Raw genomic sequence first — 115,343 nt, forward strand, 5'->3', positions numbered from 1 at the left:
ATCAGGGGCATTTCGGCACGTTTAGCGCCACGTCAGCCTTAGTTCATTGTCTCGGAAAGCACTGGCTGGGGTGGTAGCGGACCTTGCCAGCCCAAGAAACCCATCAGCTTTTCCCAGTTGCTGACGGTTTTGGGGCGGTTACTGTGGCATTCTTGGCAGTTCTGGGGCCGGTCCGGCTGGGGTGCGACGGGTGGTGGCGGAGTGCACGAGTAGCTTACGCTGGTTTCGGCTCAACCGAAAACCCCTCCACCTGTTCCTTTTCAATTTCTTTGTTGAGCAAGAAGTAGGCGTATCCCCCTACAATCACGAGGGAAACAAGACCAGCCGCAATGGCGACTTCACGAGCTACTGGAATGCCGAAAAGCATCATTAGTGATCCGTTTGAAACACCCGCGTTAACAGCTATCGCCTCGACAACCGGCAAACCTGCTACCTTTGCCACCATAGCGCTATTCATTGCACCTGCAGCAGCACCTACCGAGGAAAACGCAGCCACCAGCCCGGGGCTCACCATTGCTGCAGTTTCTGAAACAATTAGAACAGCCCCACTAGCAGTTTTGAATGCCAAAAATGTTGATGTGGTGGCCGTTCCAAGTAAGGTCCCTGTAAAAGCCCCAACTGCTGCGCCAGCCGTGGCGACGACACCAGTCGCAATAGATGTTGCGGTTCCGGACACGATAAGTGCGCCGCCATAGGCTCCAGCCGCTAATGTTGCCCCAGCTCCGGCAACTGCCGCACCCGCAATTTTGATCCCTACCAGTGCATCTTGATGATCAATTACACCATCGTTGTTGGCGTCAAATGCGGACTTAGGTGGGATGGCAGCACTCGCCGCTCGTTTGGCGGCTTCGACAAAGTCCTTATAGTCGACTTTTCCGTCACCGTTCACGTCGAAGGTCTCTTTGGAGGGAGTGACTGCTTTTACTACTTTTTTAATGACCATAACAGGATACCTATGCAATTAGTTCGTCGATAGTGAGTTTGCAAACTTGGACTATTACCATCAATACTGATGGCATTTCCCACATTTACCAAGAAGTGTAGAGAATCGAGCGCTCCGATAACCTCTGAAGCAACCTACGCCCCTTTTGGTTCGAGTCGGCACGCCGCCCTTGCAACCGTTGAGACGCCGAAAAGGCCGGAAAAGAGTTAGCTGGGATTACTTGGTTCGCCCGAACCCTCGGTATGCTCATTTAATTCGTGCGCTCCCTCCGCCAAAGGCTTGGTCAAAGGTCAAATTCCCGAAAACGAATTGGCCTTTGGTTCCATCGTTCAATTTGCCGACTACAGTGCCTGAGACCATATCCATGGTTCTGGTAATCAGAAGTTTGCCAGTTCTTCCGTCGCTGCAAACTACATCAGCTGGGAGTGTTGGCGCCTTCGATAGCGCGTCGTAGGTTCCACTGCAGCTCAAACCCTCTAACGTGGATACCGAGAAAGTGCCTACTCCACTAGTTTTAGCGGTCGCTTGCCCTTGGGCCGGATCAGCACCAATCATTCCCGTAACCGGAACTGAGAACTCGCACGCAGTCAGTGCAGTTAAGGCGCATGTTACAACTATGTTCTTCAAACTAATCATTTTCTTCCTTCTTCACGTTGTGCATTCCTGACAACTTCCTTTGGCTAGAAACCCTAGCACTAGAAATCACCGCGTTGGCCAATCTGACGTGTTTCTGTAAATGTTGCCCCGCGTAATTTCGAAGCGGCAAGAAAAAAGCGAAGTGAAGACCCCGGCCAGCAAACGCCAGCCGAGGTTAGGTTCATGGAGCCTTTCGGGTCAACACGTATTCTGCCAGCCACTGCCAGTATTCGCTAGCGTTTCTAAAGCCTTGCCCTTGAGCCGCCAGATCTTCAGCCGCCCTACGAGAAAGGCCGCCATCGTGTTCAGCGATAGCGGCCCTCTCTTCGAACCAATCTATGTCAGGTATTCGGCTCATCCAGGCAACCGGATCTGATCAACAATGGATCGTTTCTGCTCGTCTGAGATACCAGCAGAGTAGATGCCGTAGGTCAGCCCATTCCTTGACCGAGCCGACTGGTGCCCGACAAGACCAGCAGTGAAGTGTTCAGGGACGCCGGTACGCTCGCACTGGGTCACGAACCACTTTCGGGTAGAGTGAAACACCAGCCCCGGTCGCTCTAGTCGCAATAGCTTACGAAGTGCCGCAAACCCCTTGGTTACAAGGTTCACCGTCAGATCAGGGAACAGAGGCCCCGATGTTGGCAGTTGGCGAAACACGTCTTCCAGTGTCGGATGCACCGGCACCAACCTCTCAGCCGCATCATTCTTCAGCAAGCGCCGCTCATTGGGCCTCACATGGGCGAAGCATCCGAGATTACCCTTGCTGACGAGATCGTTGCGCAGCAACCCAACAGCTTCCCCAGCCCTCATGCCCGATAGCAGGCAAGTCATCAGGACCGGGTGTAACTCGTTGTTCGCGGCAAGCAGCTTGGCGACCTCCTCATCGGTCGGCACGGCATAGGGCTTGGGACGGATCTTCTGATCGAATAGAACCGACTTGAAGGGATTAGTTGCAAGGACGCCCTCATAGACGCAGGACTGTAGCCAGTGATTGACCTGAGACCACACTCGCCGCTGGGTTCGAGCGGTGATCTTGACGGGTTTGTGCTCAGAGTAGGTCACCAACTGATCCAGCGTCAGACCACGTGTCTTATCCGACTTGCCGATCAGGGGAGATAGCTGGGCTACCAACACAAGAAACTCCCGACCGTCCTCACGGGTCAGACTGCAGACAGATCGGTCACCGTACTTCGACGCGAATAACCCCACCGAATAACGCACCGATTTGAACCCATCAGGCCGAAGCTCGTTACTGCGTCGGTTAAGGTAGACTCTGCTATGGTCACGAACCAGAACCTTCTTGGGGGTCACCAATCGCTGGAACGCAGGCGCTGCTGGGACGCCAGAGTGCTCCAGAGTAGCACGTAGGTGATCAAGAGCAGTTGACGGATCCTCTGACCATGCAGGGGCGTCAGGGGCGCTCTCTGGCCCACTAAGCACCTGTTCAGCACCAGAGCGGACTTCGGCCACCAGAGCTTCATAGCGGGCGTTGACCTCAGCAGCCCTTGTTCTGGCGGTTGACGTGTCACGGGTCTTCAGGGACTGCTTAAGCGCCTGCAGACCAACTACAAGGGCGACGTCCTTGGGGTAATTGCGTCTGAACAGCCATGTGTGGCCCTTCAGGTAGGCATAACGAATTTGAGCAGACATGTGTCTCCTCCTTTGCTTTTTTGGGATTTTGGGAGTGGGCTAGGCCCGAGTGTGGACCTTCAGGATCAGGCTGAAGTCGGGTTCACCGTATTCACCTGCCAATGGTCCTGTTAGTGAGTAGCCGCCTACGCAGTCGTCAAAGATCTCTGAGACCCGGAACAGGTGCTCCGGCCAGTCTTCAGATGCCTTGATAACCACAACATCGTCGGGCTGCAGATCAATCATCTGCCCGACTCCACGCATAGGCGACCGCAATAACGATCAGGGCCGCGACGGCGGGATGTGAGCGAGAGGCCACCCAGAGCAGGGTCGTCAGGACCGCCTTAGGTGGTGGGTTCGATAGCAGTTCTCGGATCAGAGCGGCCAGTGATTTCAGATTAATCATAGTTCAAGCCCTGTAATTGCTTCTATTTTAGATGCATTGGGAGCCTCAGTTTCGATTTGATCGTAGGCCTCAGCGCAGGTGGCATTCCGATTGGAGGATGGTTGAATGGATGAAAGCGAACCCAGACTGATGACATCAGGGCTTTCCCGACGGGCAATCGAACTCAGAGCTGAAGTGGGTGACTAGATTCTTCTAGAACGGCCAGAGGTGACCCGACTTCCGCCCCTAGCGTACTGGCATTGATGCCGGGCATTGAAGGCTATTGGAGATTTAAGAGGGCCCGTGTAGCATCGTTAGGCAGGAACTATTGGTGAGGGTAAATGTACCAGATCTATATTGCTGACGATAATAGGCAGTTCGCTGAATATCTGGCCGTTGTTGCCCGCCGGGAAGGTTGGAATTCTGAAATCTGCATTAATGGTTTGGACCTTCTGGAGCGCCTATCTAAAAGTGCCGGGCCCGCATTGCTTCTTGTTGACATCAACATGCCTGAGATGGATGGTATCGAGGCTATTGAAGGCCTCGTCGAACAGGATCGCCCTTTGCGCCTGCGCTTCATGACTGGAGGAGGGGAACCGTCAATGATCGCTGCCAAGATGATTGCCGAGGCACGTGATCTAAAGGTGGGGAGAAACATCTACAAACCGATCTCAAAAAATTCCCTGACGATGCTTTTGCGAGACGAGGCTGATGTTCTCGCAGCTCTTTGATAATTTCCAACCCCGGCCAACAGGCCAGCCAGCAGTCTCCACCCCGTCAGCAGTCTAGCTGCGGGATCCAATCGATCAGGAGACAGGTCAGGATCTCAGTCGGAGAGGTTCCAGAAGTAGGGACGTGGCCCGGTGCTGCTGTTTGGGTCCGGAAATGCCCCAGACACTCCGTTCTGCCCCAATAACCGACCCAATTCTGGTTACCAATGGAGAAATTCCATTGCTTTCATCGGTCGGCAAGGTCTCCTACCACCCCAGCCAGTACTTCCTAACATGATGTAGTAGCCTGATTGCTGGCCCTCTGTGGCTCAGAATGCCCCTGTTTATGCCCCTGCGGGCTTGGTGGTGTGGTTCGGTGTAATAGGGGCTCTCAGTGGGGCTCCGTGGTGATTTATCCTGTGATCGTCAGTGAGGTTAGTCGGTTAGTGAACTGGCCATCCAGTGGTTCTCTCTGCTCCCCCTACAGGTTCCCCATAGGTCAGTGCTCCACATGTCAGATCATCTAGAACCTAGGTAGGGAAGATACCTACTATTGAATAGGTATAAGTAATGTATAAAGATAGACAGAATAGGAAGATCTAAGTACTAGTCCCCTACTAGAGATCCTTACCTAAGCCCCCTAGATACCTAAGTAATACCAGCATTCTACATTACTGATTTTTCCTGACCAAGGCCTTTGACAATGAGCAAGATAGCAGATCCATGGCACTCCCGCCCCATAGACGTTCATAGGTGGTCTGAGCATCCAGAGGTGAAGAAGTTCGTGGGTAAGATCTGGGACGAGTACTTGCCTGCAGAGGTGGTGGGGAAGTCTGGGCCGAAGCCTAAGATGGCGTTCCGTAAGCAGCTGAGGGTGCTGATCCTGGATCTGTATGTGGCTTGGCAGGATGATCCTGAGCTCTGTATTGGGGTCTCCATGTCAGTGAATGCTTGGAAAACAGGCTCCCGGTACAATGCCCTGCACCTGTCTAAGAAGATGATCCCGATCATCAACACACTGCATGAGGCGGGGCTAATCGACAAATCCAATCACAGCTACACGGCACCCGGATCTAGGAAAAACCGTAGCACCCGTATCAGGGCATCGGAGAAATTGCAGGAGTGGTTCGCTAAAGCCAAATTCGAGCGTGATGATGTAGGCCGGGCAAAGGGTGAGGAAGTTATCATCCTAAAGGACGATAGCAAAAATCAGGTCGAGTACGAGGACACGCCTGAAACCACCCGAATGCGCGAAGATCTTCGGGCCTACAATGAGCTGATAACTGGATCCTTCATAGATATTCCTTCACTGGAACATGCAGTGATTGTGTTGGGTGAAGGGCAGGATGAGCGCTATGTATGGTTGCTCAATAATCGCACTCACAGGGTTTTCAGTCGTAGCAACTGGGACATGAACGGGCGGTTCTATGGAGGTTGGTGGCAACAGATTGACAGCGACTGGCGAGCCAAGATCACCATCGATACTGAGCCTACGATCGAAGCTGACTATCAGGGACTGCACGTGGCGATGCTGTATGCGGCGGAGGGCAAAGAACTCTCTCATGACCCGTATTTTCTGCCTGGGTATAAAAATCCAGCCATTCCTTCAGAATTAGTCAGGACGCTGGCCAAAATACTGGTGCTAACTGCATTAAACGCAAAGGAAAAGCCCTCCGCTTACGGAGCATTTCGGGAGGGTTTTCCCGCAGGTCACATCGGCAAGAAAATGACGAATAAATATCTAGATGAACTGCTAGAAGCGATCCTAGCTAGGAACCCTTGTCTGAGCGACTACTTGTTCTCCGATCAGGGCATCTACCTAATGCGCAAAGACAGCGAATTAACGGCTTACATCCATAACCACTTCACCGAGAAGGGCGTCCCCGTTCTGTCTGTTCATAACAGCTACATCGTGGACTGCAACCATGTCGGTGAGCTCAGGCAGGTCATGGCTGAGGCATCCGAAGCGGTGGTAGGTCGCCCTCTGAAATCTTCTGTGAATATTCGCGGACGAAAGGAGTTCGAGCCTGTTGATGAGGCAGCTCTGAAGAAACACATTCACGACCTGGAGTGGGCTGCCCATGAGCGTGTAGAGCCAGCTTGCGAAGGATACGTAGAGAGGGTGCTAGCATATATGGCTAAGACTGGCCGGAGTATTGGAACTTACGGCGAGGAACCATGGCCGGAGGGACTGGACTAGTGGATTGTCGCCAAGGAATCGGGCTGATGGATATCCAAATCTGCTAGGATCGTGTAACTTAGGCTTTAGTTTAAGCTAGCAGCAGTCAGTCGTTTTCGCATCGAGTCTAAGGGGAGCTGAGCGGATTGGGTGCCTTATAGGGAACTTCTGGTCTGCTCGCTTAAGGCCAAAGCCATGTTTCTTATCAATTCAGGTTTTCGAATTGGCTTTGATACGTGATCTGTCATGCCGCTTTTTAAATAACGTGACACCTGATGTACCATTGCATTTGCCGAAATTCCAAGGATAGGCACCGGTTTTCGATTGCTGCTTGTTTCTTCGGCACGAATTTCTTCAGTTGCAGAGACCCCATCCATTTCGGGCATATTGACATCCATTAGAATAAGGTCAACCTGCTGGACGCGCCAAGCTGATACCGCTTTTTGGCCATCTGTTACCACTATCAGCTCGAGATCAAAACGTTTGAGCATATGCCGGAGCACCAGCTGATTGGTCTTGTTGTCCTCGGCGATCAAGATGCGCCACCTTCGAGACTTGAGGATTTCCTCGTAATCTCGGGCTTGAGGCTCCTTGGTTTCTTCGGTTTTTTTGCTCGACGACATTTGAAGCGATGCGGTGAACTCGGTCCCGTCACCATCGGCACTCAAAAACGTAAGGCTTCCGCCCATCATTCTGCAAATGTCGCGTGCGATAACTAACCCCAGGCCAGTGCCGCCAAATTTCCGAGTGATGCTCTCATCAGCTTGCACAAAGGGTTGAAAAATGCGTTCGCGTTTATCTTCAGAAATTCCGATGCCAGTGTCGCGAATGATCAGGCTCAGTTGCAACTTCCCGGTTTCCAACGTCACAACGTCAGCAGTAAAGGCAACGGCTCCATTGGTTGTGAATTTTATTGCGTTCGATAGAAGATTGCCAAGAACCTGACCCAAGCGAGTTTGGTCAAATTCGGCCCAAACTTCGCTCGAGGACAATAGGCCACTATAAAGTGATGTAAACCTTAGTCCTTTGTCGCGGGCTATTGGGGCAAAGCGCGCGCAAACACTATCGAGAAAATCATTAAGAGATGCAGGAATATTCTCGATTTCCAACTTACCGGCCTCAACTTTTGATAAGTCTAGGATATCGTTGATTACGGACAGTAATAGGTTACCACTGTCGGAAATCAAAACGAGCATTTGCTGTTGTTCAGCTGTCAGGTCGCTTTCAGATAGGGCTGCTGCCAACCCAAGAACACCGTTTAGCGGGGTGCGAATTTCGTGGCTCATCGCTGCCAGAAAAATGGATTTAGCAGCATTAGCGGTTTCAGCCTCATTTCGCGCTGCTTCTAACTCGGCCGTGCGTTTCGCGACTGCATCTTCGAGCCCGGTCGCCTGCTTTTGAAGAGCCTGGTTAGCGTAGTAAAGTTCACGGCTTTTTGCCTCCAAAAGTTGCTCGGCTTCTTGTCGAGCTCGCGTTTCTCGATCATATCGACGCCTAGAAACCCGGTCGGAATGCCGACTAGGCGGATTGCTGAAATTGGGCTTTTCGGTTGCCACTAGTTGGTTCTTTCAATCAAGAACTCTGCCTGACATCGGTTGCCATTAGTTATGTCGCGCATCTTGATATCGGCTGGGTGCCTGAAGTGTTCGATACACCCTTCAATCAGGCCTAGGCAGAAGTGGTTTAAAGGGCGGTCCGACGTGTAGGTCATTTTCAGACCTTTACTTTCGGCATAGCGTTCAGTCTGAAAAACAGGCAATTCTGCATCTGGATAAAGTTTGTGCACTTCAACATGAACCTCTCCGTCAATAGCTTCCAGCATCTCAAAGGCGTCTTTCTTGCCTTCGAAGAATTCCGGATACCCTTTAACAAACCGATCGAACATCCAATGTCCAAACTGGGTCTGTAAAGCAGCTACTGGCACGTCAAGCCGTTCACCAATGGCCACGACGAGCTTTATCAGTTCACCACAGGGATAATTCCCCACCGAGGTGTATGCTCCGTTACTTTGGAGGTCCGCCTTGTCAATGATGTCGTCCAATTCGTCTTCGCTCAGGACCGTCTCAGCCATGCGGAAGAGTTCTACGAAAACCATACCCTTCATTACGCTCTCCGATAGTTAGTCTTGCAGGGTGACCTGCTAATCGTAAATAGCGCATTAACAAAGGATTGCGACTTGATGCCTCACCGCAGTTCTGGCCGCGACTAGATGATCAGACCACCTATGAACGTCTATGGGTCGGGAGTGCCACGGATCTTCTATCTTGCTCATTGTCAAAGGCCTTGGTCAGGAAAGTCAGTAGTGTAGAATACTGGTATTACTTAGGTATCTAAGTGGCTTAGGTAAGGATCTCTAGTAGGGGATTAGTATTTAGATCCTCCTATTCTGTCTATCTTTATCCATTACTTATACCTATTCCCTAGAGGGTATCTTCCCTATCTAGGATCTAGATGGACTGACATGCGGGGATTAGTTCTTGTGGATCATGCTGGGGACGCAGAGAGGGTCACTAGATGCCCTACACGCTGACTGAATGGCTCACCACCAATGCAGCATTTGCCACCGCCAGCGCTCGACTGAGAGCCCCTATTACACCGAACCACACCACCAAAGCGCAGGGGCATAAACAGGGGCATTCTGAGCCACAGAGAGCCCGAAATTAGGCTGCTACGTCATGTTAGGAAGTACTGGCTGGGGTGGTAGGATTCGAACCTACGATCTTCAGTACCAAAAACTGTTGCCTTACCACTTGGCCACACCCCATCAGTGAGCGGCTGTCTAATGTTACTTACGCAGGCGCGCAAGGGGGTTTGGGCAAAAAATGATGTTCTTTTTTCACTCCGCTGCTTAGCCCCTTATTTCCTTGGCTCAGTGCCGGTCTGAATCAGAATTGCGCCACTGCGATTGCCTGCCTCCACCAGTTCATGCGCCTCGGCGGCTTGCTCCATTGGAAGAATCTTTTCGATGTCGCAGCGCAGTGCTCCTGCCTCAAGCGCGCGGGTCAGTCGTGCCACTGTGGCGGCGCGCTGCTCGGGTGTTAACAGATAGATCAGAGCCATCTGCAGTGTGACCGCCTTGAACATCAATGGGTAGAACGGCAACTCGGGCGTCATGTCTCGGGCGGAGCCATATGCCGTGATATGCCCGTTTTCAGCGATGACTTCGGTGTCCATTTGTACATTTGCCCCGAATTCGACCTCGACGATCACATCCACTGGGTTACCGTTGTTCGCCGCAAGGATCTGTGCTGCCAAGCCTGGAGCAGTATAATCCAAGACAGCATCAGCTCCGGCTTTTAGAACCCTGTCGCGTGCGTGGTTGCTGCAAGTGGCAATAACGTAGGCGCCGCCCCATTTGGCCAGCTGCACTGCAAGATGTCCAACCGTGCCTGCACCACCCTGCACCAGAACAGTTTTACCGGTGACTTCCCCGCCCGAAAACACCGTGAAGCAAGCGGTGAGACCGGGAATTCCAAGCACGGCTCCTATACTCAACTCAACGCTATCCGGCAGCAGCACTGCTTGCTCTGATGGTATCGAGATTTGACCAGCAGCAGTTCCCATCGGGCGCTGCCATTGGCCATTCCAGATCCAGACCCGCTCTCCGACACGGGCAGGATCAACGCCCTGCCCCACAGCTGTTATCACCCCAGCCCCATCACTGTGCGGCACGACCATCGGCCAAAGTAGTGCACGGGCCCCTGCTCGCGCTTTCACGTCAGAGGGGTTCACACCCGAATAGACCAGATCCACCACGACCTCACCAAGCTGAGGCTGTGGGCTTTCCAGTTCTTCAAGTGTCAGAACGTCTTGGGCGGCCCCTAGGCTACGATAGGTGATGGCTTTCATGTGGCTCTTCCAATTTTGGGTCACGGTTTTCACTAACTTCGCATAACAAAGGCAAGCTTGCGACCATTGAAAGCCCCCTGCTCTGCAGTCACCTGCACCCAGGTGTTTAAATCGATCGCAAGCGCTTCAGTTATGAGGACTTGAAAATTGCCCGCACCATAACAAAGCTGGCAGTGCCCCCCTCTGGGAGGGGAGCACTGCCAGCCCAATTTACAGGCTGAACATCCGTCTGAGACTTATTCTGGCACGCCAGCCGCCCGCAAAGCACGCGTCCAGCTGCGCCCCGAGGCGACCGCAGCAACTGGATGCTCATTCTGATACCGGCTGAGCGTGAAGTCCGGAGTTACTTCCATCAGCTTACGCACAACATTACGCGCCTCGTCGCCTCGCCCGGACAGCTCCAAAGCAATTGCTTTGGTCCGTAACGACGATGGATAAGCACGGTTGGCCTGCAATGAGCGATCTGCCAAGGCCAGAGCACGTGCGTAATGCCCCGCAGATAGCTGCGCAGAAGCGGACACAGCGTCGAAATAATACCGCTGCGGACCCAAAGGCGTTAGCCGCCGCGCCGCATCCGTGTATTCAACCGCTTCGTCTGGGGAGTCCTGAAAGGTTCGCATCGCGCCCATCAACAAAAGTGCCAAGGCTTCGTTTGGATTGTCTTTCAGCGCGAGATCATAAGAATTCTGCGCCAGATCAAACCTGAATAGAAGATGACTGGAAATCATGCCCTTCAAGGTATGCGCCAGCGAAAAGGCTGGATCCACGTTTAACGCACTTGCCGCCAGATGCGTGGCCAGCTGTGTGTCTAGCTGCCGGTCATGTGACAGCCCCTTCTGAACCCGCATCACGTGCCAAAAACCCATCCAAGTAAGTGCGAGAGGGTGACCAGGCTCGCGCTGCAAAAGTACGCCAAGTAGATCCTGCGCGGCATTGAACTGGTCTGGTCGCATGTCTTGGATCAACGAAATCGCCGCCATCAACAGTGTGTGGCTATCCAAGTTTGCAAGTGGCTTGAACTGCACCTGGCGCACCGCTTCGCCGACAGCTGTCTGGCCAACCTGTTGTGATATATCCTGCAGAACGTCACATTCTCCGGCCATGAGCTCAGCCAGCGATCCCGTATATTCTCGTGACCACAAAACCCTCTCTCGGCGCGCGTCTTGCAAATCAACCTTAAGCCGGAAGTCCTGCCCTTTGACATAGACCACCCCTGACGCGAGGTAAGTTACCCCAGCAACTGAAGCAACTTCGGCGGCACTAACGGACAACGGGTCGAACTGACGTGACGCCAAATAGGACGTCACCGAGAAAGCCTGACTTCGCGATAAGTGCCTGACCAATTCCTCGGCCAGCATCGATCCAAGCGGCGTTGTGCCGCGACTGGGGGCACGATACACAAACGGAAGCACAGCGATCCGAGGAAGCAGCTCATCCAGAACGGCGCGGCTAAAGTCTCGGTTACCGCTCAATTTGGCTCGGTTGCGCGGAACCAGGAAATTGGATGCATCACGTGCTTGTGACAACCATTCGCGGAATTGCGCCTCGTGTGGAAGTTCAAAGCCTTCCATAAACTCGCCATGCTCTGAGCTGCCAATCAGCTCTATGCGTTCCAAGTCCAGAACCACCCGCTCGCGGTTAGCCGTCAATAGCTGCGAAACTTCGCTGCCTAAGTGACGTCGCAACGTGCTCAGGGCCGTCCGAAGGCTCGCCTTGGCCTGCTCTGGCTGCGCCAAACTCCACAAAGTACTTTCCAGAAAAGCTCGGGTTCGCACTCCCCCGTCAGCTTTCCCTAACAACGCCACAAGGGCCTGATGTTTTGCACCCAGAGGGATATTTAAACCATCTGCAGTAAAAACACCAAAGGGCCCACAAAGATTGATCTTTAATAGTACACTCATACCAACAACTCCCAAATAACGGGACACACAAAAACAACAACAAAAAGTTGCCACACCTCAAAGTAGATAAGAAAATCACCAGTAAATCAACATCCAATATATAACAAATGCGGCAACTGCAAAACAACCCCCAATTGTAGATGGTTTGCAACCCAGGATTACGGCATGCTTTTTTGACAGCCCAATTTGAGCGGATGCCTGCTTTCCCAGCTGTCCCGCCTTGTAGTGGAAGCCAACTAATCAAGCTTTGACTTGCTTAAAACGGCTGGACGAATTGCCCAGCCGCTGGATGGAACCTCAGTCGATCACTGACGGCTAAGCTCTTTCCACATACCATTTTCGACGATCGATATCACGATATCATCGGCCCCCCGGTGGTCATCGGAGCCATAGGTGATTTGCGTATCGGTCAGGGCGTCGAAGTAATTCAAGCTTTCCATAGCAGCTAAAAAGGTCTCTTGGGTCAAGTCCGGACCTGCTGCCTCAAGAGCCCGAACCAGAGTGTCAGCCGACGAATACCCAAGCATAGAAAAACCACTGGCAGCTTTATCAAACTTGGCATTGTAGTCTGCCATGAACTTGGCAGGCACCTCATCTTCAGCACGGGCGTTCAGATCTACCCAACCTGCCGAAGCATAAAGCCCTTCGGTCACGCCACCCGGCACAGCTGCAACCACACCCAGAAAACCCGCCGAGGTATTCAGGAATTTAACATCCGTCCAGCCCAGTTTCTTGGCCGTTCCAACAACAGTAATGCCTTGGCGTACACCCAAAGCCAGGGTCACCACATCGCAACCTTCTGCCTTCAGCTTGGTCAGCGATCCAACAAAATCCAACTCGTCTGGCTTATGAGTGGTCTCTGCCGCAAAGGTCAGTCCCAGCCCCTCGGCTACGTCTTTGGTACTATCCGAGATTTCTTTGCCAAAATCCGAAGGGATATACATCGAACATATCTCTTTGGAATCAAACTCACCCGCGAGGTATGTGACACCTGCCTGCACTTGGTCCCAATAGCTAGAAAAGCCAGTAAACTTGTTATTTGTTGGCTCCTGAAGCATGTGCTGGGAAGCGGATAGAGGGCCGATATTTGGGATCCCTTTGGGATCCAGCAGCTTGAACCCTGCGGTGTTCATCGGTGTTCCCAGTGACAGCAGCATAGCAAAAACCTTGTCGCGGTTTAACAGCTTGTTGTAGCCCTGCATCGCCCGTGGGATCTGATAGCCGTTGTCTTCCACTACAAAGCGGATCTGACGGCCATGTACGCCACCCGCTGCGTTTACCTCGTCGAAACGCAGGTTGGCGCCATTTACAGCAGGAACACCAACTGCGGCAAAAATCCCGCTCAGGTCATTAACCGAGCCAATTACAATCTCGCTGTCGCTAACGCCTTGGGTCTGCGCCTGCGCGGCCGATCCCAGTCCTATTGCCATTGCTGCGGCAGCCAGTACGGATGTCACCTTAGTCATTCAAAGTCCTCCCTATTATTTCGTCCTGCGCGGATAGCCCGCGCCTCAATACATCTGGTCGATCAATGCCTTATACTTTTGCTCAACAAGGTTGCGCTTTAGCTTCATGGTGGCGGTCAATTCATCGTCCTCAGCCGTCAGCAGCACATTGATCAAACGGAATTTCTTGATCTGCTCGACCTGGGCAAAGTCCTGGTTCACGGTCTCGACCTCGGCATCGATCAGGTCAACAACAGCTGGTGCAGCGCAAAGCGAAGCAAAGTCGCTAAAGGGTATCTTACGGTCTTGCGCGAATTTTTCCACGTTTTCCTGATCAATCATGATGAGGCAGGTCAGGTATTTCCTCTGATCGCCAATCACCACTGCATCCGAGATATAGTGGCTGAACTTTAACCGGCTCTCGATCTCGGCCGGGGTGATATTCTTGCCGCCCGCTGTAATGATGATGTCTTTGATCCGGCCTGTAATGGTCAGGAAGCCATCCTTATCCAATCGCCCAACATCGCCCGTCCGCAACCATCCGTCATCGGTGAATGTTTCTGCTGTTTTCTCGGCATTGCGCCAGTAGCCTTGGAAGTTGTTGACACCCAAGGTCTGAATTTCACCGTCGTCAGCAATTCGAATGGTAACACCGGGAACGGGCAGACCAACCGTACCCGCCCTATTTGCCTCGATTGTATTTGACGATGAAAGGCCCGCGTTTTCCGTCATGCCATACCCTTCGACCAAAGGCACTCCGATGGACCAATACCATTTCAACAACTCGGGTGAGATCGGCGCAGCGCCTGTTCCGCCGCGGCGCATCTTGTCCATGCCCAACATGCGCCGCAGGTTTCTGAGAACCAGAAAATCCCAGATCGCATAGCGCAGGTTAACTGCTGGGGGGACGGCTTGCCCCTTTAGCAAATAGTCCGCCCGCGCCTCCCCAGCTTTGACTGCCCGGGCAAACGCCCAGCGCCCCATTGGCGTTGCCTCTTGCGCCATCACCCGCACCTTGGAATAGATTTTCTCCCAGACTCGAGGCACCGCGAAAAACGTTGTTGGCGACACTTCAGCCGCGTTATCAAACACGGTTTCCAAGCTTTCTGCGAAATTTACCGTGCTCCGCGCTGCCAGCGACAAATAGATCGAGACGTTGCGCTCTACGATATGACACAGGGGCAAGAAGCAAAGTTGTTCATCACTTGGAAGCGTTGCCAGCGACCGGGCTCCGGCCTCCATCGTGCCAAGAATATTTTCGTGCGACAGCATCGCGCCTTTGGGCTTGCCGGTGGTTCCCGAGGTGTAGATCAACAGCGCCGTGTCATCCGGGCTCGATTTCAGGATCTCATCTTCAAAACAATGCGGGTGATCGGCCTCGTATTGGCGGCCAATTTCATAGAGTTCGTCAAGGAACAGGCATTTAGGGTGATCAAGATCATGCAACCCATCCTGTTCCAGGATCACCACATTCAGCAGATCCGGTACCTGCTCTTGGATTTCCAAATACTTGTCCAACTGTTCGTCGTTTTCGACAATTAGGAACCTGCTGTCACTATCCGTAAGAAGGTATGCCAACTGCGAGGCCGCGTCAGTGGTATAGACCCCCGAGGCAATGCCGCCGACGCCCTGAATCCCCATATCCGCATAGAGCCATTCCTTTCGGTCTTCACTCAGGATCGAGACAACCTCACCGCGCTGCAAGCCTAACGCTCGTAGGCCAAGGCCCAACCATTTGGCGTGTTTCCAATAATCGCGCCAGGAATAGGACTTCCAGATGCCCATGTCCTTTTCGCGATGCGAAACCCTATCGCCCAACTCGCTACAACGGGCTGCAAGCAGTTTGACGATGGTGTCACAGCCATCCACCCGCACCGGGCGAAGTCCGGGCGTTTCGTTGTAGGAAACGCCATTCACTGTGACCTGAGGATGCTCGACCGTTTGCATTTTCATCGCCCTGCCCCTTACCGCCAGGTCTTCTTGCGTTTCCAACGCTTTTCGCCGCGTTGCCCTGCCTCTTGATGGCCAAGATAAAACGCCTTGATGTCCTCGCTTTCCATCAACCGATCCGCGCTGCCAACCATCACGATGCGACCAATCTCCATCACGTAACCCACGTCAGCAAGATCCAGTGCAATGCGAGCGTTTTGCTCGACCAGCATCATCGTCACCTGCTCATCGGCGTTCAACCGTTTTAGTATGGCAAAGATCTCTTGCACCAAAAGCGGTGACAGCCCTAGCGAGGGCTCATCCAGCAACATGATTTCCGGCCGCAACATCAACCCCCGACCAATCGCCAGCATTTGCTGCTGACCGCCAGACAGAGTGCCAGCCTCTTGCGCGCGCCGCTCTGCCAAAATCGGAAAATAATCAAAGACCATTTCACGATCGCGCTGAACCCCAGCCTTGTCGCCACGCGTATAAGCCCCCAGTGTCAGGTTTTCATCCACTGTCAGCAGAGGGAACACCTCGCGCCCTTCGGGCACATGCACAATGCCGTGCTGGACGATCCGATGGGGCTCCTGCCCTTGGATCTCGCTGCCCTTAAACATGACCTGACCCTTTTCCGGGTCCATGATGCCGGAAATGGTTTTCAGCAGCGTCGACTTTCCTGCGCCGTTGGCGCCCAGCACGGTAACGATCTGCCCCTTGTCCACCTTGAGCGATACGCCGCGAATGGCCATGATTGGCCCGTAGAAACTCTCGAGATTTTTGATCTCTAGCAGCGTCTCAACCATCACACCGCCCCCGTGCCCAGATAAGCCTCGATTACCGCTGGGGTGGCCTGCACCTCGGATGGGGTTCCCTCCGCCAGTTTGGCTCCGTCCGCCAGGGCCAGTACCCGATCACTAACAGATGACACCAACCCCATGTCATGTTCGACCATCAACACGGTGATCCCCATTTGCTTGCGGATATCATCGATCCACCAACGCATGTCTTGGGTTTCTTCGACCGACAGGCCAGACGCTGGTTCATCCAACAGCAGCAGTCGCGGGCCCGAAGCCAGCGCCCGGCCAAGTTCGACCACTTTGCGCACACCATACGGCAGCCCGGCGATCATCTTGTCGCGGTAGGGCTGCAGATCCAGGAAATCGATCACTTCCTCAACTGCCTCGCGATGCGCCAGCTCTTCACGTCGCACGCGGGGGGCAAAGAACAGCTCTTCGATCAGCGAGGTTTTGCGGTGCCGATGTCGTCCAACCAAAAGATTCTGTAGTACAGTGGCGTGGTCAAACAGCTCAATATTTTGAAAAGTTCGCGCGATGCCCAGATCCGCCACTTGATCCGCCGAACGGTCGAGCAGGTTCCCGCCTGCAAAACTAATGCGGCCTGCATAGGGCTCATAGAAGCGAGAGATCAAGTTGAAGACAGTCGACTTCCCTGCCCCATTTGGCCCCACGATGGCATAGACCTCCCCCTCGCGCACCGAGAAACTAAGGTCATTCACCGCGACCACGCCGCCAAATTTCAGTGTCGCGTTTTCAACCGTTAGAAGGCTCATCTTAACCGCTCTGTTTTCAGATAGCTTTTCTGACGGCGGAACATGTCCTTGCGGGCAAAGGGGAACAGCTCGAACCAGGTTCTGATCTTCAACCAGCGGCCATATATCCCCATCGGCTCAAACAGAATGAACAGGATCAGGATCAACCCGAACACGCCGGTCTCTAGTCCCGGGATGGCAACGCTACCACCGATCACGGCCCCCTTAGCGATCGACAGTGCCTGCGGCAGAAAAGCCACCACCACTGCGCCAAAAAACGCGCCATGAATGGATCCCAATCCACCGATAACAATCATCATCAACAGGGTTATCGAAATCACCAGCGAAAAGGTCTCGTTGTTGAACGCGCCGGCATAATACCCCATCAGGGCCCCGGCCCAGCCGGTGATCATGCAGGACAAGCCAAAGGCCTTGGTCTTGGTCCGCGCAATATGTACGCCCATCGCGGTGGCCGAAACCTCGCTATCGCGTACCGCCGCAAAGGCACGCCCCAGTGGAGAGCGCAGAAGATTGCGGTAGAACAGCGTGCAGATGATGGTGACAGCCAGCACCAGGTAATAAAACCGTGTCGGCATCGACCATCGCTCTATTTCGAGCCCGAAGATAGTGATCATCTCGGGGAATTTGCCAGACACGCCACCCGTCCACGGGTCCAGCAATACGATGATGTCATCCGCCAGAACAGACAGTGCGATGGTGGCAATCGCCAAATAGATCCCATGCAGTCGCAGCGCCGGAATGGCGATGATCGCACCAACGATACCGGTGATCACTCCAGCTAGCGGAAAGGCGACAATGAACGGCAGACCGGCCTCAATCAGGATGGTGTTGGTATAACAACCAACCGCAAGAAACGCTGCGTGCCCCAGGCTCACCTGCCCAGATTGCCCCGTCAGCAACATCAGTCCCAACCCGGCAATGGCCCAGATCAACACATTGGTGACCTCACCAATATAGAACTCGTCAAGCAGCATCGGTAGGGCAACGGCCAGCACCAGCAGCGCCGCATAAACTATCAGGGTCCAGCGATCCGCGAACAGTCGGATATCATCATTATATGAGGTCTTGAACAGAATACGCATCGATTAGACCTTCTTGATCCGCACTTGGCTAAACAGCCCGTGCGGGCGCATAACCAAGACGACCAGCAACAGGGCATAAGGCGCGATCTGCGAATATCCGGCGGCGAAATAACGCGAGGCAAAGGGTTCGATTACTCCAACAATCAGCCCCCCAACCAGTGCACCTGGCAAGGAACCGAAGCCACCAATCACTGCCGCGGCAAAAGCCTTGATCCCCAACAGCCCTGCATTGGGGTCGATCGCGCCCTTGGACGCAAACAAAATGCCAGCCACTGCGGCTGTCGCTCCGGACAGCCCCCATATCAGGCCCTGCACTCGTTTTACGGGAATGCCCATGTAATAGGCCGCCATCTGGTTCTGACTGGCGGCCTGCATTGCCAATCCCAACTTGGTGCGCTGAAAGAACTGGTACAGGAACAGCGTCATCAGCACTGTAACTATGATCACAGCCACATCCGCCATCCCTAGAACCACGCCGCCAATATGCAAATCACCAATGGCGAGCGGGCTTTCCAGGGTCTGCGGTTGATGCCCCCAAATCACGCCGGCGACAAACCGGATTACAAAGCCCAGAGCAATCGTCAGGATCACCACCGCTGTCTGGCTCTGCCCAAACAGATGCCGCAACACAAAGTAGTCCAGCAAATAACCCAGCACCGCCATCACCATAATAGCAAGCGGTGCGGCCATCCAGAACGGCAGGTTCATGTGTTCCGCATTGGTCAGACCCAGGGTTACAAAGGCGCCCAACATCATAAAATCGCCCTGGGCGAAATTCACCGCCTCGGTTGCCTTGTAAATCAGCACAAAGCCAAGCGCGATCAGGCCGTAGACACAACCATTCGCAAGCCCGCTTACCAGCAGCTGCAATACTTCCAAATTGTCCTCCCCCTGCTCTGACGAACAGTGTGTGGCCCAGTCATTGCTGGACAAACGCGCTATGCTCTTGGGGCCGGATCTCCTCCACAAGCGCCGGCTCAAGAGGCTTATAAATCAGACTAACGAGTCATTTTTTTGCCTGTCAACAGAAACACTCCAATATATATCAAGCAAAATGAGTATCTTAATACCCAACCATGGGTGCAAAATGCCAAGTCTCAAAGCACCAACTGGGGCGACGTTACGTAAACCACCTCAACTTCAACGTGTTTTGAATTCACTTCACTCATCATTGGTCACAAATCTCATGTAGTATGTCGCAAAATCGCTGTGCAGCTGGTGACAGCCGGTGTTCGCTTCTTAGGCATAACCCCACGGGACCCAAGGTGCTGCTAGTGTCAATCGGAAGATGTACAAACAGCCCGTCATCCAGATCTGATTGCACCACCCCCTGGCTAATGATCCAGACAGCCTGATGGGCCAGCGTAAACCGTCGACCAAAAGTCGAGGACACCGTCTCGATAGGAAACCGAGGCGGCTGGATACCTTCTTCAAGAAACATACGGTCGACATAGGGGCGAATAATCGACCCTTCATTTGGCATCAGCACAGGATAGTCTTGAAAGGCTGTGTCTGGGAGTTGACTGAGCATCGCCAAAGGGTGATCCACCGTCACAACAGCAACCACGCGTTCGCGAAAAAGTGGGTCAAAATCAACCCCGGCCATATTCTCAGGCGCAGGTAGCCGCCCAACAACAACATCCAGTTCTCCACGTCTTAGCTGGTCGAGTAAGAACATGTTGTCCCCTGACATCACGGAAAACCGACTATGACTGCCCTCTCGCCGCAACCGCGCCAAAGCATCCGGCACTATGGTGGCTGAAACCGTTGGTAACGCGCCAATCACCACTTTGGGTCCCTCAGCCTCACCAAGGCTGTTCAACATCGTGACCCCATCCCGGGCCAACGCGAGACTACGCCCGGCCGGATCCCGAAACATCTCTCCATAGGCTGACAGGCGAATACCACGACCGTGTTTCTCAACCAAAGGCTTGCCGCAGACCTGCTCCAACTCGCGCAGCGCACGGGTTACAGCAGGTTGGGTCATGCCAAGTGCCTCGGCTGCTTGGGTCACACTTGTTTTTCGGGCGACTTCAACAAAGACTTCCAAATGACGTAGCTTTAGGTGATCAGACAAACGCATATCATTTCCGGCATGAAAACATCCTAGAATTCGCATTATACAGGTCATTTTCGATATGCGATACAAATGAAAAAGAAAGTGAACAAGATGAGCAACTCCCGATACGACACCGGAATGTCAGTTCGCCGCTCCGTACTGGGGGACGCCCATGTTGATCGCGCCGAGGCTGCCAAGACCCCGATGGACACTACCTTTCAAGAATTGATCACCGAAGGCGCATGGGGAACAGTTTGGGCAAGTGACAGTATTAGCCAGCGGGAACGCTCAATGCTGACCCTGGCGTTGCTGGCCGCCTTGGGCAATTTTGATGAAATCCCGATGCACATCCGTGCCACTGCGCGTACCGGCGCCAGCAAGCAGGATGTGATTGAGGCTTTTCAGCATGTCGCTATCTATGCGGGCGTGCCCCGAGCCAATCACGCTTTGAAGCTGGCCAAACAAACCTATGCTGAGATGGAAGCCGAACAGTCATCGACTGAGGAGACCCCAACATGACAAAGCCCGGTGAATTTTATCAACGCGACCGGGAACGGCACCCTCCGGCGCTGGATCGGAACTACAAAACTTCGGTGGCGCGATCGCCCCAGTTTCCGCTGATCAGCCTGGAAAACACCGCCAGTGAGATCACCGGCCCTGTGTTTGGCCACAACGATTTTGCGCCTACCGATAACGACCTGCTGACCAACTATGCGCAGCCCGGAGAGGCACCGGTTGGTGAGCGCATCATCGTGCATGGTCGGGTGCTGGACGAAAACGCCCGCCCGGTGCCTAACACCTTGGTCGAAATCTGGCAGGCCAATGCCAGCGGCAAGTACCGCCACAAGAAAGATGCCTATCTTGGGGCGATGGACCCGAACTTTGGCGGCTGTGGTCGTACCATGACCGATGAGGACGGTTACTATTACTTCCGCACGGTCAAACCAGGCGCTTACCCCTGGCGCAACTGGGTCAACAATTGGCGGCCAGCGCATATCCATTTCTCGGTCTTTGGCACTGGTTTTGCGCAACGGCTGATCACCCAACTCTATTTCGAAGGCGACCCGCTGATTGCCCGCTGTCCCATCGTCAACACCATTCCCGATCCGGATGCCATCCAGCAGCTGGTTGCAGTGCTGGACATGAACGCCAGCATTCCGCTGGATACCCTTGCTTATAAATTCGACATTGTGTTGCGCGGTCGCCGCTCGACGCTGTTTGAAAACAGACTGGAGGGCAACTGATGAAACAGAAGCTCGACTATCTGAAAGAGACGCCATCACAAACCGCCGGGCCGTTTGTTCACATTGGCTTGGCCCCCGGTGCAGCCGGGTTTGACATCTACGAGACAGAGCTCGGCACCGACATTGCAGGCCCCAACGCAGGCGGTGAACGCATTCGCGTCGAAGGTCTGGTGATTGACGGCACTGGTTCGCCAGTCAAGGATGTGATGCTGGAAGCCTGGCAGGCCAATGCAGTCGGCATCTATGCCCACCCCGAACATGCTGGATCGGTTGAAGACGGATTTCGCGGCTGGGGGCGTGTCATCACCAATTTTGAAACCGGCGAATGGGGATTTGATACGGTCAAACCCGGCCCCGTCATGGGCCGCAATGGGCAAATGATGGCCCCGCATATCAACCTTTGGATCGTCGCCCGAGGTATCAATGTTGGCCTCAATACTCGGCTATACTTCTCGGACGAGGAAGCCGCCAATGCCACAGACCCGATAATTAACCTCATCGAATGGGAACGCCGCCGCAATACTCTGATCGCCCAGCGCACTGAGCGTGATGGTGCAACGGTCTATCGTTTTGACATCCGTCTGCAAGGCGATGATGAAACCGTATTCTTTGACATCTAAGGACTGAACCATGAGCAAACCCTGCATTATCTGCGTCGCCATCACTGGCTCGGTCCCGCGCAAGGAAAACAACCCGGCGGTGCCGATCACTGTGGCCGAGCAAATCGAAAGCACCCACGAGGCATTTGAGGCCGGGGCCTCAATCGCACATTGCCATGTGCGCAATGACGACGAGACGCCCACCTCGGACCCGGAAAAGTTCGGCCGCCTGTTGGAAGGGTTGAACAAACATTGCCCCGGTATGATCGTGCAACTGTCCACTGGGGGCCGGTCAGGCGCAGGTAAGGATCGCGGCGGCATGCTATCGTTGCGCCCTGATATGGCGTCCTTGTCGGTTGGGTCGAACAACTTCCCCACCCGTGTATACGAGAACTCGCCTGATCTGGTTGATTGGCTGGCCTCGGAAATGCGCACCTATGAGGTGAAGCCCGAGGTAGAGGCGTTTGACCTGTCGCACATCCACCAAGCGGTGAAGATGAACCGGGAAGGTCGGATCGCTGGCACCCTATACGTGCAGTTCGTCATGGGTGTGAAGAACGCCATGCCCGTCGACAAGGATGTGTTTGATTACTACGTCAAAACCATGCAGCGCTTGGCACCCGAGGCAGAGTGGTGCGGAGCCGGAGTTGGGCCGGGACAGATCCAGGTCAACGAATGGGCCATCGCGGCAGGTGGCCACACCCGCACAGGCCTAGAAGACAACATGCGTTTGAACCGTGAGACTTTGGCTCCGTCAAACGCAGCTTTGGTCCGACGTGCGGCTGAGCTTTGCGAGACATACGAACGCCCGGTCGCAAGCTGGCAACAAGCGCGCAAAATCCTGGGTCTACGCACCGCTTGATATCCTCCACCGCATAGGCATCGTTTGCAGCTGCGGTGGAACGGATTATTTTGGGCAAAAAGAAACCCGGCTGTACGTTTTAGCCTTCGGTGCCACAGAGACCGGACAGATCGCTCAGGATTGGGCAATCTGGTCGGTCGTCGCCAGCACAGCACTCCACCAGTTCCGAAAGGGTGTCGTGCATCATCTGCAAATCGCGGATCTTCGTTTCGATCTTGCCCAGATGTTCATTGGCCAATTGCTTTACATCAGCACTGGCGCGGCTTTCGTCTTGATAGAGCGCCATCAAGGTCCGGCAGTCTTCAATCGTAAAGCCCAGCGCACGGGCACGGCCCAGAAAGGCCAGTTTGTGCAAATCCGCCGTGACAAAACTGCGGTAACCATTGGCCGAGCGCAGCGGCTTGATCAGACCGATATCCTCGTAATAGCGGATGGTCTTGGCGGGTAGGCCTGAACGGGTGGAAACGTCTCCGATATTCATGTTTAGATCCTATTCTGCGGGGCTCGACGCCAGAACGATATTTGGGTCCGGCTGCGTTTCATTCAAGGTCGGCTGAAGGCTGCGCAAACGCAGAGCATTGCTGAGCACAAAGACACTGGACAAGGCCATCGCTCCGGCAGCCAATGCAGGTGACAGCAACGGCCCGCCAAACAGGTAAAGCCCGCCAGCAGCGACCGGGATAAGCAGAACGTTGTAGCCAAAGGCCCAAACCAGATTCTGGCGAATGTTACGCATTGTCGCCCGGCTCACGGTCAGAGCATTCACCACACCGCGCAGATCGCCCGACATCAGCACCACATCCGCAGCTTCAATCGCAACATCAGTGCCGGTGCCAATCGCGATACCAACCTCGGCAGTTGCCAGCGCTGGTGCATCATTGATGCCGTCGCCAACAAATGCCAGAGCGCCGTGGTCGGCTTGAAGCTGTTCAAGCACCTCAACCTTTTGCACAGGCAGGCATTCGGCTTTCACCTCATCTATGCCCAGGTCAGCAGCAATCGCAGCGGCCGTGGCCGCGTTATCACCCGTGATCATCGCCACTTTCAGCCCTTGTTCGTGGAACGCTGTAATAGCAGCACGTGTCCCCGGCTTGATCGGATCAGCAACCGCGATCACCGCTGCGATCCGGCCATCAATGGCTGCATATAATGGTGTTTCTCCTCGTTTTGCCAAATCAGCTGCGGTGTCAGCCAGATTTCCAATGGCAATGCTCTCACGCTCCATTAGCCGGTCAGCCCCGATGAGCAGATCATGCCCATCGACTTGAGCCCGCAACCCAAAACCTGGGATGGCTTCCACCTGATCAGCAACTGACAGTTCACCTCCGGCAGCAGCCACAAGAGCCTTGGCAATCGGATGCTCAGAGTGAGCCTCGGCAGCCGCGACCATTGGCAGGACAACCTCTCGTTCAAAGCCATCCGCACAGGTAAATGTCGTCAATGTCGGCTTGCCCTGTGTTAACGTTCCGGTCTTGTCCAGCGCCACCAGCTTCACCTCTTGTAGCTGCTGCAGCGCATCGCCTTTGCGGAACAGCACCCCCATTTCGGCAGCACGCCCGGTGCCCACCATGATCGAGGTTGGTGTGGCCAGCCCCATCGCACAAGGGCAAGCAATGATCAGCACCGAAACTCCCGCCACCAGCGCAAAAGAAAGCGCCGGATCGGGGCCAAACAGCAGCCAAACCAGAATGGTCAGCACAGCAAAAGCAATTACTGCTGGCACAAACCACAGCGTGATGCGGTCCACCATTCCCTGTACTGGCAACTTGGCCCCCTGGGCTTGTTCGACCATGCGAATGATTTGGGCCAGCATGGTATCACCACCAACCCGCGTTGCGTGATAATCCAGCGCGCCATTGCCATTGACGGTACCCGCTGTAACCGCGTCACCCATCGTTTTGGCGACCGGTAGCGGCTCGCCAGTGATCATACTTTCGTCGACATAAGAACTGCCAGACATCACCTCGCCATCAACGGCAATTCGCTCTCCGGGACGGGTTCGGATTAAATCCCCAACGGCGATTTTCTCGATTGGAGTTTCCACGGCCTTGTCATCTGTAACAACCAACGCGCTTTGCGACTGCAACCCAATGAGCTTGCGAATGGCCGTACCTGTGCGCCCTTTGGCCCGTGCCTCAAGCCAGCGTCCCAACAGGATCAGCACCACAATCACCGCTGCCGCCTCGTAATAGACATTGGCGGTACCCGCCGGCAGCAGCCCCGGAGCAAAGGTAGAGATCAATGAGAACCCATAGGCAGCAGATGTGCCAATGGCCACCAGGGAATTCATATCAGGTGCAGCACGGAACAATGCCGGAAAACCCTTGGCGTAGAAGGAACGACCAGGTCCAGCCAGCACTGTTGTTGTCAGGATGAATTGGAATAAATAGCTGTGTTGCAAACCAATGTTTGCCGCAACCCAGTGGTGCAACGCCGGGATCATATGCCCCCCCATCTCGATCAGAAACACAGGTAACGCCAGCACGGCAGCAAGAAACACCTGACGGCCCAAGTGCCTGATCTCTGCATCTTTGCGCTGATCTGCCTCTGCATGCTCGTCCACGTTCCCATCCAGTGAACGCGCAGGGTAACCAGCTGCAGTCACAACGTTGGCAAGCTCTTCGATATTCGTGCTGCCCGACAAAAAGCTCACCTGAGCCATCTCGTTTGCAAGGTTAACGCTTGCCGAGGTCACACTGGGTACCGCGAGCAAAGCCCGCTCAACACGTCCCACACAAGATGCACAGCTCAGGTTATCTATCTGCAACGAAATCTGGGTTTCTGCCGCAGGATACCCGGCGTCGGCAAGCGCTGTGGCCAGAGATTTGGGTGACAAACCTGTGCCACCCTCAATCTGGGCAGTACTGTTTGCCAGATTGACTGTGGCTTGCGACACGCCATCAACGGCTGCCAATGCACGTTCGGCACGACCAACGCAGCCAGCACAAGTCAGGCCAGTTATTTGCAACGTAATCCGGGAAGAGTCGGACATGGGAAACCTCAAATTGTCATTCCTATGTTAGGTCATATGGAGGTTCCAGTCACGGGAGGGTCAAGAGCGTTTAGGCCAGAAAACAGCTCTTTCTTGAAAAATATTGGCGCGACAATTTTATCAGTTTAAAAACAACGATCTAAACTCAACCCCACCAGTCAAAATGACGAAGTTCGGCAGAAACCAGTCGCATTTTGCAATCAGGCATCCGGGCTCCGCCGTTAGAAAGCCTCCGTCGAACTTGCGTGGTTGGTTCCGCTTGGGTAGGTCTTGAAGCATATCAAGTGATGCATTGCGCATGCTATCTTTGCCATCACCGCCTATCGGTCGCCGCCAGACAATTTTGGTCTGACCCCCACAGAACAAAGGAAAATACAATGATGAGAACGCGCGCTGCTGTTGCTGTTGCACCTGGCAAGCCACTGGAGGTCATGGAGGTCAACCTGGAAGGTCCCCGCGCTGGCGAGGTTCTGGTTGAAATCAAAGCCACAGGACTGTGCCACACCGATGAGTTCACTCGTTCCGGCGATGACCCCGAAGGCATTTTCCCCGCCATTCTCGGCCACGAAGGCGCTGGTGTGGTGATCGAAGTGGGCGAAGGTGTCACCAGCTTGGAAGTTGGCGACCATGTGATCCCGCTTTACACACCAGAATGTCGCGAATGCGACTATTGCCTAAACCCAAAAACCAACCTGTGCCAGTCGATCCGCTCGACCCAGGGTCAAGGCCTGCTGCCTGACGGCTCCACGCGTTTTTCGATGCTGGATGGCACCCCGATCCATCACTATATGGGCTGTTCGACCTTTGCCAACCATACGGTCGTCCCGGAAATTGCACTGGCCAAGGTGCGCAAAGACGCACCATTCGACAAGATCTGTTACATCGGCTGCGGCGTCACCACCGGTATCGGCGCGGTCATCAACACCGCCAAAGTCGAAATCGGTTCAACCGCCATCGTGTTTGGTCTCGGCGGCATTGGTCTGAACGTGATCCAAGGTCTGAAGCTGGCAAGCGCCGATCAGATCGTTGGCGTTGATTTGAACGCAGGCAAGGTCGAAATGGCCACCCATTTTGGCATGACAGATTTCGTCAATCCGTCCGAGGTTGACGGGGATCTGGTTGCTCATCTTGTTGAACTAACCGGCGGCGGCGCCGACTACACCTTTGATGCCACCGGCAATGTTAAGGTCATGCGTGCTGCTCTTGAGGCCGCGCATAAGGGCTGGGGCGAAAGCATCATCATCGGCGTTGCCCCGGCTGGCGCTGAAATCTCCACCCGCCCCTTCCAATTGGTTACCGGCCGTGTCTGGCGCGGAACTGCATTTGGCGGTGCGTCTGGCCGTACTGATGTGCCCAAGATTGTCGATTGGTACATGGACGGCAAGATCGAGATCGACCCAATGATCACCCACAAGCTGTCCTTGGATCAGATCAACGAAGGGTTTGAATTAATGCACGCAGGTAAATCAATTCGCGCTGTTGTAGAATTCTAAACCCACTTAAGACCTAGGGCAGCGCCGACCAACATTGAACGCGCGCTGCCCAAAGAACAAATTATGTGCGCTTGACGTCTACTGAGCGCAGCAAAAACGCAGTTCCGTTGCAATGAGCCAGACCAAAGCTATACTTGCTTTCGAAACTCGAAGAAGAAGGCCAATATCTTGAAAATTCAGTCTGTTGATATCGGGAAATCGGCCTCTGCTGCGACTATTATTTTTCGCGCTTTGCGCAAATCAATCATCGAAGGCGACCTGAGCGACGGTGCCCCCTTGCGCCAGGACGAAATTGCCCGTGCCTTTAACACCTCTCGCATCCCTGTGCGAGAAGCCATCACCATGCTGGAGCAGCAAGGGCTGGTAAAGGCAATCCGCTACAAAGGGGCTGTTGTCGCCTGTTTGTCGATGCAGGAAGCTGGCGAGATCTTTGATTTCCGCTGCTTGCTGGAACCAGCTGTCATCCGCGCGTCTGTGCCCAAAATGACGCCGGAAATCCTGGATAATGCACGCAGTTTTCTCGAGCAATTTGCTGCTGCCCAGGATCCGATGGAATATGGCGACTTAAACCGAAAATTCCACTCAACTCTCTATGAGGCCAGTGAAATGCCCTATCATATTTCGGTCATCGAGAACTCGATGGACCGGATTGATCGCTACCTACGGGCGCAACTGGTGATGACCGATGGAATCGAGCGCAGCAACCAGGAACATCTGGCAATCCTCAACGCCTGTGAAACTGGTGATGCCGAAGAAGCCGCTCGATTGACTTATGCGCACATCCACGATGCCATGGTATCGTTGCAGGAACAGTTGCAGGTCGGCGAATAGGAAACGGGGGCCAATGGCCCCCGCTCCTTTTACAGTGGGTGGAAGCAGGCCACCTGATGGTCCTCACCTTCCAGATCAGGTCGCTGGGTCTTGCACTCATCAGTGGCTAGCCAACACCGTGGTGCAAAAGCACAGCCGGGTAGATTGTCCATCGGCGACGGTAGCTCCCCTTCCAGCTTGATCCGCTCGCGCTTGGCTTCAGGGTCGGCCCGCGGTGTTGTCGACAACAAAGCCTTGGAATAGGGGTGGCGTGGATGTTCGAATAGCGTTTCTTTGCTCGCGTGTTCTACCGCGCGGCCCAGGTACATCACGATCACATCGTCAGCAAAATGTCTCACCACCGACAGATCGTGAGAGATAAACAGATAAGCGAGCCCCAGCCTGTCCTGCAATTCCACTAGCAAGTTCAGAATCTGACTTTGGATCGAAACATCCAGCGCCGACACAGGTTCATCCAGCACCAGAATCTTGGGGTCCAGCATCAAGGCCCGCGCGATCGCGATCCGCTGCCGCTGCCCGCCCGAGAACATATGAGGATAGCGATCATAATGCTCAGGACGAAGACCAACCAGCTCCAGCATCTCACGTGCTTTGGCTTCACGCTCTGACGCCTGCATATCCGGCCGGTTGATGACCAACGGCTCAGTCAAAATGACGCTGATCCTTTGACGAGGGTTCAAAGAACCGTAGGGGTTCTGGAACACAATCTGCACTGACTTTCGCAGTGAAGCCCAGTCACTTGGTTGAACCTCATTACCATCGATGGTCAGCGTGCCACCGGTTGGCTCTTCGATCATAGTGATCAGCCGCGCCAAAGTGGACTTGCCACAGCCGGATTCCCCTACAATCGCCAGCGTTTGCCCCGCGTGCAGGTCAAAATCTACTCCTGACAAGGCGCGAACAGTTTTGGGCTTTGAAATGAAGCCTTCTTTTACCTCATAAAACCGTTGCAGGCCTCGAGCGGATACTACAGGCGTATTCATTGTACGGCCTCCTCAAGTGCGACAGCTGGGAAATGGCAGCGCGCCCGGCCCGTTTCTGAACCACCCGGAACTGGCGGAGTGGTATGACAGATTTCTTGGGCATGAGCACAACGCGGCGCAAATAGGCATCCCTTGGGCCGGTCAAACTGACCCGGCACGACCCCAGGGATCGTTGGCAGCAGCTTGCTTGTTGCCCGCTCAGGCAAAGCAGACAACAGTGCAGCGGTGTACGGGTGAAAGGGCTTGCGGAACAGGTCCCTAACAGGCTGTTCTTCGGCTTTTTGACCCGCATACTGAACCTGCACACGTTCCGATGTTTCGGCTACAACCCCCATATCGTGGGTGATCAACACCAGCCCCATTCCGGTTTCTTCTCGCAGGGAAACCAACAGATCCAGGATTTGCGCTTGAATGGTGACATCCAAGGCCGTGGTTGGTTCATCCGCGATCAACAGCTTGGGTTTGCAGGCAATCGCCATGGCGATCATTACCCGCTGGTTCATGCCCCCGGACATCTGGTGTGGGAACACGTTCAGGCGGGATTCCGCAGCCGGAATGCCAACCTGTTCAAACAGCTCAATCGCGCGTTTGTGCCGTGTTTTGCGATCCATCCCCAAATGCTGCCGCAGGGCTTCCTTGATCTGGAAGCCAACAGTGAAACAGGGGTTCAGAGACGACATCGGTTCCTGAAAGATCATCGAGATATCACGACCCACGATGTCGCGACGTTCACGAGCAGTGATGGTTTGAAGGTCGATCCCTTCAAATGTCATCTCATCAGCCGTGATCTTGGCAGTCCAAGGTAACAGCCCCATCAGGGCGAGCATGGATACGGATTTGCCGGACCCAGACTCCCCCACGATGGCCATGACCTCGCCCTTGTCGACGTTCAGGTCAACGCCGTCCACGGCGCGAAATGCTCCTGATGCGGTGGCAAACTCCACCGTCAGGTTACGAATATTCAGCAGGCTCATATCGTTAGCTCCGCTTTAGTTTCGGATCAAGCGCGTCACGTAGACCGTCGCCCATCAGGTTAATTGCCAGCACGGTCACCAGGATCGCCAGACCAGGCAGTGTTACCACCCACCAGGCACGCAGGATAAACTCACGCGATTCTGCCAGCATGGTGCCCCATTCCGGTGTGGGCGGTTGCGCCCCCATGCCCAGAAAGCCAAGCGCTGCAGCGTCCAGAATTGCAGTCGAGAACGACAAAGCGGCCTGTACGATAATCGGTGCCAGACAGTTGGGCAGAACAGTGACAAACATCAGTCGTCGCAGGCCTGCACCCGCAACTTGTGCCGACGTCACATAGTCCTTTTGCCGTTCAGCCAATACCGAAGCACGGGTCAGACGCACAAAATGCGGTTGGAACACGATGGCAATCGCAATCATCGCATTGGTCAGCGATGGCCCAAGAATGGCAACCAACACCAGCGCCAGTAGCAACGACGGGAATGCAAGAATGATGTCCATCACCCGCATGATGACTGAATCCAGCCAACGCGGAGCAAAGCCGGACAGCAGTCCGATGATGATACCACTCGATGCGGAAATGCTGACAACCACGATGCCAACGAAGAACGAATAGCGAGATCCGCTAATCAGCCGCGACAACATATCCCGGCCCAATGGATCAGTACCCAGTGGGAACGTCCAAGATCCACCCTCTTGCCAGACAGGCGGTTGCAAGATGAACTCGCGGAACTGCTCGGTTGGGTCAAATGGTGACAACCAAGGCGCAAAGGCAGCGCAGAAGACAAAGGCACAAAAGAACCAGAAGCCAAACACCGCACCACGGTTTTCGCGGAAATAATACCAGAATTCGCGCAGAGGACCGGGGCGTGTTGCCCCGTTTGAAGAAGTCACGTCGGTCATCACCGCTTCCTGATTTTTGGGTTGATGATGCCATAAAGCATATCAACAGTAAGGTTCACGATCATTACGATCACGGCAATCATTAGCAGGCCACCCTGCACCACCGGATAATCACGACGGAAGATGCTATCGACCATCCACTTGCCGATGCCCGGCCAGCTGAAAATAGTCTCGGTCAGGATCGCCCCCGCCAGCAATGTACCAACGGACAGGCCGATCACGGTAATCACCGGGATCAAGGCATTACGCAATGCATGCAAACCGTTGATGCGCGTTGGCGACAGCCCCTTAGCCTTGGCTGTGCGAATGTAGTCTTCACCCAGAACTTCAAGCATCGCCGAACGTGTCTGTCTTGCAATCACCGCCAGTGGGATCGTGCCCAAAACAATTGTCGGCAAGATCAAGTGACGCACGGCAGAAGTGAAAGCGCCAGACTGGCCCGACAGCAGGCTGTCGATCAGCATGAAACCAGTTACCGCATCGAAATAGAAAAGGAGGTCAATCCGACCAGACACCGGGGTCCACCCCAGATTGCCAGAAAACACGATAATCAGTAGCAGCGCCCACCAAAAAATCGGCATCGAATAACCAATCAGAGCTGAAGACATCAGCGCGCGGTCAAAGAATTTGCCACGGTTCACGGCAGCAATCACGCCAGCAGGCAAGCCCAGCAGAATGGCAAAAATCATCGCGCAGATCGCAAGTTCCATTGTGGCGGGGAACAGAGCAAAGAACTCATCCCAAACCGGTTTTTTGGTGACAAAGCTTTCGCCCAGATCCCCGTGCAACACACCGGTCAGATAGTCCCAGTATTGTTGCACCACGGGTTTATCAAAACCCAGTTTCACCACCATTTCCTGATAGCGTTCATCGGTCATGCCGCGTTCACCAGCCATGACAATGATAGGGTCCCCGGGCAGCACCCGGATAAAAGCAAAAGAGATCAGCGTTACACCAAAGAAGGTTGGCAAAAACGTGAGAAGACGGGAGAGCGTGTAACGAAACATCAGCGACCTACAATCATCAACTCTTTGGGGAATTGGGTGAGAGAACGGTACCCGTCCTCGGTGATCAACACGTCATCTTCAATGCGGACGCCAAACTTGCCTTCTTGGTACAGCCCAGGCTCATTGGTGTAGACAGTGCCCGCAGGCAGAACCTGATGGTTGCCGCGCATGACATAGGGAGCTTCATGCACGTCGCGCCCCAGCCCATGACCCGTTTTTGTGCGGATACGGTCGGCGTAAGGCGAAGCTTCCAGCACGCCGGTCACAACATCATCAATTTCATGGGCTGTCACACCGGCGCGGGTCATATCAAGGCCGGCCATGTTGGCCGCCAGCACAGTGTTGTAAACGTCGCGTGCCTCATCACTGGGCTCACCCACAAATACGGTACGGGTGATATCGGCTGCAAATCCATCTTTGCGACCACCAAAGTCAAACAGCAGCGGATCGCCTTCCTGCACTTTGTAGTCGCCAGCGTGGGCGTGTGGCATCGCTGAATTCGGCCCAGCAACCACGATGGGCGAGAACGCCATGCCCTCGGCCCCTTCAGCGAACAGCGCCTGGATTAGCGCGCTTTCGATTTCTTTTTCGGTCTGTCCTACGCGAACATCTTCAAGCACGCGGTGCAATGCGCGTTCGGACAGGGCAACTGCGGCTTCCAGCGCCGCAACGTCGGCGTCAGTCTTGATCATCCGCAACCCCGAGATTTCGACCTCGGCGTCAATGATTTCCAGCTCGGGTTGCGCCTGCTTCAACGCATGATGCACAAAAACCCGCATCACCTGGCCTTCGACAGCAAGCCGTTTCATCGGCATATGCTGCGCAAGGGCTGCAAAGGCATTCGAATAACCATCCTGATCACGCCAGTCGAACACTGCACCGTCAAAGCCAACCAGATCCCAAGAGCTCAGCTCAAGATTGGGAACGATAGCAGCAGCAGGGCCGTCAGCGGCAACGACCAGCACAAAGGGGCGTTCGTGGCTCATAAAAGTATGGCCCAGGGCGCGGGTGAAGTTTGGACCTGGAACCAGCGCCAGCGCATCAACAGCCAAAGATTTGGCCAACTGGCGATATTCGGCCAGAGAATTCGTCATAGTTTGTCTCCGGAAAGCATTAATGTGAACCGGGGCCCAATCTGGGCCCCGGTTCGATTAGGTTATCTTACTCGACTGAAACGCCGTAGAAGATGTGGCCGCCCAGTGGGTGGACCTTGTAACCGCTGACTTTAGTGCTCATTGGCATGTAAACAACCGAGTGAGCGATAGTGGCCCATGGAGCCTGCTCTTTGAACACTTCCTGAGCTTGCTCATACAGAGCAGTCCGCTCACCAGCATCAGTTACGATCTTGGCTTTCTGGATCAGGTCTTCGAACGGCTGGTGGCACCACTGTGCGCGGTTCGAAGCTTCACGTCCGTCACAACCCAGCAGAACTGCCATGAAGTTATCTGGATCGCCGTTGTCACCAGTCCAACCCAACAGTACAGCACCGTCACGGTTCAGATCTTTCGACCGCGACAGATACTCGCCCCACTCGTAGGATACGATTTCAACGGTCACACCAACCTTGGCGAAATCTGCCTGCAGCAGTTCAGCCATACGGCGGGCATTGGGGTTGTAAGGACGCTGAACTGGCATAGCCCAGATCTTCATCGACAGATCGGAAACGCCTTCAGCTTCCAGCATCGCCTTGGCTGCTTCTGGATCGTAGTTGTCGTCCTGAACAGCCTCGTTATAGCTCCACATGGTTGGTGGAATTGGGTTCTTGGCGATCTGGCCCGAACCCTGGAACACAACATCAATAATCGACTGCTTGTCGATCGCCATGTTCAGCGCGCGACGAACCTTTGGGTTATCGAACGGCGCCATGGTGGTGTTATACGCCAGATAACCAACGTTCAGGCCTTCCTGCTCCATCATAGTGATAGAGCTGTCGTCCTGCATCGCAGCAATGTCCGCTGGGTTTGGATAAGGCATCACGTGGCATTCGCCAGCCTTCAACTTCTGGTAGCGAACCGAAGCGTCAGGTGTGATCGCAAAGATCAGGTTGTCGATCTCGGCCTTGTCTTTCCAATACGCATCATGAGCCTGATAGCGGATGACCGCGTCTTTCTGGTAAGCAACAAAGGAGAACGGACCAGTGCCGATTGGCGCGGTGTTCATTGCTTCTGGTGTACCAGCAGCCAGCATGGCTTCGCCGTACTCAGCAGACATGATCGATGCAAAGTCCATCGCCATGTTGGCAACAAACGGAGCTTCGGGGCGTGTCAGGGTGAACTTGACGGTATAGTCGTCCACTTTCTCGATCGAACCGATCAGGTCCGGCATCGACATACCCGAGAAGTATTCCCAAGTGCCGCCCGATACTTTGTTGTACGGGTGGTCTTCCAGGCGCTGACGCTCGAACGAGAAAATCACGTCATCTGCGTTGAAGTCACGGCTTGGCGTGAACGCATCGTTGGAGTGGAACTTAACACCCTGACGCAGCTTGAACGTATAAGTCAGACCGTCGTCGCTGGCTTCTACGCTTTCGGCCAGACCAGGGATTACGTTGGTCGTGCCAGTTTCGAATTCCAGCAGGCGGTTGTAGATCGGATGCGAAGAGGCATCAAAGGTAGTACCCGCTGTAAACAGCGCAGGGTCAAAACCCTCGGGCGATCCTTCGGAACAATAAACTAACGTGCTGGCAAAGGCGGAACTGGTGCTCAGCGCCAATGCACCGGCTGCCATCAAAAACCTAGCTTTCATTTTCAACTCCCATTTATTTTTTATCGCCAAAACCTTGTGCACTAGCGAAAAGGTCGCCTCAAAAATAGGCACGGAATCGCTATTTCTGTTGAAAACAGCGATTTTCCACCCGAACCCAGTGCCAAGTTTTGACTACGTTCATATTGTATCCAATCTACGATCCGTACTGTCAATGCGCGTTCGATACCAAGCCGAGCACACTGAGCAGCCAGAGAGCGAGCGCTAACAACGGCTTATTTTCAACCACTTGAACCCAGACAGATGGTGAATTTTCGACAACTGTGCGACCAGATCGTAAAAAAAAATTCGGTTACGACCGTTTTTTCGGGGTTCTTTTTTTACCCGATCGGTGATCATGCACTTGACCATATCCTCCCCAGGGGGATACCTAAACCATGCCCGAAGCTCACAAACACAATTCTCACCCGCGAATCTCGGCACGCTTAAAACGTGCAAATGGTCATCTTGCAGCTGTCATCTCTATGATAGATGAAAGTCGCCCCTGCACAGAAATCGCACAGCAATTGCAAGCCGTCGAAAAGGCAATCACCAATGCCAAGCGCGCGCTGATCTTTGACCATATCGATCACTGCCTTGATACGAATGAAGACCGCCAGATTGCCGACACCAAAAATTTCAAAGACATATCTAGGTATTTATAGTTGATGCTGAGCGTTCTCAAAAACCGGACCTATCGCCACCTGTTCGCCGCGCAGTTGATCGCTGTCATGGGAACTGGGCTGGCCACAATTGCCCTGGCGCTACTCGCCTATGATTTGGCCGGAGATCAGGCCGGGCTGGTTTTAGGGACTGCATTGACCATCAAGATGGTCAGCTATGTCACCATCGCCCCCATTGCGTCAGCCTTAGCCGAGGGACGGCCACGGAAAGTATGGTTGGTCAGCCTTGATTTAATCCGCGCCAGCGTCGCCCTAGCCTTACCCTTTGCTGATCAGATTTGGCACATCTATGTACTGATTTTTCTGCTGCAGGCTTCATCTGCGGGCTTCACCCCAGCCTTTCAAGCCTCAATCCCTGATGTTCTGACTGACGAAGACGACTATACCAACGCCTTGTCTCTGTCCCGGTTGGCTTATGATCTGGAAAGCCTTCTGTCGCCAGCGCTTGCAGCGGCCCTGCTTACCGTCATGGCCTTTGGCACCTTGTTCTTTGGCACGGCACTTGGATTTATGGCGTCAGCTCTGTTGGTTCTTTCAATAACCCTGCCCTCTCCCAACCCAACCAAAAGGCGCAATATCCTCGACCGCACCACCCGTGGAACAAGGCTATATCTGCAAACGCCACGTCTCCGAGGCCTGCTCGGCCTGTCGCTTTGTGCAGCGGCGGTCAGCTCTATGGTATTCGTCAATACAGTTGTGCTGGTACGTAGTGAACTGAACTTGGGCGAGAACATTGTAGCCTGGGTTCTGGCGAGCTTTGGAATGGGCTCGATGTTGGCGGCCGTAGCCCTGCCAAGACTGCTGGGAAGCTACCCCGACCGTCGCGTCATGTTTATGGGCGCGATATTGGCCATTTCCGCCCAAGGATTGCTGGCTCTACACACTGAACTGGTCGGATTATCTTTACTGCCACTGCTGGCCTCCTGGCTGATCACAGGAATTGGCTATTCTACGATTCAAACACCATCAGGACGTCTCTTACGCCGCTCTGTACGGCCCGCAGATCGCCCGGCAATATTTGCCGCACAATTCACGCTCTCGCATGGCTGTTGGTTGCTAACCTATCCTATTGCCGGCTGGCTAATGTCCCACTACGGAACCGCCTACGCGTTGTGGGGTTTGACAGGAATATCAGTAGCAGGTGTTGTTTTTGCCCGACTTCAATGGCCAGCAAAAAAACAGATCCACTAGTCACTTTCTCTAGTGCTCATCTCCACTTCGTACCCCCACAACGTTCTCGCATGTTTTAGAACTTCGTTCCGATTGTCCGCATCAAGCTGAATGCCGTTGCGAACCAGGTGGGTCAGTTTCAGTTCGCGATCCCCACGTAAATCAACATCAGTCACCTGAATATCCGGCTCAAGGTAAGCGAGATCATATGACCGAGCGAGATCACGGCGTATATTACGATAGCCTGCACGATTGTGGATTTGACTGACCACCAAATTGGGATTGTCTTCATCATTGGTCAGGGTGAACATCTTGAACTTTCGGATCAAGTGCGGCGACAAAAACTGCTGGATAAAACTCTCGTCCCGATAATTGGCCCAAGCCTGCCGAAGCACCCCACGCCAATCAGGATCACCTGCAAAATCTGGGAACCAATTCTGATCCTCTTTGGTCGGGGCCTCACATATTCGCCGAATATCCTGCATCATGGCAAATCCCAGCGCATAGGGGTTGATGCCACTGTAACGCGGGTCGTCATACTCGGGCTGCAGCACCACATTGGTATGACTATGCATCATCTCCATAAGAGCGCCCTGCGTCAGCCTTCCCTGCTGAAACAGCTTATTGATGATGTAGTAATGTACAAAGGTCGCGCAGCCCTCGTTCATTACTTTGGTTTGCTTTTGCGGATACAGATATTGCGCCAAGCTGCGAACGATACGCAGGGTCTCACGTTGCCATGGCTGGAGGATAGGGCTGTTCTTCTCAAGGAAATACAGAATGTTTTCCTGAGGCAGATTCAATTCCTTTTGGCGCTTGGCAATTGCGGGATCGTCATCACCGCTCCCATCGTCCTCACGGCGCATGGTGTTGTCGGTCCACAAGTCCAACAGGCTTTGGCTACTTTCATACCCGTCGCGCACACGCTGCATCGCTTGTTTTTCTGCCACCGTGGGTTGGGGCGGGCGACCATAGCGAAACACGCCTTGGGCCTGCATCGAATGGGCCGCATCCAACACCTCTTCGACGGCATCCAACCCATAGCGCTCTTCGCAGGCTGATATATAGTTCTTTGCAAAGGCCAAATAATCGTGAATACCCGCAGCATCTGTCCACTGTTGGAACAGGTAGTTGTTCTTGAAGAAATGATTATGCCCAAAGGCCGCATGCGCCATGACCAGCGACTGCATAGCCATGGTGTTTTCTTCCATATTATAGCTAATGCAGGGATTGGAGTTGATGACAATCTCATATGCCAACCCCTGGCGCCCGGTGCGATACAGCGCCTCATCACGGGCAAAGTGTTTGCCAAAAGACCAGTGCTGATACATCAGCGGCATCCCCGCACAGGAATAGGCATCCAACATCTGCTCGGACGAGATGATCTCAATCTGATTGGGGTAAACATCCAGCCCTAAGTCTTCCAACGCTATTTCTTCAATTGCGTCCCGCGTCTTTTCGAGCAGCTCGAACGTCCATTCCGGACCATCAAACAACACCCTCGAAGAGGTCTTATCCGCCTGCATGCTTGGCCCCTTTTATTTTTGGAAGGAAAAACTCTCGGAAGATTGGGTAGATATGTGAGGGTAGCGACACGCGCTGCATCTCAAAATGCGGCACCTGCTCCCGGACCTGGCGATAAGCCTGCCACAGGTCTTCGCCTGCTTCAGCGTTGGTCAGCAGCATGTCGGCCTCTTCATCGACAATTTCGACATAGGCATAGAACTGACAAACGGGTAACAGATCCTCCAATAGCAGAGACTTACAGCGCAGTGAGTCATTGCCAAAATTCTCACCATCCGAAGCCTGGGCACCATATATGTTCCATTCATCTGTTGGAAATCGCTCGGCTATGACTTCCTTCATCTTCTCCAGCGCAGTCGAGACAATTGTCCCGCCAGTTTCGCGCGCATAAAAGAATGTCTCCTCATCCACCTCTTGAGCCTGGTGTGTATGGCGAATGAACACAATTTCCGTATGTTCGTATCCCCGTGTCAAAAACAGATGCAGCAACAGGAAGAACCGTTTGGCCAGATCCTTTTCGCGCTCTTGCATAGAGCCGGAGACATCCATCAAGCAGAACACAACTGCCTTGGAGTTGCGGATTTTCTCGGGCACGAAAGTATCGAACCGCAGATCCAGCGGATCGATATAGCCAACCACCCGGCGCTTGCGCTCAAGTACATCCAGCCGATCCTGCAAATCCTTTAGCATCAACTTTTGCGTCTCGGTAAGCGGCTCTTTCAACTTCAGCTCATCAATCTGTTTTACCAGCTCTTGCTGATCCGACAACGACGGTCGTTGCAGAGCAATTCGGCGCCCCAACGAATTACGCATTGTGCGTACTAAGTTCAGATTGTTCGGGGAACCGGCAGTTGTAAGCCCCGCGCGCCGTGTCCCGATCGTGAGTGTTTCAAAGGTATTCTTCTCAACCAGGTCTGGCAGCTCCAGTCCATCAAACAGAATTTCCAGGTATTCGTCCTGAGTAAGGGTAAAAGAGAATTCATCATCGCCATCGCCATCTTCCGATGCCTTGCGCCCCCCCTGCCCTGCTCCGCCTTGCGGCCGTGGTATAGTGTCACCAACCACAAACTCTTTATTTCCTGGCAAAACATGTTGCCGTTGACCACCCGTCGCAGCATGGGCCCACCGTGGCTCTTTTAGGCCCTTGGCGGGGATTGTTACTTTTTCGCCCTCACTGTCTTCTCCCCCGTCCTGCTGTAGCGTCCTGCCACGCACCGAGCGGTCGACACGTTCCTTAATATTTTCTCGGGCTCGGCGCAGGAACCTTTGTCGATTACCGAGACTTTTGCCCTTGGGGTTGCGGCGCCTGTCGATGAAGTGATGCATCAGATCACGGACCTTTCCCTGTTACCCCGCCTTGTTGACCCGCATGTACCACTCAACCAGCCGACGCACTTGGCGATCGGTATATCCATGGCTGCGCATGCGTTCGACAAATTCCAGGTGCTTGCCTTCGGTTTTACTGTCTTTCTTGCTGCCGAAACTGATCACTGGCAGCAGCTCTTCGACTTGGCTGAACATATGGCGCTCGATCACATCTCGAAGCTTCTCGTACGAATTCCACGCCGGATTGCTGCCGGTATTGGCACGATGGCGAAGTGCAAATTTAACCACTTCGTTGCGGAAATCTTTGGGGTTGGCTATGCCAACCGGCTTCTCGATCTTGCTTAACTCACCATCCAAAATGTCACGATCATAGAGCTGACCCGTATCAGGGTCTTTGAAGTCCTGTTCTTCAATCCAGGCGTCTGCGTATGAAATATATCGATCAAACACGTTCTGACCGTATTCCGAATAACTCTCTAGATAAGCCTTTTGGATTTCGTTGCCGATGAATTCCTCATAGCGAGGAGCAAGCTCTGTTTTGATGAACTCCAGATACTGTGTCTCGGTTTCAGGTGGGAACTGCTCGCGTTTAATCATCTGCTCTAACACAAACATCAGATGCACCGGATCCGCAGCCAGTTCTTCGGTGTCAAAATTGAAAACAGAACTGAGCACCTTGAATGCAAACCGGGTAGAGACCCCAGTCATGCCTTCATCTACACCAGCACGGTCCTGATATTCCTGCACGGTTTTGGCCTTGGGGTCGGTATCTTTCAAGCTTTCGCCGTCATAGACCCGCATTTTTGAGTAGAGGTTCGAATTCTCATGCAGTTTCAGCCGCGACAACACCGAGAACCGGCTGAGAATCTTGAGAGTTTCCGGGGCGCAAGGCGCAGATTTCAGCTCGCTGTTATGGAGCAGCTTTTCGTAAATCATTGCTTCTTCGCCGACGCGCAAGCAGTAGGGCACCTTGACGATACTAACGCGATCAATAAACGCCTCGTTATTCTTATTGTTCTTAAAATTCTGCCATTCGCTTTCGTTCGAATGTGCCAAAATCAATCCATTGAACGGGATCGCACCAAAGCTTTCGGTGCCCATGTAATTGCCTTCTTGGGTGGCAGTCAGCAAAGGATGCAGCATCTTGATCGGCGCCTTGAACATCTCGACAAATTCCATGACGCCTTGGGTCGACCGATTAAGCCCACCCGAGAAGCTATAGGCATCCGGATTATCCTGGCTGAAATGCTCCAACATGCGGATATCAACCTTGCCCACCAGCGTCGAAATATCCTGGTTGTTCTCATCTCCCGGCTCCACTTTGGCGACACAAATCCGGCGCAATCGTGAGGGATGTATACGCACCACAGAAAACCGATTGATATCCCCCTCAAACTCATCCAGCCGCAACACCGCCCACGGCGACATCAACCCCGGCAACCGATGGGGGGCGATACCATATTCCTTTTCCAGTATTTTACCCATGCGAACTGGATCGAACAAACACAGCGGAGATTCAAAAATGGGCGAGACCTTATCTCCCGCCTTTAATACATATATCGGCTCTTCCTCGATCAAGCGCTTCAGCCGCTCTGCCAAAGACGACTTACCCCCGCCGACCGGCCCAAGCAAATAAAGGATTTGCTTGCGCTCTTCTAACCCCTGCGCAGCATAACGAAAGAAACCAACGATACGTTCAATCGTGTCTTCCATTCCATAAAAATCTTGGAAAGACGCGTAGCGTTTAATCGTACGGTTTTGAAAAATTGGGCCCAGCCGAGAGTCCTTGGAGGTATCAACAAGCTCTTCCTTGCCAATCGCCTTGAGCATACGCTCTGCGACATTTGCATAAAGGCTTGGATCCTCTCGACACCCATTCAAATAATCCTGCAATGACATTTCTTGTTCACGCGTTTCGCCGTACTGCTCGGCAAAAAGTTCGGCAAGGTCTTTCATTTCAAACTGGCCTCCTAGATTGCGACTGCCCTTGTCGGGTAGAAACCTGCGCGGACATCACCAGCCACCTACAGAGCCGAAGTTGTCTGCATCATTATTTTGTCTAAATCTGCTCGGTGCCGGAATCGGCTAACGACGTTCTGAAGGCTGCTCAATTGGCAGTGTCCTACGTGCGAAACTGGTCTTAGGGAGCGCGCTTTTGCGTCTGAAACCTTACACCGTGTAACGCAGACCATACTAACTACAATTGGTGTGTTTTTCCCTAATTGCCACAAAGTTTTAATCGAACAAGCGTTCACTTTAGAGCGACCATTACTCTGGCTTCATTTTGGGCAGATAGCGCATCGGCTCACCCGTGCACAGATCCATTGATCCAAGAACAACGATACCGTTCTTCGAGTTGTTCGTCTCAGGCTTTTACCGGTCCGCAAATCAACGTCGCCACATAAAGGCCCAGTTTGAGCCGCAATCTCCGCTGCCGTTAACAATTTATTAACCAACGTCAAAAACGGGTGGGGGTTTCATCGATGCATCTACAAATATGAGGCATCGAAGTCACATTTCCCTCTGCTTTCGGTTAGTGAACCCTGCCCTAAGTATGGACAACTGCCTTAAAATCGCCCCATAGTGTGCCTTAATGAGCCGCATAAGACGGCATTAGAACAGTAAAACATCAGGCACCTAGGCAGTTAATGCTGCTATTTTAGGTAAATTAGCGAGCGGTAACATAATGAGCACTGTCGGATACATCGTCCGTGATATGACGGGCACTAAGCAGCATGGCAATTTTGCCGAAGGCACCCCCGCCAAAATCGATACAACGCTTTCAAAAGACATTTCCCTGAATCTCAGGCCCTCGGATGTGGAAAGCTACGCCCGACGCGGACATGATCTTCATGTTACTTTGGCCAATGGTGAAACCCTTATTCTAGATGGCTTCTATGATGTCGGAGCCACGGGTGGCAAAAACCTGTTCCTAAGCCAGGACGGTGAATTCATCGAGGTGGTTCTGGAAGACCGTGCCTCAGGCATGCTTTTTGCGTCATACGAACCTTTGGATTTGACCGGAAAATGGAGCGCCTATGATGACATGGTGTTCCTGGACATCGACCGCATTGAACCAGTTGTTGCACCTCTTGTAGCTGCACCGCTGCTAGGTGGAGCCGGCGCTGCAGGTGCCGCTGTAGTTGGTGGTGCTGCCCTTGTTGGCGGCGTTGCTGGCGGTGGTGGCGGCGGCGGCGGAGACACCACAGCACCAACCGTTGATATCACTTCGGGCACCCAATCCACCGGTGACATTGTCAACGCAGACGAGCACAGCAATAATCCTGTCATCGAAGGCACCGGTGAACCGGGTGCCACGGTAACACTGGAAATTAACGGCACCACACGTAGCACAACTGTTGCAGATGATGGCAGCTGGTCTATCGCCTTTGACAGCAGCGAAATTTTGACCGGTGAGTACACCACTGACATTACAATCACGACAACGGATGAGGCAGGCAACAGCACGACTTCAACTGATGTCTTGGTTGTTGATACAGTTGCACCGCCAATTGGGGTTGATACCGTCGAAAATGACGACGTTATCAATGCCGCCGAAGCGTCTGATGGCGTTACCTTGACCGGTACCGGAGAGGCCGGAGCCTCCATCGAAGTGACATTCCAGGGCGTGACACAAACCACCACCGTTGCCAACAATGGCACATGGTCAGTAAGCTATGCCGCCTCTTCGATTGCATCGGGCACCTATGACAGCACTGTCAGCGTGACCAGTGTTGATGCCGCGGGCAACAGCTCGACCACAACCCACACCGTCACAGTTGATACCGAAGCCCCAGCGCTCGGCATAAACGTTGTCGAAAGCGACAACGTCATCAACGCTGCCGAAGCGTCTGATGGCATTACCTTGACCGGTACCGGAGAGGCCGGCGCTTCGATCGAAGTGACATTCCAGGGCGAAACCCGGACCACAACCGTTGCCAGCAATGGCACATGGTCGGTGAACTACGCGGCGTCATCCATTACTTCTGGCACCTATGACAGCACTGTCAGCGTGACCAGCATGGATGCAGCAGGCAACAGCTCCACAACCACACGGACTGTCACAGTTGATACCGAAACCGCCGTTTCCTTGAACAGTTCGGTCACCGCCGACAATGTCATCAACGCCACCGAGCAAAACGCAGGCGTTACCCTTAACGGAACGGCCGAGGCCGGAGCCAGTGTTGTGGTAACACTTGGGTCGGTTAGCCACACTGTTACCGCCGACTCCAGCGGCAACTGGTCGTCCACGTTCAGCAGTTCCGAAATCACTTCGGGTACATATGATGCGAACATCACCGCAGTAGCCACCGATGCGGCAGGCAACACTGCAACAACAACCGGCACCGTTGCAATCGACACCAGCACCTTTGCCAGCATTGATGGCAGCCGTGCAGGTGGAGACAACACTGTCAGCATGGCAGAATCTCAAGCTGGCGTTACCCTCACAGGCACCTCCGAAGTTGGGTCATCTGTAGTTGTAACTGTTGCTGGCGTCGCCCGTACGGCAACAGTCGACGGCTCCGGCAACTGGTCCGTCCTCTACGAGGCTGGGTCGATCGCAGACGGTGAATATGACACCACCGTTAGCGTCACTGCCACCGACGCTGCTGGTAATAGCTATACAACATCCGAAACCCTGTCGGTTGATACTTTTGTCGAAAATCCGGGCGTGGATTCCGTTACCTTTAGTTCAGGTGACGTGCGCCGCATCGCCACCGAGGGCTTTACCGACAGCTACACAGTGAATGCGCTCGAAAGCGACGGAAGTGTAACCACCCCCGCCTCGACCCAAACTGTGGACCGTGTGTTTGGAACCGAATTCACATTCAACACTCCAATCTCGGACGGAACCCACTTGGTCGTGACCAGCGAGGATTCCGTCGGCAACAACTCGAGCACCCTATTGGTGCTGGAAGACAACGCGACGGAAGTGGGCTCGGCTGATCATGCAGGCCTTTCGCAGTTCAACGTTGACGCGCTGAACCTCGATTATGCGGCAGACGTGAACCTGACCCTGACCGAAGCCGACATCAATGCTCTGTCCGACAACTCGAACACTGTAACAATCCACGGCGGCAATGACGACACCGTCACAGTGACCGGGGCGACCAACACAGGCACCACCCGGACGATCGATGGCGAGACCTATGACGTCTACACCATCGGCGACGACGGCACGACTTTGGTTGTTGAAGACGACATTACCGTAATCATCTGATCGTCTTGCTTGGCAGCGCTGTTCGTGCTGCCAAGCACAACCACGCGCCTATTGGCGTATTCTTACAAGAGGGCGGAATGCATTTGGGACGACATATCAGCGCGATAGCACTGTTATGCAGCCTGTCTGCCTGTGCAGATACGCTTCCTTTCCTGGGCTCCGCAAACTCTGACACCCCCCCTAACGAACCCACCAGCAGCTTTGTTCAATCCGATAGCGAACAAGGGTCAGAGGTCATTGCGACCTTGCTTGACCGTCGATCTCTGCTTGAAGAGGGAAGTACGTACAACACTGTGGGAACAGCAGCGATTGAAGCTTCTGCCCGCTCCTCCGAAGCTGAACTCACCAGTGCAAAGCTGCGCGCAGAAGCCAAGTCAAAGAACTGGCTTCCTACAATCGGGCCATCAGTAAGCCTGACTGATCTTGGGGATGTAGTCGCCGGAATACTGATCGAACAGGTGCTATTCGATAATGGCCGCCGCAAGGCTGAACGCGAGTTTGCTGCCGCAGATGTCGAAGTTGCCGCGGTAAATCTGTCGATCGACATGAACGACCGGGTGGAAACAGCTGTAGCACTTTATGTTGCTGGTTTGCGCGGCGATGAGAAGGCGGCGTTGGGCAGCCGCGCCCTTACCCGGATGAGTGAATTCCAACGGATCGTCAGTGGCCGGGTAGACGGCGGCGTATCCGATCGGGCTGACCTTCGTGTCGTGCAAAGTAAAGTCGATGGTATGCAATCAGCGCGCGCCACAGCCCACGAAGCTGCGACAACGTCTCGCGCCGAGCTAAAGGCCATGACCGGGCAAGAGTTTGCAACGGCACCAACACAGCTGAGCCTGGGCACACCGCCTGAGGGCAGCAACTTCCTGACCGTTTTAAAGGCCAGTGCCGAAGCAACCCGTTCAGTGGCTCAGACCAAAATGGATCGGGCCGGGCTTTTGCCACAGATTTCGGCTGCCGGTAATGCCACAACCGATGGCTCTGGTGCCGGCCTGACGTTGGATCTGGCAACGCCACTGGGATTGGGCACTCCAGCTATGCTCAAGGCCATCGAATCCGCGCGCGAGACAGCTCAACGACTGGTTGCCGAGGCCGAAGAAGATGCCCGCCGCAATTACAGCCGCCAAACCCAGCGGCTAGCCTCGTATCGTCGTCAAGAAGCAGAAGCCGCCGACCTTGCCCGCAGCAGCCGCGAAACATACCGTTTGTTCCAGGCACAGTTCGAAGCAGGTCAACGCTCGGTTTTGGATGTTGTCTCCATCTATGAGGAATGGGTTCAACGTGAAATGGCTCATATTGACGCTAAATACGAAGTTGTCCTGATACAGTTAGAGCTCGCTCGTGACCTTGGCATTCTAGCGGATGGAGATGCGATTTGACCGAGCATCATGATCCCAAAAACCTCTCGTTGGGCAAGATCGCAGCCAGCGGTGCAAATGTTATCAAGCTGGCCCGTACGGTCACTCAGAATATCGGACGCTCGAAACCAACCCCCGCTGCACTTGCGGTCATCCAACCCCAATCGATTGAGGTGGAACAGCCACACCCCAGCTCTTCAGCGCAAGAAGTCAACGAGCTGATTGAGGGCACAGCCGCACGGATCGAGCACCGTGCTACGCTGATCTCCACGCTCGCGGGCCTCAAGGGCACCGACGTGCCGGTTAGTGACCTAAGCGAATACCTGTGGACCAATAGTCCCGGAGAGGTCTCTCTGGATCTACTCGCAAAGGCGCTTGAAACAACTGGGCTTCAAGCCAAAATCAGTCATAACACCCCGATCCGCTCGGATAGCTGGCCAGCAATGACCATGATGAGCGGTGGCCAATGTGTACTGGTGCTTTCGCAAGCAGATGATTTTCTGACTATTTTTGACACGACCTGCCCGGACAACCGAGCTGAGGTACCTGTCAGTGATTTTGCTCCGGTGTTTAGCGGAACAACCCTTTCTGGTCGCACATCGTTGAAACAGATGGCCGCACGGCACACGCCCAAGCTGGCCAACGATCATTGGTTCTGGGGAGAGTTTCCCAAGTACCGCCGCCAGATTGGTGAAATCATGCTGGGCTCACTGGTCTCGAACCTGTTGGCAGTATCGGTCGCACTGTTTTCTCTGCAGGTTTATGACAGGGTCATCCCCCACCAGTCCCAGGCCACTTTGTGGGTTCTTGCCATTGGTGCGCTGTTGGCAATTGCATTGGAGGCAACACTTAAACTATCGCGCGCTCGACTGACGGATGTTGCTGGTCGCCAAATTGAGTTGTCAATTCAACGCAACCTGATGCAGCGCATAATCGGCATGCGATCCGACAAAAAGCCACTGCCGCCATCAGGCTTGTTTGCCGCAATGCGCGACTTTGGCTCTGTACGCGAGTTTTTCACCTCGTCCACCATTGCCACCTTGGCCGATGTCCCGTTTGTCGCTGTGTTTTTGCTATTGGTCGCCTCGATCGCTGGGCCCATTGTTTGGGTCATTATGCTGGGCGGTATTCTGATGCTGTTGCCGGCCTATTTCATGCAAAAACGGATGATTGCGCTGACCCGTCAGACCCAAGGCGCCAACGCCAAATCTGGGCGGCTTTTGCATGAAGTCATAAGTGAATTAGACACTCTCAAGTCCCAACGCGGCGAGGAGCGCGTGCTGCGGCTCTGGGACGAGTTGAATGCTCTGTCGTCACATTCGTCAACCGAACAGCGCCGTCTGTCCAGTGCGCTCACCTACTGGTCCCAAGGCGTACAGCAAGTCACCTATGTCGCAGCGGTCGTTGTCGGCACCTTTATGGTGTTTGCAGGCGAGTTTACTGTCGGCACAATTATCGCCACCGGCATTTTAACCAGCCGCACCCTGGCGCCGCTAACCCAGTTCGCAGGCACCATGGCACGCTGGAGCAACGTAAAGGCTGCGCTTGAGGCTCTGGATGCCATCGCGCTCGCCCCACAAGAAAAAGAAGCCGGCCGGGCTTATCTGCGCCGCCAGACCCTTCAGGGTAAATTTGAGTTGCGCGAAGTTACCTATCGTTATGACGAAGATGGCTCCCCGACCCTGGACGTGCCAGGAATTGCCATCACCCCAGGCCAGAGCATCGCCGTGCTTGGCGCCAACGGATCAGGCAAGTCAACACTGCTCAAAGTCCTGTCGGGACTTTATAGCCCGGACAGCGGGCGTGTGATGATTGATGGCACTGACATGGCACAAGTGGATCCACGCGATCTGCGTCGCAACATCGGCTATCTCAGCCAAGATGTTCGCTTGTTCACCGGTAGCCTGCGCGACAACCTGAATATGAACCAGATGGAACGCAATGACGAGCGCCTGCTAACCGCTCTTGATTTTGCAGGCCTTGGTGAATTCGTGCGCGGCCATCATAAAGGGCTGGATCTTCAAATCAGCGATGGCGGAGGCGGTCTATCAATTGGCCAACGCCAGTCCATTGGCTGGGCCCGCCTGTGGCTGCAAAACCCGTCTATCGTTTTGCTGGACGAACCAACCGCCGCATTAGACCAAACGCTGGAGCGGACCTTGGTGAGCCGACTGGACTCCTGGCTTCAGGGCCGAACAGCGGTCATTGCCACTCACAGGATGCCCATTCTATCGCTGACCAACCGAACCTTAATCCTTCAGGCTGGCCGTATGGTTGTTGATGGACCACGAGACAAAGTACTGGCTCACCTCGCAGCGAGCGAAGGTAAATGACCCAAGCCGAGGACGACCTGGCCGCGTCAACACGCGGCGCCAGCCGGATCATCTACATCGTTGGGCTGGTCTTTGTCATTTTCATTATTTGGGCGGCAGTGGCTTGGGTGGACGAAATCGTGCGTGCTGATGGCGAAGTTGTCTCATCCTCTCGGTCCCAAATCGTCCAAAACCTTGAAGGCGGAATTTTGGCTGAACTGCATGTTCACCAAGGTGAAACCGTAACTGCGGGCCAAGTTCTAGCCAGATTACAAGACACAAAGTTCCGGGCAGCCAAGGACGACCTGCAAGACCAGATTGACGCGCTGGAGATCCGCCGACACCGGTTAGAAGCTGAAATGGAAGGGGCCTATGATTTTCTGGTCCCTGATGAACTGGCCAATCGGTCAGCGCATATTCTGGCATCTGAGCAGGCCCTGTTGAATGCCCGCCAAACCGATTTTGTCAGCCGACGTGATGGCGCCCGTGAAATTCTGGATCAGTTACAAAAAGAACTGACCAACATGGAGCAGCTCTATAAAAAGAAAATCGTTGCTCTCATCGAGGTAAACCGCTCCCAACAGGCGGTCAGCGACGCAAAACTGAAATACAACCAGATTGGTACTCAGGCCGAATTGGAACTGGCCGAAGAATACTCGCAAACACTGCAGGATCTGACCTCTCGCAAACAGGACTTGCGACTGGCGCAAGATCAACTGGACCGGACCATTATTACCTCTCCACTGGCTGGCATTGTAAACAGCTTGGCCGTCACTACGATTGGCGGCGTCATTCGGCCCGGCGAAGAAATCGTCCAGATCATCCCACTGGGTGAAGAGCTGTTTGTCGAGGCACGGGTCAAGCCCGAGAATATCGCCAGCGTCAAACCCGGCCAGGATGCAACCATCAAGCTCTCGGCCTATGATTACACCATCTATGGCACGCTAAAGGGCAAGGTGGATTTCGTGTCCGCCGACACATTCGAAGATGAACGCAACCCACGCGCGCCGCCCTATTACCGCGTTACGGTAAGAGTTGACCGATCTGATCTGACAGATCGGCAAAAGGACATTGAAATCCGCCCCGGCATGCGCGCGACAGCCGAGCTGCAAACCGGTTCAAAGACAATTCTCCAATACCTGCTCAAGCCTCTGTATAAATCACGAGAAGCATTTCGAGAGCCGTAGAAAACAAAACGACCCGCATTTGGCAGAATGCAGGTCGCTTGTATTGTATTTTACTCAAACCGGTTTTGGAGTTAACCGGCCGTTTGCATCAGTAATTGCACCGCTTGATCCAGAGTAGTGCCGATAGAGACACGCCTGTTGCCCATTGCGGCCTTGGCAGAGACCACCGACACAACTTGCGGTGCGCGGCCAGGGTTAACCGCCAACACCGGGGCGCCAGAGGCACCGAATTCAACGTTGCAAGACATCACCAGCGTTTCGCTTTGGCGTGCCAAAATGTGACACGGTTGCTCTAGACTAGGTCGGTTTGCTTGCACATAGGTGTATGACAGTACACCTACGGCGTCCCCCCGTTTCGGAGCGCCAGCCATCGCAAAGGGCTGGATCTGAGCGTTGCTGATCGGTTTGTCCAATCGCAGCACAGCAATATCATAGCCGATCTGAGCCTGACCAATTGGCCGAAACTGATACTGAGGGTGTACAGCCACCCGACTCACAGTTCTAGATGCCTTGACCCGACGGCCATTTAAACCTGCTTCAAATTTAATAGACGATGGGTTGATCGCCCGACCAGAATTTTGGTCGTACACACAATGTGCCGCCGTCAATACCATGTTCGATGCAATCAATGCACCGGTACACATGTTCCGTCCTGCGATGTTCAGCCGTCCTACGGCTTCCCACCCAGGAACGGACCTGGCATTCTTAGACGGATCACCCGCCGTCGCGCCATCGGGGCTTACCAGCAGAAGGCAAGCCACGAGCGCTCCAATAAGAAGTCTCATTATCCACTCCAATTTCCCACGTCGTCATCGTCATTCAGTGGTGAGGCTGGAATGAGGCCCAATGTTGCAAAGCATGGACTAATTCATGGACAGATTGTGACAGTCTTAACAATTTACTAACCCCCCAGGTTATTGTTTCCTAACATGCCAGTAAAACAGGGGTTTTCCTCGCAAATTCGTGCGCGGGCGTTAACTATTTTTCTAAAATACCAATAAAATATGATCTGACTGGTTAACGCGTAGCGGCCATTTATTAGGATTCTTGCCCAATTTTGCTAACGAACCACCGAATCGCGGTCTTCAACCTGACCAGAATCAGGCAAGTTGGTCCAAGTTCGGGCAAGGTTTAGGCCGGTTACGTCGGCTCAAATTTCTTAATGGCCGTCCGGCCCGTTAACACCTGCCTTCGACGCGAGACTTGCAAATTCTCCTGCAGTTAGAAGCAACTGCACAGGCGGTTATAGGAATTGCCGCAGCTGTGTTACGTTTCGGGCAGACAAATTAGGCTCACCCATAAGTCCAATTTTAGAATAGGCAGGCTCGCATGCTTCAGACTGACAAGGATTTCACCGGCTCAATTCCTGAATTCTACGATACCTTCATGGTGCCCATGATCTTTACTGGTTGTGCCGACGACATGGCGCAAAGGGTAGCAAGTCATTCTCCTGCATCGGTGCTCGAGCTGGCAGCAGGCACTGGCGTTGTTACCCGCCGTCTTGCGCCCTTGCTGTCACCCGATGCGCGTTACGTAGTGACAGACCTGAACCCGGCCATGCTCAAGCATGCTCAGAAGCGTCAGGACAACTCCAATGGCATCGAATGGATGCAGGCAGACGCCCTGCAACTCCCCTTTGGAAACCAAAGCTTTGATGTCGTCCATTGCCAGCATGGGGTGATGTTCTTTCCGGACAGGATCGCAGGATATCAACAGGTGCTGCAAACGCTAAAACCCAGTGGGCGATTTATCTTCAATGTCTGGGACAAGATAGAAGAAAACGAATTTGCTGATGTGGTCACTGGGGTTGCAGGTGATTTCTTTCCAAATGACCCACCTCGTTTTCTGGCCCGCACGCCACACGGCTATCACGACACCAGTCAAATCCGCAGTGAACTGCAAACGGCGGGATTTTCCGCCGTCGAGATTGAAACACGTTCAGATCTCAGCCCGGCCCCATCGCCCCGCCATCCCGCAGTGGCGTATTGCCAAGGCACGCCGCTTCGGGCTGAAATCGAAGAGCGCGATGCGGCGCTGATGGAGCAAATAATAGACAAGGCAACACAAGTCATTACCGACAAGTTTGGCAGCGGCCCTGTCCAAGGCAAAATTCAGTCCCATGTTGTAACAGCAACCGCCCCGGCCTGACGCCCTCTCTGGACCATGGAAAATCAGACCGATTTCGGCTATGCTTTTGGTCTGGGAGGCCCGCATGACCCAACGACTCGCCGCAGTTCTTGCAGCCGATATGGTCGGCTACAGCCGCTTGATGCAGGCGGATGAAGCCGGGACAATTGCCCGGTTACGCACTCACCGACATGAGTTGATTGATCCGGCGATCAACGAAAACCGAGGCCATATCATCAAGACCACCGGTGACGGCATGCTGGTTGAATTCCCCAGTGTGGCTGACGCCGTACAATGTGCGGTCAAGGTTCAGACTGTCATGAAACGCCGCAACAAGGATGTAGCACGCGACCAACGCATCGAATTTCGCATTGGCATCAATCTGGGCGATATCATTTTCGAAGACGACGACATTTTTGGTGACGGTGTCAACGTCGCGGCCCGGCTTGAACAAATGGCTGGCACCGGTCAGGTCTGTATTTCATCCGCCGTGCACGATCAGGTCGCGGGGCGACTTGGCCTTTCATTCCAGGACCTTGGCGAGCAACACCTAAAGAACATGAAACGTCCGGTGCAGGCCTATCAAGTCGATCTCGAAAGTACCCAGCCAGACGACGCCGCGTTCAGCAATCCACTCCCCGATGCCGCACCAACAACGGCCACGGTCAGCGCGGTCAAACCCACCATCGCCGTCTTGCCGTTTGACAATCTCAGCGGTGACCCTGAACAGGAATTTTTTGTCGACGGTCTGACCGAGGATATTCTGACAGAGCTAAGCCGCCGCCACGAACTTTTTGTTATCTCTCGCAACTCCACCTTTGTCTACAAAGGCCAAGCTGTGAACCTGCGTGAAGTAGGTGAGAAACTGGGAGCACAGTATTTGGTTGAAGGCAGCGTTCGCAAATCCGGCCAACGGCTGCGGGTGACGGTGCAGCTGATCGATACCGCCAATGACTCTCATATCTGGGCCGAGAAGTATGATCGTACTCTGGATGATATATTCGCCATCCAAGACGAAGTGACAGCCGCAATTGTCGCTACCTTGCCAGGGCGCATCGAAGCACAGCAACAAGACCTGTTAGCACGCAAGAAACCCGGAAACCTAGCTGCCTATGAATGCCTACTGGTGGCTAAGGTGCTTCACCACAAAAGCAACCGCGAAGATAACGTCAAAGCGCTGGAACTGGTTGAACGCGCAATAGCACTGGATCCAGAATATGCGCATGCGCATGTTTGGCGTGGATGCATTCTGGGACAGGCTTGGGGTTACGGCTGGTGCGACGACAAGGAAGCGACCCTGGAAAAAGCTAGGGAATCCAGTGAACGCGCTGCACAGTTCGATGACAATGACGCTGATATACACCGCCTGTTGGGTGCGATCGACATCCTGAATCACAACTTTACCCGATCTAAATACCACCATGAACGCGCGTTGGAGTTGAACCCCAACTATGATCTCGTAGTTGTGCAAATGGGTGAACTATATACGTGGACTGGCGAAGCCTCAAAAGGCGTTGAGTGGATCAGCAGAGCGATGAAACTGAACCCACACCATCCGCTGCGATTCTGGAGCCATCTGGGCAAGGCGCACTTCACCAATAAGGATTACCGCGCTGCGCTCGGGGCTTTTGGTCACCTACCTTCGTTGGATGCGGCACAGCATTGCTTTGCAGTTGCTTGTCACGGCTGTTTGGACGACCAGAAATCAGCGGTCCGACAGATTGCACAACTTGAAAAGCAACACCCTGAATTCAGCATGGAAAAGCTGTTGGCAACGATACATTATGAAAACGAAAACGACCTGCAGCACCTGTGCAAAGGTTTGGAAATGGCAGGGTGGCCACAGTGATGTGTCCCCGCTTTGTCGCACAGACCACACCAAGTCGTTTGACTGCCACACAAGGCAATGATCAGAAATTAATACGATAATTTAACTGCCGCAAAACTGGATTTCACTTCCCCCCCCCCTATCCTTATCTCCAATTGTCGACAGAACAGGCGTTCCAAGCGCCACTGATCGACGCGGACAGACAGGATATTTCCGATATGATCATTGCGATTGTTCTGGTTCTAATAGTTGTGGGTTCGGTAGCGTTTCACATACTTAGCCCGTGGTGGTGGACCCCGATTGCCTCAAACTGGGGCTATATCGACACCACACTGATCGTCACTTTCTGGATTACCGGCGTCGTCTTTGCGATGGTGATCCTGTTCATGGCTTATTGCGTCTTTGCTTTCCGCCATCGCGAGGGCCACAAAGCCGTTTTTGACCCCGAGAACAAGCGGCTCGAAGTTGGCCTGACCATCATCACCGCAATTGGTGTGGCAGCCTTGCTGGTGCCTGGGCTATTTGTCTGGAAGCAGTTTGTCACCGTTCCCGACAATGCCACCGAGATCGAAGTTGTCGCCCAACAGTGGAGCTGGAATTATCGCCTACCCGGTGCGGACGGACGCCTGGGAACCACCGCGATAGAACATATCAACGATGACAACCCGCTTGGCATCAACCCCTTTGACCGTTTCGGCAAGGACGATGTCATCATTGAAGGCGGCGAATTGTATCTGCCTCTGGACCAGCCCGTAAAAATATTGCTGCGCTCCATAGACGTGCTGCACAACTACTACGTCCCCGAGTTTCGCGCCAAGATGGACATGGTCCCCGGCATGATCACCTACTACTGGATCACCCCCACCCGCATTGGCGAGTTCGAAGTGCTCTGCGCTGAATTCTGTGGCACCGCTCATAGTTATATGCGCGGTGCGGTCTATGTGGTCAGCCCCGAGGATTATCAAATCTGGCTTGATGAGCAGGATACCTTTGCCGATTACGCCGCAGCAGCGGCCGAAGCAGAGGACGTTCGATTGGTTGAAAATCGTTAGCCCAACGGCTGGCACAGGAAAGGACGCATAGCCCTCCCCCGCCGCGCGCAGGGTGAGGGTCACACAGGAGGATAAGAATGGCCGACCTGCCCCATGACACGGAGCCCCAGTTGCCACCTGCCGAAGTGGCGGACGTTCAGCCGCCCCACGCACACGGTTGGTGGAGCCAGTATGTTTTCTCGCAGGATGCCAAGTATATCGCCATTCAATACGCCGGGACCGCGCTCGCCATTGGCCTGGTGGGGCTCGTGTTGTCTTGGTTGATGCGGTTGCAACTGGGCTTTCCCGGGCTGTTCGATTTCATCACACCAGATGCCTATTACCAGTTCATCACCATGCATGGGATGATCATGGTGGTGTACTTGCTAACGGCCGTGTTTCTCGGCGGGTTTGGTAACTACCTGATCCCACTGATGGTTGGTGCCCGCGATATGGTGTTCCCATTCGTCAACATGCTCAGCTTCTGGATCTATCTGCTGGCTGTTCTTGTGCTAGTCGCCAGTTTCTTTGCCCCCGGCGGTCCCACCGGCGCAGGCTGGACCCTGTATCCTCCACAAGCGATCATGTCTGGCACGCCAGGCGGTGCACAATCCGGCATCCTCCTGATGCTGGTCTCGCTGGCGCTGTTTATCATCGGCTTCACCATGGGTGGGCTGAACTATGTGGTCACGGTTCTGCAGGCTCGCACCCGCGGTATGACCATGATGCGCTTACCACTAACGGTCTGGGGCATTTTTACCGCAACCGTCATGGCCCTGCTGGCCTTCCCAGCCCTGTTGGTCGCCGCAATCATGATGATGTTCGACCGTCTTCTGGGCACATCTTTCTTTATGCCAGCCCTGGTCGAGATGGGTGAGCATCTCAGCTATGGCGGCGGCAGTCCCATCGCGTTCCAGCACCTGTTCTGGTTCTTTGGCCACCCCGAGGTTTACATCGTCGCCCTGCCTGCCTTTGGCATCGTGTCCGACCTGCTGGCCGTACATGCCCGCAAGAATGTCTTTGGCTACCGCATGATGGTCTGGGCCATCGTCGGCATCGGCGCGCTTAGCTTTATCGTCTGGGCCCACCATATGTACGTCAGCGGCATGCACCCCTATTTCGGGTTCTTCTTTGCCACTACCACCCTGATCATCGCGGTGCCCACAGCGATCAAGGTCTACAACTGGGTGCTGACCCTATGGAAGGGTGACATCCACTTAACCCTGCCCATGTTGTTTGCACTGGGGTTCATCGTGACCTTTGTAAACGGAGGACTGACAGGGCTGTTCCTAGGCAATGTGGTGGTCGATGTCCCACTGTCAGACACAATGTTTGTTGTGGCGCATTTCCACATGGTGATGGGGGTTGCCCCAATCATGGTGATCCTTGGCGCGATTTATCACTGGTACCCGCTGATGACCGGCCGCATGCTGAACCAAGCCATGGGTCACATCCATTTCTGGATCACCTTCATAGGGGCCTACGCCATCTTCTTTCCGATGCATTATGTCGGCCTTGTTGGTGTTCCACGCCGCTATTACGAAATGGGTGAATCCGCATTCATGACTGCACCGGTGGATGGGCTGAACGCCTTTATCTCGGTCGCGGCTCTGACTGTGGGCGCTGCCCAGATGCTGTTCCTGTTTAACATGTACTGGAGCATTCGGCATGGTCGTGTTGCGGGTCACAACCCATGGCGCGCTACTTCGCTTGAATGGCAAACGCCTGTGGTTCCGCCAGAACACGGCAATTGGGGGGACAACCTGCCCCTGGTCTACCGCTGGGCCTATGACTACAGCCTGCCCGGCGCACCCGAGGATTTTATTGCCCAGACAGACCCTGGCCCAAAAATTCCTGATACGGGCCGGTTATGAGTGTTGTTCTCATATTTTTAGCCTTGGTGGCCAGCATCGCTGGCTGGTGGCTGTCACGACAGGGGCTGACATCCAAGCCCTGGCTAGAAAGCGTCGGGCCTCATCCAAACAACGTGTCACCGCAACCGCCCCCCCATCGAATGGGTGTCACGATATTCCTGGCCGTCATTGGCGGGCTCTTTGCAATGCTGGGCAGCGCCTTTGTGATGCAGATAGATGAGACCCCGTGGCTCTTGGTCCCCATGCCAGCCCAGGTCTGGATCAACACCGGGTTCCTGGCCAGCAGCAGCCTCTGCCTGTATATGGCTGCACGTGGTCGGCAAAAAGACATACAAATTTGGCTGGCGGCTGGTTCCGCAACAGCAGTTGGCTTCATGGTGGGACAACTGGACGCTTGGGAGACCCTGACCCGGAATGGATACGAACTTTCCGGCGCCCCAGCCGCCAGTTTTTTCTACCTGATCACCGGGCTGCATGGGCTACATATTTTGGGCGGGCTGATCGCACTGGCTATGGTCTGGATCCGCCGAACCCAGTCTTGCAACTTTCAAAATTCAATCAGTCTCTGCGCGCTTTACTGGCACGGGTTGCTGGTGATCTGGCTATTGCTCTTGGCCCTACTGATGGGGCTGGGAAACGAATTTCTGGCGCTCTGTCGCAGCGCCCTGACCTAAGGAGGAACCCTGATGCAGGAGGCACCCCTGAAACCGCCCTCAAACCCGCCGACACCGGGTCTGCAAGGGTTTGTCGAGGACTGGAGCTCGGATCAGCGGGCCTTCAAAAAGGTCTCCTGGGGTAAGGCCATGATGTGGATATTCCTGCTCAGCGATACCTTTGTGTTCGGCTGCTTCCTGGTAGCCTACATGATCGCGCGCAATTCCACCGTTACCGAATGGCCCAACGCCAGCGAGGTCTTTGCCCTGCACATCGGCGGTGTAGAACTGCCGTTAATCCTGATTGCGATCATGACTTTCGTTCTGATCACCTCTTCCGGCACCATGGCGATGGCAGTGAACTGCGCCTATCGCCGTGCCCGTAAACCCACCGCGCTGCTTATGGTCCTCACTGCTGCACTGGGTGCAATGTTTGTCGGCATGCAGGTCTTTGAATGGTCCAAGCTGATCCATGAAGGCGTACGGCCCTGGGGCAATCCCTTTGGAGCCGAACAATTTGGCGCAAGCTTTTTCATGATCACCGGTTTCCACGGCACCCACGTATCAATTGGGGTAATTTTCCTGCTGATCGTTGCGCGCAAAGTCTGGAAGGGTGAGTTTGACCAGGACAAACGTACCTGGATGTGCAGTGGCAAAGGGGACTACGAAGCGGTCGAGATCATGGGCCTGTACTGGCACTTTGTTGATCTGGTCTGGGTTTTCATCTTTGCATTTTTCTATCTGTGGTAGGAGGTCGACATGTCGCAACCCGAGATTCATGACGAGCACCAGGAACATCCGCTAAAGATCTATTTTGTCTGCTGGGTGTTATTATTTGTCCTCAGTGCCTGCTCTTACTTCGTTGATTACGTACAATTGCAAGGCGTGCTGCGCTGGAGTCTGATCCTGATCTTCATGGTCCTCAAGGCTGGGCTGATCGTCGCTGTGTTCATGCATATGGCTTGGGAACGATTGGCGCTGAGTTACGCCATATTGCTGCCACCGATATTCATTCTGGCCTTTATGGCAATAATGATGTTCGAGTCCGACTATACCGCAGTAACACGTGCGCAGGAGTTCAGCAGTCAGGCCAACTGACGCTTAACTCTCGCTGGAAGTTTTGACACGCACCAGCAGGCGATAAAAATGCCATGTCGAATGGCCCAAGACTGGCAGCGCCACAATCAGTCCGACCAGGGCTGTCAGACAGCCCAGCACGAGTAATCCCGCAACACAGGCACCCCAGCCCAAGACTGGCACCGGGTTTTTCCAAGCTGCCAACAAAGAAACAGCCACGGCGGTCAGTACTCCGGTGTTTTGATCCTGCAACAAAGGAAACGCGACAACTGTTGTGGCCAACGCAGTAAGGGCAAAACAAAACCCAACCAGATGCCCCAGTATCAGCAGTTGCCACCCTTTGGCGCTACCAAACACCTCCCCCAACAGATCAAGCGGTCCGGCTGGCGAGTAGTCAGCAAACAGTGAGACATAGAGCCATTGTGCACTCATCAACCACGCAACAAAAAGTACCAACAGCCAAAACGCCAATACCATGATGTCCAGTATGACCGGGGAGCGAAACACACCAAACCAGTGCCTCCAACAAACCTCTTGTCCTTGCTCACGGCGTCGGCTCACCTCAAACAGCCCAATGGCCGTTATTGGGCCGAGTAACGCAAACCCGGCTGCCAGTGGGTAAATGAGATACCAAGCGTTACCTTGAGACGCCCAAATAAACAGAGCCAGGCCAATGATCGGATAAATCAATACCGCAAAGAAATAGTGCGACGGGTTGCCCAGAAAGTCCTGGAACCCAAGGCGCAGAGCCTTTGCTATGTCGGACAATCCTATCTGGCGGACAGTAACAAGCCGTGCTTTGCGGTCTACTGATTGTGCATTCTGAAATGTGGTCATTTGGTCTCCAGATCGGCAGCGGGAAAGACACTTCCTTTCCTGATTCAACTGGAGCTAACCGGATCAGAGTCAAACAACAGGCCCGTGAATTCACGGACCTGTTTTGCATTTGTTATTGCCGAATTACCTGTTTTGCGGCTCATGCACTCCGTAAGTGCTGCTCGGGAAATTCTTGGACGCTGTCCATACTATTGCCGTCTCCCATCTCGAACCGCGTCACAATTCCCGACAGGTTCTGCGCCTCACGCTGCAGCAGTTGGCTCGACGCCGAGGCCTCTTCTGCCATAGCAGTGTTCTGCTGAGTCACTGTATCCAGCTGCCGCATTGCCGCATTGATATTGTCCAGACCAGTGGACTGTGACTGCACACCATCTGCAATCTCGGTGACAAGATCAGAAACCGAGGTCACCTGCCCGATAATACTGGTCAAGGCGTCGCCAGCACGTCCAACCATCGCCACCCCATGCGATACATGTTCTTCGCTGGCATTGGTCAATTCCTTAATCTGGCCCGCCGCAGTCGAGGCACGCAATGCCAAGGCCCGCACTTCAGACGCAACCACGGCAAATCCACTGCCAGCACTTCCTGCCCTTGCGGCCTCAACCCCGGCGTTCAATGCCAACAGGTTGGTCTGAAACGCAATGTCATCAATCATGCTGATGATTTTTGAAATCTCGCTCGATGCTTCCTGGATCTGATCCATAGCCTTCACAGCCGAGGTCACAACCTCATTGCTCTGCTCCGCCTCGGACCGTGCACTTTGCATTGTATCATCCACCTGAGTAGCCCGGTCAGCAGTGGTTTTCACGCCATCCGACAGATCGTGAATGGCATTCGCCGTCTCTTCCAGCGTTACCGCTGCGCTTTCGGTTCGATGCGCCATATCGGTTGCCGCAGATTTCTGTTCCGCCGAATAGCGGTCAACGTTTTGCGACGCGTCCACGACGCTGGACATCGACCCACGCAGGTTTTCCAGGCTGCGATTAAAGTTCTCACGCAGGGTTTCATAGTTCGCCGCAAATGGTGCCTCAATATCGCAGGCAAGATTGCCACGCTCAAGTTGCGACAAGGCACCGCTCATGGTTTCAACAACAGCAGCCGTTTTCCGGGCAGCTTCGGCCTCACGTGCAGAGGCTTCATCGGCCTGTTTCAACCGATCGCGAAAATCGCCCATGCTGCTCGCCAGATCCCCCAGCTCATCCCCACGATCACGGCCGGAAATTTCGATTTCATAATCACCATCCGCCAAGGCATTCGTTACGGTGCGCAAGCTTTGAATAGGTTTTGTTACACGGCTGGCTGCAATCCATGAAACAATGGTAGCAATGATAACCGCCGCTGCGATCATCCCAATCGCAACCAACCGGATTTCATGTACAACTGCAAAGGCTTCGTGGCGGTCGGTTTCCATAACCAAAGACCAGCCAAACCCCGGAATTTCCAGCGGCTTAACCAGGGCAATGGCTTCGTGGCCATTTACAGCAACCACAGATTCAAACAGTGTTTCTTCACGGGTCTGGGCCGCCATGATCTGAGCGGTTTGTGGCAGTGTATCCGAAACCTCAAACAGTCCGTCGACCAGCGAAGGGCTACGCGCAGCCCCATCTTCGCTCACCAGATAAATATTCTGATGATCTCCGCCTTCGAGATTTGCTGACAATGCATTTACAATTCGGTCACTGGAAATCTGTACCGCCAGCACGCCCACCACGGCTTTTGTCTTACTCAAGATTTGCACGGCCAAGAATGCCCCCGGCGCACCACCTGTTACATCATAACCCGCAAAATCCGATGTCAGAATTTCCCCCGGCTGGGCCTGCATGGTTGCATGATAAACCTGCCCCAACCCTGTTTCCGCATTGGCCCCAGACGAAAAATCCTGCGCAAAGTCATCCTGTTTTTTGACGGTATAAAGCAGGCGCCCTTCGGTATTGAACAGATACACGTCCTCATATCCGTTCAAACGCAACGACCGCAAAAAGGTCGGGTGATAGCTATTGTGGGCCTGACTGTAGTATTCACCGTCTCCCGGATCGACCAGTTCAGCTCTCTGATCTGCCGCATTTGGGTTGTTGGTGATATAGGTCCGTGTAAGGTAGCCAACCGGTTCTTCCTCGATCATTTTATAAACCCGATCGAAATTGCTAATGGCGCGGAACGTGGTTGGCTGATCTGCGTTCATCACCAGATCCCTACGCACAGCATCGATCAATGATGTAATCGCCTGTTGCCCTGAATTGGCCGCCATCTCATGAGAGAAATAGACATTCTGCCGGATGTTCTGTTCCGCCATGCGATAGACCAGAAATGACACAGTAACCAAGAACGTCGCCGTCAGCGCAACCATCACCAATGGCAGCTTCAGCGTTAAAGATAATTTTCGGGCCTTTAGCATCGACCGTGCCTCCTGAACGAATTACTTTCGCCCCGGGTTTGAGCGAACATGTCATCGGTACGCCCATAAGTCCTGCCATTTCTTTAAAGATAAAACCTTTCACAAGTTCAGGACCATAGCGCCCGACCGTTACAAGACCATAATAGTAAGACAATTTTTCGTAACAAAAAGGCGTGACGCGCAAAAGTAAAGTCAAAACATATCTGGAGAAAGCCTTATTTTTCATAGTAATACACACCCACGCTTTAACAGACGCATATTCAAATGGTTGAAAACGCCCGCAAGAGAAAAGCTTGTATTGAACAACAACATGCATGAGTGAAAAAATTATCGAACTGGTTAAATAAGACACCAATTTCATCTGAGATGCCTGTAAATCACGCTCTGAGCGCGACACACCTAACTGGAACCCATCACAAAAATGGCGGCACACCTCATCAGGGTACCGCCAAAATGCTGGTGCTTAAGCACCAAAATTCTGGTCTCAGATTATCAGTCCAAGTCACGCCCTTCGGTGTCGGACATATCAAACCCAAGGTGGCGTGCTACGGTAAAGACGTCTTTGTCCCCCCGGCCACACATGTTCATCACGATGATATGGTCCTTGGGCAGGTCAGGCGCGATTTTCATGACATGGGCCAGCGCATGGCTTGGCTCTAATGCGGGGATAATCCCCTCAAGCGCACAGCTCAGCTGGAAGGCCTCCAATGCCTCGACATCTGTGATTGAAACATATTCTGCACGCTTGGTATCATGCAGCCAGGAATGCTCTGGGCCAATACCAGGGTAGTCGAGCCCCGCGGAGATCGAGAACCCTTCTTGGATCTGGCCGTCTTCGTCTTGCAGCAGATAGGTCCGATTGCCATGCAGCACACCAGGGCGGCCGCCAGTCAACGAGGCACAGTGTTGCATCTTCTCATCCACACCTTTGCCGCCAGCTTCGACGCCGATGATGCGGACCGACTTGTCGTCCAGGAACGGATGGAACAACCCAATGGCGTTCGATCCACCACCAATCGCCGCAATCACTGTATCCGGCAGGCGACCTTCGCCCTCCTGCTCGGCCAATTGCCAGCGGACTTCCTTGCCGATGATCGACTGAAAGTCGCGAACCATTGCTGGATAAGGGTGCGGACCTGCCGCCGTACCAATGCAGTAGAATGTATCCGCAACATTAGTCACCCAGTCACGCAGCGCATCGTTCATCGCATCCTTCAGCGTGCCACGACCCGAGGTCACAGGAATGACTTCCGCCCCTAGCAGGCGCATGCGGAACACGTTGGGGGCCTGACGCTGCACATCATGCGCACCCATATAGACGATGCATTTCAAACCAAACTTGGCGCAAACAGTAGCCGTAGCGACACCGTGCTGCCCTGCTCCGGTTTCAGCAATAATCCGGGTCTTACCCATGCGCCGTGCCAGGATGATTTGTCCCAGCACGTTGTTAATCTTATGCGCACCGGTGTGGTTCAGCTCATCCCGCTTGAGATAAATCTTGGCACCGCCCAGATGCTCGGTCAGGCGCTCGGCATGGTACAACGGACTGGGACGGCCAACATAGTGGGTCCACAGATCTTTCATCTCAGCCCAGAAGCTTTCGTCGTCCTTGGCCCGGTTATATTCTTCCTCAAGGCTCAGGATCAGCGGCATCAACGTTTCAGAAACAAACCGCCCGCCAAAGATGCCAAAACGTCCCTGCTCATCAGGTCCGTTCATGAAGCTATTAAAAAGATCTTCGGCCATGTTTGTAATCCTCTTCGAAACGCCGCCCATGAGTATCGCGCGCATCAGCACTGGTAAAGAGAGGCTTGGGAGAAACCTCGCCAGAACGTGAATTTTGGTTGTTCTAAGTCCGCGCCGCCAGCGCTGATCTGGTAAAGCTGTCGATCAGTGCGCCATCCTTCTGGCCCGGCGCGTTTTCCACACCAGACGAGACATCAACCTGAGACGCACCTGTCATCCGGATCGCCTCGGCCACATTGTCAGGTGTCAGCCCACCAGCCAGCATCCAAGGCCGCTGCCAGTACTTGCGCCCGGCCAACAACCGCCAGTCAAAGGCCAACCCATTGCCGCCCGGCAAAACTGCGTTCTTGGGTGGCTTGGCATCAATCAGCAATTGATCCGCAACAGATGAATAGATGTCGATCTGGGTAAGATCCGCCTCATCCGCAACGCCGATGGCCTTCATAACAGGCAACCCATAGCGTGATTTGACTTCAGCCACACGCTCGGGGCTTTCCTTGCCATGGAGCTGCAACATATCCAACGGTACGGCTCCGGTGATAGTATCCAGTTCATCGTTGCTGGCATTGACTGTCAGCGCCACTTTGCACAGCCCCATAGGGGCTGCCGCAGCCAAACTGGCCGCTGCATCCAATTGGATATGACGTGGAGACTTTGGGAAAAAAACAAACCCGACATAAGCCGCACCGGCATCGACGGCTGTGTTGATGTCATCCATGCTGCGCAATCCACAGATCTTGACCCGAACGTCAGACATCAGATCAAGCGTCTTCAAGGATGGCCAGAACTTCGTCTTTGCCTTCGTTCTTTTGCTTTTTCAGTTTATCGACTTCGCGTGACAGTTTGCGGACTTCACGCGCCTGTCCGCTGGCCGAGCGGCGATGCTTGTGCTCGCGGATCCATTCCCAGATGAAACCAACGATCAATCCCGCGGCGACACCGCCCAGAACCACAACAAACAGCGGCAACGAAATGCTAGGGTTGAAGCCAAACAATTCAGCAATGACATTTGGCATCAATTGCAGATCGACGATTGCACGATTGGCCAAGCTCACCGAGATCAACATGATCCCAAGTGCACCCCAAAAGGCATAGCGAACATAACGCATCAGATTATTTTCCGTTTAAACGGTCCCGCAGCAGCTTGCCGGTCTTAAAGAACGGGACGTGCTTTTGATCAACTTGAACCGTCTCACCAGTACGAGGATTACGACCAACCCGCGCGTCACGCTTTTTCACCGAAAAGGCGCCAAAGCCACGCAGCTCAACCCGATCACCACGCGACATCGCGCCAGTGACTTCCTCAAACACGGTGTTAACGATCCGCTCAACATCGCGTTGATACAGGTGTGGGTTTTCATCTGCAATCTTCTGAATCAGTTCTGAGCGGATCATATCCCGGCCCTCCCAAGCCAACGGCAAAAGCTAAGTGATTTTAAATGACTATAGGACAAAAAGTCCGTCGGCGGGAACAGAAACAGCGCGTTTATTCAGTTAAAAACAACTGTATCAAGCGAAATTTCGCTGATAGATGAGCTGTTTAGGGCAAAAAGGTCCGCTCTACAGGGCTTTTTCCAGCGCCCGCTTCCGTAAGCTGCTGACAACCCATCCGTGATTCGGAATATCGATCTACCGAAAAAGGGCGGCCAACCAGCCACCGTTTCAAAATCAAAAGGCCCCACAAAAAGTGAGGCCTTTCAAAATTTTCATACGCGCGGTGCGTTAAAGACTTAGTCGCCTGACTTCAGTGCAGCGCCCAGGATGTCGCCCAGCGATGCGCCGGAATCCGAGGAACCGTACTGTGCAACGGCTTCTTTTTCTTCTGCAATTTCGCGTGCCTTGATCGACAGACCCAGACGACGTGTCTTGGAGTCGACGCTGGTGATGCGAACGTCGACCTTGTCGGCAACGTTGAAACGCTCAGGGCGCTGCTCAGCACGGTCACGCGACAGATCGGAGCGACGGATGAAGGACTTCATGCCTTCATATACCACTTCGATACCGCCTTCTTCGATCGCAGTGACTTCAACAGTCACGATCGAACCGCGCTTCACGCCGCCAACAGCTTCAGCGAACTTGTCGCCACCAAGGGCTTTGATCGAGAGCGAGATACGCTCTTTTTCAACGTCCACTTCGGAGACAACGGCCTGAACCATGTCGTTCTTGTGGTAGCTCTGGATCGCATCTTCGCCGCGCTCGTCCCATGACAGGTCGGACAGGTGAACCATGCCGTCGATGTCGCCTTCGAGACCAATGAACAGACCGAATTCGGTGATGTTCTTGACTTCGCCTTCGACTTCGGTGCCCTCAGGGTTGGCTTCTGCGAAGACTTCCCATGGGTTACGCTGTGTCTGCTTGAGACCCAGGGATACGCGACGCTTGGAGCTGTCGATATCCAGAACCATAACTTCCACTTCTTGGCTGGTCGAAACGATCTTGCCGGGGTGGATGTTTTTCTTGGTCCAAGACATTTCGGACACGTGAACCAGACCTTCAACACCTGGCTCCAGCTCAACAAATGCACCGTAGTCGGTGATATTGGTGACGCGACCAGTGTGCACAGTTTCCAGTGGGAACTTAGCGGCAACCAGATCCCAAGGATCGTCCTGCAGCTGTTTCATGCCCAAGGAGATACGGTGGGTCTCTTTGTTGATCTTGATAACCTGGACCTTAACGGTCTCGCCGATTGTCAGGATCTCGGATGGGTGGTTCACACGACGCCATGCCATGTCAGTGACGTGCAGCAGGCCATCGACGCCGCCCAGGTCAACAAACGCACCGTATTCAGTGATGTTTTTCACAACACCGTCAACAGCCTGGCCTTCGGTCAGGTTGGCGATAACTTCAGCGCGCTGTTCGGCACGGGACTCTTCGAGGATCGCACGACGTGATACAACGATGTTGCCACGGCGACGGTCCATTTTCAGAACCTGGAACGGCTGCTTCAGACCCATCAGTGGGCCAGCATCACGCACGGGGCGAACGTCAACCTGCGAACCGGGCAAGAACGCAACTGCGCCACCCAGGTCGACAGTGAAGCCACCTTTGACGCGACCAAAGATTGCGCCTTCGACGCGCTCTTCGCTTGCGTATGCTTTCTCCAGGCGATCCCAAGCTTCTTCACGGCGAGCCATCTCACGCGAGATAACAGCTTCGCCTTTGGCGTTTTCAGCGGAACGCAGGTAGACTTCTACCTCGTCGCCAACAGCCAGTTCAGCTTCTTCACCAGGATTAGCGAATTCTTTCAGATCAACGCGGCCTTCCATTTTGTAGCCGACGTCGATGATGGCTTGTCCCGCTTCGATCGCGATGACTTTGCCTTTGACTACGGAACCCTCATCAGGGGTGTCCATTTCGAAGCTTTCATTCAGAAGGGCTTCGAAGTCCTCCATAGATACGTTTTGAGCCATGAGGTCTCATGTTTCCTTTTACATTTGTTTTCTGGCCGTGCGGTTGTCTCCGCCGGTCTTGGGGTTTGGTCAATATGGACGCCGCACAAACGCTATGAGCAAACAAACACAAAGGGCCGGAGGATACCCCAGCCCTGCTCATAATGCCGTGTGTGCGTTAGCCGCCTCTATACTGACAGCGCGTTTAATAAGCAGATTCCCTAGGCGGTGCAAGTAAAAGCATAGCAAACTTGGGCCAGATCACGCCGCTGCCTGCCAGAAATCTTCAGTATCCCTGCACTGACCCCGAGAAACACCGCGAACCAAAGTAACTGACAACCTAGACGGGCGACTTACGCCAACTAGAAAACACTGTTAACTCAGTCAGACCACTCCAACTAATTTCATCGCCGGTCGATAAGAAACCCATGATCATCCGCCCCATCACCGAAGATCAAACCCTACCGCTCAGACGCGCAGTACTCTGGCCAAACCACCCGGTTGAGGCCAGCATGGTCAAAGGCGACGACAGCGCAGTTCATTTTGGCGGGTTCGTCGACGAGGCTCTGATCTGCACCGCATCCCTTTTTTCAAGCGGTGATGAAATCCGTCTACGCAAGTTCGCAACGGCTCCTTCCGTTCAGGGACAAGGCCACGGGAGCGTAATGCTCGACCACCTGATTGACTATGCCATAGCTCAGGGGTTCGACCGCTTCTGGTTAGATGCCCGGCAAACCGCAGTGCCGCTCTATCAAAAGTTTGGTTTCAATCTCGAAGGGACACCATTCCTCAAAAAAGGCGAGCGATACATACGCATGTCACAACGGCTAAGGCACGTAGAAGGCAAACCCAGCGTTATCGACCCAATCGGTTCATAGCCCAATTCAGCGAAACACCAGCAAGAGCTCCAGCCCCGGTGGAAAGCGTGACCAGTTGCAAACTAGGAACACCAAAGGAAAGCACTAAAAAGCATAGGAAAAATGCCAATATGAGCGACACCATCAACGGAAGCAGCCACAAGACCAAGATCACGAAACGCCGCTCCCAAGGGCGCTCCTCAGTACTCCACAGTCTAACAACCAAAGGCGTGACAACAACCAGCAACCCGGCAGAAAAGAAAACCACCACAACCCACTTAAGGGATTTCATCTCATCCAGCAGGATCGCTAGGTGCAATTCCAAGTCCATCTTTGATTGCCCAAACCCAAAACTTTTATGCACAACTCCTGGCTCATATGCCCAACGCGTTGCTTTCGCCTTTTCGCTCTCGCCGAAAATCTGATCTCCGGCAAAGAAGTCTTCGGCAACAGGACTCCACACGACGCCTGATTTCGGATCCGCGATCTGACACTTCGCGCCACACAAGCCTTGGCTGCCAATCCCAATCGGCTGAATTGCGAGCAAATGACCCTCGGGGTTCAGCGCAACAACACTGACGGGATTAGGGCCAACAATCCCGTCACCATAAAATAGCCGAAGTTCAAACCCCTCACCCGATTGACAAGACCAATCAGAAAAATACGGGCTGTGGGCTAAACTGGGTATCGCCGACAAGAAAAAGGCGATCAGTGCAAGGAACAACTTCACGAAAACCGCCACGTAAATTAAGGCGTTAGATCAATGGGCCTAGGCTGCCCCCTCCCAGTCCAGCGCACAATGATTTGATTTTCATGAGGTTTCTGGTTCCACCGTAAAGAAACGGCCCGCTTTGGCGAAAACTACGGTGTTCTTACTGCTGCGATTGTCTTCAAAGCTGCCTGTAGTGCAGCCTCAATCGACAACTCACTGGTATCAATCACCACAGCATCCTCGGCTGATTTCATCGGGGCCTCGGCGCGGTTCATGTCCCGATCATCGCGCGCCTTCACGTCTGCCAAAACCGTTTCCAGCGAGGTGACCTCACCTTTGCCCGTCAGCTCCAGAAACCGTCGCTTGGCCCGCACCTCGGCGCTGGCGGTGACGTATAGCTTCACCTGCGCCTTGGGGCAGATCACGGTGCCAATATCGCGCCCGTCCAGAACTGCGCCGCCAGCCCGGCGAGCAAAGGCGCGTTGAAAATCAACCAGCGCCGCGCGAACCTCGCCAATAACCGCCACTTTCGATGCGGCCTGCGCCACCTCGGCCGTGCGCAGGTCATCGCGATCCAGATCCTCGGGTTGCAGGGTCTGCGCAGCCTCAATCGGGTTAACCCCTGCCAGCACCCGCGCGCCAACAGCTCGGTACAAAAGCCCGGTATCCAGATGGGCAAAGCCAAACTCAGCGGCCACAGCCTTGGAGATTGTGCCCTTACCTGCAGCGGCGGGGCCATCAATTGCGATGGTAAAGCTATCACTCATTTGTTTGTCCATTTCCACCAGGTCACACGCAGCAAACGGCCCAGAATGACGACCATTGCAACACCTGTCATCACTGACTTAATCATGGTTGCCCGCGCCGCAGCCGATATCGCATCTGCGCTGATATCACCTGCCAACAACACCGCCACCCGCATGTTTTCCAAATAATCCGCCGACATGCCCGCTGCGATGCAGGCCATCAGGGTGGAATACAAAAGACCACGCGGAAACAGGTGCTTCACTGCGCCTGCCAGAACAATCGCCAGCAACGCCGGGTATACCGCGTCCAGGGCCTTTTGCGGCCCGGTATAAAGCCTCAGTCCCTCATCGTTCAAAGCCGACAGGAATTCCCGCGCCTGATCATGGGTATAGCCAAACAGGCGCAGGTCAAACGGGGCCAGCCCCCCTGCCGAAGAGGCAATGCCCGGCAGCGTCCACATGGTCATCGCACCGTAAACACCCAGTGCCGCCACAAAGCACAGCCAATAGGCGATAAGTACCCTTTTGGAAGGCGACCAGTGCGACATCAAACGGCCCTATTGGTTGTTGCGGGTTAGCCGGGCACCAAGGTTACCCATTAGGCTTTCAAAAATCGGGAACGATGTGGCAATTGGGCTGCCATCGTTCACCGAAACCGGGTTTTGTGCGCCCATGCCCATCACCATGAATGACATGGCAATACGGTGGTCCAGTACGCTGTCACAGCTCTTGCCGCCAGGCACGCCGTCAATTCCCAGTCCGTCGACCGACCACCAATCGTCACCTTCGTCCACGGTTAAGCCATTCGCGCGCAGGCCCTTGGCCATGGCATCAATCCGGTCACTTTCCTTGACCCGCAGCTCTTTGACGCCCGCCATCATGGTCGTGCCATTGGCGAACGAGGCAACAACGGACAGCACCGGATATTCATCAATCATCGAGGCCGCACGCTCGGGCGGCACCTCGATACCCATCATGTTGGGCGAATACTTGGCACGCAGGTCGGCGACTGGCTCGCCGCCCTCTTCACGCATGTTCTCAAAGGTCAGGTCCGCGCCCATGTCCTGTAGGGTGTAGTACAGCCCAGCACGGGTTGGGTTCAGACCGATGTTCGGCACCAAGACATCAGACCCTTCAGTGATCAGGGCCGCACAAACCGGGAAAGCCGCACTGGATGGGTCACGTGGGACGATGATGGTCTGAGGTTTCAGCTCGGGTTGCCCCTTCAGAGTGATCACCCGGCCCTCATCCGTTTCCTCAACAGTGATGTCCGCACCAAACCCGGCCAGCATCCGCTCGGAATGGTCACGGGTGGCTTCTTTTTCGATGACAACCGTTTCACCCGGAGCATTCAAGCCCGCCAGAAGCACGGCCGACTTAACCTGTGCCGAGGGCACTGGCACCACATAACGAACCGGAACTGGGTTCTCAGCGCCAACGATGGTCATCGGCAAACGCCCCCCCTTGCGGCCAACAGTCTGCGCGCCAAACAGCGCCAGCGGATCAGTGACACGCGCCATTGGGCGACTGTTCAGGCTGGCGTCTCCGGTAAAGGTCACCGTGATGGGCGAGGTCGCCATGGTACCCATGATCAAGCGCACTCCCGTGCCCGAGTTGCCGCAGTCGATCACATTGTCCGGCTCTGAAAATCCACCAACGCCAACGCCAAACACCGACCATTCGCCACCGCCGTGGTTGGTCACCTCGGCCCCAAAGGCCTGCATCGCCTTGGCGGTATCCAGAACATCCTCACCTTCCAGCAAGCCGGTGATTTTAGTCTCGCCCACAGCCATCGCGCCCAAAATCAAGGACCGATGCGAGATCGATTTGTCGCCCGGCACCTCGGCCACGCCCTTCAATGGGCCACAGCGGTGAGAACTCATCGGGATCGGGGTGCCGTGTGCAGACATGGATGTTCCTTCGTCAATCAATCGTTTGCGCTATCGGTAGCGAATTGGCGGCAGACGGTCCAGCACCGATCCGCCAATGCGACCTATGGAAGACGCCGGAACGTCAGATAATGCGGTGTGCGCCCTTCGCGCAGAGCTTTTTGCTCGTACCTGGTCGACAACCAATCATCCCAGGCCTCGCGCCAGTCGGTTGGCCCTTCGGCCAGCCATTCAAACCCGGCCTTTGGCACCTCTTCCAGGGTCTGGCGCACATAATCAGGGATGTCTGTGGCCACGCGGAAAATCGCACCGGGCTTAAGCACCTTGGCCAAAGGCTCCAGATGTTCCTGCGTGACAAAGCGACGGCGATGGTGACGGGCTTTGGGCCACGGATCGGGATACAGCAAGAACGCGCGCGAGATCGACTGATCCGGCAGCACATCCATCAAATCGCGCGCATCACCGGGATGCACCGCGATATTTTCGCAATTGGCCTGACGGATTTTGCCCAGCAGGGTTGCAACCCCGTTCACATACGGCTCGGCACCAATAATGCCCACGTCGGGATTGGACGACGCCTGATGCACCAGATGCTCGCCACCGCCAAATCCAACCTCAAGCCAGACGTCACGACCACCAAACAACGCGTTCAGGTCCAGATTATTACGCTCGGGGTTTTCCTCCCAGGTTACAGGACCAGGGCTCAATGGGCCCAGATCTTCTTCTAGGTAGACCTGCTGGTTGGGCTTCAGGGTTTTGCCCTTGAAACGGCCATAGAAGTTACGCCAAGGCGCACCGCTGGTATGGGTGTCGCCCGCAGGCTTCTTATTGGAGTTCTGATTGTCAGGCATCTGGCGGGGTTCCTGTGCAGGCGCTTTGCGATATTTGGCAGCCCCTGTGCCGCAACTGCCCGCTGGGGTCAAGCCACGCTGGTCTGATCAATTCCCAACAGGGTCTTCGCGCAGCACTCCGGCAGAAATCAGCTTCAACCGGGATGGGTACCATTCCCCCCCAGCCTCAACCCTCAGCGTTTCAATGGCAAAGGCAGGGTCAACCCCGCGCTCCAGCATATAGGTAAGATGCTGATAGATCTCGGTTTGGGTGTCTTCGTATATCCAGCTGCCAAAATCAAACGGTGTCTGCCAGCCCTCGTCTTCGTGCCAGCTGTCGTAATAGTTTTTGACTGATTTAGAGGACCAGTGCCGCTGGTGGAATCCGATTTTTGACCCCAGCATCATCCGCCGACGTTTACCCGCAAGGAACACATCAACACAGGCACTAACGCATTCTCCGGACACAACGGTATCAAGACCATAGTCAATGACAATCCACGCCATTTCCTCGCCAGCAAAGACACTGCCGCCACTACTGTTCAATCTCAACTCGGTCACATCAGGATTGCGGCTCAACACTGTCTGCAACGCATCGATATCCTCAACGGTCATCTCGGCGTCAGCACCAGAAACTTCGGTTTCTGTGTCGTAGATCAGCGCATTTCCATCGACAGCAAATTTGTCTGGCAAAGATTCTTTGGCCGCAACATTCACCGCACAAACACTTAGTAGTCCTGCAAAAATATACCGAAACATAAAGTCTCCAGATTTCCAAAGTCCATCAAGGCAATGCTATGCGCAGATCTCAACTCTGTCCAACTTTCAGATGGCGTTCAAAAATTGCCGGACTGCTTTGGGCGAGGTTAGCCACACCACCTTGCGCCGATTACTCCAACGCTGCCCAAAGGCCTGTATGGGGTAATCACAATACTCAAAAACAAAAAAGGCGGGCACCTGGCCCGCCTTTTCTAAGTCCTAAGAAACCTTAGATCAAACCGCCTTCTTCAGCGCCTCAACCAAATCTGTCTTCTCCCAGCTAAAGCCGCCATCGGCTTCTGGCTCACGGCCAAAGTGGCCATAGGCCGCTGTCCGCTGATAGATCGGCTTGTTCATGCTCAGATGCTGGCGAATGCCACGTGGGGTCAGATCCATCACCTGATCAATAGCCTTTTCGATCGCAGCTGGGCTAACCTCACCGGAACCGTGCAAATCAGCATAGATCGACAACGGCTTGGATACGCCAATTGCATATGACAGCTGAATTGTGCAGCGCTCAGCCATGCCAGCTGCAACCACGTTCTTGGCCAAATAGCGTGCAGCATAGGCAGCTGAACGGTCAACTTTGGTTGGATCTTTACCCGAGAACGCACCACCACCATGCGGGGCAGCGCCACCATAGGTATCAACGATAATTTTGCGGCCGGTCAGACCAGCATCGCCATCCGGGCCGCCAATGACAAACTTGCCAGTTGGGTTAACGTGCCATTCGGTGGCATCTGTCAGCCAACCTTCGGGCAGAACTTCGGTGATATATGGCGCAACAATTGCGCGGATATCATTCGAAGTCAGGGTCTCGTCCAAATGCTGGGTCGACAACACAACCGAGCTGACGCCAACCGGCTTGCCGTTTTCATAGACAACAGACAGCTGTGATTTTGCATCCGGGCCCAGTGCCGGTTCGGTACCGTCTTTACGGACCTCAGCCAGTCGACGCAAAATCGCGTGGCTGTACTGAATGGGGGCCGGCATCAATGCAGGGGTTTCAGTTGTGGCATAGCCAAACATGATACCCTGATCGCCAGCACCTTCGTCCTTGTCCGCAGCGGCATCTACGCCCTGGGCAATATGTGCAGATTGCTCATGCAGCAGATTGGTGATCTCAACAGTTTCGTGGTGAAACTTGTCCTGTTCATAGCCAATATCTTTAATACAGGCACGCGCGATTTCATCGATGCGGCCCATGTAATCGTGAAGTTTGTCCTGATCAGACAGACCAACTTCGCCACCAATCACTACACGATTGGTTGTTGCAAAGGTCTCGGCAGCCACGCGGGCTTCCGGTTCTTCAGCCAGAAAAGCATCCAGGACAGCATCAGAAATGCGGTCACAGACCTTGTCTGGATGGCCTTCGGAAACGGATTCCGAAGTAAAAGTAAAGTTCTTACGAGTCATGAAAATTGCTCCAGTGGGTTTTGCCTACCACGTCAGGAAGCCGTTGTGGTGGGTATCGAAAGGCATTACGCGCACAAAGGGTCCGGGTCAATCACAATCCCGGTAAAGCTTTAACAGCTACGTATCCAAAGCCTGGCCACGTTGTCGCCAAAGCACATACCCCGCCAACACAAGCAACAACGCAAAAATAGGTAAATCGCCTGTACGGCTGTATAAAGTTGGAGCCAGAGGTTGCGGCAGCTGAGCATCCACAAATCCCGCCTCTCCCAGCGGCAAGCTTTCGCGCACCCGGCCATATCCGTCGATCATTGCCGAGACACCTGTGTTGGCGACACGGATCATGGGCAGTCCCTGTTCGGCGGCACGCATCCGGGCCTGAACCAAATGTTGGTACGGGCCGGAATAATTGCCAAACCAGGCATCATTGGTAATTTGAATCAGCATATCTGCCCGTTCAGGCGCTGCATTCAACAATTGAGGAAACACGGCTTCATAGCAAATCAGCGGCAAAGCCTTGCCAATACCCAAATCCAGAACCTGCGCCCCCGGACCAGCGGCATAGCCCGCCCCGGATTGTGACGCAAATCCGGTTATTCCGAACTGGGCCAGCACATTTCCAAACGGCACATATTCGCCAAATGGCACCAGATGGGTTTTATCGTAGATATGGTTTATTTCGCCCTGATCACCAAGAACGACCAAAGAGTTGAAATACTGCTGATCTTCATATCTCTGAATGCCTGTCACCACTGGCACCCCATCTGCGGCATCAGCAATCGCCGCCAGGGTACCGTCGGCGTTATTTAACAGTTGCGGCACAGCCGTCTCGGGCCAGACAATCAAATCAGGGCGCGGTTCTGCAATGGTATAATCAAGCTGTCGCCGGACAAATCCCCAGCGATACTCTGGGTCCCACTTCTGGTCCTGCGGCGCATTTGGTTGAACCAACCGCACCAGTTTTTGCGTCACTTCGGTTTCGGGAAGGGGCGGAAACGCAAGAAGCACGCCAACGGTCAGCACAATTGGCACAGTTGCGGCAATCGGCTTGTGTCGCAGCAGGCCAAGCGGCAACGCTGCGGTTAAGGTCAGCAGCGCCAGACCATGAGGCCCAATCCATGGCAACAACATCGCTGCCGGGGTATCAATCCAGAACTGACCAAAGGCTGCCCAAGGCAGGCCCGTAAACAGATAGGCGCGGCCAAATTCAGCCAGTGACCAGAATACGATCAGCGCCACAATACGCAGCCCATACCCCCGAATGCGCGCGGCAGCGCCAAAGGCGGCACCCCAAAACAACGCCAACCCAGCGGCCAAGAAAAACAGCGCAAACGGCGCCATCCATGCATGCCGGTCCGGGTCCACCTGGAACGGCTCAACAATCCAGAACAGTGCTACGGCAAAGTATCCCAGCCCAAAAAGCCAACCCGTCCTAGCGCCACGCCAAGCGGTGTCGACCGTTAGAAACTGACTTGAAACCAGCGCCAGTGCCAGCGGCACGGACCACACAAACTGCATCGGCGCCAGTGCCAGCGCCAACAAAGCCCCCGCCCCTAGCACAAGGAGAGCAGTCCCATATCGTTGAAAGACTGATACTGACACCAACCGCCTTACGGAAATCACCCGGCTTGATCCGGCAACCGTACCCGCAGCCGTTTTATCCGGCGCGGATCTGCATCGACAACTTCGAACTCGGGGCCATCGGGATGCAACACAACCTCTCCACGCGCAGGCACGCGGCCCGACAACATGAACACCAACCCGCCCAACGAGTCGATTTCTTCTTCGTCCACATCTTCGTGACTGGTCAGCGACCGACCAATCTCAGCCTCGAATTCATCCAGCGGGGTCCGGGCCTGCGCGATATAGCAGCCCGGTTTTTCCTTGATCCAAGTCTGGTCCTCGCCGGCATCATGTTCATCTTCGATTTCACCCACGACCTGTTCGATAAGGTCTTCAATGGTCAGCAACCCGTCAACACCGCCGTATTCATCGATCACCAAGGCCATATGTCGGCGTTCAGCTTGCATCTTGGACAGCAACACTCCGATCGGCATCGACGGAGGCACAAAGAGCAGACCGCGCAGCATGAGCTTCAGATCAAATTCACGGTCATCGGCGCTGAACCCATGGGTCAGAGCCAGATCTTTCAAATGGGCGAAACCCAGCGGCGTATCCAGTGTTCCTTCGTAAACCGGGATCCGGGTCAATCCGCTATCGCGAAAAACTTGCACAAGCTCGTCCAAAGGGGTGGTAATGGGGGCCGCAACAATTTCAGCTGTTGGGATGGCAACATCCTCAACCCGCATCCGCGAGAGGTTGATCATGCCATGAGGCTGGGCCTGCGGCAGAACATGGCCATTCGACCCGTTCACTTGGTCTGCCTCAACATGGGCCAATGACCCAAAAATTCGCCCCAGTATTCCGGTCGGTTGCGCTGCGTCAGTGTCTTGTGCTGCGCTGTTATTGTCCCGAAGCGCGCTTTGCGCTGCGTTAGAACTGCCTTCGATGTCGCCCATTTTTCCTATCCGTTACGCCCCACTCAGGGGATCTCATTTCCAGTATATGGGTTATCCACACCCATTTTGCCAAGTATCTCGACCTCAATGGCTTCCATTAAAGTGGCATCTTGGTCACGAATGTGGTCGTAGCCAAGAAGATGCAAGATACCGTGAACAATCAAATGCCGAACGTGATGCGCCATTGTCTTATGTGCATCATCCGCCTCACGCGCGCAGGTGTCGTAAGAGATGGCAACATCGCCAAGGCTGATTTCTCCTGTAAAATCAGCCTCTGGCGCGCTTGGAGAACCGCCAGGCTCCTCTGATGCCAGCTCTTCGGCAGGCCAGCTGAGAACATTTGTCGCAGTCGTTTTTTCCCGAAACTCGCTGTTCAGCTCGGCAATACGGGCATCATCACAGGCCAACAGCGACAATTCGCACAAATCCGCCTCTATGCCCAAATGTCCCAGAGTTACATCAATAACCTGCCGGGCAAGACCTTCGAATTCAAGGTCCTGCCAGCGGCTGTCTTCTATAGAAATGTCTAGAATCATAGTCACAGCATGAACAGCAGACTAGGCATTTTCACCGGCCTCGTAGGCCTCGATGATGGCCGCAACAAGTGGATGGCGCACCACATCACGTGAAGTGAAGTAGTTGAAGCTGATTTTTGGAATGGAGGTAAGAAGCCGCTCGGCGTCTTGCAGGCCCGATGGCACATTGCGCGGCAGGTCGATTTGCGTGCGGTCTCCGGTGATCACCATACGCGATCCTTCGCCAAGCCGGGTCAGGAACATCTTCATCTGCATGGTCGTTGCGTTCTGTGCCTCATCCAACACCACATAGGCATTGGACAGAGTACGACCACGCATAAAGGCCAAAGGCGCAATTTCGATCTTCTTGTCCTCCATCAGCTTTGCCAGCTGTTTTCCGGGCAGAAAATCATTCAGAGCATCGTACAGAGGCTGCATGTAGGGATCGACTTTGTCCTTCATGTCACCGGGCAGATACCCCAGCTTTTCACCGGCTTCGACAGCCGGGCGGGACAGGATGATTTTGTCGACATGGCCGGTGATGAACATCGAAACACCAACAGCTACAGCAAGATAGGTTTTCCCGGTACCCGCAGGTCCAATTCCAAAGGCCAGCTCGTGCTCGAACAGCGACTGAACATAGGCTTTCTGTGCATCGGTACGGGGCTCAACCAGCTTTTTGCGGGTCTTGATCTCTACATTGCCGCCCTTGAACATTTCCAGTTGGTCGCCATCAGCGGTGCCTTGCATCGGCTCCATGCGCAGCTCGCGATCTACATCACCGCTCTCAACCGTTCGGCCACCTTCAAGCCGCTCGTACAGGGCCTGCAGAACCACAACAGCGCGCTCGCGGAAATTGGGTTCACCAATCACCAGCAGCTGATTGCCACGACGGACAATCTGCACTTCCAGTTTCTGTTCAATGTCTGCAAGGTTGCGGTCAAACTCTCCGCAGAGATCGATCAACAAGCGGTTATCGGGAAATTCAACCAGCACTTCGTTTGTTGCGGATTGATCTGACGATGTCTCTAGGGCGCCAAGGGCCAAGCTGACCTCCTGTATTGGGCGTTACCCTTACAGTGTGACTCCGCCTGCGCCCGTGTGCAAGCGCAGCATATCAAAAATATGTCATTCAATGAAAATGGCCGCCCAAATTGGGCGGCCATTAATTAGGAGTTTCCTGTAACCTTACAGTGCGTCCGGGAATGTCGAACCGCTCTTGTATGGGCCGGTCGCGGTGTTGCGCGGCAGCTCGCTGTTGCAAACGGGCTTGCCATCCGGCGTACGGCGGATATCCGCGTAACCCTCAAGTCCGTCATCGATCAACCAGTGCTCACATCCCTGAGGATCAACCCAGATCCCGGCGGTCATCTGGGACAGCCCGCCAGAGCTCCCATCGCCAATATTCTGGTCAACAGTTTTATCGTTGATCTCGCCACAGGCGGACAGTGAAACTACGGCAGCAAAAAGCGCTGCAGCTTTGGAATAATGCATGAGTTGTCTCCCTCAGCGCAGGCAATAAATTTCAACACGGCGGTTCTTCGCCATGTTGGCAGCACTTGAATTTGGCACCGCTGGATCGCGTTCACCATAAGCGCGAACGTCAGAGATACGTGCACCAACAGATTTGCCCACTTGGGCAACTGCATTCGCGCGCCGCTCGGACAGGCGGATGTTGTATTCATCCGATGCACGGCTATCGGTATGTCCGGCAATCACAAATGTTCGCGCATTCGCCGACTTAAAAAACTCGGCCAGACGCTGGCGACCGGCAGCATTGATTGAATGCTTGTCGGTTGCAAAAAACTGGTCAGTTGGCATAACGCCGCAAATATTGCCGCTGCGGCAAACGGGCTTGCCGCTCGGCAACACGTGGGGCGTCATAAAGCCCTCAGCGCCATCATCCATCACCCAGTGCTCACAGCCATCCGGGTCGACCCAGATCGTAGGCACATAGCGTTCACCCACTACCGTACGCGGCTGCGCCTGCAACGGCGCAGTCAACATCCCCAGAGCGGCCGTGGCAGCGGCCAGCGTGGCAAGCGCACCCTTCGCTTTGAAATTCTTCACAGCAAGATATCCTTCACCTTAAAGTTCCCCCGCAACGTCACCAAAGCCCCATTTGCGACGTGCACATTAAAATCATTATACCCAAGTTTTAAGCAATTAACCTGTCTATTCCTATGCTTTTCAAGGGAAATTATATCACAATCAGGGACACTCATTAAATTTTGAGCGGATTGTACCCAAATAGCGACGCTTCTTCGGGCCAACGGCCCATAGCGCCGCCGCCCTCATCACAGGTGAGTCTCTTACTCTATCAACTCTCCGGCCAGCGAGTTTACCGAAGACGATACAATCCGAACTCGGGCCAGATCACCAACTTCTTTTGTGCAGTTGGCAACATGGACCGCATGCAGATAATCCGACTTGCCAAGCATCTGCCCCGGCAGGCGGCCGGGCTTTTCAAACAGCACCCCAACTTCACGCCCAACCATGCTTTCCTGGATTTCGCGCTGTTGGCCGGTCAGCAAGGCCTGCAAGCGCTGCAACCGATCCGAAGCCTCGGCATCATCAACCAGCGGACGTTCGGCGGCCGGAGTCCCGGGCCGGGTCGAGTATTTGAACGAATAGGCGGTGCCGTATCTGACCTCTTCAATCAGATCCATTGTCGCCTGAAAATCTTCTTCAGTTTCTTCAGGAAAGCCCACGATGAAGTCACCCGACAGCAAAATATCTGGACGCGCAGCCCGAATTTTTTCGATCACGCGCAAATAGCTCTCGGCGGTGTGGCTGCGGTTCATCCGTTTCAGGATCTTGTCCGACCCGGACTGAACCGGCAGATGCAGATATGGCATCAGCTTATCGCAAGTGCCATGGGCCTCGATCAGGTCATCCATCATGTCGTTGGGGTGTGACGTGGTAAAGCGGATCCGCTCTAGCCCGTCGACCTTATCCAGTTGCCAGATCAACTGCGCTAGCGTCATGTCACCACCGGCACTGGCGCCATGATAGGCGTTGACGTTCTGTCCCAACAGGGTGATTTCGCGCACGCCACGTTCAACCAAGTCCCGCGCCTCAGTCAAAATGCGATCAACCGGACGGCTGACTTCGGCGCCGCGCGTATAGGGCACAACGCAAAAGGCACAAAACTTGTCGCAACCTTCCTGCACCGTCAGAAACGCTGTCGGCCCACGTTTGGCCTTGGGGCGGCTCTTCAGTTTTTCGAATTTGTCTTCTTCGGGGAAATCGGTATCCAGCGCCTTTTCACCAGCCTGAACCTTGCTCTCCATCTCAGGCAGTCGGTGATAGCTTTGCGGTCCAACCACCAGATCCACAATCGGCTGTCGACGCATAATCTCTTCGCCTTCGGCCTGCGCCACGCAACCCGCCACACCGATCTTCAAATCCGGCTTGCCCACTTTCAGCTTCTTCATCCGGCCAAGCTCAGAATAGATCTTTTCGGCCGCCTTCTCGCGGATGTGGCAGGTGTTCAGCAGGATCATATCCGCGTCATCAGCGGTTTTGGTTTCTTCATAGCCCTGCCCGCCCAGCGCCTCAGCCATGCGCTCACTGTCATAGACATTCATCTGACAGCCATAGGTCTTGATAAACAGCTTCTTCGGGGCGCTCATGAGTTCTGCCTTCTAGGACGGTGGATCAGCCGCCTGCCATAAGGGCAAAAGCGACGGCTTGCAATGTCCGCCCGATTAACCGATTTTGACGGCAAACGCCAGAACGGCAGGGGCAAGCAGGTATGATGTACGGATCGCTGGATGATTTTCTGGGGCAAAGCAAAGCCCTATTGACCAAGGGCCCTGTTGCCTTGGTCTTTATCGAAGACGATATTGAAATCGCCACCACCCTGCGTCACCACCTGCAATGCGGTTTCAAAACCGTTCTTGCATTGATGCCGGATGCTTTTGACCTACCCAAAGACGTCGACGCCAGAGTTCATCGAATCCCATTGGATTGCGCCCAACCTCATGCTGTCTTTGATGCCATCAACACGGTTATCGCCGCCGCCGATCCGGGGTGCTGGCTATACTACTGCTACAACACCGAGTACTTGTTTTTCCCATTTTGCGAGACACGCAGCGTAGCCGAAATGCTCAGCTTCCACACCGAGGAACGTCGAGACGCAATGTTGACCTATGTTATCGATCTATACGCAGGCGACTTGCAAACGACACCTACGGCGGTCTCGCTTGAACATGCCCACATGGACAAGTCCGGCTACTATGCACAGGCACGGCCTGACCCCACTACTGGCCACCCCCGCGAACGCCAGCTCGATTTCTTTGGCGGTGTGCGCTGGCGCTACGAGGAGCACATCCCCGTCAGCAGTCGCAAAATTGATCGCATTTCACTGTTTCGCGCCAAACCAGACCTAAAGCTGCTGAGCGATCACACATTTAACGATCAGGAATACAACACCTACGCCTGTAAATGGCATCACAACCTGACCGCAGCGGTCTGCTCCTTCCGCACCGCCAAGGCTCTTAAGCGCAATCCCGGATCGAGCTTCGACATCGATACCTTCCGCTGGCACAACTCAACCCCGTTTGAATGGCACTCGCGCCAGCTGCTTGATCTGGGCCTGATGGAACCGGGCCAGTGGTTTTGAAATTTACATGAAGGTACTGATGCCCCCTCATTATTATCCATTGGCAATGTTTGGCGCTGTTGCGTTGTGGTGGGTTTGGCCTGTCATTGTTTTGATGCGGAAACACAAAAGCGACCACAAACTGCATTGGACCGCTTCGGTGATGCTTCAACTAACTGGGCTTGTCATTCTTTTTGGCGGGTTTCTATTTGGGTTCCAAGGCATCATCGCTGGTACACTTTTCCCTCCATCGCTGCCGATTGTAGTTTACTCACTTTGGCTAGAAGCAAACGCGCTAGCTATGCCAGTAACCCAGGTTTTCGTCGTATCGATATTTACTGTAACGCTGGGTTTAGTTTTGATCATCGCTATTGCGCGGGCAAGGAAACGCTCTGCTTTCCATTATTCAGTTTTCATTGCAGGTGGGATAGCGATTGTAGCTGGCATTTGGACAACTGATGTCATTGCCCAGAAACAAATTTCCGCCCGTCACGCTGAAATTGGTGCAACCTGCCTCACCAGCAAGCCCATTTGGCAATCCATCCGTGATGAGCACAAATGGCACAAGATGCCTCATGCGCAGGCCAGGCTGAATGACGAGATATTGTATTGGAGCTACCGGCAGCGCGACTTTGTTCATGCCTTCAAGCTACACAACCCAAAGCCCACCGACTGGTGCCCTGACCACTAAACCTTCACCTGATCATAGATGTGTTAGGGGAGCCGCCAATGACACAGCCCCCCAAAAAAACTAACGCTGCAACAACATCGGAAACCAATCCTCGCGTAACCGCTGCCCCGGCTGCATTTCGTGGCCGGGATACGGCGGTGATGTAGGACCCGGCCGTTCGACATACCGCGCGTCATCCCCCACTAGACGCAGCGAAAACGCCCGACGACGGCTGCCCGAAGTATTGCCACGCGCGCCATGCAGTGTCTTGTAGTTAAAGGCCACCGCGTCACCGGGCTCCATCTCCCACTCTAGGATCTTCATCCCTTCGGCCTCGGGGTCTGGCACTGGCATATATTGCCCCTCGTCCGGGAAGAAATCAGTCTCAGACACCCAGCGCGTTGGCAGCACCTCTTTCTCCCACAGATGCGACCCGGCCACACAGCGCAACGAGGCCTCGCGCACCGGGTCCAGCGGCGACCAGAAACTGATGTTTTGCTGCCCCTCGACAAAATAATACGGCCCATCCTGATGCCAGGGCGTCGCCATGGATGTGCCCGGCTCTTTGACCAAAACGTGATCATGGAACATCTGAACCGTGCTTGACCGCATCAAATCCCCGGCGACCTCGGCCACTGGCGAGTGTTTGATCGCCGTCTCAAATTGGGAGATCCGGTTCCAGTTACAATAGTCATCAAAGAACCGCCCTGATTGCCCGGCTTTTTCGTTGTTCGACGCATAGGGCCCCGGCGCGTCCATATTGGCCGCCACCCCTTCACGCAGCAGGTCGACCTGGTCGGCAAACAATCGCTTGATCAACACAACCCCGTCGCGCTGATACTGTTCGATATGGTCCTGAGAGATAAGCGGATGAACCATGATGGGCTCCTGTGACTAAAGATGTATTTTTGCTGTCGCCACACTGCCCTGCGATATGTCAGCTTTCAAATAATATGTTTTAAGCATAGGTTTAGCTTCATGTTATACCTTACCCTGCGCCACTACGAATATATCGCTGCGGTTGCCCAGCACGGCAGCTTGTCCGCTGCGGCCGACATCCTGCATGTCAGCCAGCCTGCTCTCTCCACCGCACTCAGCCGGATTGAACAGCATCTGGGCCAAGCCCTGTTCCTACGCCGCCGGGGCGCGCCGCTGGTGCTGACACCACAGGGGCGCGACTTTGCCGCCCGTGCGCAAACTCTGCTGGACCAAGCCACCAGCCTAGAGAACCCCAAATCCGCCCTGCCCAGCGCACAAAGGATCTCGCTTGGGTGCTTTACCGACCTTGCGCCGTTTTTGCTGGCCCCTGCCCTAGAGGCCCTGCGCACTGCCTTGCCCGAGGTACAGATCGACTACACCGCCAACCCGTTTGATCCCCTTATTACCGCGCTGTCCAAAAGTGAGATCGATCTGGCAATCAGCTATGACCTCGGTCTTGACGCCAGCTATACCCGGTATGAGCTGGGCCACATCACGCCCCATGCACTTGTTTCCCCAGACCACCCGATCGCTACGCAACCCTCTGTCACCCTGGCCGAGCTTGCCAGCGTTCCACTGGTAGTGTCCCAAGAGGGCCTGTCAGTTCAGCACATGTTGTCATTGTTCAAATCGCGCGACCTAGCCCCAACCATCGCCCACCGCGCGGCCTCGCTTGAATTGCTCAGGAGCCTTGCCGCCAATGGCCATGGTGTGGGCATCAGCTACAGCCTCCCGCCGGGAAACCTCAGCTATGACGGCAAACAAATCTGCGCAGTTCCCATCGCAGATACGGGCATTGCCGAACCCATCGTGTTGATCAGCCATGCCCAGCCGCCCAACGGCAGCACTTTGGCAAACGCCCTAACTGCGCTCACCCAAAACCTACCCAATCATTTGTAAATGCGCCGAATCAAACCTTGCGCAGGCGGATCACCACATCAACCGAGGCAATTTCGACCCCTTCGGGTGCATCCGGCAATTGCTTGATCACCAGTTGATCCGCTGGCGCATCAGACAACCGCCCCTCATCTTCCCAAAAGAAATGCGGGTGATCATGGGTGTTGGTGTCAAAATAGCTCTTGGAACCATCCACAGTGATTTCCTGCAACACCCCTGCTTCGCAGAACGCACGCAGTGTATTGTAGACAGTTGCCAGTGACACCACAGCACCTTCGGTCTTGGCGGAGTCAAACAGGCTTTCAGCTGTTACGTGGCGATGATTGCCATCTCCGACCAGCAGTTCAGCCAGCGCAACCCTCTGTCGGGTTGGCCGCAAATTGGCACTCTCTAGCCAATTGGTTGCGATTTTCACGCTGTCTGGCGTCATCAGCAGATCCTGCTTGGTGTAGCTGCAAGCATATATAGAGGATTCTTGCGCGGAAATTCAAATGAAATTCATTCGCAACTACGCCGGACCACCCGCCCCGCCCACTCGACCTGCCCTTGCAGGACCCTTTGGCAGGGTGCTACATGGGGCCAGACACCATTTGATACTTCAGGCAGGAGATGCGCCAGTATGGCCGATTACCCCAGCAGCTTTGACAAAGACGACTTGCTGAAATGCGCCCGCGGCGAGCTTTTCGGCCCCGGCAACGCCCAGCTTCCTGCGCCACCGATGCTGATGATGGACCGCATCACCGAGGTCAGTGCCGGCGGCGGAGCCCACGGCAAAGGCCACATCGTCGCCGAGTTCGACATCAACCCCGAGCTGTGGTTCTTTGAATGCCACTTCCCCGGCAACCCAATCATGCCCGGCTGTCTGGGTTTGGACGGCTTGTGGCAGCTGACCGGCTTCAACCTCGGCTGGCGCGGCTGGCAGGGTCGTGGCTATGCGCTGGGTGTAGGCGAAGTCAAACTGACCGGCATGGTCCGTCCCGAGCGCAAAATGCTGACCTACAAAATCGACTTCACCAAAGCGATCCAAACCCGCCGCCTGACCATGGGCGTAGCCGACGGCATCGTCGAGGCTGATGGCGAAGTGATCTACGAAGTCAAAGGCATGAAAGTCGCACTCAGCGAGAGCTGAACACTCTCACTTTGGAAAATAAGAAAGAGGCCTACGGGCCTCTTTTGTTTTAACTGAATTCACTAATTCGAATTTTCGCTTTGAGAGCCCGAATACAGACTTAGTGGCGTTAAAACGTCGCTGGATTTTTAGGACTGGTGAATGACAAATTTGACCATCACAACGTTCCGACACCCTACACTGGAAGATATTCTTGCCCCGGGAGAACGGGTCCTCTGGTCTGGGCAGCCATCTTATGGACGGCGTTTCTTTCAGGCCGTCGGCGCTGAACGAGCACTCCATATCGGCCTCTTTATCGGGGCCGTTATCATGTGGAGCACATTGCCTTTTATAGAACCTGCACCGAGTTTTTGGAGCACCTTTCCGTATAAAAAAACAAGTTCGAATATGGTCCTAAGCGACGCCATCTGGATTTATTCTGCTGTCTCTTTAAGCTTCTTCTTAGTATCCTATGGGGTAGCTAGCCAACGCCACTATGTGCTGTACAATCTCGCCTACTATGTCTCTGATAGACGGTCGATTATTTGTCGCCGCGGAAGAAACTGGCGACTTAGCACCCAACTCTACGTCATTTCCTGCCCTCACACTGAAACTTATCCCTATTCGATAATTCCAAGTCGCCCTTATCCATCGCTTCAGGTGGGGACTTTGCTTTCCGAAGACCAACTGCAACCCTTCGGACTTGGACTGTCACATCCCGGCCAACCAGTCTTGTGGGGGCGCATTAACGCTCCTGTTGTCTTAGAGTACGTACCCAATGCAGAAGAGCTCTTAGAGCTGATAAGATCCTCTACAGAAAATGGTTCAACGGAAATGCCGCCTAAGCCCGTAAGCTAGTGGAAGCAAGGCCCAAGCAAACAAGGGAGTGCACGTCTTTATCGCGCCATCGTTACCGGTCTGGAAATTATCTCCTCTATCGGAACTACGATACTGGGGTTGTTGCCTTGTTCAAGCGATCCAAGCCCACCGCCTGACCATGGGCGTGGCAAACGGCATCGTAGAGGCCGATAGCGAGCTGATCTACGACATCAAAGGCATGAAAGTCGCACTCAGCGCGAGCTGATAGGCGCTTACATTTTTCAACGTTGCGGCTTGTATCCGGCCACACTGGTGGCGCATCCAAAAAAGTGCTTTTTCAATTCCACGGCCAGACCAGCGTTACGCAGCGCTTCAGCCATATGCGCGCTGCTGCCAAAATTGCGGGTGTAGGTGCCGATCATGCTGAAATCGTTTGCACCGTTCAGAAAGTAACGCTCAACTTTCGGCAACATGCGATCAAGATAGAACCGATAAAGCGGGCGTAGAACCCAGCCTTTAGGATCAGATGCTTCAATCAATGAAAATCTGCCGCCGGGCTTCAGCATACGCGAAATTTGCTTGGCCAGGATAGTTTGCTGATCTTCGTTGAAAGTCTTGAGACCAAAAGTAGAGACCACAAGATCCGCGTGATTCTCCGGCAGATCCGTTTGCAGCGCATCCGCTTCTATGTGGGTGATCCGATTGGCGTATTTACCGTGCAGGCTTTCCACCGCCTCTAGGTGCATGCGGTGCGAAATATCAATTGCTGTAATTGTCCCCAAATCAGGGAAACGGCGCAAAAGGTGTGGCCAAACTTCACCCGTCCCAGCCATCAAATCTACAGCGACTAAATCACGTTGCACAGGTGTATCTAGTCGGCTCACACATTGGCGACGCCAAATATAAGTAAAGCCGAAAGAACTGACAGCACTCCACCTCCGGTAATTTGATGAGCAACGGTCAAACAGGTTCGCAACAAATTCTGGATCATAAATGCCGTTATCTAAATCGGTATTCTTTTTCACGAGTGTCACACCAAACTGCAATTCAACGAAACCTACGGTAATGAATAGGTTTCTCCAACAGTTAGATAAAGGGGCTGCTGGGTTTCTCTTTTGTAATTCCACTGTTTTCTAAACTGCACACAGATGCAAGACGGTTCCGCCCATCCATTTACAAGCATGAACAGCAAAGGTAACTCTGGCGCATATTCATTGTTTACAGGCATATTTATGAAGTTATTTTCAAAGTTGATCGCCGGGGTTGCATTCCTTGCCCTAGCCTCTTGCGAGACATCTCCGGAGGCAATCAAAGCGACATCATTCACGCTTGAACAAACTGACACCGCAGTAAAAGTGTTCTCAGATTTTTGCCTCAGCACACTTCCCAATTTTTCGGGAGCCAAAAATCAAGCTGAAAAACTTGGCCTGACGCCAATGAAATCGGCAGAGGGAACACAGTATAGTATGCCAGGCGACACGCCATTATTTGCAGTGGTTATGGAAGCAGGCGGCCATAAAGCTTGCGGTATAGGCTTCGCAGGTTCGCCCGATGCTGGTTCTGTCTCCCAAATGTTTTTCCAGCATGCCCAGGCTAAGACTGGCGGCAAACCCAAAGAAACATTTCCAACGTCCTATTTCGAGTTTGCACACCACTTGAAAAATGGGAGCGTCTTTACGCACGAGGTTAAGCGCAAAAGAGGCCAAACGCGGCATATTTTCCTTATCTCTCCACCAGTACCCAAGAGCGACGTTGCAGCGCTGATTTACAACTAATCGAGCGGAACCATCCAAACCCCAACCCACCTTGCACCTCACCAATGCAATGGCCTAATAAGACATAAGCAAACAAGGGAGTGCACGTATGCGTCGTGTCGTCGTCACCGGACTGGGAATTGTCTCCTCTATCGGGAATAATGCCGAAGAGGTCATTGCCTCGCTCAAAGCAGGTAAATCTGGCATCGAGGCCAGCCCCTCAATGACCGAGCACGGCTTTCGCAGCCAAGTGGCCGGTACCCTGAAGATCGACACCAAGGAACACGTGGACAAACGCACCCTGCGGTTCATGGGCGATGGCGCGGCTTATGCCCATATCGCCATGAGCCAGGCAATTGCCGACGCCGGTCTGAGCGAAGATCAAGTGGTCAACACCCGCACCGGTCTGGTGGCGGGTTCCGGTGGCCCATCAACCAGCGCCATGCTGGCCGCGCATCAGGTTGTTGCCAAAACCGGCGCCACCAAGCGCATCGGCCCCTTTGCGGTGCCAAAATGCATGAGCTCGACCATCTCGGCCAACCTGGCCACTGCGTTCAAGATCAAGGGTATCAACTACTCGATCACTTCGGCCTGTTCGACCTCCTTGCATTGTATCGGCAACGCGGCCGAACAGATCATGATGGGCAAGCAAGACGTGATGTTTGCCGGCGGCGGCGAAGAGCTGGATTGGACCCTGTCCTGCCTGTTCGACGCCATGGGCGCGATGTCCTCCAAGAAAAACGATGACCCATCAGCGGCTAGCCGCGCCTTTGACGCCAACCGAGATGGTTTTGTCATCTCGGGCGGTGGCGGCATCGTAGTACTGGAAGATCTGGAACATGCGGTTGCGCGCGGTGCTAAAATCTATGCCGAAGTCACCGGCTTTGCCGCAACATCCGACGGCCACGACATGGTTGCCCCATCCGGCGAAGGCGGCGAACGCGCCATGCGTCTGGCGCTGGAGAGTCTGCCAGAAGACCGCAAAGTTTCCTACATCAACGCCCACGGCACCTCGACCCCGGTTGGCGATGTTGGCGAAGTCGAAGCGGTGCGTCGCGTCTTTGGCACCGGCACTACACCGCCGATCTCATCGACCAAGTCGATGACCGGCCACGCCCAAGGCGCTGCTGGCGCATTGGAGGCTATCTTCTGCCTGCTGATGCTGGACAATGACTTCATCACACCGTCGATCAACGTCGACGAGCTGGACCCGGCAATCAACGAAGGCGAGATTGCAACCGCCTATGTTGAAAACGCGGGCCTCGACAGCGTCATGACCAACAGCTTTGGCTTTGGCGGCACCAACGGATCGATGATCCTGAGCAAGTACAAGGGATAATCGACTATGTCTGGACCACTACAGGGCAAGCGCGGCCTGATCATGGGCGTTGCCAACGAACGTTCCATCGCCTGGGGCATTGCCAAGGCCATGGCCGAAGCGGGTGCCGAACTGGCCTTTACCTACCAAGGTGAGGCCTTTGGCAAACGGCTGGCTCCACTGGCTGAGAGCGTCGGTAGCGACTTTATGGTCGATGTTGATGTCACCGATGATGCCTCGCTGGACACTGCATTCGAACAGTTGAACGCGCGTTGGGAGACGATTGATTTTGTCGTCCACGCCATCGCCTATTCTGACAAGAACGAGCTGACCGGCCGGTTCCTCAACACCAGCCGCGCCAACTTCAAGAACTCGCTGGATATCTCGGCTTATTCCTTTGTCGAGATTGCCCGCCGGGCACATCCAATGATGGTTGAAAACGGCGGCACCCTACTGACCCTAACCTATCAGGGCTCCAACCGCGTCTGCCCCAGCTACAACGTCATGGGTGTGGCCAAGGCAGCGCTGGAATCGGCAACCCGCTATCTGGCCAACGATCTCGGCCCCGAGGGCATCCGCGTCAACGCAATCTCGCCCGGTCCGATGAAAACCCTAGCCGGTGCGGCCATTGGCGGCGCACGCAAGACCTACAAACACACCGACCAAAACTCGCCGCTGCGTTCAAACGCAACGCTTGAAGCGGTGGGTGGCACCGCTGTTTATCTGGCGTCTGACGCCGGCGCCTGCACCACCGGCGAAGTGATCCGCGTTGATGGTGGTTTCCACGTGCTGGGCATGCCGCAGCCAGATCACCTGTAAAACAGGGCACATTTGAATAGACAAAGGGCGCCACTTCGGCGCCCTTTGCGTTTTGCCCTAGGTGTGTCGCGCTAAGGTCGCGACCGGCTCGAGGGTGGGTGTAATCGCGCGCGCCCTGGGGGCGGGTCGGTCGCGATCCGGGGCGTTGTCCTGGAGGAAGTACCAGCCAATAACAAGCCTTCAATCTAATCAAGCGATCGAGACAAGCTCCAGCTCAAATGTCAGATCCTTACCCGCCAGCGGGTGGTTGGCATCGAGCGTCACGGTGGCCTCGTCCACCTCAACAACAGTCACTGGCAGCGCCTGTCCGTCGGGTGACTGCATCTGCAACTGGGTACCAAGTTCCAGCGGGATATCGTCTGGGATGCCTTCGCGCGGGATGGCCTGACGCGCGGCGGGATTGATCGGACCATAGGCTTTGTCACATGGGATCTGGATCGTCTTCTTTTCACCCACAGTCATGCCGGGCATTTCCACATCCATGCCTTCGATCACCTGACCTGCACCCACAGTAAACTCCAGCGGATCACGCCCTTCGGAACTGTCGAACACGCTGCCATCCATCAAGGTGCCGGTGTAGTGGATGCGCACGGTGTCGCCGTTTTTGACCTCAGCCATAGGGGGTCCAATCTTTCAAGAGTTTCAAACCGCGACAGACTAGGCATTGCCCCCGCAAAGGTAAAGCCGCGCCAGATGTTCAGGCTATTGTGTGCGTACAATATCGCGCTTTCGCCCTGCACGGGCCTGTGCCACAGTTTGCCCAAGGGAGACCCTCATGCCGATCACAACCTGCATATTTGATGCCTATGGCACCCTGTTCGACGTGGCCGCCGCTGCCCGTCAAGCCGCTGCCGAACCCGAGTTCCCGCAACTGCGCGACAGCTGGATGGAACTCGCCAACCATTGGCGGTTGAAGCAGTTGCAATACACCTGGCTGCGCGCCATCACCGATGCCCACACCGATTTCTGGGAGGTCACCCAAAACGGGCTCGACTGGGCGCTTGAGGCGACCAAGCTTGACGGCGACGGCAAGCTGCGCCAACGCCTGCTGGATCTGTATTGGGAGCTACAAGCCTATCCCGAAGTCCCCGCCATGCTGAAGGCGTTGAAAGGCGCCGGGATGAACACAGCCATCCTATCCAACGGCTCGCCCGATATGCTGAACGGCGCGGTGCAATCCGCTGGGCTGGGCGAAGTGCTTGACGATGTTCTGTCAGTGGAAAGCGTCGGCATCTTCAAACCCGATGCCCGGGTCTATGATCTGGTTGGCAAGCGTTTCAACTGTGAACGAAACGAAGTGTTGTTTGTCTCCTCCAACGGCTGGGACGCCGCCGGCGCCAGTGGCTATGGCTTTGCCACCGCCTGGGTCAACCGTGCGGGTGAGCCGATGGATCGCCTGCCCTGGACACCGCAGCATGTCCTGTCTGACCTCACAACAATTCCCGATCTGGCCACCGCCACCCCCGGACCAAGAAAGACCACCACATGACATCTCTCGCCATGATCGAAGCCGCCGCCAAACGGCTCAAGGGCTACTCTCTCGTAACACCACTGCTCAGCTCTCCGTTTCTGGACGACATGGCAGGCCGTCGCATTCTGGTGAAACCCGAATGCCTGCAACACACCGGATCTTTCAAGTTTCGCGGCGGTTGGTCTGCCGTATCCGCACTGGATGACACGGCCAGGACCAAAGGCGTCATCGCCTATTCCAGCGGCAACCATGCTCAGGGCGTTGCCCTTGCCGCCAAACTGCACGGCGCACCTGCCGTCATCGTGATGCCTGCCGACGCGCCGCAACTCAAGATCGACAACACCCGCGCGCTAGGGGCCGAGGTGGTGTTGTACGATCGCGCCACCGAGGACCGCGATGCCATCGGCCAGTCCATCGCCTCCGAGCGCAGCCTGACGTTGATCAAACCCTATGACGAACCGCAGGTGATTGCCGGCCAAGGCACCACAGGTCTGGAAATCGCCAGCCAAGCAGCCGAACTTGGCGTGACCGAGGCTGAGGTTCTGGTCAACTGTGGCGGTGGCGGTCTGACCTCGGGCATTGCGCTGGCGCTTGAAGCCCACGCCCCACAGATGAAGGTTCGCCCCTGTGAGCCAAAGGGGTTTGACGATGTCACCCGTTCGCTGGCCTCGGGCCAGGTTGAGCGCAACGCGCAGACCGCCGGGTCCATCTGCGACGCCATCTTGACGCCATCGCCGGGAGACATCACTTTTCCAATTCTGAAGCGCCTTTGTGGTGCTGGCATCGTCGTGACCGAAGATGAGGCCCTGCACGCCATGGCGCTTGCCTTTCTGCGCCTCAAGGTCGTGCTGGAACCCGGCGGCGCTGTTTCACTAGCCGCTGCTCTGTTCCACGGGGACCAGCTGAACAGTGAAAACCTGATCGTGGTCGCTACCGGTGGCAATGTTGATCCTGAAATGTTTACCGAGGCTTTGAAGCGGTTTGCTAACTCCGATTAATGGGCCTCGCGTTTGGCCTTGGGGAGGTGCAAAGCACCTTCTCGCGGGGAGTGCAAACCGTCTTGGAAATAATTAGGGAGATCATTTCAGGTTTGAACAGGCGGAGCTTTTACAGGCGCTGACCGGCTTCGCCGGACTGAAGCCACCCTTTACCGCCCTCCGCCACCCCGCTACATCTGCGCCAACCAAGAACGAGGTCACTTATGCCAAACGCAGATCTGGGCGACGTCCAAATCCACTACCGGATCGACGGTGATCCTAACGGTGCACCGGTGGTCTTTGCCAACTCGCTGGGCACCGACCTGCGCCTGTGGGATCCAATCCTGCCACTGCTGCCTGCGGGCCTGAAACTGGTCCGCTATGACCTGCGCGGCCACGGACAATCCTCAGTTCCCGCCGCCCCCTATTCCATGGGCGCACTGATCCGCGATGCCGAACATCTGCTCGACCATCTCAACATCCGCGACTGCACCTTTGTTGGCCTATCCATCGGCGGCATGATCGCCCAGGGGCTGGCGGTTAAACGGCTCGACCAGATCCGCGCGCTGGTGTTGTCCAACACCGCCGCCAAGATCGGCACCCCCGACATGTGGCGGCAAAGGATCAAGGCGGTTGAGGCTGATGGCATCGAGCTCATCGCCGACGCCATCATGGAGCGCTGGTTCTCGCGCGCCTTCCGCGCCACGCCCGACTTCCCATTCTGGCGCGATATGCTGATCCAGCAACCTGCCACAGGCTACGCAGGCTGCTGCGCTGCCATTGCGGGCACCGATTTCTATTCGCCCACCAGCGGGCTACGCCTGCCAACCCTTGGCATTGCAGGCTCCGACGACGGCGCTACCCCGCCCGATCTGGTGCGCGAGACCATCGACCTCATCCCCGGCTCCACCTTCTCGCTGATCCGCAAGGCAGGCCATTTGCCCTGTGTTGAGCAGCCCCAAGAATACGCATCCCTTCTCACCCGGTTCCTGTTGGACACCGGCCACATCACAAAGGACACCTGATGGCTGCCTCGGTCTTTGAAAGCCAGCTTTATGGCGATTTGTTCCCCAGCGGCGACGCCGGTCGCCTGTTCACCGACAGCGCCGAGGTCCGCGCCATGCTGCTGGTCGAAGGATCATTGGCCAAGGTTCAGGGCGCCGCTGGAGTAATCCCGGACGAGAGCGCCACCGCCATCTCCCGTGCTGTTATGGAAGTGCAGGTCGATCCCTCTGCATTGCGCAAAGCCACCGGCCAGAATGGCGTGCCTGTCCCCGCCCTTGTCGCTGCCTTTCGCGAGGAAATGAACGCCCCCGAACATGCGCAATACGTCCACTGGGGCGCCACATCGCAAGACATCATGGACACCGCCCTGATGCTGCGCCTGCGTCAGGCCCTGATGCTGGTCGAGGCGGACCTGCAAGCGGCAGTAAAATCGCTCGCCAAATTGGCTGAGACACACGCCGAGCTGCCAATGCCCGCCCGCACCTATGGCCAGCACGCCACCCCCACCAGTTTTGGTGCTGTGGTGGCCAGTTGGGGGGAGCCGCTGCTGACGCTGCTCCAAGAGCTGCCAGAACTGCGCAAAACCTGCCTGTTGGTGTCGCTATCGGGTGCGGCTGGAACCGCTGGCGCACTTGGTGAGCAAGCGGCAAACCTGCGCGCCGAACTGGCCAAGGCCCTGTCGCTGGGCAACCCATGCCGCAGCTGGCACGTAGACCGCACTCCAATCCTGCGCATTACCGACTGGATGGTCCGGGTCAATATCGCACTGGGTAAACTGGGCGAGGACGCCATGGCGCTGGTCCAAACCGGTATTGGTGAGATCACTCTGGGCGGGGCGGGATCATCTTCAACCATGCCGCAAAAACAGAACCCGGTGGCCCCTTCGGCTCTGGTTGCCCTGGCGCAACAGGCTTCGGCCCTGAAATCGGTTCTGAACAACGCGGCCATGCACCAGCACCAACGAGACGGTGCAGCCTGGTTCAGCGAATGGCTCTGCCTGCCGCAGATCGTGCTGGGAACCGCCAGCGCAGCACGGATCGCAAAACAGCTCAGCGCAACCCTCGCGCCGAACACCGATACCATGCGGGCTGCGCTCAACAGTGGACTGGACCTGATCCACGCCGAGGCGCTCAGCTTTGCCCTGACCACAAAACTGCCCCGCCCCGAGGCACAGGCAACGGTCAAATCGCTTTGCGCAGAGGCCACTGCCTCGAATACACCATTGAGGGAACTGGTGGCCCGGGATCATCCTGACCTCGACGCCGCGTCGCTGTTCGACGCCAGTCAGCAATTGGGACAAGCCCCAGCCGAGGCGCAAAGCTTTGCAAGAAACGTCGCGAAATATTTCACAGCTCAGGAGGCCTGACGGCTTCCCCTCCCCCAATCAGAGCGCTAGGGTCCGCGACATTTGAACCAGAACTCAGGTCCCTATGCGTCTCCCTATCGTTTTCATTTTGATGACCGTGATGATCGACGCCATGGGTGTTGGCCTGATCATGCCAATCATGCCCGGATTGATCGTCGAGGTGCAGGGCGGCACATTGGCTGACGCGGCACTCTGGGGCGGCATTCTCGCCACCGTCTTTGCGCTGATGCAGTTCTTCTTTAGCCCGATCTTGGGCAATCTATCCGACGCCTATGGCCGCCGTCCGGTATTGCTGGTGTCGCTGTTTATCATGGCGCTGGATTATCTGGTGATGGCAGTTGCAGGCACAATCTGGCTGCTGTTTCTGGGTCGCGTTGTCGGCGGCATCACCGCCGCCACCCACTCCACCGCAGGGGCCTATATGGCCGACATTTCCAAGCCCACGGAAAAGGCCACAAACTTTGGGCTTATCGGCGCGGCTTTTGGGGTTGGCTTTGTGCTTGGCCCACTGATTGGCGGATTGCTCGGCGAGTTTGGCACCCGTGCGCCGTTCTATGCCGCCGCAATTCTGGCCGCCCTTAACTTTGTTTTGGGCTGGTTTGTGTTGACTGAAACCGTCACGGAAGAAAACCGCCGCGCCTTTGACTGGCGTCGGGCCAGCCCCATGGGATCCATCCGCGCCATGGCCCGCATTCCCGGTATCCTAAGATTGCTCTGGGTCTTTTTCCTGTATTCGGTCGCGATCTATGTCTACCCCGCCATCTGGTCCTATTTCACCGAGGAACGGTTCGACTGGTCACCCCAAATGATCGGCCTGTCATTGGGTGTATTTGGCGCCTCCATGGCCTTTGTGCAGGGCGGGCTGCTGCGACATGTCGTCCGCAAGTTTGGCGAGCGCAACACGGTGATCTACGGGCAGATCTTCGATTTTGTCGGGTTCAGTTTCCTCGCCTTTATCACCAGCGGCACCCTGGCCCTGATCCTGACCCCGGTCACCGCGATGGGCGCTGTTGTCACCCCAGCATTGCAAGCGATCATGTCCAAGTCAGTTGCCGACAACCAACAAGGCGAACTACAGGGCGTGATGACTGCGGTCCACGCACTTTCAATGATTGTCTCGCCGATGCTGATGGCCGCAGTCTTTGCCCAGTTCAGCCGCGACGGCGCGCCGGTGTACCTGCCCGGTGCCCCCTTCCTCGTTGCTTTGGTGCTTATGATACTTGGACTGATAATTTTCCTGCGCACAAAAACTCCCGTAGCGTCATAACGACCTGTTGCTGACGGTTTCCACCTTGCGGCATTGATTCCGGCGGTCCACCGTAAGACCAACAAACGGGAGAATGTCATGCAAACCATCAAGGCGGCCGTGTGCCACGAGTTTGGCGCGCCACTGGTGATCGAAGATGTGCTGCTGGCAGATCCCAAGATGGGCGAGGTCGAGGTCACGCTGGACGCGGTCGCCATCTGTCACAGTGACATCTCTTACGCCGAGGGGGCCTGGGGTGGGCATCTACCCGCCGTCTATGGCCATGAAGCCGCCGGGGTAATCACCCAGATCGGCGAGGGTGTCACAAGTTTTGCCATCGGGGACGCGGTTGTTGTCACCCTGATCCGATCCTGTGGCACCTGCCCCAGCTGCGCAGGCGGCAAGCCAACAATCTGTGAAACCCCCTACAACGGTGTCAAAGGCCCGCTACAAACCGCCGATGGCGGACCGCTGGACCAATCTATGGCCTGTGGCGCATTTGCTGAGAAAGTGGTGGTGGATCAACGCCAGATCGTCAAAATTCCTCAGAACATGAACAAAGAAGCCGCCGCTCTGGTGTCCTGCGGCGTCATCACCGGCGTTGGAGCCGTGGTCAATGCCGCCCAGCTGCGCGCAGGGCAGGACGTGGTGGTGATTGGCGCTGGTGGCGTGGGCCTTAACGCCATCCAGGGCGCGCGCATTGCCGGTGCCCGCCGTATTGTAGCGGTGGACATGAGCGAAGAGAAACTGGAGATCGCCAAAGAGTTCGGCGCCACCCACGGTGTCCTTGGCACGCTCGCGAAACCGTGGAAGGCTGCCTACAAAGCGCTCGGCGGGCGCGGGGCCGATGCCGTACTAATCACGGTTGGCGCCATCCCTGCCTATGATCAAGCCCCCCGCTATCTGGCCCGTGGTGGCAAGGCGGTGCTGATCGGCATGCCCCACTCCGGGGCCACCGCAAGCTATGAACCCGTGATGCTGGCTGCGGTTGGTCAGGGGCTGGTCGGCTCCAAAATGGGCGATGTGGTGATCCAACGCGACATACCCTGGATGATCGACCTCTATGAACAGGGTAGGCTGAAACTGGACGAGCTGATCTCGGGCCGCTGGCAGCTGGAACAGATCAACGAAGCCATCGCCGACACAAAAACCGGCAGCGCCAAACGCAATGTAATTCTGTTCGACCGTTAAGGCAGCAATCCATTCTAGGGTGTGTGCTTGCACGCACGACGCGTCACAACTGTGCGTGTAAACACGCACCCTACACAGACAAGAGACCGACCATGAAACTGCAAGATCTCGACGTGATCGTTACCGCCCCGCCAGCCCCCGGTTGGGGGGGACGCTATTGGATCCTGATTAAGCTGACCACTGACACCGGTATCATCGGCTGGGGTGAATGTTATGCCGCCTCGGTTGGCCCCGATGCCATGACCCATGTGATCCGCGATGTGTTTGAGCGCCACATGGCGGATGAAAACCCGGAGAACATCGAGCTGATGTTCCGCCGCGCCTATTCCTCGGGCTTTTCCCAACGACCGGATCTGACAGTGATGGGCGCGTTTTCCGGCCTTGAAATCGCCTGTTGGGACATCTTGGGCAAAGACCGTGACCGCCCGGTTCATGCGCTGATCGGCGGGCGGATGAATTACCGCATCCGCGCTTATACCTATCTGTACCCGCTGCCCCAGCATGACATCTCTAGCTTCTGGGCCTCGCCCAAGATGGCCGCAGAAAGCGCTGCTGAAATGGTTGTCCAAGGCTACACAGCCGTAAAGTTCGACCCAGCCGGCCCCTACACCCTGCGTGGCGGCCACATGCCGTCGATGAACGACATTTCGGCCTCGGTTGCGTTCTGCAAAACCATCCGCGCGGCCGTTGGCGACAAGGCCGACCTACTGTTTGGCACCCATGGCCAGTTCACCACCGCAGGGGCGATCCGGCTTGCGCAAGCCATCGAACCCTATGCGCCGCTGTGGTTCGAGGAACCGATCCCGCCGGACAATGTCAACGAAATGACCAAGGTCGCAAGCGCCACAAAAATCCCCGTCGCCACCGGCGAGCGACTGACCACCAAGGGTGAGTTCGCCCCTGTTCTACGCTCCGGTGCTGCCGCCATCCTGCAACCGGCCTTGGGTCGCGCGGGTGGCATTTGGGAGACCAAGAAGATCGCCACCTTGGCCGAGGTCTATAACGCCCAAATCGCCCCGCATCTCTATGCAGGCCCCATCGAGTGGGCTGCCAATATCCAGCTGGCCGCCTCGATCCCAAACATCCTGATGGCCGAATGCATCGAGACCCCGTTTCACGACGCCCTGATCAAAGGCAGCATTCGTGTTGAGAACGGTTTTGTTACTCCACCGGATGCGCCCGGTTTGGGCATAGACGTAGACGAAGATCTCGCCCGCGCGCATCCCTTCACTGGCAACGACCTGCATCTCAACATGCAAGAAGCCCCCTGTGATTATGCAAATCCCAACAGCTTTGCGGGCGGCGCCCCACCGCTGGACAGCGATCCCTAAGGTACGGGGGGTGACTTCTGCGTTCAAAGTAAGGCATTGTACAAACCACACGCAGATCAGGACCAATACGACGTGACGATCCAGCCCCCAAGCCAAATGTCCTCGGAGCCCACTGATGATATGGCCTCGCGTGCAGCTGACGCGGCTGCCTTCCTAAAGACAATGGCGCATGAAGGGCGGCTGATGATCCTGTGTCATCTGGGGGAAGGCGAAAAATCGGTGGGCGAACTGGAGGCCCTGCTGGAAATGCGCCAGGCTGCCGTCAGCCAGATGCTGGCCCGGCTACGTGAGGACGGCCATGTCGCCACCCGCCGGGAAGGCAAGACCATCTATTACTCGCTGGAAAACGATAACACCAAGCAAGTGATCACGTTGCTGTACAGTCTGTTTTGCGCGCCGGATTGATTGCGGGACGTCGTGAACCAGTGTCTTAGCATATAAAACTTCTGTGTCTGACCAGCGATCCGCATCATGCATCTCTGCACCAGACCGAACGTCGAAGACTTTGTCGCCAATCTACACAGAACCGATAGTGTGAACTTGCGATGCATTAGTGCCAAGATCTGCATCGAGAGGAACGAATGCAGCGGTCAATATACGACGGTGTCTATGTGGTTCACATTTACTCCGTTGATTTTTAACTGCTCAATTACCCCCGAACTATCGTCTTGCGCAATCGTGCCGAAAATCGACAGAGTGTGTAGGTTCTGAATTTTCAACAAGGCGGACAGGTCGTCTGGCAATCCTGAATGAATGTAGAGGTTTCTCAAACTTGGATGCCCTGCAAGTGGACCTAAATCTGAAACCCGGCTTCCAAGCAAAGACATCGACTGCAATTCACGCAGGCTGCGAACAAATGAGACATCGCCATCCTCTGCTAAATTGATAGCGATATCTTTCAAGTCAGGCATTTTTAACAATGTGGGTCTGACGTCTTCGGCCAGTCCTGATTGAATGTGCAATACAGATAAATTTTCAAAGTCTGCGAATGCGGACACATCTCGAATTTTTGTTGCCGTGATCCGCAACTCTTCCAGCTGCTGCATCGCGATAATGTCCTGTAAGCTATCAAATGTGTTATAGTTCAGCTCAAGCGCTCTTACGTGTGTCAGTTCATTTAGCACCCTATAATCTACGAGCGAGGCAAAATTCAGCTGTAATTCCGAACATCTAACTTTTCGACATTCAGATACCTTTTCAGCACCTTTCTCCAGCTTACTTTGTCGCCTTTGCTCTAAATCAGACTCCGGGTTTTCTAAGGTACATCCACTGATCAAAATTGCTACAATGGCAAAGAGAGTTGGGCAGAGAGCAAGTGACGTCACGGGCAAAGGCCTAAGTAGTGAACAATAGTATTAGACATTGGCCGTTTTACAGTAAAACTGCAACTTTGGGCTCTTACCGGTCATTAGCCGCGCATTGTGCCAAGGCCTGTCTTCCGAGTTGGATCAAAATACGGCGCGTAAGTCAAAGCCATCTAACCTTCTACACCGATCAGTTCGACACATAGCCCGCCACAACCTGCAACAATTTAAACGCCGTTGCGGCATCGTGCTCAACGACTGCAAGAAACTCTTCTTCGCCAATCCGCAGGCAGGTCAGTTCGTCCTTGGCAACCATGCTCAGTGATCGGGGTTCCTGGCGGATCAGTCCCAATTCACCCACCAGTCGACCGGGGCCAACCGTGGCAATCAGGCGGTCCTCTTGGCCGTCAATCGGCAGATACAGCCCGGCCTCCCCTTCTAGGATCATATAGGCACCATCGCTGGCCTCGTCGTCCTTCAGGAACACCACCTCATCTGGCTTGGCGTGATACCAGCGCGCCCCAAAGGCCAGCAAGCGCAGCTGCTTGCGGTTCAGACCAGAAAACAGCTCGGTCTGTTCCAGCGCCCGCAGCTTGCGGGCCAGATCGGCACTGGCAGCGCTGTCTTCCACCGCTTCCTCCTGTGTCTCGTCACTGACAAGACGCCCCTGACGCAGTTCATAGTATACATCAAAAACCTCGGGGCTTTGAAAACTATCGCCTAGATAAATCAGCGTCGTGTCGGGCAGCAGATCACGCAGGTTTTTGTGGACCGAGATCCGTGTCTCCAGATCATAGCTCGCCATCGCAGAGTCCATGATCAGAATGTCCGGGCGTTTGATCGTGGCGCGCGAGAACGCCAAAGGTTCGGCAAAGCTGGCCGCTAGCCCCTGCCCGCCCAGCGAAATCGGCAGATCAAAGATCAGCTCAACCACCAGATCGCGCACACCATTTTCAACCAGCAGTTCCGCCACCAGCTTGCGCAGCTCGTCGCCCTTGGCCCCGGCCAGGTCCGAGATCTTACCAAACAGAGCGTTCTCCAACACCGTAAACCCAGGTGCAAATTGGGTGATGTCCAGCGGCACATACAGATCGCCCAAAGTCTCCATCAAGCGCGAGGAATGGCTTTTGCGGAACGCCAGAATACGCTCTTGCATCTCTTCGCTGAACGCTGGGCCAATCTGTTCGGCCGAAATCCGGAACGGCACCATCAGCAACTGCGCCAGCTCGGTCTGCTCCAGCGCCTCGGCCCCATTGGCGCGTGTCTTTTCAACCAGCGACAGCGCCGCCTCATAGGCCGAAGGCTCCAGCCCCAGTTTGCGGAACAGCGGGTGATCGGTGCCGTCCAGACCAAAGATCTGCCGCAGCATGTCCACAACATCCTGGGTCAGCGCCACCAGATCTTTGTCCAGCTTGAGCTCTGTGATCAGGTCCAGGAAATCCGTCTGCTGGGTCAACACGGCTTCGGTAATGGGTGCGTGCGGCGTGGCATACAGCAGGTTTTCCGCCACTGGCAGCGCCGGGTTGTATTCATCCGGTTTCAGGAAAAACGCGTGTTGGCGCAGCCCCGCATCACGCACGGCTTGCTGAACCGTCTCTCTCAATTGCACCAACTGGGCGCTCAGCGCAGCATGATATTCTTGGTTGAATTTCTGCTCCAACCCGCGTCGGAACAATGCGGTATCTGACCCAATCCCCTCGACCAGTTTTAACCACCATTCGCGCAGATCATCTTCATTGGAGAAACCGGCCAATGACGGGTCCAGCCAGGGCGCGTCATGCGGATCCGCGCTATTGCCCGCCTTCAGAGCATTCTTTAGCTGGTCAGCGTCGCGGGCTTCGCCATTGGGGCGCGGCCGCATGGGCATCATGACATTTTCGCCAAACGACCCTTGAAACAACACCGGCCGCGAGGTGGCATGTCCAACCCGCGCCGCCACAACTGCCTGATGGAGACCTGTCAAATCATGTCCCGAAACCGTTATTTTGCCAGCCGAGGGAAGCAACTCGCGCGTCAAAAGCCCGGCCATAGCCCGCCGGTCTTCCTCGGACGGGGCGGCAAGTCCAATGACTTTGCCAGCAGGGAAACATGTGCTCAGATCCTCTAGTACCAGATTGCCGTCGGCATCGCGCACATTAACGCCGTCCAGCACCACATCGCCTTTCAGGTGCACGATCTCTTCAGGCTCGCCCTCCATCAGCTTTTCATCCACCATGCCCGATGGGGCAAAGCGTTCCAGGATCACGTCCCAGCGCAGGCTCATGTCCTGGGTCTGGTTGTAATAGGCCAGCAACTCTTTCCATGGCGAAGCCAGGTCCTTGTAGGCTGCCAAAGCCGCCACAAGAGCGCCCAGCGAGACCTTGCCCTGCAGCACCAAGAAGCCGCCGATGGCATAAAACAGAAACGGTGTCAGCTGGGTGATGAAGTTATTGAGAAACTTCATAAAGAACTTTTTCTGGTAGATCTCAAAGCGGATGTCATACAGCCAACCCAAACGCGCCGTGATCATCGCCATGCGATAGCGCCAGCCACCGTTGATCCGCAGGGTTGAGGCCCCGGCCGCACTCTCACCAATTTCCGAAGCCAAAGCACGCACCTGTTTGATGCGCTTCTTGTTCAACAGGTTGATCCGCCGTTGCAGCATCGGGATCAGCCAGCCCTGCAACGGGATCAAGGCGACTGCTGCCAGACCAAACCAGACGTTTTGCAAAAACAGGAACGACAGGATGGTGATCATCTGCCCGGCCTGTAGCACCGGTTGGCTGATGGCATCGCCCATCAACCCGCCCATCGGCTCACTTTCAGCCGTGACCATGGACACCAGCTCGCCTTGGCTGACCCGCTCAAAATAGGGCTGCGGAAAGCGCAATATCCGGGCAATCAACTGATAGCGAAACCGGCGCAACATACGTTCAGCCAGGACACCCTTCATGGTGTTGATGCGCATTTTCATCAGGCCATGGGCTGTCACCGACAGCAAAAAGCCGCCGCACAGCAGCCACAGGAATGTCAGCTGATCCACCTGGTAGCCAAAGACATCAATGATCGAGGTCTGCGAACCAATAGCGTCATTGATGATCCGCTTGGGCAGCTCAAGCGTCAGGTACAACAGCGGAAACAGGGTTGTGGTGACCAGCAGCAAAATAAGCTGATCACGCTTGGAGTATTTCCAGATGAAGCGGAATAATGAGCGCTCGATGGGAGATCTCCGTCTTGGCTGACAAAAAGCGTCCCTAATGCCTAGCGCGATTTCACTGGGACAGGCAATGGCTTTACAATTTTGCTTTGCGTAGTCCCGTTGCGACACTTTACCCACTGACCCTTTGCCATCGCTGGAAAAATCCGTAAGCTTCTACCGCTGGTGTCTTTCCAAGGGAGCTTACACGTGCCGGACTATGTCGGATCTATCCTGCTGCTGCTCTGTCTTTTGCAGATCAAGCACATGTTTGCCGACTTTTATCTGCAAACACCCAAGATGCTATCGGGGCGCGGGCAGTACTGGCACATGGGCCGGGCCCAACATGCCGGGGTGCATGTGGTGGGGTCACTATTGGTGTTTCTGGCCTATCAGGCCCCGCTCCTGTTCATCGTGATTGTCCTGGCGCTGGAATGGATCATTCATTTCAACATCGATTACTGCAAGGCCTGCTATTCCGAAACCAAACAGCTTTTGCCAAACATGCCCAGCTTCTGGCGCGCCATGGGCACAGATCAGGCCATGCACCACCTGACATATGTTGCGATGGTCTGGGCCTGGGTGGAATTCGTCGCTACCTAAACCAAGGCTTGAGACCCGTCCTTAGAACGATGATTGCAAAGAATGACGGATGGTTGAAATACGCGAAGAATACCAAACTCCATCTGGCCGACTTGTTTTGTTCGCCTATGATCAAACGTCCAAGGACGGCCCGGTAAAACCTCAGGAAAACATTCAGATGTTGAGACCAGACGGCTCTCGAATCTGGAAAATAAATGGCATCGAGCGAAGCCGCTACGGATCGTTTCACGACACATTTGTAGAACTCTATCTTCGTGACAAAAAGTTCTACGCAAACACGTTCATGGGCCACATATTCGAAATCAATGTATCAACCGGGGAAGCTACATATCATGGCTTCGGAAAATGAAACCATCCCTAGGGTGAGTTGCATGAGCACGGATACCAAGTCCTGCTCCTAGGTCAGGGCAAAACCGGCTTGTTGTGCTTGATCGTTCGCAAAACCAGATTGGTCTGCGCACTCGCCACCGCAGGCAAACGGAACAGAAAGTCTTCGAGGAAGTTATTATAGGCCTCAAGATCCGGTGCCAGCACCCGTAGGTGATAATCTGACTGCCCGGTGGTGGCGTAACATTCCTGCACCAAGGGGCTGGTTTCGATGGCACGGATAAACTCACCTAGCTTGTCCTGATCGTGGCGTGTCAGATGCACATGTACAATCGCCTGAAACCCCAAACCCATCGCTGATGGATTCACAATCGCTCCGTAGCGTTCAATCACACCCGCGGCCTCAAGCGCGCGCACCCGTCGCCATAGGGCCGAGGGCGACATGCCAACAGCCTCGGCCAGATCTGCGTTAGACATGCGTGCATCCTGTTGCAGCAGCGTCAGAATCTTTCGATCGCGTTCATCCATTGTCATATTGTGAATTTTCACTCCGGCATCGACCTGTTTATCGGTCAATTTATTCTACATTACTCAACAACAGAGATAATCTGGCAAATAAATCCACGCAACACGGTTTATTCTTTCGGCAACTAACCAACGCGCGCAAGAGATGTCCATATGACCCAGCAAAGCCACGAATTCCGCAGCTACCAACTTGATGACCGATATAAATTGGATAAAGGCCGGGTGTTCCTGACCGGTACTCAGGCGCTGGCCCGCGTCATGCTGGATCAGGCCCGCCGTGATCGCGATGCAGGGTTGAATACGGCTGGCTTTGTCTCGGGCTATCGCGGATCGCCATTGGGCGGCGTTGATCTGGAGTTCTGGCGCTCCAAAGTTCGGATGAAAGACAACAACATCACCTTCATGCCTGCCGTGAACGAGGATTTGGGCGCGACTGCGGTACTGGGTGCACAGCAGGCCATTCTGGACCCGCATTGCGAGGTCGAGGGCGTGTTCTCCATGTGGTACGGCAAGGGCCCGGGCGTTGACCGATCCGGCGATGCGCTGAAACACGGCAATGCCTACGGCTCATCGGCCAAGGGTGGCGTTCTGGTGGTAGCAGGCGATGACCACGGTTGCGTCAGCTCGTCGATGCCGCACCAATCCGATGTGGCCTTCATGTCCTGGTTCATGCCGGTGCTGAACCCGGCCACCGTGGATGAGTTCCTGACCTATGGCGAATACGGCTTTGCCCTGTCGCGCTACTCGGGCACCTGGGTTGGCTTCAAGGCGGTGTCGGAAACCGTGGAAAGTGCGCGCTCGGTTGAACTGCAACCTGACCGCCAGTTCAACCTGCCCGACCTGCCTGACTACCCCGGTGGCCTACACGTGCGCCGCGCCGACCTGCCCAGCCCCGAGATCGAGGTCCGTATTCAGGCCAAGCTGCGCGCCGTGCGCGCCTTTGCGGAGGCCAACCCGATCGACCACCGGGTCTATGATATTGAGGACGCCAAGTTTGGCTTTGTCACCACCGGCAAGGGCCATCTGGACCTGATGGAGGCGCTGCGCCTGTTGGGATTGGACGAAGATGCCTGCCGTCGCCTTGGCATCGACATCTACAAGGTTGGCATGGTCTGGCCGCTGGCCCGCCGCAACGCCCTGCGCTTTGTGAACGGCAAGAAAGAGGTGCTGGTGGTCGAAGAAAAACGCGGCATCATCGAAAGCCAATTCAAGGAATACTTCTATGACTGGCCGGGTAACAAGCCGGAAAAGATGGTCGGCAAATACGACAGCCACGGCGAGCCGCTGATCCCATGGACCGGCGAGCTGAGCCCGCTGCAACTGGCCCCCATCGTCGCCGCCCGCCTGCACGCCTTTTTCCCCGAGGAAGGCCTGCCCGCCAAAGCCAAGGCGCTGACCGACCAGCCGCCACAGCTGTTGAATGTGCCCGGCGCCAACCGCACCCCCTATTTCTGTTCCGGCTGTCCGCATAACACCTCAACCAAACTGCCCGAAGGCAGCAAGGCCAAATCCGGCATCGGCTGCCACGTTATGGCCAGCTGGATGGACCGCGAAACCGAAGGCTACGCCCAGATGGGCGGCGAAGGTGTGCCCTGGACGGTGGCCTCGAAATTCAACGGTAACAAACATATCTTCCAGAATCTGGGCGAAGGCACCTGGTATCACTCGGGCAGCCTTGCCATCCGGCAGGCTGTCGCCGCAGGAACCAATATCACCTACAAGATCCTCTATAACGACGCCGTCGCGATGACCGGTGGTCAGCCGGTGGATGGCCCCGTCAGTGTTAGCGGCATCGCTCAGACATCTCGCGCCGAAGGCGTGCAGCGGATCGCGCTGGTCTCGGATGACATCGGCAAATTCCGCCATGGTGACTTCCCCTCTGGCACCACCTTTCACGACCGGGCAGAGATGGACACCCTGCAACGCGAACTTCGCGAAATCCCCGGTGTCACGGTGCTGATTTACGAACAAACCTGCGCCACCGAAAAACGCCGCCGCCGCAAACGCGGCACCATGGAAGATCCCAAACGCTTTGCCATGATCAACGATCTGGTCTGCGAGGGCTGCGGTGATTGTTCCGTGGAATCCAACTGTCTGAGTGTGGAACCCAAAGAGACCCCCTTTGGCCGCAAACGCAAAATCAACCTGTCGTCCTGCAACAAGGACTTCTCGTGCCTGAACGGCTTCTGCCCCAGCTTTGTCACCATCGAGGGCGCAACCCGGCGCAAGAAACAACCGGCCAGCTTGGATGCGCTGCAACTGGTTGCCAACCTGCCCCAGCCGCAACTACCCACACTTAGCAAACCCTTTGACCTGCTGGTCACCGGCGTCGGTGGCACCGGCGTTGTTACCGTTGGCGCGTTGATCACTATGGCCGCACATATCGAAGGCAAGGGTTCCAGTGTGCTGGACTTTACCGGCTTTGCGCAGAAGTTTGGCACTGTGCTCAGCTACATTCGCCTGTCGGCCAAGCCGGATCAGGTCAATCAGGTGCGCATCGACAATGGTGGCGCGGATGCGGTGATTGGTTGTGATGTGGTGGTCAGCTCGGCCCCCAAGGCCTCGGCCCACTACAACGCCGACACCCGTGTTGTGTTGAACCACGCGGAAATGCCAACCGGTGATCTGGTGCTGCGCCGCGATGCCGATCTGATGACCGATGCACGCACAGCAGCCATTGCCAGCGTGGTTGGCGCGGATAACCTATCAGGCCTCAACGCCAACGCTGCAGCCGAGGCGCTGTTGGGCGATGCGGTTCTGGCCAACGTGATGATGCTGGGCTTCGCCTGGCAACAGGGGCTAATCCCGGTCAGCGCCGATGCACTGGATCAAGCCATCGTGTTGAACGGCGTCGCCATCGACAAAAACCGCCTCGCCTTTGCCATTGGCCGCGCCATGGCGGTGAATCCAGACCTGGTCAGCGACCACTACGAGGATACACCCGCCCCCGAAGAAACACTGGACGATATCATCGCTCGTCGGGTCAGCTTTCTGACCGGCTATCAGGATGTCGACTATGCAAAACGCTACAGCCAGACCTTGTCCAAGTTCCGCCAGTCCTTGCCCGAGGATGCCGCCGAAGAGTTGAACACCGCCGCCGCCAAATCGCTATTCAAACTAATGGCCTATAAGGACGAATTCGAGGTGGCCCGCCTGATGACAAACACGGCCTTTGCACATCAAATCGAAGCTGAGTTTGAGGGCGACTATAAGGTGAAATACCACCTTGCTCCGCCGCTGTTCAGCCACCGCAAAGACCACCGTGGCCGCCCGCTGAAACGCGCCTTTGGGTCCTGGATGCGACCCGTTATGGGCTATCTTGCCAAGGGCAAACGCCTGCGTGACAGCCGGTTCAACATCTTCGCCTACCACGCCGAAGCCCGGATGCATCGCGAGCTGCTCGCCTGGTATGAAGGCGTACTGGACCAGCTCACCGCAGGCTTTGACATTGACCAACAGGATCGCGCGATGTCGATCCTGTCAGCCCCGATGGAGATACGTGGTTATGGGCCCGTCAGAATGGAGGCCGCTGACAAAGTGGTGCAAGCCGCCAAGGCCGAATTGGCTGACCTAAAGTCGGCTTAGACGTCCCAGAACCGACTTGCATACTCGGTGAACTCTTCCAGTTCACCGGGTTGTGCTTCTTGTCCGGTAAAGACCTTCAGATATTCCGCTGTCATGGCCAGGCGGGTCCGGCCACTTTCGTTCAGGTCCGCCATGTCATAACCAAGCTGCATGTAATACAGCGCCTTGGCGCGCGCCAATGCCTCAATCTCGGTAAAACCATAACGCTGAAACATCTGGGTCAACGCCTCTACCCGGCGAGCATCAGACTGATCCAGCAGGTTGCGCACCGGCCCAGACCGCCGTGCCCAATCCCGCACCGCAAAATCCAACGAAGTGTTGAACAACTCAGGGTTGGCAGTGCAGCGCCAGACATTGATCACCGCAGCCGTCACAGTCTCGGCTTCAGCACCGGCCTGGCCCACCAGCCCGGCGGTGTTGGTCTGTTCCCAGGTCTTCAACAGCGCATCCAGCAGATCCTGGCGAGATTTGAAGTACCAATAGAACGAAGACCGTGACACCCCCATACGTTCAGCCAGCGCCAAAACCTTGACCCGTTCCACCCCATCCGAAACCAGCACATCCATTGCCACATTCAGCCAATCGTCGCGCGTCACCTTGATATTGCCCACCAGGGGTTTCGCCGATGGGTCATCGCGGTGCAGGACTGGTTTCTGTGGCATCGGGCGTCTTTCTTGTTGTTCGGATCGTCTCTACTCAGGTCTTGATGTCAATTTCTACTCATAATTGGGCACTGGGACGGGCCTTGATCGCGTCAAACCAAGCCTGACTGGCGGCATTTTTCTCGGGAATGCGCTTTTTGATGACCCGGGCAAAGTCCACAAAAACAAAGGTCGTGATATCTGCCAGCGTAAAACTGTCGGTCGCCACATAGGCACTTTCCCGAAGTCTTTGCTCCAGCAGATCAAAAAACCTGTCCGCGCGTTCCAACCCGCGTGCGGCCAATTCCGGCACCTGCGCATAGTCATCGGGTCCAGGTATCGCTCGGTTTTCAAAGGCCGGGTGGGTATTGCGCAGCGCCTCGGCAATGGGTGAGCCACCTTGCTGTTCAACTATGGCATTCCACATTAAAACCTGCCCTTTCTCTTTGGGCGTCCGCCCCATAAGGGGAGGTTCTGGGTGCACGGCCTCCAGATAGGCTGCGATGCCAAGGTTTTCAGTTAGCGTGGTGCCCTCATCCGTCACTAGAACCGGCAGCATGGCATGAGGGCTCACCGCTTTGAACGCATCACTCAGCTGCTCACCTTTGGCAATGGACACATCTTGGGTTTCAATGTTCAAACCCTTCTCGGCAATGAACATCCGCGCCCTCCGTGGATTGGGAGCGGTTGAGCAATCATAGAATTTCATCGCCCAGCATCCTGTCAAATCTCGGTTCAGCGCAGGTTAGGCTCTAAACAGCGTTTCACGCAAGATAACGAATGTGAATAGAGCTCTGCTGTTTGGTGTTGCACACCCAGCGTACGCCCCTGTAACGCGAAATTCGCCTTTTCATGGCAAAACATTCCGCGATTGCAATCACCGCCTGGCTTGGCACCCCCGGCACTTGGAACAGGGTCCCGACACGATAGGGGCGCGCAGAGACAACGTTTAGCACGCGGGGTTTGATCCCCGTCCGCTTCCGCTTGGCGGTACCGCCATTTCTAAACTGCCTAGCTACAGGCACCACTGATAAAACAAGATCTCAACCGGCAGGGCATCGGCCCTGACCGGATATTAGAGATGTCAAAAGCCTAGGCCTGGTAGATAAAGCACCGACCTTCAACCGCGCCATCAGGCAGAGGCAGCTCGGTCAGGTTCTCAAAATACATCCGGTCCGATGACACCATCAGTCCGCCTTTGGCCAGCAAAGGCTCGATCAACGGGGAGACAAAGCGGGCAAAGATATCGTTTTTTTCGCGATTGTGACCACCCAGATCAGCGTGGATCAAACTGGCTGTGGGACCAAAACGTTCCACCGACGCAGGCAGGGTTTCACGCACATCGCCCAGAATGACTTTATCCTCAGGTGGGGTGCTGTCCGGGTGCGATGCCACAGCCCGCTCAAACACATAGATATCGCGCCCTTCGACATAGCGCTTCATGTGGTGATAGGTGCGGCCATTACCCAGCCCCAGCTCAAACACCGGGCCACTCATCGCTGCCGTCTCGGCAATTGCAAAATCCAGACAGGCACGCTGTGACACCATACGGTCGATGAACAGATCAAGACGGGACGACATAGACAAACTCCTTTGCGCCCAAATATCCGATTCAGGCTTATCCCACCGATGTGGCAGAGAATAACGTAAATGTGTAGCGCAACAGCTCCGCTTAAGCACTCTTTGTGCTTTTAACACCCCTTCCGCGCAAAAAATCCCTGCTTGCACAACAGGATCGGGCAAATGGGGTTTGACTAGACGACCCCGGTCACGCGATGGTGGCAGAAAATACAAGGGGGAAGAAGATGACAGCGGCACAACAGCTGGTTGGGTGGGCCTGAATGCGGCCTTTGCTGTCAGTTGAAAATCTCAGCATTGGTTTTGGCGGTGGCGACCCGGTGGTGCGCGACGTCAGCTTTGAGGTGCAGCCGGGCGAAACCCTAGCGTTGGTCGGAGAAAGCGGGTCGGGCAAGACCGTGACCTGCCGCTCCATTTTACGCATCCTACCACGGGCAGCTCGCATCCATTCCGGCACCATCCAGTTGAACGGCAGCAATGGGGCGCAAGATCTCACCGCCCTCAGCGAGCGCCGCATGCGCGATGTGCGCGGCAATTCGATTGCGATGATCTTTCAGGAACCGATGCGGTCACTGTCGCCACTGCACCGGATTGGCAACCAAATCTCCGAGGTGCTTTGGCTGCACGGCCGCACCCGCGAAGCCGCCGCCAAAAAGGTAGTGCTCGAATGTTTTGAGAAGGTCGGCTTTCCCGATCCCGAACGCGCCTATAAATCCTATCCGTTTGAGCTGTCCGGTGGCATGCGCCAGCGCGCGATGATCGCTATGGCGATGGTGGCCAAGCCTGATCTTCTGATCGCCGATGAGCCAACCACCGCGCTGGATGTGACCACCCAGGCGCAGGTGCTGGGCTTGATGAAAGAGCTACAGCGCGACACCGGCATGGCCATGGTTTTGGTCACCCATGATCTGGGCGTGGTCGCCAATATGGCTGAACAGGTTGTAGTGATGCACAAGGGCCGGGTGATGGAGTCCGGTGCTGCTGAGCCCCTGCTGCGTTCCCCTGCCCATCCCTATACCCAACAGCTGTTTGATGCCGCCCCCGCGATCCCGGCGGAGCCGCAGTTTGTGCCGGAATTGCCGCAGGATGATCTGATCCTGCAAATGAAGTCAGTCTCCAAGACCTATTCAATGCGGGCCAACAAAGGCTGGAGGGCCGAGACCAAGATCCAGGCCTGCCGTGGCGTTGATTTTTCCCTACAGCGCGGCAAAACGCTGGCGATTGTTGGCGAAAGCGGGTCAGGAAAGACCACAGCCGCGCGGATTGCACTTGGCGCAGAACAGCCTGACGAGGGCGGCGAGATCCTGTTTCGCGCAACGCCGCAGTCCAGCCCCATCGCCGTTCAGAAAATGACCCGCGCCGCCCGCACCGCGTTCCAACGCGAAGCACAGATGGTGTTTCAGGATCCCTATTCCTCGCTGTCGCCCCGTATGCGCATTCTTGATGCCCTGACCGAGCCATTGGACATCCACAACATCGGCTCCAAGGCGGAACGTCGCGACATGGCCGCCGAAAAGCTGCGCCTTGTTGGCCTTGGCCCCGATATGCTGCAACGCTACCCGCATGCCTTTTCCGGCGGCCAGCGCCAACGTCTGTCGATTGCCCGCGCCCTGATGCTCGATCCCTCGCTGATTGTCTGTGACGAACCCACTTCGGCGCTGGATGTGTCGGTGCAGGAGCAGATCCTGCGCCTGCTCGAAGAAATCCGCGACCATCAGAACCTGTCGTATCTGTTCATCAGCCATGATTTAGCCGTGGTCGCCCGCATTGCCGATGAAGTTGCGGTGATGCGCGCCGGTCTGGTGGTGGAACAGGCCCCTCCGGACACATTGTTCCACAACCCTCAACACCCCTACACCAAAGCCTTGATTGCCGCCCAACCCGAGCCGGACATTGACCGGCCCATTGATCTCAAACTGGTGGCCTCGGGCGCCGGTTCGCCAGACAGCTGGCCCGAACGCTTTCGTTTTTCCGACACCGTGGTACCCTCGCTCATGCAGGTGGAACCCGGACATAAGGTACGTTGCCATGATTAAGACCCCAAAATCCATTCTAACGCTTGCCCTTTGCACCCTGATGACACCGCTCGCCAGCCTGGCTGGCCCGACGGTGCAGGAAAGCGTCTTCTGGAGCCAGGAAGTGGACGCTGGCAATCTGCCGCCAGCCGCCGAGCGTATGCCCGAGGTGCCATTGGTCGTTGATCTGGCATCCCGTGATCGGACGCCGGGGGTCCAGGGTGGCACTCTGAACACCATGATCACCCGCTCCAAAGACATCCGCCAAATGGTGGTCTATGGCTATGCGCGGCTGGTGGGCTACGACGACAACTACGAGCTACGTCCCGATCTGCTGATGTCCTTCGAGAACGAAGACAATAAGCGGTTCACCCTGAACCTGCGCCCCGGCCACCACTGGTCTAACGGCGACCCCTTCACCTCGGCTGACTTTGAGTACTGGTGGAACGACGTTGCCAATAACGAGCTGCTCAGCCCCACCGGACCACCCGATTTCCTGCGCATCGAAGGGCAACCACCCCGCGTCAGTTTCCCGGATGCAACAACGGTCATCTTTGAATGGGACAACCCCAATCCAAACTTTTTGCAGAGTCTGGCACAGGCGCGGCCACCTTTCATTTTCCGCCCGTCCGAGTTCCTGAAGAAGTACCACGCCGATTACGCCGACCCGGAACAGCTGGCGTTCGAAGTGGATGATGCCCGCGTCAAAAGCTGGGCCGCACTGCACAATCGCCGCGACAACATGTACAAGTTCGACAACCACGAACTGCCCACCCTGCAGCCCTGGATGAACTCCACCTCGGGCAAGAAAATCCGCCACCTGTTTGTGCGCAATCCCTATTACCACCGCATCGATAAGAACGGCGTGCAGCTGCCCTATATCGATGTGGTCGAAATGGAGATCGTTTCCGGCGGCTTGGTCGCGGCCAAATCCAACGCGGGCGAGGCAGATTTGCAGGCACGTGGCCTCGGCTTTCGCGACATCTCGATCCTGCGTAAGGGTGAGGCCGACGGCGGCAACTACCAGACCTATCTTTGGGGTACCGGCACCGCGTCGCAAATCGCCATCTATCCCAACTTGAACGTCAATGACGACACCTGGCGTGAAGTTCTGCGCGATGTGCGAGTACGCCGCGCCCTGTCAGTTGCGATCAACCGCGACTCGATCAACAAGGCGCTGTATTTCAAGCTGGCCAAACCTGGTGGCATGGCTGTTCTCGAAGCCAGCCCCTTCTTTGATGCCGACATGCGCGCCGCCTGGGCAAGTTTTGACCCAGAAATGGCCAACAGCCTGCTGGACGAGGCTGGCCTGACCGAGAAAGACAAATACGGTATCCGCAAACTGCCCGACGGCCGCCCGATGGAATTTGTGATCGAAACCGCCGGCGAACGCCAAGAGGTTGAAAACGCGCTGCAAATCATCACTGATGATTGGCGTGATGTCGGCGTCAAACTGATCATGCGCCCGCTCGATCGTGATATCCTGCGCAACCGGGTATTCTCGGGCAACTCTATGGCCTCGGTCTGGTTTGGCTGGGACAACGGGTTGCCGCAATCCTACACCTCGCCTGCCTATCTAGCCCCAACCGATCAGGTTTTCCTGGCTTGGCCGAAATGGGGCCAGTTCTATCAGACCGGCGGCGATGCTGGCGAAACACCCGATATGCCCGAGGCCCAGCGCCTGATGGAGCTGTTCCACAACTGGGAGATCGCCACATCTGACGCCGAGCGCGAGGCCGCTTGGAATGAGATGCTGAAAATCCATTCCGAACAGGTCTATGGCATCGGCATCCTGGCCGGCGCGCCACAGCCCGTTGTGGTCAATAAAAACCTGCGCAATGTTCCGACCAAGGGCATCTGGGCCTGGGAGCCCGGTGCGCACTTTGGCATCCATCGCCCGGATGAGTTCTTCTTTGAGGGTGGTGAGGGCTGATGGAGATCCTGCGCTACGCGATCTACCGGTTTGGCACCATGCTGCTAACGCTGCTGGTGGTGTCGGTGATGGTCTTTGCCATCATCAACCTACCCCCCGGTGATTACCTATCAAACCAGATCGCTGAACTGCGCGCCTCGGGTCAATCGGCTGGCGTCGCCAAAGCCGAATTCCTGCGCACCGAATATGCGCTCGACCGCCCCCTGTACCAACAATACCTGATCTGGGTGGGCTTCATCCCCGGCCCGCATGGGTTCTCGGGGCTGATCCAAGGCAACTTTGGCTGGTCGTTTGAATTCGACCAACCCGTGGCCGAGATCGTCGGTGATACCCTCTGGCTCACCGTGCTGGTCAATCTGGCCGCGGTTCTGTTTGTCTACCTTGTTGCCCTGCCGCTTGGGGTCATCGCCGCTGCGCGGTCACGCACATGGGTTGATTACACCTCGGCTTTTGTTGGCTATCTGGGCCTCGCCACGCCCAACTTTTTGCTGGCGCTGATCCTGTTCTACTATGGTCACAAATATTTTGACCTGCCCATCGGCGGCTTGATGGACCCAATTTACGAGGGTGAGCCGATGAGCTGGGACAAAACCAAGTCCATTCTGATCCACCTGATTGTGCCCACCTTTGTTATCGGCACCTCGGGTGCCGCAGCCATGATGCAGCGCCTGCGTGCCAACCTGTTGGATGAGCTGGGCAAACCCTATGTGGAAACCGCTGTGGCCAAGGGAATGCCCCCCGCCCGGATGCTGACCAAATACCCACTGCGCATGGCCTTTAACCCCTTTGTCGCCGACATCGGCAACCTGCTGCCGTCGATGGTTTCGGGCTCGGTGCTGGTCTCGGTGGTGCTGGGCCTGCAAACCATCGGCCCCACCCTGCTGACCGCGCTGAAAACCCAGGATCTGTTCCTGTCGGCCTTTGTGCTGATGTTCGTCGCCCTGCTCACTCTGGTGGGTACCATGATTTCAGACGTGCTGCTGGTACTGCTTGATCCCCGCATCCGATACGAGGGGCGTGAAACATGACCCAGCTCCCCGATGGTCGCTATGTCGACGACCAGCCTTATGACCCAAATGTCTCGCTGCAACAGCTAGAGCGTACCGATCTGGACGCCCCCAATTGGGTGTTGATCTGGCGGCAGTTCAAAACCCACAAACTGGGCCTGA

The 115,343-nt window shown here is 55.1% G+C and carries 103 protein-coding genes, 1 tRNA gene, 1 pseudogene and 1 riboswitch (1 of these 106 running past the window's edge); of the genes and pseudogenes, 45 read left to right on the plus strand and 60 right to left on the minus strand.

All coding sequences use genetic code 11. From position 1 onward, the window contains the following. Positions 1–214: 214 nt before the first annotated feature. From AC2T28_RS00005 to AC2T28_RS00020, 4 genes are all read right to left on the minus strand, one after another. Positions 215–943 carry a dockerin type I domain-containing protein gene (locus AC2T28_RS00005; RefSeq protein WP_486746892.1) on the minus strand — a complete coding sequence of 243 codons (729 nt, stop codon included), beginning with the start codon at positions 941–943 and terminating at the stop codon, positions 215–217. 990 nt (positions 944–1,933) lie between these two features. Beyond that, positions 1,934–3,232 (minus strand): DUF6538 domain-containing protein, encoded by a 1,299-nt coding sequence (locus tag AC2T28_RS00010; RefSeq protein ID WP_486746893.1) that lies wholly within the window; start codon positions 3,230–3,232, stop codon positions 1,934–1,936. A 39-nt stretch (positions 3,233–3,271) separates the two neighbouring features. Next, the gene (locus tag AC2T28_RS00015; RefSeq protein WP_486746894.1) at positions 3,272–3,457 is read right to left on the minus strand and encodes a hypothetical protein; all 186 of its coding nucleotides are present in this window, start codon (positions 3,455–3,457) and stop codon (positions 3,272–3,274) included. Then, positions 3,450–3,617 carry a hypothetical protein gene (locus tag AC2T28_RS00020; RefSeq protein WP_486746895.1) on the minus strand — a complete coding sequence of 56 codons (168 nt, stop codon included), beginning with the start codon at positions 3,615–3,617 and terminating at the stop codon, positions 3,450–3,452. Before AC2T28_RS00020 ends, AC2T28_RS00015 begins: the two co-directional genes overlap by 8 nt. A gap of 320 nt (positions 3,618–3,937) precedes the next feature. Between AC2T28_RS00020 and AC2T28_RS00025 the strand changes: the two genes are divergently transcribed. Continuing rightward, complete coding sequence (locus AC2T28_RS00025; protein WP_486746896.1) at positions 3,938–4,327, plus strand: response regulator; 390 nt, start codon at positions 3,938–3,940, stop codon at positions 4,325–4,327. A gap of 682 nt (positions 4,328–5,009) precedes the next feature. Further along, complete coding sequence (locus AC2T28_RS00030; RefSeq protein ID WP_486746897.1) at positions 5,010–6,506, plus strand: hypothetical protein; 1,497 nt, start codon at positions 5,010–5,012, stop codon at positions 6,504–6,506. Positions 6,507–6,640: 134 nt separating this feature from the next. On the opposite strand, the gene AC2T28_RS00035 is transcribed toward AC2T28_RS00030, so the two are convergent. From AC2T28_RS00035 to pcaQ, 12 genes are all read right to left on the minus strand, one after another. Further along, on the minus strand, positions 6,641–8,041 hold the full coding sequence (locus AC2T28_RS00035; protein WP_486746898.1) for an ATP-binding protein: 1,401 nt from the start codon (positions 8,039–8,041) through the stop codon (positions 6,641–6,643). After that, positions 8,041–8,589 (minus strand): heme NO-binding domain-containing protein, encoded by a 549-nt coding sequence (locus tag AC2T28_RS00040; RefSeq protein WP_486746899.1) that lies wholly within the window; start codon positions 8,587–8,589, stop codon positions 8,041–8,043. The genes AC2T28_RS00035 and AC2T28_RS00040 overlap by 1 nt, the downstream gene beginning before the upstream one ends. A gap of 585 nt (positions 8,590–9,174) precedes the next feature. After that, positions 9,175–9,249, minus strand: a tRNA-Gln gene (locus AC2T28_RS00045). 92 nt (positions 9,250–9,341) lie between these two features. After that, positions 9,342–10,334: an NADPH:quinone reductase gene (locus AC2T28_RS00050; protein ID WP_486746900.1), complete on the minus strand. Its 993-nt coding sequence runs from the start codon at positions 10,332–10,334 to the stop codon at positions 9,342–9,344. Between the two features lie 236 nt (positions 10,335–10,570). After that, on the minus strand, positions 10,571–12,235 hold the full coding sequence (locus AC2T28_RS00055; protein WP_486746901.1) for a transcriptional regulator: 1,665 nt from the start codon (positions 12,233–12,235) through the stop codon (positions 10,571–10,573). A 305-nt stretch (positions 12,236–12,540) separates the two neighbouring features. Beyond that, the gene (locus AC2T28_RS00060) at positions 12,541–13,701 is read right to left on the minus strand and encodes an ABC transporter substrate-binding protein (RefSeq protein WP_486746902.1); all 1,161 of its coding nucleotides are present in this window, start codon (positions 13,699–13,701) and stop codon (positions 12,541–12,543) included. A gap of 45 nt (positions 13,702–13,746) precedes the next feature. Beyond that, positions 13,747–15,633 (minus strand): AMP-dependent synthetase/ligase, encoded by a 1,887-nt coding sequence (locus tag AC2T28_RS00065; RefSeq protein WP_486746903.1) that lies wholly within the window; start codon positions 15,631–15,633, stop codon positions 13,747–13,749. A gap of 11 nt (positions 15,634–15,644) precedes the next feature. Beyond that, on the minus strand, positions 15,645–16,418 hold the full coding sequence (locus AC2T28_RS00070; RefSeq protein WP_486746904.1) for an ABC transporter ATP-binding protein: 774 nt from the start codon (positions 16,416–16,418) through the stop codon (positions 15,645–15,647). After that, on the minus strand, positions 16,418–17,185 hold the full coding sequence (locus AC2T28_RS00075) for an ABC transporter ATP-binding protein (RefSeq protein WP_486746905.1): 768 nt from the start codon (positions 17,183–17,185) through the stop codon (positions 16,418–16,420). The genes AC2T28_RS00070 and AC2T28_RS00075 overlap by 1 nt, the downstream gene beginning before the upstream one ends. Continuing rightward, positions 17,182–18,267 (minus strand): branched-chain amino acid ABC transporter permease, encoded by a 1,086-nt coding sequence (locus AC2T28_RS00080; RefSeq protein ID WP_486746906.1) that lies wholly within the window; start codon positions 18,265–18,267, stop codon positions 17,182–17,184. The genes AC2T28_RS00075 and AC2T28_RS00080 overlap by 4 nt, the downstream gene beginning before the upstream one ends. Before the next feature lie 3 nt (positions 18,268–18,270). Further along, positions 18,271–19,146 (minus strand): branched-chain amino acid ABC transporter permease, encoded by an 876-nt coding sequence (locus tag AC2T28_RS00085; RefSeq protein ID WP_486746907.1) that lies wholly within the window; start codon positions 19,144–19,146, stop codon positions 18,271–18,273. Between the two features lie 289 nt (positions 19,147–19,435). Next, positions 19,436–20,350 carry a pca operon transcription factor PcaQ gene (gene pcaQ, locus AC2T28_RS00090; RefSeq protein WP_486746908.1) on the minus strand — a complete coding sequence of 305 codons (915 nt, stop codon included), beginning with the start codon at positions 20,348–20,350 and terminating at the stop codon, positions 19,436–19,438. 87 nt (positions 20,351–20,437) lie between these two features. On the opposite strand from pcaQ, the gene pcaC reads away from it, so the two are divergent. The 4 genes from pcaC to AC2T28_RS00110 are packed head-to-tail and all read left to right on the plus strand — an operon-like array spanning position 20,438 to position 23,031. Continuing rightward, complete coding sequence (gene pcaC, locus AC2T28_RS00095) at positions 20,438–20,845, plus strand: 4-carboxymuconolactone decarboxylase (RefSeq protein ID WP_486746909.1); 408 nt, start codon at positions 20,438–20,440, stop codon at positions 20,843–20,845. Continuing rightward, positions 20,842–21,570, plus strand: a complete 729-nt coding sequence (gene pcaH / locus AC2T28_RS00100) for a protocatechuate 3,4-dioxygenase subunit beta (RefSeq protein ID WP_486746910.1) — start codon at positions 20,842–20,844, stop codon at positions 21,568–21,570. The genes pcaC and pcaH overlap by 4 nt, the downstream gene beginning before the upstream one ends. Further along, complete coding sequence (pcaG, locus tag AC2T28_RS00105; RefSeq protein WP_486746911.1) at positions 21,570–22,190, plus strand: protocatechuate 3,4-dioxygenase subunit alpha; 621 nt, start codon at positions 21,570–21,572, stop codon at positions 22,188–22,190. The genes pcaH and pcaG overlap by 1 nt, the downstream gene beginning before the upstream one ends. A 10-nt stretch (positions 22,191–22,200) precedes the next feature. Beyond that, positions 22,201–23,031, plus strand: coding sequence for a 3-oxoadipate:acetyl-CoA acetyltransferase (locus tag AC2T28_RS00110; RefSeq protein WP_486746912.1), 831 nt, complete (start codon positions 22,201–22,203; stop codon positions 23,029–23,031). A gap of 79 nt (positions 23,032–23,110) precedes the next feature. Here the strand turns inward: AC2T28_RS00110 and cueR are convergent, their stop codons facing one another. Further along, positions 23,111–23,512 (minus strand): Cu(I)-responsive transcriptional regulator, encoded by a 402-nt coding sequence (cueR, locus tag AC2T28_RS00115; RefSeq protein WP_486746913.1) that lies wholly within the window; start codon positions 23,510–23,512, stop codon positions 23,111–23,113. A gap of 9 nt (positions 23,513–23,521) precedes the next feature. Continuing rightward, a complete protein-coding gene (locus tag AC2T28_RS00120) occupies positions 23,522–26,023 on the minus strand; it encodes a heavy metal translocating P-type ATPase (protein WP_486746914.1) in 2,502 nt (833 codons plus the stop codon). A 380-nt stretch (positions 26,024–26,403) separates the two neighbouring features. On the opposite strand from AC2T28_RS00120, the gene AC2T28_RS00125 reads away from it, so the two are divergent. Both AC2T28_RS00125 and AC2T28_RS00130 read left to right on the plus strand, forming a co-directional pair. After that, on the plus strand, positions 26,404–27,516 hold the full coding sequence (locus AC2T28_RS00125) for an S-(hydroxymethyl)glutathione dehydrogenase/class III alcohol dehydrogenase (protein WP_486747987.1): 1,113 nt from the start codon (positions 26,404–26,406) through the stop codon (positions 27,514–27,516). A gap of 168 nt (positions 27,517–27,684) precedes the next feature. Then, entirely contained in the window at positions 27,685–28,347 is a 663-nt protein-coding gene (locus tag AC2T28_RS00130) for a GntR family transcriptional regulator (protein WP_486746915.1), read from the plus strand. Between the two features lie 29 nt (positions 28,348–28,376). Here the strand turns inward: AC2T28_RS00130 and AC2T28_RS00135 are convergent, their stop codons facing one another. The 6 genes from AC2T28_RS00135 to AC2T28_RS00160 form a co-directional block, all read right to left on the minus strand. Continuing rightward, positions 28,377–29,330 (minus strand): dipeptide ABC transporter ATP-binding protein, encoded by a 954-nt coding sequence (locus tag AC2T28_RS00135; RefSeq protein WP_486746916.1) that lies wholly within the window; start codon positions 29,328–29,330, stop codon positions 28,377–28,379. Then, positions 29,327–30,304, minus strand: coding sequence for an ABC transporter ATP-binding protein (locus AC2T28_RS00140; RefSeq protein ID WP_486746917.1), 978 nt, complete (start codon positions 30,302–30,304; stop codon positions 29,327–29,329). Before AC2T28_RS00140 ends, AC2T28_RS00135 begins: the two co-directional genes overlap by 4 nt. A 4-nt stretch (positions 30,305–30,308) precedes the next feature. After that, positions 30,309–31,205 carry an ABC transporter permease subunit gene (locus tag AC2T28_RS00145; protein ID WP_486746918.1) on the minus strand — a complete coding sequence of 299 codons (897 nt, stop codon included), beginning with the start codon at positions 31,203–31,205 and terminating at the stop codon, positions 30,309–30,311. After that, on the minus strand, positions 31,205–32,212 hold the full coding sequence (locus AC2T28_RS00150) for an ABC transporter permease subunit (protein WP_486746919.1): 1,008 nt from the start codon (positions 32,210–32,212) through the stop codon (positions 31,205–31,207). The genes AC2T28_RS00145 and AC2T28_RS00150 overlap by 1 nt, the downstream gene beginning before the upstream one ends. Continuing rightward, a complete protein-coding gene (locus AC2T28_RS00155; RefSeq protein ID WP_486746920.1) occupies positions 32,212–33,306 on the minus strand; it encodes a M24 family metallopeptidase in 1,095 nt (364 codons plus the stop codon). The genes AC2T28_RS00150 and AC2T28_RS00155 overlap by 1 nt, the downstream gene beginning before the upstream one ends. A gap of 67 nt (positions 33,307–33,373) precedes the next feature. Continuing rightward, positions 33,374–34,957 (minus strand): ABC transporter substrate-binding protein, encoded by a 1,584-nt coding sequence (locus AC2T28_RS00160; RefSeq protein ID WP_486746921.1) that lies wholly within the window; start codon positions 34,955–34,957, stop codon positions 33,374–33,376. A gap of 395 nt (positions 34,958–35,352) precedes the next feature. Between AC2T28_RS00160 and AC2T28_RS00165 the strand changes: the two genes are divergently transcribed. Together AC2T28_RS00165 and AC2T28_RS00170 are read left to right on the plus strand one after the other, a co-directional pair. Then, positions 35,353–35,619, plus strand: a complete 267-nt coding sequence (locus tag AC2T28_RS00165) for a metal-sensing transcriptional repressor (protein ID WP_486746922.1) — start codon at positions 35,353–35,355, stop codon at positions 35,617–35,619. A gap of 3 nt (positions 35,620–35,622) precedes the next feature. After that, positions 35,623–36,828 carry an MFS transporter gene (locus AC2T28_RS00170; protein ID WP_486746923.1) on the plus strand — a complete coding sequence of 402 codons (1,206 nt, stop codon included), beginning with the start codon at positions 35,623–35,625 and terminating at the stop codon, positions 36,826–36,828. On the opposite strand, the gene AC2T28_RS00175 is transcribed toward AC2T28_RS00170, so the two are convergent. From AC2T28_RS00175 to AC2T28_RS00185, 3 genes are read right to left on the minus strand one after another with little or no spacing between them, the layout of a single operon-like run. After that, complete coding sequence (locus AC2T28_RS00175; protein WP_486746924.1) at positions 36,825–38,333, minus strand: SpoVR family protein; 1,509 nt, start codon at positions 38,331–38,333, stop codon at positions 36,825–36,827. The genes AC2T28_RS00170 and AC2T28_RS00175 overlap by 4 nt on opposite strands. Beyond that, entirely contained in the window at positions 38,320–39,657 is a 1,338-nt protein-coding gene (locus AC2T28_RS00180; protein WP_486746925.1) for a YeaH/YhbH family protein, read from the minus strand. Before AC2T28_RS00180 ends, AC2T28_RS00175 begins: the two co-directional genes overlap by 14 nt. A gap of 21 nt (positions 39,658–39,678) precedes the next feature. After that, positions 39,679–41,613, minus strand: coding sequence for a PrkA family serine protein kinase (locus AC2T28_RS00185; RefSeq protein WP_486746926.1), 1,935 nt, complete (start codon positions 41,611–41,613; stop codon positions 39,679–39,681). Positions 41,614–42,343: 730 nt separating this feature from the next. Here AC2T28_RS00185 and AC2T28_RS00190 point away from each other — a divergent pair. The 4 genes from AC2T28_RS00190 to AC2T28_RS00205 all read left to right on the plus strand — a co-directional run bounded on the left by AC2T28_RS00190 (position 42,344) and on the right by AC2T28_RS00205 (position 49,735). Then, complete coding sequence (locus tag AC2T28_RS00190; protein WP_486746927.1) at positions 42,344–44,878, plus strand: Ig-like domain-containing protein; 2,535 nt, start codon at positions 42,344–42,346, stop codon at positions 44,876–44,878. Between the two features lie 77 nt (positions 44,879–44,955). Continuing rightward, complete coding sequence (locus AC2T28_RS00195; protein ID WP_486746928.1) at positions 44,956–46,257, plus strand: TolC family protein; 1,302 nt, start codon at positions 44,956–44,958, stop codon at positions 46,255–46,257. Positions 46,258–46,388: 131 nt separating this feature from the next. Then, on the plus strand, positions 46,389–48,569 hold the full coding sequence (locus AC2T28_RS00200) for an ATP-binding cassette domain-containing protein (RefSeq protein ID WP_486747988.1): 2,181 nt from the start codon (positions 46,389–46,391) through the stop codon (positions 48,567–48,569). Further along, positions 48,566–49,735, plus strand: a complete 1,170-nt coding sequence (locus AC2T28_RS00205) for an HlyD family type I secretion periplasmic adaptor subunit (protein ID WP_486746929.1) — start codon at positions 48,566–48,568, stop codon at positions 49,733–49,735. Before AC2T28_RS00200 ends, AC2T28_RS00205 begins: the two co-directional genes overlap by 4 nt. A gap of 71 nt (positions 49,736–49,806) precedes the next feature. On the opposite strand, the gene AC2T28_RS00210 is transcribed toward AC2T28_RS00205, so the two are convergent. Next, a complete protein-coding gene (locus AC2T28_RS00210; protein ID WP_486746930.1) occupies positions 49,807–50,520 on the minus strand; it encodes a trypsin-like serine peptidase in 714 nt (237 codons plus the stop codon). Between the two features lie 544 nt (positions 50,521–51,064). Between AC2T28_RS00210 and AC2T28_RS00215 the strand changes: the two genes are divergently transcribed. The 7 genes from AC2T28_RS00215 to AC2T28_RS00245 all read left to right on the plus strand — a co-directional run bounded on the left by AC2T28_RS00215 (position 51,065) and on the right by AC2T28_RS00245 (position 58,346). Continuing rightward, the gene (locus AC2T28_RS00215; protein WP_486746931.1) at positions 51,065–51,883 is read left to right on the plus strand and encodes a class I SAM-dependent methyltransferase; all 819 of its coding nucleotides are present in this window, start codon (positions 51,065–51,067) and stop codon (positions 51,881–51,883) included. A gap of 64 nt (positions 51,884–51,947) precedes the next feature. Next, entirely contained in the window at positions 51,948–53,711 is a 1,764-nt protein-coding gene (locus tag AC2T28_RS00220) for an adenylate/guanylate cyclase domain-containing protein (RefSeq protein ID WP_486746932.1), read from the plus strand. 197 nt (positions 53,712–53,908) lie between these two features. Beyond that, entirely contained in the window at positions 53,909–54,742 is an 834-nt protein-coding gene (locus AC2T28_RS00225; RefSeq protein WP_486746933.1) for a cytochrome c oxidase subunit II, read from the plus strand. A 77-nt stretch (positions 54,743–54,819) separates the two neighbouring features. Then, positions 54,820–56,595 (plus strand): cbb3-type cytochrome c oxidase subunit I, encoded by a 1,776-nt coding sequence (locus tag AC2T28_RS00230; protein WP_486746934.1) that lies wholly within the window; start codon positions 54,820–54,822, stop codon positions 56,593–56,595. Next, positions 56,592–57,269 carry a cytochrome c oxidase subunit 3 gene (locus AC2T28_RS00235; RefSeq protein WP_486746935.1) on the plus strand — a complete coding sequence of 226 codons (678 nt, stop codon included), beginning with the start codon at positions 56,592–56,594 and terminating at the stop codon, positions 57,267–57,269. Before AC2T28_RS00230 ends, AC2T28_RS00235 begins: the two co-directional genes overlap by 4 nt. A gap of 12 nt (positions 57,270–57,281) precedes the next feature. Then, positions 57,282–57,998: a heme-copper oxidase subunit III family protein gene (locus tag AC2T28_RS00240; protein ID WP_486746936.1), complete on the plus strand. Its 717-nt coding sequence runs from the start codon at positions 57,282–57,284 to the stop codon at positions 57,996–57,998. 9 nt (positions 57,999–58,007) lie between these two features. Then, positions 58,008–58,346: a cytochrome C oxidase subunit IV family protein gene (locus AC2T28_RS00245; protein WP_486746937.1), complete on the plus strand. Its 339-nt coding sequence runs from the start codon at positions 58,008–58,010 to the stop codon at positions 58,344–58,346. 3 nt (positions 58,347–58,349) lie between these two features. Here the strand turns inward: AC2T28_RS00245 and AC2T28_RS00250 are convergent, their stop codons facing one another. From AC2T28_RS00250 to rpsA, 8 genes are all read right to left on the minus strand, one after another. Further along, positions 58,350–59,162, minus strand: coding sequence for a DUF2189 domain-containing protein (locus AC2T28_RS00250; protein ID WP_486746938.1), 813 nt, complete (start codon positions 59,160–59,162; stop codon positions 58,350–58,352). Between the two features lie 139 nt (positions 59,163–59,301). After that, positions 59,302–61,509: a methyl-accepting chemotaxis protein gene (locus AC2T28_RS00255; RefSeq protein ID WP_486746939.1), complete on the minus strand. Its 2,208-nt coding sequence runs from the start codon at positions 61,507–61,509 to the stop codon at positions 59,302–59,304. Further along, positions 61,412–61,873, minus strand: coding sequence for a hypothetical protein (locus tag AC2T28_RS00260; RefSeq protein WP_486746940.1), 462 nt, complete (start codon positions 61,871–61,873; stop codon positions 61,412–61,414). The genes AC2T28_RS00255 and AC2T28_RS00260 overlap by 98 nt, the downstream gene beginning before the upstream one ends. 176 nt (positions 61,874–62,049) lie before the next feature. Continuing rightward, on the minus strand, positions 62,050–63,303 hold the full coding sequence (gene trpB, locus AC2T28_RS00265; protein WP_486746941.1) for a tryptophan synthase subunit beta: 1,254 nt from the start codon (positions 63,301–63,303) through the stop codon (positions 62,050–62,052). Between the two features lie 103 nt (positions 63,304–63,406). Continuing rightward, positions 63,407–64,060, minus strand: coding sequence for a phosphoribosylanthranilate isomerase (locus AC2T28_RS00270; RefSeq protein ID WP_486746942.1), 654 nt, complete (start codon positions 64,058–64,060; stop codon positions 63,407–63,409). 4 nt (positions 64,061–64,064) lie between these two features. Beyond that, the gene (locus tag AC2T28_RS00275) at positions 64,065–64,412 is read right to left on the minus strand and encodes a lipopolysaccharide assembly protein LapA domain-containing protein (protein WP_486746943.1); all 348 of its coding nucleotides are present in this window, start codon (positions 64,410–64,412) and stop codon (positions 64,065–64,067) included. A 4-nt stretch (positions 64,413–64,416) separates the two neighbouring features. Then, positions 64,417–64,698, minus strand: coding sequence for an integration host factor subunit beta (gene ihfB, locus AC2T28_RS00280; protein WP_486746944.1), 282 nt, complete (start codon positions 64,696–64,698; stop codon positions 64,417–64,419). A gap of 335 nt (positions 64,699–65,033) precedes the next feature. After that, positions 65,034–66,713 (minus strand): 30S ribosomal protein S1, encoded by a 1,680-nt coding sequence (gene rpsA, locus AC2T28_RS00285; protein ID WP_486746945.1) that lies wholly within the window; start codon positions 66,711–66,713, stop codon positions 65,034–65,036. Between the two features lie 407 nt (positions 66,714–67,120). Here rpsA and AC2T28_RS00290 point away from each other — a divergent pair, with 407 nt between their 5' ends. Next, positions 67,121–67,570, plus strand: a complete 450-nt coding sequence (locus AC2T28_RS00290; RefSeq protein WP_486746946.1) for a GNAT family N-acetyltransferase — start codon at positions 67,121–67,123, stop codon at positions 67,568–67,570. Here the strand turns inward: AC2T28_RS00290 and AC2T28_RS00295 are convergent. The 14 genes from AC2T28_RS00295 to miaB form a co-directional block, all read right to left on the minus strand. Next, positions 67,548–68,279, minus strand: a complete 732-nt coding sequence (locus tag AC2T28_RS00295) for a hypothetical protein (RefSeq protein ID WP_486746947.1) — start codon at positions 68,277–68,279, stop codon at positions 67,548–67,550. The genes AC2T28_RS00290 and AC2T28_RS00295 overlap by 23 nt on opposite strands. A gap of 131 nt (positions 68,280–68,410) precedes the next feature. Beyond that, complete coding sequence (locus AC2T28_RS00300; protein ID WP_486746948.1) at positions 68,411–69,028, minus strand: (d)CMP kinase; 618 nt, start codon at positions 69,026–69,028, stop codon at positions 68,411–68,413. Next, positions 69,025–69,555: a hypothetical protein gene (locus AC2T28_RS00305; RefSeq protein WP_486746949.1), complete on the minus strand. Its 531-nt coding sequence runs from the start codon at positions 69,553–69,555 to the stop codon at positions 69,025–69,027. Before AC2T28_RS00305 ends, AC2T28_RS00300 begins: the two co-directional genes overlap by 4 nt. A 9-nt stretch (positions 69,556–69,564) precedes the next feature. Further along, a complete protein-coding gene (gene aroA / locus AC2T28_RS00310; protein ID WP_486746950.1) occupies positions 69,565–70,917 on the minus strand; it encodes a 3-phosphoshikimate 1-carboxyvinyltransferase in 1,353 nt (450 codons plus the stop codon). Between the two features lie 83 nt (positions 70,918–71,000). Beyond that, complete coding sequence (gene trmB / locus AC2T28_RS00315) at positions 71,001–71,747, minus strand: tRNA (guanine(46)-N(7))-methyltransferase TrmB (RefSeq protein ID WP_486746951.1); 747 nt, start codon at positions 71,745–71,747, stop codon at positions 71,001–71,003. An 87-nt stretch (positions 71,748–71,834) separates the two neighbouring features. Next, positions 71,835–72,485, minus strand: coding sequence for a COG3904 family protein (locus AC2T28_RS00320; protein ID WP_486746952.1), 651 nt, complete (start codon positions 72,483–72,485; stop codon positions 71,835–71,837). 234 nt (positions 72,486–72,719) lie between these two features. Next, on the minus strand, positions 72,720–73,901 hold the full coding sequence (metK, locus tag AC2T28_RS00325; RefSeq protein WP_486746953.1) for a methionine adenosyltransferase: 1,182 nt from the start codon (positions 73,899–73,901) through the stop codon (positions 72,720–72,722). A 6-nt stretch (positions 73,902–73,907) separates the two neighbouring features. Continuing rightward, positions 73,908–73,956, minus strand: a riboswitch (SAM-SAH riboswitch). A 62-nt stretch (positions 73,957–74,018) separates the two neighbouring features. Continuing rightward, on the minus strand, positions 74,019–75,437 hold the full coding sequence (gene lnt / locus AC2T28_RS00330; RefSeq protein WP_486746954.1) for an apolipoprotein N-acyltransferase: 1,419 nt from the start codon (positions 75,435–75,437) through the stop codon (positions 74,019–74,021). Between the two features lie 80 nt (positions 75,438–75,517). Next, positions 75,518–76,417: a hemolysin family protein gene (locus tag AC2T28_RS00335; RefSeq protein ID WP_486746955.1), complete on the minus strand. Its 900-nt coding sequence runs from the start codon at positions 76,415–76,417 to the stop codon at positions 75,518–75,520. Positions 76,418–76,440: 23 nt separating this feature from the next. Continuing rightward, positions 76,441–76,953, minus strand: coding sequence for an rRNA maturation RNase YbeY (ybeY, locus tag AC2T28_RS00340; RefSeq protein ID WP_486747989.1), 513 nt, complete (start codon positions 76,951–76,953; stop codon positions 76,441–76,443). 21 nt (positions 76,954–76,974) lie between these two features. Beyond that, complete coding sequence (locus tag AC2T28_RS00345) at positions 76,975–77,979, minus strand: PhoH family protein (RefSeq protein WP_486746956.1); 1,005 nt, start codon at positions 77,977–77,979, stop codon at positions 76,975–76,977. A 141-nt stretch (positions 77,980–78,120) separates the two neighbouring features. After that, positions 78,121–78,426, minus strand: a complete 306-nt coding sequence (locus tag AC2T28_RS00350; protein WP_486746957.1) for a hypothetical protein — start codon at positions 78,424–78,426, stop codon at positions 78,121–78,123. Between the two features lie 12 nt (positions 78,427–78,438). After that, positions 78,439–78,939: an OmpA family protein gene (locus tag AC2T28_RS00355; RefSeq protein WP_486747990.1), complete on the minus strand. Its 501-nt coding sequence runs from the start codon at positions 78,937–78,939 to the stop codon at positions 78,439–78,441. A gap of 305 nt (positions 78,940–79,244) precedes the next feature. Beyond that, positions 79,245–80,567: a tRNA (N6-isopentenyl adenosine(37)-C2)-methylthiotransferase MiaB gene (miaB, locus tag AC2T28_RS00360; RefSeq protein WP_486746958.1), complete on the minus strand. Its 1,323-nt coding sequence runs from the start codon at positions 80,565–80,567 to the stop codon at positions 79,245–79,247. 122 nt (positions 80,568–80,689) lie between these two features. On the opposite strand from miaB, the gene AC2T28_RS00365 reads away from it, so the two are divergent. Continuing rightward, complete coding sequence (locus tag AC2T28_RS00365; protein WP_486746959.1) at positions 80,690–81,559, plus strand: glycosyltransferase family 2 protein; 870 nt, start codon at positions 80,690–80,692, stop codon at positions 81,557–81,559. Positions 81,560–81,566: 7 nt separating this feature from the next. Next, positions 81,567–82,229, plus strand: a complete 663-nt coding sequence (locus AC2T28_RS00370) for a hypothetical protein (protein ID WP_486746960.1) — start codon at positions 81,567–81,569, stop codon at positions 82,227–82,229. A gap of 60 nt (positions 82,230–82,289) precedes the next feature. Here the strand turns inward: AC2T28_RS00370 and AC2T28_RS00375 are convergent, their stop codons facing one another. After that, positions 82,290–83,087: a phytanoyl-CoA dioxygenase family protein gene (locus AC2T28_RS00375; RefSeq protein WP_486746961.1), complete on the minus strand. Its 798-nt coding sequence runs from the start codon at positions 83,085–83,087 to the stop codon at positions 82,290–82,292. A 99-nt stretch (positions 83,088–83,186) separates the two neighbouring features. Between AC2T28_RS00375 and AC2T28_RS00380 the strand changes: the two genes are divergently transcribed. Beyond that, complete coding sequence (locus tag AC2T28_RS00380) at positions 83,187–84,086, plus strand: LysR family transcriptional regulator (protein ID WP_486746962.1); 900 nt, start codon at positions 83,187–83,189, stop codon at positions 84,084–84,086. Between the two features lie 10 nt (positions 84,087–84,096). Here AC2T28_RS00380 and irrA read toward each other — a convergent pair whose 3' ends face one another. Beyond that, a complete protein-coding gene (irrA, locus tag AC2T28_RS00385; protein WP_486746963.1) occupies positions 84,097–84,513 on the minus strand; it encodes an iron response transcriptional regulator IrrA in 417 nt (138 codons plus the stop codon). 189 nt (positions 84,514–84,702) lie between these two features. Here irrA and fabA point away from each other — a divergent pair, with 189 nt between their 5' ends. Both fabA and AC2T28_RS00395 read left to right on the plus strand, forming a co-directional pair. Then, positions 84,703–85,212 (plus strand): bifunctional 3-hydroxydecanoyl-ACP dehydratase/trans-2-decenoyl-ACP isomerase, encoded by a 510-nt coding sequence (fabA, locus tag AC2T28_RS00390; protein ID WP_486746964.1) that lies wholly within the window; start codon positions 84,703–84,705, stop codon positions 85,210–85,212. 949 nt (positions 85,213–86,161) lie between these two features. After that, positions 86,162–86,275 (plus strand): annotated as a pseudogene (locus tag AC2T28_RS00395) (beta-hydroxydecanoyl-ACP dehydratase); the annotation flags it as partial. 16 nt (positions 86,276–86,291) lie between these two features. On the opposite strand, the gene AC2T28_RS00400 reads toward AC2T28_RS00395, so the two are convergent. After that, on the minus strand, positions 86,292–87,137 hold the full coding sequence (locus AC2T28_RS00400; protein WP_486746965.1) for a class I SAM-dependent methyltransferase: 846 nt from the start codon (positions 87,135–87,137) through the stop codon (positions 86,292–86,294). A 21-nt stretch (positions 87,138–87,158) separates the two neighbouring features. Between AC2T28_RS00400 and AC2T28_RS00405 the strand changes: the two genes are divergently transcribed. The 3 genes from AC2T28_RS00405 to AC2T28_RS00415 all read left to right on the plus strand — a co-directional run bounded on the left by AC2T28_RS00405 (position 87,159) and on the right by AC2T28_RS00415 (position 89,901). Continuing rightward, on the plus strand, positions 87,159–87,785 hold the full coding sequence (locus AC2T28_RS00405) for a hypothetical protein (protein ID WP_486746966.1): 627 nt from the start codon (positions 87,159–87,161) through the stop codon (positions 87,783–87,785). 88 nt (positions 87,786–87,873) lie between these two features. Next, positions 87,874–89,103: a beta-ketoacyl-ACP synthase I gene (fabB, locus tag AC2T28_RS00410; RefSeq protein ID WP_486746967.1), complete on the plus strand. Its 1,230-nt coding sequence runs from the start codon at positions 87,874–87,876 to the stop codon at positions 89,101–89,103. 6 nt (positions 89,104–89,109) lie between these two features. Then, a complete protein-coding gene (locus AC2T28_RS00415; RefSeq protein ID WP_486746968.1) occupies positions 89,110–89,901 on the plus strand; it encodes an enoyl-ACP reductase FabI in 792 nt (263 codons plus the stop codon). A 189-nt stretch (positions 89,902–90,090) separates the two neighbouring features. Here AC2T28_RS00415 and AC2T28_RS00420 read toward each other — a convergent pair whose 3' ends face one another. Beyond that, entirely contained in the window at positions 90,091–90,519 is a 429-nt protein-coding gene (locus AC2T28_RS00420) for an FKBP-type peptidyl-prolyl cis-trans isomerase (protein WP_486746969.1), read from the minus strand. A 157-nt stretch (positions 90,520–90,676) separates the two neighbouring features. Here AC2T28_RS00420 and AC2T28_RS00425 point away from each other — a divergent pair, with 157 nt between their 5' ends. The 8 genes from AC2T28_RS00425 (at position 90,677) to AC2T28_RS00460 (ending at position 98,893) form a co-directional block, all read left to right on the plus strand. Next, positions 90,677–91,390 (plus strand): haloacid dehalogenase type II, encoded by a 714-nt coding sequence (locus tag AC2T28_RS00425; protein WP_486746970.1) that lies wholly within the window; start codon positions 90,677–90,679, stop codon positions 91,388–91,390. Further along, positions 91,387–92,370 carry a threonine ammonia-lyase gene (locus AC2T28_RS00430; protein ID WP_486746971.1) on the plus strand — a complete coding sequence of 328 codons (984 nt, stop codon included), beginning with the start codon at positions 91,387–91,389 and terminating at the stop codon, positions 92,368–92,370. Before AC2T28_RS00425 ends, AC2T28_RS00430 begins: the two co-directional genes overlap by 4 nt. A 203-nt stretch (positions 92,371–92,573) precedes the next feature. Beyond that, positions 92,574–93,374, plus strand: coding sequence for a 3-oxoadipate enol-lactonase (gene pcaD / locus AC2T28_RS00435; RefSeq protein WP_486746972.1), 801 nt, complete (start codon positions 92,574–92,576; stop codon positions 93,372–93,374). Beyond that, positions 93,374–94,720 carry a class-II fumarase/aspartase family protein gene (locus AC2T28_RS00440; protein ID WP_486746973.1) on the plus strand — a complete coding sequence of 449 codons (1,347 nt, stop codon included), beginning with the start codon at positions 93,374–93,376 and terminating at the stop codon, positions 94,718–94,720. The genes pcaD and AC2T28_RS00440 overlap by 1 nt, the downstream gene beginning before the upstream one ends. 64 nt (positions 94,721–94,784) lie before the next feature. Beyond that, positions 94,785–95,987, plus strand: coding sequence for a TCR/Tet family MFS transporter (locus AC2T28_RS00445; RefSeq protein WP_486746974.1), 1,203 nt, complete (start codon positions 94,785–94,787; stop codon positions 95,985–95,987). Between the two features lie 78 nt (positions 95,988–96,065). Next, positions 96,066–97,157, plus strand: a complete 1,092-nt coding sequence (locus AC2T28_RS00450) for a Zn-dependent alcohol dehydrogenase (protein ID WP_486746975.1) — start codon at positions 96,066–96,068, stop codon at positions 97,155–97,157. A 92-nt stretch (positions 97,158–97,249) separates the two neighbouring features. After that, positions 97,250–98,488: a mandelate racemase/muconate lactonizing enzyme family protein gene (locus tag AC2T28_RS00455; protein ID WP_486746976.1), complete on the plus strand. Its 1,239-nt coding sequence runs from the start codon at positions 97,250–97,252 to the stop codon at positions 98,486–98,488. A 120-nt stretch (positions 98,489–98,608) separates the two neighbouring features. Continuing rightward, positions 98,609–98,893, plus strand: a complete 285-nt coding sequence (locus tag AC2T28_RS00460) for an ArsR/SmtB family transcription factor (protein ID WP_486747991.1) — start codon at positions 98,609–98,611, stop codon at positions 98,891–98,893. Positions 98,894–99,078: 185 nt separating this feature from the next. On the opposite strand, the gene AC2T28_RS00465 is transcribed toward AC2T28_RS00460, so the two are convergent. Beyond that, on the minus strand, positions 99,079–99,813 hold the full coding sequence (locus AC2T28_RS00465) for a leucine-rich repeat domain-containing protein (protein WP_486746977.1): 735 nt from the start codon (positions 99,811–99,813) through the stop codon (positions 99,079–99,081). Between the two features lie 169 nt (positions 99,814–99,982). Beyond that, positions 99,983–102,937, minus strand: coding sequence for an ABC transporter transmembrane domain-containing protein (locus tag AC2T28_RS00470; protein ID WP_486747992.1), 2,955 nt, complete (start codon positions 102,935–102,937; stop codon positions 99,983–99,985). A 240-nt stretch (positions 102,938–103,177) separates the two neighbouring features. Here AC2T28_RS00470 and AC2T28_RS00475 point away from each other — a divergent pair, with 240 nt between their 5' ends. Beyond that, positions 103,178–103,570, plus strand: coding sequence for a DUF3307 domain-containing protein (locus AC2T28_RS00475; protein WP_486746978.1), 393 nt, complete (start codon positions 103,178–103,180; stop codon positions 103,568–103,570). A gap of 49 nt (positions 103,571–103,619) precedes the next feature. Further along, positions 103,620–103,919, plus strand: a complete 300-nt coding sequence (locus tag AC2T28_RS00480; RefSeq protein WP_486746979.1) for a DUF7957 family protein — start codon at positions 103,620–103,622, stop codon at positions 103,917–103,919. Between the two features lie 53 nt (positions 103,920–103,972). Here AC2T28_RS00480 and AC2T28_RS00485 read toward each other — a convergent pair whose 3' ends face one another. Beyond that, entirely contained in the window at positions 103,973–104,431 is a 459-nt protein-coding gene (locus tag AC2T28_RS00485; RefSeq protein WP_486747993.1) for an Lrp/AsnC family transcriptional regulator, read from the minus strand. A gap of 144 nt (positions 104,432–104,575) precedes the next feature. On the opposite strand from AC2T28_RS00485, the gene AC2T28_RS00490 reads away from it, so the two are divergent. Then, entirely contained in the window at positions 104,576–108,007 is a 3,432-nt protein-coding gene (locus tag AC2T28_RS00490; RefSeq protein ID WP_486746980.1) for an indolepyruvate ferredoxin oxidoreductase family protein, read from the plus strand. On the opposite strand, the gene AC2T28_RS00495 is transcribed toward AC2T28_RS00490, so the two are convergent. The 3 genes from AC2T28_RS00495 to AC2T28_RS00505 form a co-directional block, all read right to left on the minus strand. Beyond that, positions 108,004–108,669 carry a TetR/AcrR family transcriptional regulator gene (locus AC2T28_RS00495; RefSeq protein WP_486746981.1) on the minus strand — a complete coding sequence of 222 codons (666 nt, stop codon included), beginning with the start codon at positions 108,667–108,669 and terminating at the stop codon, positions 108,004–108,006. The two genes, AC2T28_RS00490 and AC2T28_RS00495, sit on opposite strands and share 4 nt — an antisense overlap. 58 nt (positions 108,670–108,727) lie before the next feature. Continuing rightward, the gene (locus tag AC2T28_RS00500; protein WP_486746982.1) at positions 108,728–109,357 is read right to left on the minus strand and encodes a glutathione S-transferase; all 630 of its coding nucleotides are present in this window, start codon (positions 109,355–109,357) and stop codon (positions 108,728–108,730) included. A 383-nt stretch (positions 109,358–109,740) separates the two neighbouring features. Further along, positions 109,741–110,229 carry a class I SAM-dependent methyltransferase gene (locus AC2T28_RS00505; RefSeq protein ID WP_486746983.1) on the minus strand — a complete coding sequence of 163 codons (489 nt, stop codon included), beginning with the start codon at positions 110,227–110,229 and terminating at the stop codon, positions 109,741–109,743. A 260-nt stretch (positions 110,230–110,489) separates the two neighbouring features. On the opposite strand from AC2T28_RS00505, the gene AC2T28_RS00510 reads away from it, so the two are divergent. The 4 genes in view from AC2T28_RS00510 to AC2T28_RS00525 are tightly spaced (each overlapping or abutting the next) and all read left to right on the plus strand, a layout consistent with a single transcriptional unit that may run on beyond the window. Continuing rightward, entirely contained in the window at positions 110,490–112,262 is a 1,773-nt protein-coding gene (locus AC2T28_RS00510; RefSeq protein ID WP_486746984.1) for an ABC transporter ATP-binding protein, read from the plus strand. Then, on the plus strand, positions 112,255–114,174 hold the full coding sequence (locus tag AC2T28_RS00515) for an ABC transporter substrate-binding protein (protein ID WP_486746985.1): 1,920 nt from the start codon (positions 112,255–112,257) through the stop codon (positions 114,172–114,174). The genes AC2T28_RS00510 and AC2T28_RS00515 overlap by 8 nt, the downstream gene beginning before the upstream one ends. Further along, the gene (locus AC2T28_RS00520; RefSeq protein ID WP_486746986.1) at positions 114,174–115,202 is read left to right on the plus strand and encodes an ABC transporter permease; all 1,029 of its coding nucleotides are present in this window, start codon (positions 114,174–114,176) and stop codon (positions 115,200–115,202) included. The genes AC2T28_RS00515 and AC2T28_RS00520 overlap by 1 nt, the downstream gene beginning before the upstream one ends. Continuing rightward, a protein-coding gene (locus tag AC2T28_RS00525; protein ID WP_486746987.1) for an ABC transporter permease crosses the window boundary here: on the plus strand, positions 115,199–115,343 show its 5' portion. It continues 1,010 nt past the right edge of the window; only the first 145 of its 1,155 coding nucleotides appear in the window; it begins with the start codon at positions 115,199–115,201; the stop codon falls past the right edge of the window. Before AC2T28_RS00520 ends, AC2T28_RS00525 begins: the two co-directional genes overlap by 4 nt.

It is taken from the genome of Parasedimentitalea nitratireducens, from assembly GCF_057444295.1.

Bases quoted from the DNA above. Each gene is read 5' to 3' on its own strand.
- AC2T28_RS00005 (WP_486746892.1), bottom strand. From the start codon at position 943: ATGGTCATTAAAAAAGTAGTAAAAGCAGTCACTCCCTCCAAAGAGACC.
- AC2T28_RS00010 (WP_486746893.1), bottom strand. From the start codon at position 3,232: ATGTCTGCTCAAATTCGTTATGCCTACCTGAAGGGCCACACATGGCTG.
- AC2T28_RS00015 (WP_486746894.1), bottom strand. From the start codon at position 3,457: ATGATTGATCTGCAGCCCGACGATGTTGTGGTTATCAAGGCATCTGAA.
- AC2T28_RS00020 (WP_486746895.1), bottom strand. From the start codon at position 3,617: ATGATTAATCTGAAATCACTGGCCGCTCTGATCCGAGAACTGCTATCG.
- AC2T28_RS00025 (WP_486746896.1), top strand. From the start codon at position 3,938: ATGTACCAGATCTATATTGCTGACGATAATAGGCAGTTCGCTGAATAT.
- AC2T28_RS00030 (WP_486746897.1), top strand. From the start codon at position 5,010: ATGAGCAAGATAGCAGATCCATGGCACTCCCGCCCCATAGACGTTCAT.
- AC2T28_RS00040 (WP_486746899.1), bottom strand. From the start codon at position 8,589: ATGAAGGGTATGGTTTTCGTAGAACTCTTCCGCATGGCTGAGACGGTC.
- AC2T28_RS00050 (WP_486746900.1), bottom strand. From the start codon at position 10,334: ATGAAAGCCATCACCTATCGTAGCCTAGGGGCCGCCCAAGACGTTCTG.
- AC2T28_RS00055 (WP_486746901.1), bottom strand. From the start codon at position 12,235: ATGAGTGTACTATTAAAGATCAATCTTTGTGGGCCCTTTGGTGTTTTT.
- AC2T28_RS00060 (WP_486746902.1), bottom strand. From the start codon at position 13,701: ATGACTAAGGTGACATCCGTACTGGCTGCCGCAGCAATGGCAATAGGA.
- AC2T28_RS00065 (WP_486746903.1), bottom strand. From the start codon at position 15,633: ATGAAAATGCAAACGGTCGAGCATCCTCAGGTCACAGTGAATGGCGTT.
- AC2T28_RS00070 (WP_486746904.1), bottom strand. From the start codon at position 16,418: ATGGTTGAGACGCTGCTAGAGATCAAAAATCTCGAGAGTTTCTACGGG.
- AC2T28_RS00075 (WP_486746905.1), bottom strand. From the start codon at position 17,185: ATGAGCCTTCTAACGGTTGAAAACGCGACACTGAAATTTGGCGGCGTG.
- AC2T28_RS00080 (WP_486746906.1), bottom strand. From the start codon at position 18,267: ATGCGTATTCTGTTCAAGACCTCATATAATGATGATATCCGACTGTTC.
- pcaQ (WP_486746908.1), bottom strand. From the start codon at position 20,350: ATGCGTTTGTCTGATCACCTAAAGCTACGTCATTTGGAAGTCTTTGTT.
- pcaC (WP_486746909.1), top strand. From the start codon at position 20,438: ATGAGCAACTCCCGATACGACACCGGAATGTCAGTTCGCCGCTCCGTA.
- pcaH (WP_486746910.1), top strand. From the start codon at position 20,842: ATGACAAAGCCCGGTGAATTTTATCAACGCGACCGGGAACGGCACCCT.
- pcaG (WP_486746911.1), top strand. From the start codon at position 21,570: ATGAAACAGAAGCTCGACTATCTGAAAGAGACGCCATCACAAACCGCC.
- AC2T28_RS00110 (WP_486746912.1), top strand. From the start codon at position 22,201: ATGAGCAAACCCTGCATTATCTGCGTCGCCATCACTGGCTCGGTCCCG.
- cueR (WP_486746913.1), bottom strand. From the start codon at position 23,512: ATGAATATCGGAGACGTTTCCACCCGTTCAGGCCTACCCGCCAAGACC.
- AC2T28_RS00120 (WP_486746914.1), bottom strand. From the start codon at position 26,023: ATGTCCGACTCTTCCCGGATTACGTTGCAAATAACTGGCCTGACTTGT.
- AC2T28_RS00125 (WP_486747987.1), top strand. From the start codon at position 26,404: ATGAGAACGCGCGCTGCTGTTGCTGTTGCACCTGGCAAGCCACTGGAG.
- AC2T28_RS00135 (WP_486746916.1), bottom strand. From the start codon at position 29,330: ATGAATACGCCTGTAGTATCCGCTCGAGGCCTGCAACGGTTTTATGAG.
- AC2T28_RS00140 (WP_486746917.1), bottom strand. From the start codon at position 30,304: ATGAGCCTGCTGAATATTCGTAACCTGACGGTGGAGTTTGCCACCGCA.
- AC2T28_RS00145 (WP_486746918.1), bottom strand. From the start codon at position 31,205: ATGACCGACGTGACTTCTTCAAACGGGGCAACACGCCCCGGTCCTCTG.
- AC2T28_RS00150 (WP_486746919.1), bottom strand. From the start codon at position 32,212: ATGTTTCGTTACACGCTCTCCCGTCTTCTCACGTTTTTGCCAACCTTC.
- AC2T28_RS00155 (WP_486746920.1), bottom strand. From the start codon at position 33,306: ATGACGAATTCTCTGGCCGAATATCGCCAGTTGGCCAAATCTTTGGCT.
- AC2T28_RS00160 (WP_486746921.1), bottom strand. From the start codon at position 34,957: ATGAAAGCTAGGTTTTTGATGGCAGCCGGTGCATTGGCGCTGAGCACC.
- AC2T28_RS00165 (WP_486746922.1), top strand. From the start codon at position 35,353: ATGCCCGAAGCTCACAAACACAATTCTCACCCGCGAATCTCGGCACGC.
- AC2T28_RS00170 (WP_486746923.1), top strand. From the start codon at position 35,623: ATGCTGAGCGTTCTCAAAAACCGGACCTATCGCCACCTGTTCGCCGCG.
- AC2T28_RS00175 (WP_486746924.1), bottom strand. From the start codon at position 38,333: ATGCAGGCGGATAAGACCTCTTCGAGGGTGTTGTTTGATGGTCCGGAA.
- AC2T28_RS00180 (WP_486746925.1), bottom strand. From the start codon at position 39,657: ATGCATCACTTCATCGACAGGCGCCGCAACCCCAAGGGCAAAAGTCTC.
- AC2T28_RS00185 (WP_486746926.1), bottom strand. From the start codon at position 41,613: ATGAAAGACCTTGCCGAACTTTTTGCCGAGCAGTACGGCGAAACGCGT.
- AC2T28_RS00190 (WP_486746927.1), top strand. From the start codon at position 42,344: ATGAGCACTGTCGGATACATCGTCCGTGATATGACGGGCACTAAGCAG.
- AC2T28_RS00195 (WP_486746928.1), top strand. From the start codon at position 44,956: ATGCATTTGGGACGACATATCAGCGCGATAGCACTGTTATGCAGCCTG.
- AC2T28_RS00205 (WP_486746929.1), top strand. From the start codon at position 48,566: ATGACCCAAGCCGAGGACGACCTGGCCGCGTCAACACGCGGCGCCAGC.
- AC2T28_RS00210 (WP_486746930.1), bottom strand. From the start codon at position 50,520: ATGAGACTTCTTATTGGAGCGCTCGTGGCTTGCCTTCTGCTGGTAAGC.
- AC2T28_RS00215 (WP_486746931.1), top strand. From the start codon at position 51,065: ATGCTTCAGACTGACAAGGATTTCACCGGCTCAATTCCTGAATTCTAC.
- AC2T28_RS00220 (WP_486746932.1), top strand. From the start codon at position 51,948: ATGACCCAACGACTCGCCGCAGTTCTTGCAGCCGATATGGTCGGCTAC.
- AC2T28_RS00225 (WP_486746933.1), top strand. From the start codon at position 53,909: ATGATCATTGCGATTGTTCTGGTTCTAATAGTTGTGGGTTCGGTAGCG.
- AC2T28_RS00230 (WP_486746934.1), top strand. From the start codon at position 54,820: ATGGCCGACCTGCCCCATGACACGGAGCCCCAGTTGCCACCTGCCGAA.
- AC2T28_RS00235 (WP_486746935.1), top strand. From the start codon at position 56,592: ATGAGTGTTGTTCTCATATTTTTAGCCTTGGTGGCCAGCATCGCTGGC.
- AC2T28_RS00240 (WP_486746936.1), top strand. From the start codon at position 57,282: ATGCAGGAGGCACCCCTGAAACCGCCCTCAAACCCGCCGACACCGGGT.
- AC2T28_RS00245 (WP_486746937.1), top strand. From the start codon at position 58,008: ATGTCGCAACCCGAGATTCATGACGAGCACCAGGAACATCCGCTAAAG.
- AC2T28_RS00250 (WP_486746938.1), bottom strand. From the start codon at position 59,162: ATGACCACATTTCAGAATGCACAATCAGTAGACCGCAAAGCACGGCTT.
- AC2T28_RS00255 (WP_486746939.1), bottom strand. From the start codon at position 61,509: ATGGTTGCGCTGACGGCGACGTTCTTGGTTACTGTGTCATTTCTGGTC.
- AC2T28_RS00260 (WP_486746940.1), bottom strand. From the start codon at position 61,873: ATGCATGTTGTTGTTCAATACAAGCTTTTCTCTTGCGGGCGTTTTCAA.
- trpB (WP_486746941.1), bottom strand. From the start codon at position 63,303: ATGGCCGAAGATCTTTTTAATAGCTTCATGAACGGACCTGATGAGCAG.
- AC2T28_RS00270 (WP_486746942.1), bottom strand. From the start codon at position 64,060: ATGTCTGACGTTCGGGTCAAGATCTGTGGATTGCGCAGCATGGATGAC.
- AC2T28_RS00275 (WP_486746943.1), bottom strand. From the start codon at position 64,412: ATGCGTTATGTTCGCTATGCCTTTTGGGGTGCACTTGGGATCATGTTG.
- ihfB (WP_486746944.1), bottom strand. From the start codon at position 64,698: ATGATCCGCTCAGAACTGATTCAGAAGATTGCAGATGAAAACCCACAC.
- rpsA (WP_486746945.1), bottom strand. From the start codon at position 66,713: ATGGCTCAAAACGTATCTATGGAGGACTTCGAAGCCCTTCTGAATGAA.
- AC2T28_RS00290 (WP_486746946.1), top strand. From the start codon at position 67,121: ATGATCATCCGCCCCATCACCGAAGATCAAACCCTACCGCTCAGACGC.
- AC2T28_RS00300 (WP_486746948.1), bottom strand. From the start codon at position 69,028: ATGAGTGATAGCTTTACCATCGCAATTGATGGCCCCGCCGCTGCAGGT.
- AC2T28_RS00305 (WP_486746949.1), bottom strand. From the start codon at position 69,555: ATGTCGCACTGGTCGCCTTCCAAAAGGGTACTTATCGCCTATTGGCTG.
- aroA (WP_486746950.1), bottom strand. From the start codon at position 70,917: ATGTCTGCACACGGCACCCCGATCCCGATGAGTTCTCACCGCTGTGGC.
- trmB (WP_486746951.1), bottom strand. From the start codon at position 71,747: ATGCCTGACAATCAGAACTCCAATAAGAAGCCTGCGGGCGACACCCAT.
- AC2T28_RS00320 (WP_486746952.1), bottom strand. From the start codon at position 72,485: ATGTTTCGGTATATTTTTGCAGGACTACTAAGTGTTTGTGCGGTGAAT.
- metK (WP_486746953.1), bottom strand. From the start codon at position 73,901: ATGACTCGTAAGAACTTTACTTTTACTTCGGAATCCGTTTCCGAAGGC.
- AC2T28_RS00335 (WP_486746955.1), bottom strand. From the start codon at position 76,417: ATGGGCGACATCGAAGGCAGTTCTAACGCAGCGCAAAGCGCGCTTCGG.
- ybeY (WP_486747989.1), bottom strand. From the start codon at position 76,953: ATGATTCTAGACATTTCTATAGAAGACAGCCGCTGGCAGGACCTTGAA.
- AC2T28_RS00350 (WP_486746957.1), bottom strand. From the start codon at position 78,426: ATGCATTATTCCAAAGCTGCAGCGCTTTTTGCTGCCGTAGTTTCACTG.
- AC2T28_RS00355 (WP_486747990.1), bottom strand. From the start codon at position 78,939: ATGTTGACTGCGCCGTTGCAGGCGCAGCCGCGTACGGTAGTGGGTGAA.
- miaB (WP_486746958.1), bottom strand. From the start codon at position 80,567: ATGAGCGCCCCGAAGAAGCTGTTTATCAAGACCTATGGCTGTCAGATG.
- AC2T28_RS00365 (WP_486746959.1), top strand. From the start codon at position 80,690: ATGATGTACGGATCGCTGGATGATTTTCTGGGGCAAAGCAAAGCCCTA.
- AC2T28_RS00370 (WP_486746960.1), top strand. From the start codon at position 81,567: ATGAAGGTACTGATGCCCCCTCATTATTATCCATTGGCAATGTTTGGC.
- AC2T28_RS00375 (WP_486746961.1), bottom strand. From the start codon at position 83,087: ATGGTTCATCCGCTTATCTCTCAGGACCATATCGAACAGTATCAGCGC.
- AC2T28_RS00380 (WP_486746962.1), top strand. From the start codon at position 83,187: ATGTTATACCTTACCCTGCGCCACTACGAATATATCGCTGCGGTTGCC.
- irrA (WP_486746963.1), bottom strand. From the start codon at position 84,513: ATGACGCCAGACAGCGTGAAAATCGCAACCAATTGGCTAGAGAGTGCC.
- fabA (WP_486746964.1), top strand. From the start codon at position 84,703: ATGGCCGATTACCCCAGCAGCTTTGACAAAGACGACTTGCTGAAATGC.
- AC2T28_RS00405 (WP_486746966.1), top strand. From the start codon at position 87,159: ATGCAAGACGGTTCCGCCCATCCATTTACAAGCATGAACAGCAAAGGT.
- fabB (WP_486746967.1), top strand. From the start codon at position 87,874: ATGCGTCGTGTCGTCGTCACCGGACTGGGAATTGTCTCCTCTATCGGG.
- AC2T28_RS00415 (WP_486746968.1), top strand. From the start codon at position 89,110: ATGTCTGGACCACTACAGGGCAAGCGCGGCCTGATCATGGGCGTTGCC.
- AC2T28_RS00420 (WP_486746969.1), bottom strand. From the start codon at position 90,519: ATGGCTGAGGTCAAAAACGGCGACACCGTGCGCATCCACTACACCGGC.
- AC2T28_RS00425 (WP_486746970.1), top strand. From the start codon at position 90,677: ATGCCGATCACAACCTGCATATTTGATGCCTATGGCACCCTGTTCGAC.
- AC2T28_RS00430 (WP_486746971.1), top strand. From the start codon at position 91,387: ATGACATCTCTCGCCATGATCGAAGCCGCCGCCAAACGGCTCAAGGGC.
- pcaD (WP_486746972.1), top strand. From the start codon at position 92,574: ATGCCAAACGCAGATCTGGGCGACGTCCAAATCCACTACCGGATCGAC.
- AC2T28_RS00440 (WP_486746973.1), top strand. From the start codon at position 93,374: ATGGCTGCCTCGGTCTTTGAAAGCCAGCTTTATGGCGATTTGTTCCCC.
- AC2T28_RS00445 (WP_486746974.1), top strand. From the start codon at position 94,785: ATGCGTCTCCCTATCGTTTTCATTTTGATGACCGTGATGATCGACGCC.
- AC2T28_RS00450 (WP_486746975.1), top strand. From the start codon at position 96,066: ATGCAAACCATCAAGGCGGCCGTGTGCCACGAGTTTGGCGCGCCACTG.
- AC2T28_RS00455 (WP_486746976.1), top strand. From the start codon at position 97,250: ATGAAACTGCAAGATCTCGACGTGATCGTTACCGCCCCGCCAGCCCCC.
- AC2T28_RS00460 (WP_486747991.1), top strand. From the start codon at position 98,609: ATGGCCTCGCGTGCAGCTGACGCGGCTGCCTTCCTAAAGACAATGGCG.
- AC2T28_RS00480 (WP_486746979.1), top strand. From the start codon at position 103,620: ATGGTTGAAATACGCGAAGAATACCAAACTCCATCTGGCCGACTTGTT.
- AC2T28_RS00485 (WP_486747993.1), bottom strand. From the start codon at position 104,431: ATGACAATGGATGAACGCGATCGAAAGATTCTGACGCTGCTGCAACAG.
- AC2T28_RS00490 (WP_486746980.1), top strand. From the start codon at position 104,576: ATGACCCAGCAAAGCCACGAATTCCGCAGCTACCAACTTGATGACCGA.
- AC2T28_RS00495 (WP_486746981.1), bottom strand. From the start codon at position 108,669: ATGCCACAGAAACCAGTCCTGCACCGCGATGACCCATCGGCGAAACCC.
- AC2T28_RS00500 (WP_486746982.1), bottom strand. From the start codon at position 109,357: ATGAAATTCTATGATTGCTCAACCGCTCCCAATCCACGGAGGGCGCGG.
- AC2T28_RS00505 (WP_486746983.1), bottom strand. From the start codon at position 110,229: ATGTCGTCCCGTCTTGATCTGTTCATCGACCGTATGGTGTCACAGCGT.
- AC2T28_RS00510 (WP_486746984.1), top strand. From the start codon at position 110,490: ATGCGGCCTTTGCTGTCAGTTGAAAATCTCAGCATTGGTTTTGGCGGT.
- AC2T28_RS00515 (WP_486746985.1), top strand. From the start codon at position 112,255: ATGATTAAGACCCCAAAATCCATTCTAACGCTTGCCCTTTGCACCCTG.
- AC2T28_RS00520 (WP_486746986.1), top strand. From the start codon at position 114,174: ATGGAGATCCTGCGCTACGCGATCTACCGGTTTGGCACCATGCTGCTA.